The 109,454-nt window shown below is 74.7% G+C and carries 126 protein-coding genes and 1 tRNA gene (1 of these 127 running past the window's edge); 61 read left to right on the top strand and 66 right to left on the bottom strand.

Features of this window, described 5'->3' with window-relative positions; all coding sequences use genetic code 11:
- The 3 genes in view from uca to BLW63_RS20010 are tightly spaced (each overlapping or abutting the next) and all read right to left on the bottom strand, a layout consistent with a single transcriptional unit that may run on beyond the window.
- A protein-coding gene (gene uca, locus BLW63_RS20020; protein ID WP_091160241.1) for an urea carboxylase crosses the window boundary here: on the bottom strand, window positions 1-2,102 show its 5' portion. 1,561 nt of this gene lie to the left of the window's left edge; the window shows 2,102 of its 3,663 coding nt (coding positions 1-2,102); it begins with the start codon at window positions 2,100-2,102; its stop codon lies beyond the left edge, outside the window.
- Window positions 2,099-2,773, bottom strand: a complete 675-nt coding sequence (locus BLW63_RS20015) for an urea amidolyase associated protein UAAP2 (protein ID WP_211517202.1) — start codon at window positions 2,771-2,773, stop codon at window positions 2,099-2,101. Before BLW63_RS20015 ends, uca begins: the two co-directional genes overlap by 4 nt.
- Window positions 2,770-3,666, bottom strand: a complete 897-nt coding sequence (locus BLW63_RS20010) for an urea amidolyase associated protein UAAP1 (protein WP_244522689.1) — start codon at window positions 3,664-3,666, stop codon at window positions 2,770-2,772. Before BLW63_RS20010 ends, BLW63_RS20015 begins: the two co-directional genes overlap by 4 nt.
- A 252-nt stretch (window positions 3,667-3,918) precedes the next feature.
- Here BLW63_RS20010 and BLW63_RS20005 point away from each other — a divergent pair, with 252 nt between their 5' ends.
- Together BLW63_RS20005 and BLW63_RS20000 are read left to right on the top strand one after the other, a co-directional pair.
- Entirely contained in the window at window positions 3,919-4,746 is an 828-nt protein-coding gene (locus BLW63_RS20005) for an AraC family transcriptional regulator (RefSeq protein ID WP_211517201.1), read from the top strand.
- Window positions 4,743-5,159 carry a VOC family protein gene (locus tag BLW63_RS20000; RefSeq protein ID WP_091160239.1) on the top strand — a complete coding sequence of 139 codons (417 nt, stop codon included), beginning with the start codon at window positions 4,743-4,745 and terminating at the stop codon, window positions 5,157-5,159. Before BLW63_RS20005 ends, BLW63_RS20000 begins: the two co-directional genes overlap by 4 nt.
- On the opposite strand, the gene BLW63_RS19995 is transcribed toward BLW63_RS20000, so the two are convergent.
- From BLW63_RS19995 to BLW63_RS19975, 5 genes are all read right to left on the bottom strand, one after another.
- Complete coding sequence (locus BLW63_RS19995) at window positions 5,144-5,863, bottom strand: hypothetical protein (RefSeq protein ID WP_091160237.1); 720 nt, start codon at window positions 5,861-5,863, stop codon at window positions 5,144-5,146. The two genes, BLW63_RS20000 and BLW63_RS19995, sit on opposite strands and share 16 nt — an antisense overlap.
- Window positions 5,860-6,042 (bottom strand): hypothetical protein, encoded by a 183-nt coding sequence (locus BLW63_RS19990; protein ID WP_091160235.1) that lies wholly within the window; start codon window positions 6,040-6,042, stop codon window positions 5,860-5,862. Before BLW63_RS19990 ends, BLW63_RS19995 begins: the two co-directional genes overlap by 4 nt.
- Before the next feature lie 76 nt (window positions 6,043-6,118).
- A complete protein-coding gene (locus BLW63_RS19985) occupies window positions 6,119-7,960 on the bottom strand; it encodes a potassium channel family protein (protein ID WP_091160233.1) in 1,842 nt (613 codons plus the stop codon).
- A 13-nt stretch (window positions 7,961-7,973) separates the two neighbouring features.
- Window positions 7,974-8,360 carry a DUF6394 family protein gene (locus BLW63_RS19980; protein WP_091160230.1) on the bottom strand — a complete coding sequence of 129 codons (387 nt, stop codon included), beginning with the start codon at window positions 8,358-8,360 and terminating at the stop codon, window positions 7,974-7,976.
- Window positions 8,361-8,431: 71 nt separating this feature from the next.
- Window positions 8,432-9,055: a TetR/AcrR family transcriptional regulator gene (locus BLW63_RS19975; RefSeq protein WP_091160227.1), complete on the bottom strand. Its 624-nt coding sequence runs from the start codon at window positions 9,053-9,055 to the stop codon at window positions 8,432-8,434.
- 515 nt (window positions 9,056-9,570) lie between these two features.
- Here BLW63_RS19975 and BLW63_RS19970 point away from each other — a divergent pair.
- The 6 genes from BLW63_RS19970 (at window position 9,571) to BLW63_RS19950 (ending at window position 13,416) form a co-directional block, all read left to right on the top strand.
- The gene (locus tag BLW63_RS19970) at window positions 9,571-9,942 is read left to right on the top strand and encodes a hypothetical protein (RefSeq protein WP_091160225.1); all 372 of its coding nucleotides are present in this window, start codon (window positions 9,571-9,573) and stop codon (window positions 9,940-9,942) included.
- A gap of 7 nt (window positions 9,943-9,949) precedes the next feature.
- On the top strand, window positions 9,950-10,345 hold the full coding sequence (locus BLW63_RS28130) for an FAD-dependent oxidoreductase (protein ID WP_244522688.1): 396 nt from the start codon (window positions 9,950-9,952) through the stop codon (window positions 10,343-10,345).
- 12 nt (window positions 10,346-10,357) lie between these two features.
- A complete protein-coding gene (locus BLW63_RS28125) occupies window positions 10,358-11,014 on the top strand; it encodes a hypothetical protein (RefSeq protein ID WP_244522687.1) in 657 nt (218 codons plus the stop codon).
- Window positions 11,015-11,210: 196 nt separating this feature from the next.
- Window positions 11,211-12,116, top strand: coding sequence for an ABC transporter ATP-binding protein (locus BLW63_RS19960; RefSeq protein WP_091160222.1), 906 nt, complete (start codon window positions 11,211-11,213; stop codon window positions 12,114-12,116).
- Window positions 12,113-12,931, top strand: coding sequence for an ABC transporter permease subunit (locus BLW63_RS19955; protein ID WP_091160219.1), 819 nt, complete (start codon window positions 12,113-12,115; stop codon window positions 12,929-12,931). The genes BLW63_RS19960 and BLW63_RS19955 overlap by 4 nt, the downstream gene beginning before the upstream one ends.
- Window positions 12,932-13,074: 143 nt before the next feature.
- Window positions 13,075-13,416 (top strand): hypothetical protein, encoded by a 342-nt coding sequence (locus tag BLW63_RS19950; RefSeq protein ID WP_091160216.1) that lies wholly within the window; start codon window positions 13,075-13,077, stop codon window positions 13,414-13,416.
- Between the two features lie 3 nt (window positions 13,417-13,419).
- On the opposite strand, the gene BLW63_RS19945 is transcribed toward BLW63_RS19950, so the two are convergent.
- Window positions 13,420-13,857 carry a nuclear transport factor 2-like protein gene (locus tag BLW63_RS19945; RefSeq protein ID WP_211517200.1) on the bottom strand — a complete coding sequence of 146 codons (438 nt, stop codon included), beginning with the start codon at window positions 13,855-13,857 and terminating at the stop codon, window positions 13,420-13,422.
- Window positions 13,858-13,909: 52 nt separating this feature from the next.
- Window positions 13,910-15,067, bottom strand: a complete 1,158-nt coding sequence (locus tag BLW63_RS19940) for an MFS transporter (protein WP_091160213.1) — start codon at window positions 15,065-15,067, stop codon at window positions 13,910-13,912.
- 154 nt (window positions 15,068-15,221) lie between these two features.
- Between BLW63_RS19940 and BLW63_RS19935 the strand changes: the two genes are divergently transcribed.
- Window positions 15,222-15,839 (top strand): class I SAM-dependent methyltransferase, encoded by a 618-nt coding sequence (locus tag BLW63_RS19935; RefSeq protein WP_244522686.1) that lies wholly within the window; start codon window positions 15,222-15,224, stop codon window positions 15,837-15,839.
- A gap of 25 nt (window positions 15,840-15,864) precedes the next feature.
- Complete coding sequence (locus BLW63_RS19930; RefSeq protein ID WP_091160207.1) at window positions 15,865-16,419, top strand: DUF488 domain-containing protein; 555 nt, start codon at window positions 15,865-15,867, stop codon at window positions 16,417-16,419.
- 73 nt (window positions 16,420-16,492) lie between these two features.
- Here the strand turns inward: BLW63_RS19930 and pruA are convergent, their stop codons facing one another.
- Entirely contained in the window at window positions 16,493-18,118 is a 1,626-nt protein-coding gene (gene pruA / locus BLW63_RS19925; RefSeq protein WP_091160204.1) for an L-glutamate gamma-semialdehyde dehydrogenase, read from the bottom strand.
- Window positions 18,119-18,157: 39 nt separating this feature from the next.
- Window positions 18,158-19,093: a proline dehydrogenase family protein gene (locus BLW63_RS19920; RefSeq protein ID WP_091160201.1), complete on the bottom strand. Its 936-nt coding sequence runs from the start codon at window positions 19,091-19,093 to the stop codon at window positions 18,158-18,160.
- Between the two features lie 131 nt (window positions 19,094-19,224).
- On the opposite strand from BLW63_RS19920, the gene BLW63_RS19915 reads away from it, so the two are divergent.
- From BLW63_RS19915 to BLW63_RS19900, 4 genes are all read left to right on the top strand, one after another.
- Entirely contained in the window at window positions 19,225-20,352 is a 1,128-nt protein-coding gene (locus BLW63_RS19915) for a helix-turn-helix domain-containing protein (protein WP_091160198.1), read from the top strand.
- Between the two features lie 86 nt (window positions 20,353-20,438).
- Window positions 20,439-21,044, top strand: coding sequence for a biliverdin-producing heme oxygenase (locus BLW63_RS19910; RefSeq protein ID WP_244522685.1), 606 nt, complete (start codon window positions 20,439-20,441; stop codon window positions 21,042-21,044).
- Window positions 21,041-23,347, top strand: coding sequence for a SpoIIE family protein phosphatase (locus BLW63_RS19905; protein ID WP_091160305.1), 2,307 nt, complete (start codon window positions 21,041-21,043; stop codon window positions 23,345-23,347). Before BLW63_RS19910 ends, BLW63_RS19905 begins: the two co-directional genes overlap by 4 nt.
- Window positions 23,348-23,719: 372 nt before the next feature.
- The gene (locus BLW63_RS19900; RefSeq protein ID WP_091160193.1) at window positions 23,720-24,283 is read left to right on the top strand and encodes a dihydrofolate reductase family protein; all 564 of its coding nucleotides are present in this window, start codon (window positions 23,720-23,722) and stop codon (window positions 24,281-24,283) included.
- A gap of 403 nt (window positions 24,284-24,686) precedes the next feature.
- Here BLW63_RS19900 and BLW63_RS19890 read toward each other — a convergent pair whose 3' ends face one another.
- Window positions 24,687-26,165, bottom strand: coding sequence for an aromatic amino acid ammonia-lyase (locus BLW63_RS19890; protein ID WP_211517199.1), 1,479 nt, complete (start codon window positions 26,163-26,165; stop codon window positions 24,687-24,689).
- A 193-nt stretch (window positions 26,166-26,358) separates the two neighbouring features.
- A complete protein-coding gene (locus tag BLW63_RS19885; protein WP_170856879.1) occupies window positions 26,359-26,793 on the bottom strand; it encodes an ester cyclase in 435 nt (144 codons plus the stop codon).
- Window positions 26,794-27,118: 325 nt separating this feature from the next.
- Here BLW63_RS19885 and BLW63_RS19880 point away from each other — a divergent pair, with 325 nt between their 5' ends.
- Complete coding sequence (locus BLW63_RS19880; protein ID WP_211517198.1) at window positions 27,119-27,700, top strand: putative glycolipid-binding domain-containing protein; 582 nt, start codon at window positions 27,119-27,121, stop codon at window positions 27,698-27,700.
- 398 nt (window positions 27,701-28,098) lie between these two features.
- Entirely contained in the window at window positions 28,099-28,803 is a 705-nt protein-coding gene (locus tag BLW63_RS19870; protein ID WP_091160302.1) for an alpha/beta fold hydrolase, read from the top strand.
- Between the two features lie 667 nt (window positions 28,804-29,470).
- Here BLW63_RS19870 and BLW63_RS19865 read toward each other — a convergent pair.
- On the bottom strand, window positions 29,471-30,031 hold the full coding sequence (locus tag BLW63_RS19865; RefSeq protein ID WP_091160183.1) for an ATP-binding protein: 561 nt from the start codon (window positions 30,029-30,031) through the stop codon (window positions 29,471-29,473).
- Between the two features lie 303 nt (window positions 30,032-30,334).
- Here BLW63_RS19865 and BLW63_RS19860 point away from each other — a divergent pair, with 303 nt between their 5' ends.
- Complete coding sequence (locus BLW63_RS19860) at window positions 30,335-31,495, top strand: IS30 family transposase (protein ID WP_091160300.1); 1,161 nt, start codon at window positions 30,335-30,337, stop codon at window positions 31,493-31,495.
- Between the two features lie 495 nt (window positions 31,496-31,990).
- Here BLW63_RS19860 and BLW63_RS19855 read toward each other — a convergent pair whose 3' ends face one another.
- From BLW63_RS19855 to BLW63_RS19850, 3 genes are all read right to left on the bottom strand, one after another.
- Window positions 31,991-32,434 (bottom strand): hypothetical protein, encoded by a 444-nt coding sequence (locus BLW63_RS19855; protein ID WP_139263695.1) that lies wholly within the window; start codon window positions 32,432-32,434, stop codon window positions 31,991-31,993.
- 795 nt (window positions 32,435-33,229) lie between these two features.
- Window positions 33,230-33,442, bottom strand: coding sequence for an alpha/beta hydrolase (locus BLW63_RS27475; RefSeq protein ID WP_211517196.1), 213 nt, complete (start codon window positions 33,440-33,442; stop codon window positions 33,230-33,232).
- Window positions 33,443-33,472: 30 nt separating this feature from the next.
- Window positions 33,473-34,144, bottom strand: a complete 672-nt coding sequence (locus BLW63_RS19850) for an alpha/beta fold hydrolase (RefSeq protein ID WP_211517195.1) — start codon at window positions 34,142-34,144, stop codon at window positions 33,473-33,475.
- A 322-nt stretch (window positions 34,145-34,466) separates the two neighbouring features.
- Here BLW63_RS19850 and BLW63_RS27470 point away from each other — a divergent pair, with 322 nt between their 5' ends.
- Together BLW63_RS27470 and BLW63_RS27465 are read left to right on the top strand one after the other, a co-directional pair.
- Entirely contained in the window at window positions 34,467-34,718 is a 252-nt protein-coding gene (locus BLW63_RS27470) for a phenylalanine--tRNA ligase beta subunit-related protein (RefSeq protein WP_211517194.1), read from the top strand.
- Window positions 34,715-34,882 carry a hypothetical protein gene (locus tag BLW63_RS27465; protein ID WP_211517193.1) on the top strand — a complete coding sequence of 56 codons (168 nt, stop codon included), beginning with the start codon at window positions 34,715-34,717 and terminating at the stop codon, window positions 34,880-34,882. Before BLW63_RS27470 ends, BLW63_RS27465 begins: the two co-directional genes overlap by 4 nt.
- A 206-nt stretch (window positions 34,883-35,088) precedes the next feature.
- On the opposite strand, the gene BLW63_RS19835 is transcribed toward BLW63_RS27465, so the two are convergent.
- The 3 genes from BLW63_RS19835 to BLW63_RS19825 form a co-directional block, all read right to left on the bottom strand.
- Complete coding sequence (locus BLW63_RS19835) at window positions 35,089-35,373, bottom strand: hypothetical protein (protein ID WP_091160176.1); 285 nt, start codon at window positions 35,371-35,373, stop codon at window positions 35,089-35,091.
- 25 nt (window positions 35,374-35,398) lie between these two features.
- Entirely contained in the window at window positions 35,399-36,178 is a 780-nt protein-coding gene (locus BLW63_RS19830) for an SDR family NAD(P)-dependent oxidoreductase (RefSeq protein ID WP_091160174.1), read from the bottom strand.
- 146 nt (window positions 36,179-36,324) lie between these two features.
- Entirely contained in the window at window positions 36,325-37,152 is an 828-nt protein-coding gene (locus tag BLW63_RS19825) for a polysaccharide deacetylase family protein (protein WP_091160171.1), read from the bottom strand.
- A 154-nt stretch (window positions 37,153-37,306) separates the two neighbouring features.
- Here BLW63_RS19825 and BLW63_RS19820 point away from each other — a divergent pair, with 154 nt between their 5' ends.
- On the top strand, window positions 37,307-37,921 hold the full coding sequence (locus BLW63_RS19820; RefSeq protein WP_091160168.1) for a maleylpyruvate isomerase N-terminal domain-containing protein: 615 nt from the start codon (window positions 37,307-37,309) through the stop codon (window positions 37,919-37,921).
- 7 nt (window positions 37,922-37,928) lie between these two features.
- Here BLW63_RS19820 and idi read toward each other — a convergent pair whose 3' ends face one another.
- Window positions 37,929-38,480, bottom strand: a complete 552-nt coding sequence (gene idi / locus BLW63_RS19815) for an isopentenyl-diphosphate Delta-isomerase (RefSeq protein ID WP_091160166.1) — start codon at window positions 38,478-38,480, stop codon at window positions 37,929-37,931.
- Window positions 38,481-38,677: 197 nt separating this feature from the next.
- Between idi and BLW63_RS19810 the strand changes: the two genes are divergently transcribed.
- Window positions 38,678-39,511 (top strand): alpha/beta fold hydrolase, encoded by an 834-nt coding sequence (locus BLW63_RS19810; protein WP_091160162.1) that lies wholly within the window; start codon window positions 38,678-38,680, stop codon window positions 39,509-39,511.
- A 71-nt stretch (window positions 39,512-39,582) separates the two neighbouring features.
- Here BLW63_RS19810 and BLW63_RS19805 read toward each other — a convergent pair whose 3' ends face one another.
- Window positions 39,583-39,984 carry a nuclear transport factor 2 family protein gene (locus tag BLW63_RS19805; protein ID WP_170856878.1) on the bottom strand — a complete coding sequence of 134 codons (402 nt, stop codon included), beginning with the start codon at window positions 39,982-39,984 and terminating at the stop codon, window positions 39,583-39,585.
- Window positions 39,985-40,072: 88 nt separating this feature from the next.
- Between BLW63_RS19805 and BLW63_RS19800 the strand changes: the two genes are divergently transcribed.
- The 8 genes from BLW63_RS19800 to BLW63_RS19770 all read left to right on the top strand — a co-directional run bounded on the left by BLW63_RS19800 (window position 40,073) and on the right by BLW63_RS19770 (window position 46,068).
- The gene (locus tag BLW63_RS19800) at window positions 40,073-40,258 is read left to right on the top strand and encodes a hypothetical protein (protein ID WP_091160298.1); all 186 of its coding nucleotides are present in this window, start codon (window positions 40,073-40,075) and stop codon (window positions 40,256-40,258) included.
- Window positions 40,259-40,304: 46 nt separating this feature from the next.
- On the top strand, window positions 40,305-41,642 hold the full coding sequence (locus BLW63_RS19795; RefSeq protein WP_091160156.1) for an MFS transporter: 1,338 nt from the start codon (window positions 40,305-40,307) through the stop codon (window positions 41,640-41,642).
- Window positions 41,643-41,787: 145 nt separating this feature from the next.
- Complete coding sequence (locus BLW63_RS19790; RefSeq protein WP_170856877.1) at window positions 41,788-42,357, top strand: winged helix-turn-helix domain-containing protein; 570 nt, start codon at window positions 41,788-41,790, stop codon at window positions 42,355-42,357.
- Window positions 42,354-43,640, top strand: coding sequence for an MFS transporter (locus BLW63_RS19785; protein WP_170856876.1), 1,287 nt, complete (start codon window positions 42,354-42,356; stop codon window positions 43,638-43,640). Before BLW63_RS19790 ends, BLW63_RS19785 begins: the two co-directional genes overlap by 4 nt.
- Complete coding sequence (locus BLW63_RS19780; protein WP_091160152.1) at window positions 43,633-44,751, top strand: NAD-dependent epimerase/dehydratase family protein; 1,119 nt, start codon at window positions 43,633-43,635, stop codon at window positions 44,749-44,751. The genes BLW63_RS19785 and BLW63_RS19780 overlap by 8 nt, the downstream gene beginning before the upstream one ends.
- 318 nt (window positions 44,752-45,069) lie before the next feature.
- Window positions 45,070-45,255: a hypothetical protein gene (locus BLW63_RS19775; RefSeq protein ID WP_091160149.1), complete on the top strand. Its 186-nt coding sequence runs from the start codon at window positions 45,070-45,072 to the stop codon at window positions 45,253-45,255.
- A 20-nt stretch (window positions 45,256-45,275) separates the two neighbouring features.
- Entirely contained in the window at window positions 45,276-45,515 is a 240-nt protein-coding gene (locus BLW63_RS27020) for a hypothetical protein (protein ID WP_170856875.1), read from the top strand.
- Between the two features lie 73 nt (window positions 45,516-45,588).
- Window positions 45,589-46,068 (top strand): STAS domain-containing protein, encoded by a 480-nt coding sequence (locus BLW63_RS19770; RefSeq protein ID WP_170856874.1) that lies wholly within the window; start codon window positions 45,589-45,591, stop codon window positions 46,066-46,068.
- A gap of 87 nt (window positions 46,069-46,155) precedes the next feature.
- Here BLW63_RS19770 and BLW63_RS19765 read toward each other — a convergent pair whose 3' ends face one another.
- Complete coding sequence (locus BLW63_RS19765) at window positions 46,156-47,010, bottom strand: aldo/keto reductase (RefSeq protein ID WP_091160144.1); 855 nt, start codon at window positions 47,008-47,010, stop codon at window positions 46,156-46,158.
- A gap of 116 nt (window positions 47,011-47,126) precedes the next feature.
- Between BLW63_RS19765 and BLW63_RS19760 the strand changes: the two genes are divergently transcribed.
- Window positions 47,127-47,708, top strand: a complete 582-nt coding sequence (locus tag BLW63_RS19760) for a histidine phosphatase family protein (protein WP_091160141.1) — start codon at window positions 47,127-47,129, stop codon at window positions 47,706-47,708.
- Here the strand turns inward: BLW63_RS19760 and BLW63_RS19755 are convergent.
- A complete protein-coding gene (locus tag BLW63_RS19755) occupies window positions 47,686-48,771 on the bottom strand; it encodes an EAL domain-containing protein (RefSeq protein WP_091160138.1) in 1,086 nt (361 codons plus the stop codon). The two genes, BLW63_RS19760 and BLW63_RS19755, sit on opposite strands and share 23 nt — an antisense overlap.
- 212 nt (window positions 48,772-48,983) lie before the next feature.
- On the opposite strand from BLW63_RS19755, the gene BLW63_RS19750 reads away from it, so the two are divergent.
- Window positions 48,984-49,535, top strand: coding sequence for a TetR/AcrR family transcriptional regulator (locus BLW63_RS19750; protein WP_244522684.1), 552 nt, complete (start codon window positions 48,984-48,986; stop codon window positions 49,533-49,535).
- Window positions 49,536-49,538: 3 nt separating this feature from the next.
- Here the strand turns inward: BLW63_RS19750 and BLW63_RS19745 are convergent, their stop codons facing one another.
- Both BLW63_RS19745 and BLW63_RS19740 read right to left on the bottom strand, forming a co-directional pair.
- The gene (locus tag BLW63_RS19745) at window positions 49,539-50,036 is read right to left on the bottom strand and encodes a DUF427 domain-containing protein (RefSeq protein ID WP_091160133.1); all 498 of its coding nucleotides are present in this window, start codon (window positions 50,034-50,036) and stop codon (window positions 49,539-49,541) included.
- 1 nt (window position 50,037) lies between these two features.
- Window positions 50,038-50,268 (bottom strand): DUF3618 domain-containing protein, encoded by a 231-nt coding sequence (locus BLW63_RS19740; protein ID WP_091160130.1) that lies wholly within the window; start codon window positions 50,266-50,268, stop codon window positions 50,038-50,040.
- A 111-nt stretch (window positions 50,269-50,379) separates the two neighbouring features.
- On the opposite strand from BLW63_RS19740, the gene BLW63_RS19735 reads away from it, so the two are divergent.
- Window positions 50,380-50,460 (top strand) — tRNA-Leu (locus BLW63_RS19735).
- A 6-nt stretch (window positions 50,461-50,466) separates the two neighbouring features.
- Here BLW63_RS19735 and BLW63_RS19730 read toward each other — a convergent pair.
- Window positions 50,467-51,387, bottom strand: coding sequence for a DUF6910 family protein (locus BLW63_RS19730; protein WP_091160127.1), 921 nt, complete (start codon window positions 51,385-51,387; stop codon window positions 50,467-50,469).
- A 286-nt stretch (window positions 51,388-51,673) separates the two neighbouring features.
- On the opposite strand from BLW63_RS19730, the gene BLW63_RS19725 reads away from it, so the two are divergent.
- Window positions 51,674-52,531, top strand: a complete 858-nt coding sequence (locus BLW63_RS19725; protein WP_091160125.1) for a hypothetical protein — start codon at window positions 51,674-51,676, stop codon at window positions 52,529-52,531.
- Between the two features lie 132 nt (window positions 52,532-52,663).
- On the opposite strand, the gene rdgB is transcribed toward BLW63_RS19725, so the two are convergent.
- Window positions 52,664-53,275, bottom strand: coding sequence for an RdgB/HAM1 family non-canonical purine NTP pyrophosphatase (gene rdgB / locus BLW63_RS19720; protein ID WP_091160122.1), 612 nt, complete (start codon window positions 53,273-53,275; stop codon window positions 52,664-52,666).
- Complete coding sequence (gene rph, locus BLW63_RS19715) at window positions 53,272-54,024, bottom strand: ribonuclease PH (protein WP_091160120.1); 753 nt, start codon at window positions 54,022-54,024, stop codon at window positions 53,272-53,274. Before rph ends, rdgB begins: the two co-directional genes overlap by 4 nt.
- Before the next feature lie 136 nt (window positions 54,025-54,160).
- On the opposite strand from rph, the gene BLW63_RS19710 reads away from it, so the two are divergent.
- Entirely contained in the window at window positions 54,161-54,565 is a 405-nt protein-coding gene (locus tag BLW63_RS19710) for a YjbQ family protein (RefSeq protein WP_091160118.1), read from the top strand.
- Window positions 54,566-54,647: 82 nt separating this feature from the next.
- Window positions 54,648-55,136, top strand: a complete 489-nt coding sequence (gene bcp / locus BLW63_RS19705) for a thioredoxin-dependent thiol peroxidase (RefSeq protein ID WP_211517192.1) — start codon at window positions 54,648-54,650, stop codon at window positions 55,134-55,136.
- 18 nt (window positions 55,137-55,154) lie between these two features.
- Here the strand turns inward: bcp and BLW63_RS19700 are convergent, their stop codons facing one another.
- From BLW63_RS19700 to BLW63_RS19670, 7 genes are all read right to left on the bottom strand, one after another.
- On the bottom strand, window positions 55,155-56,393 hold the full coding sequence (locus BLW63_RS19700; RefSeq protein WP_091160292.1) for a low temperature requirement protein A: 1,239 nt from the start codon (window positions 56,391-56,393) through the stop codon (window positions 55,155-55,157).
- 110 nt (window positions 56,394-56,503) lie between these two features.
- The gene (locus BLW63_RS19695) at window positions 56,504-56,989 is read right to left on the bottom strand and encodes a DUF4262 domain-containing protein (protein WP_091160112.1); all 486 of its coding nucleotides are present in this window, start codon (window positions 56,987-56,989) and stop codon (window positions 56,504-56,506) included.
- A gap of 81 nt (window positions 56,990-57,070) precedes the next feature.
- Window positions 57,071-58,027 (bottom strand): DNA polymerase domain-containing protein, encoded by a 957-nt coding sequence (locus tag BLW63_RS19690; protein WP_091160109.1) that lies wholly within the window; start codon window positions 58,025-58,027, stop codon window positions 57,071-57,073.
- Window positions 58,028-58,188: 161 nt separating this feature from the next.
- Window positions 58,189-58,929, bottom strand: coding sequence for an MBL fold metallo-hydrolase (locus BLW63_RS19685; protein WP_091160106.1), 741 nt, complete (start codon window positions 58,927-58,929; stop codon window positions 58,189-58,191).
- 90 nt (window positions 58,930-59,019) lie between these two features.
- Window positions 59,020-59,970, bottom strand: a complete 951-nt coding sequence (locus BLW63_RS19680) for a PLP-dependent cysteine synthase family protein (RefSeq protein ID WP_091160103.1) — start codon at window positions 59,968-59,970, stop codon at window positions 59,020-59,022.
- Between the two features lie 50 nt (window positions 59,971-60,020).
- Complete coding sequence (locus BLW63_RS19675) at window positions 60,021-60,299, bottom strand: ubiquitin-like small modifier protein 1 (protein ID WP_091160100.1); 279 nt, start codon at window positions 60,297-60,299, stop codon at window positions 60,021-60,023.
- Between the two features lie 179 nt (window positions 60,300-60,478).
- A complete protein-coding gene (locus tag BLW63_RS19670; protein ID WP_091160097.1) occupies window positions 60,479-60,952 on the bottom strand; it encodes a M67 family metallopeptidase in 474 nt (157 codons plus the stop codon).
- 104 nt (window positions 60,953-61,056) lie between these two features.
- Between BLW63_RS19670 and BLW63_RS19665 the strand changes: the two genes are divergently transcribed.
- Entirely contained in the window at window positions 61,057-61,413 is a 357-nt protein-coding gene (locus BLW63_RS19665) for a hypothetical protein (protein ID WP_091160095.1), read from the top strand.
- Here BLW63_RS19665 and BLW63_RS19660 read toward each other — a convergent pair.
- On the bottom strand, window positions 61,352-61,849 hold the full coding sequence (locus tag BLW63_RS19660) for a DUF2017 family protein (protein ID WP_091160091.1): 498 nt from the start codon (window positions 61,847-61,849) through the stop codon (window positions 61,352-61,354). The genes BLW63_RS19665 and BLW63_RS19660 overlap by 62 nt on opposite strands.
- Window positions 61,846-62,142: an ATP-dependent Clp protease adapter ClpS gene (gene clpS / locus BLW63_RS19655; protein ID WP_091160089.1), complete on the bottom strand. Its 297-nt coding sequence runs from the start codon at window positions 62,140-62,142 to the stop codon at window positions 61,846-61,848. Before clpS ends, BLW63_RS19660 begins: the two co-directional genes overlap by 4 nt.
- Window positions 62,143-62,205: 63 nt before the next feature.
- Between clpS and BLW63_RS19650 the strand changes: the two genes are divergently transcribed.
- Window positions 62,206-63,489: a nicotinate phosphoribosyltransferase gene (locus BLW63_RS19650; RefSeq protein ID WP_091160086.1), complete on the top strand. Its 1,284-nt coding sequence runs from the start codon at window positions 62,206-62,208 to the stop codon at window positions 63,487-63,489.
- A 10-nt stretch (window positions 63,490-63,499) separates the two neighbouring features.
- On the top strand, window positions 63,500-64,084 hold the full coding sequence (locus BLW63_RS19645) for an isochorismatase family protein (protein WP_091160083.1): 585 nt from the start codon (window positions 63,500-63,502) through the stop codon (window positions 64,082-64,084).
- 73 nt (window positions 64,085-64,157) lie between these two features.
- On the opposite strand, the gene serB is transcribed toward BLW63_RS19645, so the two are convergent.
- From serB to BLW63_RS19605, 8 genes are all read right to left on the bottom strand, one after another.
- On the bottom strand, window positions 64,158-65,426 hold the full coding sequence (gene serB / locus BLW63_RS19640) for a phosphoserine phosphatase SerB (RefSeq protein ID WP_244522683.1): 1,269 nt from the start codon (window positions 65,424-65,426) through the stop codon (window positions 64,158-64,160).
- A gap of 175 nt (window positions 65,427-65,601) precedes the next feature.
- Entirely contained in the window at window positions 65,602-67,245 is a 1,644-nt protein-coding gene (gene ctaD / locus BLW63_RS19635; protein WP_244522682.1) for an aa3-type cytochrome oxidase subunit I, read from the bottom strand.
- Window positions 67,246-67,473: 228 nt separating this feature from the next.
- Window positions 67,474-68,337 (bottom strand): putative RNA methyltransferase, encoded by an 864-nt coding sequence (locus BLW63_RS19630; protein WP_244522681.1) that lies wholly within the window; start codon window positions 68,335-68,337, stop codon window positions 67,474-67,476.
- On the bottom strand, window positions 68,334-69,578 hold the full coding sequence (locus BLW63_RS19625) for an MFS transporter (RefSeq protein WP_091160075.1): 1,245 nt from the start codon (window positions 69,576-69,578) through the stop codon (window positions 68,334-68,336). The genes BLW63_RS19630 and BLW63_RS19625 overlap by 4 nt, the downstream gene beginning before the upstream one ends.
- A complete protein-coding gene (locus BLW63_RS19620) occupies window positions 69,575-70,078 on the bottom strand; it encodes a metallophosphoesterase family protein (RefSeq protein WP_091160072.1) in 504 nt (167 codons plus the stop codon). The genes BLW63_RS19625 and BLW63_RS19620 overlap by 4 nt, the downstream gene beginning before the upstream one ends.
- A 66-nt stretch (window positions 70,079-70,144) precedes the next feature.
- A complete protein-coding gene (locus BLW63_RS19615; protein WP_091160069.1) occupies window positions 70,145-71,101 on the bottom strand; it encodes a cytochrome c oxidase assembly protein in 957 nt (318 codons plus the stop codon).
- Between the two features lie 100 nt (window positions 71,102-71,201).
- Window positions 71,202-72,119 (bottom strand): cation diffusion facilitator family transporter, encoded by a 918-nt coding sequence (locus tag BLW63_RS19610; protein ID WP_091160066.1) that lies wholly within the window; start codon window positions 72,117-72,119, stop codon window positions 71,202-71,204.
- Between the two features lie 172 nt (window positions 72,120-72,291).
- Window positions 72,292-73,251, bottom strand: coding sequence for a M23 family metallopeptidase (locus BLW63_RS19605; protein ID WP_091160063.1), 960 nt, complete (start codon window positions 73,249-73,251; stop codon window positions 72,292-72,294).
- A gap of 292 nt (window positions 73,252-73,543) precedes the next feature.
- Between BLW63_RS19605 and BLW63_RS19600 the strand changes: the two genes are divergently transcribed.
- On the top strand, window positions 73,544-74,725 hold the full coding sequence (locus tag BLW63_RS19600; protein WP_091160061.1) for an alcohol dehydrogenase catalytic domain-containing protein: 1,182 nt from the start codon (window positions 73,544-73,546) through the stop codon (window positions 74,723-74,725).
- A 197-nt stretch (window positions 74,726-74,922) separates the two neighbouring features.
- Window positions 74,923-76,122, top strand: coding sequence for an MFS transporter (locus BLW63_RS19595; protein ID WP_091160058.1), 1,200 nt, complete (start codon window positions 74,923-74,925; stop codon window positions 76,120-76,122).
- 17 nt (window positions 76,123-76,139) lie between these two features.
- On the opposite strand, the gene BLW63_RS19590 is transcribed toward BLW63_RS19595, so the two are convergent.
- Window positions 76,140-76,511, bottom strand: coding sequence for a hypothetical protein (locus BLW63_RS19590; RefSeq protein ID WP_244522680.1), 372 nt, complete (start codon window positions 76,509-76,511; stop codon window positions 76,140-76,142).
- Window positions 76,512-76,599: 88 nt separating this feature from the next.
- Here BLW63_RS19590 and BLW63_RS19585 point away from each other — a divergent pair, with 88 nt between their 5' ends.
- Complete coding sequence (locus tag BLW63_RS19585) at window positions 76,600-76,983, top strand: hypothetical protein (protein WP_091160053.1); 384 nt, start codon at window positions 76,600-76,602, stop codon at window positions 76,981-76,983.
- Between the two features lie 156 nt (window positions 76,984-77,139).
- On the opposite strand, the gene BLW63_RS19580 is transcribed toward BLW63_RS19585, so the two are convergent.
- A complete protein-coding gene (locus tag BLW63_RS19580) occupies window positions 77,140-77,334 on the bottom strand; it encodes a three-helix bundle dimerization domain-containing protein (protein ID WP_091160050.1) in 195 nt (64 codons plus the stop codon).
- A gap of 179 nt (window positions 77,335-77,513) precedes the next feature.
- On the opposite strand from BLW63_RS19580, the gene BLW63_RS19575 reads away from it, so the two are divergent.
- The gene (locus tag BLW63_RS19575; RefSeq protein WP_091160048.1) at window positions 77,514-78,854 is read left to right on the top strand and encodes a phosphoribosyltransferase family protein; all 1,341 of its coding nucleotides are present in this window, start codon (window positions 77,514-77,516) and stop codon (window positions 78,852-78,854) included.
- Here BLW63_RS19575 and BLW63_RS19570 read toward each other — a convergent pair.
- The 3 genes from BLW63_RS19570 to BLW63_RS19565 are packed head-to-tail and all read right to left on the bottom strand — an operon-like array spanning window position 78,839 to window position 80,025.
- Window positions 78,839-79,264, bottom strand: coding sequence for a DUF1801 domain-containing protein (locus BLW63_RS19570; protein ID WP_091160045.1), 426 nt, complete (start codon window positions 79,262-79,264; stop codon window positions 78,839-78,841). The genes BLW63_RS19575 and BLW63_RS19570 overlap by 16 nt on opposite strands.
- 10 nt (window positions 79,265-79,274) lie before the next feature.
- Window positions 79,275-79,400: a hypothetical protein gene (locus BLW63_RS28650; RefSeq protein ID WP_280140548.1), complete on the bottom strand. Its 126-nt coding sequence runs from the start codon at window positions 79,398-79,400 to the stop codon at window positions 79,275-79,277.
- Window positions 79,401-79,443: 43 nt separating this feature from the next.
- Window positions 79,444-80,025, bottom strand: a complete 582-nt coding sequence (locus BLW63_RS19565; RefSeq protein WP_091160043.1) for a class I SAM-dependent methyltransferase — start codon at window positions 80,023-80,025, stop codon at window positions 79,444-79,446.
- Window positions 80,026-80,082: 57 nt separating this feature from the next.
- Here BLW63_RS19565 and BLW63_RS19560 point away from each other — a divergent pair, with 57 nt between their 5' ends.
- The gene (locus BLW63_RS19560; RefSeq protein ID WP_091160041.1) at window positions 80,083-81,144 is read left to right on the top strand and encodes a winged helix DNA-binding domain-containing protein; all 1,062 of its coding nucleotides are present in this window, start codon (window positions 80,083-80,085) and stop codon (window positions 81,142-81,144) included.
- On the opposite strand, the gene BLW63_RS19555 is transcribed toward BLW63_RS19560, so the two are convergent.
- The 6 genes from BLW63_RS19555 to BLW63_RS19540 all read right to left on the bottom strand — a co-directional run bounded on the left by BLW63_RS19555 (window position 81,083) and on the right by BLW63_RS19540 (window position 84,442).
- Window positions 81,083-81,595, bottom strand: coding sequence for a DUF2127 domain-containing protein (locus BLW63_RS19555; RefSeq protein ID WP_091160039.1), 513 nt, complete (start codon window positions 81,593-81,595; stop codon window positions 81,083-81,085). The two genes, BLW63_RS19560 and BLW63_RS19555, sit on opposite strands and share 62 nt — an antisense overlap.
- Before the next feature lie 63 nt (window positions 81,596-81,658).
- Window positions 81,659-82,144 carry a hypothetical protein gene (locus BLW63_RS19550; RefSeq protein ID WP_091160035.1) on the bottom strand — a complete coding sequence of 162 codons (486 nt, stop codon included), beginning with the start codon at window positions 82,142-82,144 and terminating at the stop codon, window positions 81,659-81,661.
- 136 nt (window positions 82,145-82,280) lie between these two features.
- Window positions 82,281-82,445: an ABC transporter substrate-binding protein gene (locus tag BLW63_RS26305; RefSeq protein WP_139263687.1), complete on the bottom strand. Its 165-nt coding sequence runs from the start codon at window positions 82,443-82,445 to the stop codon at window positions 82,281-82,283.
- Entirely contained in the window at window positions 82,446-82,544 is a 99-nt protein-coding gene (locus tag BLW63_RS26300; RefSeq protein ID WP_139263685.1) for a nitroreductase/quinone reductase family protein, read from the bottom strand.
- Window positions 82,545-82,681: 137 nt separating this feature from the next.
- The gene (locus tag BLW63_RS19545; RefSeq protein WP_244522679.1) at window positions 82,682-83,926 is read right to left on the bottom strand and encodes a glutathionylspermidine synthase family protein; all 1,245 of its coding nucleotides are present in this window, start codon (window positions 83,924-83,926) and stop codon (window positions 82,682-82,684) included.
- 102 nt (window positions 83,927-84,028) lie between these two features.
- On the bottom strand, window positions 84,029-84,442 hold the full coding sequence (locus BLW63_RS19540) for a hypothetical protein (protein ID WP_091160033.1): 414 nt from the start codon (window positions 84,440-84,442) through the stop codon (window positions 84,029-84,031).
- Between the two features lie 143 nt (window positions 84,443-84,585).
- Here BLW63_RS19540 and BLW63_RS19535 point away from each other — a divergent pair, with 143 nt between their 5' ends.
- Together BLW63_RS19535 and ypfJ are read left to right on the top strand one after the other, a co-directional pair.
- Window positions 84,586-85,443 (top strand): formate/nitrite transporter family protein, encoded by an 858-nt coding sequence (locus tag BLW63_RS19535; RefSeq protein ID WP_091160031.1) that lies wholly within the window; start codon window positions 84,586-84,588, stop codon window positions 85,441-85,443.
- A 76-nt stretch (window positions 85,444-85,519) separates the two neighbouring features.
- Window positions 85,520-86,434, top strand: coding sequence for a KPN_02809 family neutral zinc metallopeptidase (ypfJ, locus tag BLW63_RS19530; protein WP_091160030.1), 915 nt, complete (start codon window positions 85,520-85,522; stop codon window positions 86,432-86,434).
- Between the two features lie 66 nt (window positions 86,435-86,500).
- On the opposite strand, the gene BLW63_RS19525 is transcribed toward ypfJ, so the two are convergent.
- Window positions 86,501-87,340, bottom strand: coding sequence for a siderophore-interacting protein (locus BLW63_RS19525; RefSeq protein WP_091160027.1), 840 nt, complete (start codon window positions 87,338-87,340; stop codon window positions 86,501-86,503).
- 304 nt (window positions 87,341-87,644) lie between these two features.
- Between BLW63_RS19525 and BLW63_RS19520 the strand changes: the two genes are divergently transcribed.
- The 8 genes from BLW63_RS19520 (at window position 87,645) to BLW63_RS19490 (ending at window position 94,356) form a co-directional block, all read left to right on the top strand.
- Window positions 87,645-88,484 (top strand): hypothetical protein, encoded by an 840-nt coding sequence (locus BLW63_RS19520; protein ID WP_091160023.1) that lies wholly within the window; start codon window positions 87,645-87,647, stop codon window positions 88,482-88,484.
- 5 nt (window positions 88,485-88,489) lie between these two features.
- A complete protein-coding gene (locus tag BLW63_RS19515) occupies window positions 88,490-89,017 on the top strand; it encodes a phage holin family protein (RefSeq protein WP_091160021.1) in 528 nt (175 codons plus the stop codon).
- 40 nt (window positions 89,018-89,057) lie between these two features.
- The gene (locus BLW63_RS19510; protein WP_091160018.1) at window positions 89,058-89,726 is read left to right on the top strand and encodes a DUF3618 domain-containing protein; all 669 of its coding nucleotides are present in this window, start codon (window positions 89,058-89,060) and stop codon (window positions 89,724-89,726) included.
- A 368-nt stretch (window positions 89,727-90,094) separates the two neighbouring features.
- Window positions 90,095-91,321: a sensor histidine kinase gene (locus tag BLW63_RS19505; RefSeq protein WP_139263683.1), complete on the top strand. Its 1,227-nt coding sequence runs from the start codon at window positions 90,095-90,097 to the stop codon at window positions 91,319-91,321.
- A 137-nt stretch (window positions 91,322-91,458) separates the two neighbouring features.
- Window positions 91,459-92,058: a M73 family metallopeptidase gene (locus BLW63_RS19500; RefSeq protein ID WP_091160013.1), complete on the top strand. Its 600-nt coding sequence runs from the start codon at window positions 91,459-91,461 to the stop codon at window positions 92,056-92,058.
- Window positions 92,059-92,085: 27 nt separating this feature from the next.
- A complete protein-coding gene (locus BLW63_RS27015; RefSeq protein ID WP_170856873.1) occupies window positions 92,086-92,859 on the top strand; it encodes a S26 family signal peptidase in 774 nt (257 codons plus the stop codon).
- On the top strand, window positions 92,856-93,572 hold the full coding sequence (locus tag BLW63_RS19495) for a response regulator (protein WP_170856872.1): 717 nt from the start codon (window positions 92,856-92,858) through the stop codon (window positions 93,570-93,572). Before BLW63_RS27015 ends, BLW63_RS19495 begins: the two co-directional genes overlap by 4 nt.
- A gap of 148 nt (window positions 93,573-93,720) precedes the next feature.
- A complete protein-coding gene (locus tag BLW63_RS19490) occupies window positions 93,721-94,356 on the top strand; it encodes a hypothetical protein (RefSeq protein WP_091160007.1) in 636 nt (211 codons plus the stop codon).
- A gap of 31 nt (window positions 94,357-94,387) precedes the next feature.
- On the opposite strand, the gene BLW63_RS19485 is transcribed toward BLW63_RS19490, so the two are convergent.
- Complete coding sequence (locus BLW63_RS19485; RefSeq protein ID WP_091160003.1) at window positions 94,388-95,086, bottom strand: response regulator transcription factor; 699 nt, start codon at window positions 95,084-95,086, stop codon at window positions 94,388-94,390.
- A 108-nt stretch (window positions 95,087-95,194) separates the two neighbouring features.
- Window positions 95,195-95,758 carry a class I SAM-dependent methyltransferase gene (locus BLW63_RS19480; protein ID WP_091160001.1) on the bottom strand — a complete coding sequence of 188 codons (564 nt, stop codon included), beginning with the start codon at window positions 95,756-95,758 and terminating at the stop codon, window positions 95,195-95,197.
- 122 nt (window positions 95,759-95,880) lie between these two features.
- Between BLW63_RS19480 and BLW63_RS19475 the strand changes: the two genes are divergently transcribed.
- Together BLW63_RS19475 and BLW63_RS19470 are read left to right on the top strand one after the other, a co-directional pair.
- Window positions 95,881-96,171, top strand: coding sequence for a flagellar FlbD family protein (locus tag BLW63_RS19475; protein ID WP_091159998.1), 291 nt, complete (start codon window positions 95,881-95,883; stop codon window positions 96,169-96,171).
- Window positions 96,172-96,271: 100 nt separating this feature from the next.
- On the top strand, window positions 96,272-96,619 hold the full coding sequence (locus tag BLW63_RS19470) for a hypothetical protein (RefSeq protein WP_091159995.1): 348 nt from the start codon (window positions 96,272-96,274) through the stop codon (window positions 96,617-96,619).
- Window positions 96,620-97,046: 427 nt separating this feature from the next.
- On the opposite strand, the gene BLW63_RS19465 is transcribed toward BLW63_RS19470, so the two are convergent.
- Together BLW63_RS19465 and BLW63_RS19460 are read right to left on the bottom strand one after the other, a co-directional pair.
- Complete coding sequence (locus BLW63_RS19465; protein ID WP_211517191.1) at window positions 97,047-97,736, bottom strand: alpha/beta fold hydrolase; 690 nt, start codon at window positions 97,734-97,736, stop codon at window positions 97,047-97,049.
- 187 nt (window positions 97,737-97,923) lie between these two features.
- Window positions 97,924-98,937 (bottom strand): sigma-70 family RNA polymerase sigma factor, encoded by a 1,014-nt coding sequence (locus tag BLW63_RS19460; RefSeq protein ID WP_091159992.1) that lies wholly within the window; start codon window positions 98,935-98,937, stop codon window positions 97,924-97,926.
- On the opposite strand from BLW63_RS19460, the gene BLW63_RS19455 reads away from it, so the two are divergent.
- Window positions 98,936-99,304, top strand: a complete 369-nt coding sequence (locus BLW63_RS19455) for a tyrosine-type recombinase/integrase (RefSeq protein WP_091159990.1) — start codon at window positions 98,936-98,938, stop codon at window positions 99,302-99,304. The genes BLW63_RS19460 and BLW63_RS19455 overlap by 2 nt on opposite strands.
- A 209-nt stretch (window positions 99,305-99,513) precedes the next feature.
- Here the strand turns inward: BLW63_RS19455 and BLW63_RS19450 are convergent, their stop codons facing one another.
- Window positions 99,514-100,335 carry an alpha/beta fold hydrolase gene (locus BLW63_RS19450; RefSeq protein ID WP_091159987.1) on the bottom strand — a complete coding sequence of 274 codons (822 nt, stop codon included), beginning with the start codon at window positions 100,333-100,335 and terminating at the stop codon, window positions 99,514-99,516.
- A gap of 274 nt (window positions 100,336-100,609) precedes the next feature.
- On the opposite strand from BLW63_RS19450, the gene BLW63_RS28120 reads away from it, so the two are divergent.
- From BLW63_RS28120 to BLW63_RS29025, 3 genes are all read left to right on the top strand, one after another.
- Window positions 100,610-102,544, top strand: coding sequence for a tetratricopeptide repeat protein (locus BLW63_RS28120; protein WP_244522678.1), 1,935 nt, complete (start codon window positions 100,610-100,612; stop codon window positions 102,542-102,544).
- Window positions 102,545-104,113: 1,569 nt separating this feature from the next.
- On the top strand, window positions 104,114-104,434 hold the full coding sequence (locus tag BLW63_RS19440; RefSeq protein WP_091159982.1) for a GYD domain-containing protein: 321 nt from the start codon (window positions 104,114-104,116) through the stop codon (window positions 104,432-104,434).
- 693 nt (window positions 104,435-105,127) lie between these two features.
- A complete protein-coding gene (locus tag BLW63_RS29025) occupies window positions 105,128-105,343 on the top strand; it encodes a DUF4326 domain-containing protein (protein WP_091159980.1) in 216 nt (71 codons plus the stop codon).
- A gap of 101 nt (window positions 105,344-105,444) precedes the next feature.
- On the opposite strand, the gene BLW63_RS28110 is transcribed toward BLW63_RS29025, so the two are convergent.
- Window positions 105,445-105,699, bottom strand: a complete 255-nt coding sequence (locus BLW63_RS28110; RefSeq protein ID WP_244522676.1) for an Lsr2 family DNA-binding protein — start codon at window positions 105,697-105,699, stop codon at window positions 105,445-105,447.
- A 130-nt stretch (window positions 105,700-105,829) separates the two neighbouring features.
- Here BLW63_RS28110 and BLW63_RS19425 point away from each other — a divergent pair, with 130 nt between their 5' ends.
- The gene (locus BLW63_RS19425) at window positions 105,830-107,215 is read left to right on the top strand and encodes a cytochrome ubiquinol oxidase subunit I (RefSeq protein WP_211517189.1); all 1,386 of its coding nucleotides are present in this window, start codon (window positions 105,830-105,832) and stop codon (window positions 107,213-107,215) included.
- Complete coding sequence (locus tag BLW63_RS19420) at window positions 107,212-108,261, top strand: cytochrome d ubiquinol oxidase subunit II (RefSeq protein WP_091159977.1); 1,050 nt, start codon at window positions 107,212-107,214, stop codon at window positions 108,259-108,261. Before BLW63_RS19425 ends, BLW63_RS19420 begins: the two co-directional genes overlap by 4 nt.
- Window positions 108,262-108,994: 733 nt before the next feature.
- Here the strand turns inward: BLW63_RS19420 and BLW63_RS19415 are convergent.
- Window positions 108,995-109,454, bottom strand: a 460-nt coding sequence (locus tag BLW63_RS19415; RefSeq protein WP_170856870.1) for a transposase, incomplete at its 5' end; no start/stop codon positions are given.

The raw sequence follows: 109,454 nt of genomic DNA, 5'->3' as shown, positions 1-109,454 counted from the left end.
TCGTGGATGTTCGAGGGGTGCAGCCCCGCCTCGCCGCCGTCGGGCCGGGCCCAGGTCGGCTGCGGCCCCTCCAGCCGCACACCGGTGCGGGCCGAGTTGAAGTGCACGGTGTAGGCGCTGGCGTAGAGGGTGGCGACGTCCTCGCGGGTGAAGAACTCCGGCGCCGCGTGCGGCCCCTCGGTGACTGCGAGCTGCCAGTCGGCCGGGATCGCCGGGCGCAGCTCCGCGGGCACCGCAGCGGCGTCGGCCGGCTCGGCCGCGGGCACGGTTCGCAGCACGTCACCGGGTCGCAGTGCACGGCCGCCGTGCCCGCCGAACTGGCCGAGGGTGAAGGTGGCGGCGCTGCCCAGGTAGGCGGGCACGTCGAGGCCGCCGGCGAAGAGCAGGTAACTGCGCAGCCCGGTGCCCTCTGCGGCGCCCACGTCCAGCAGCCCACCGGCCGGCACCCGCACCGGCTCCCACATCGGCACCCGGACGCCGTCCACGGTCACGGCGACCTCGGCCCCGGTCACGCACACCGTCGTCGGGTGGGTGAAGCGCAGCGCCGGGCCCGTGGCGGTGCACTCCAGGCCGGGCACCCCCTCGGGGTTGCCGAGGGCCCGGTTGCCGAGCCGGAACGACAGGTCGTCCATCGGGCCGCTCGGGGGGACGCCGACCTGCCACAGCCCCACCCGGCCGGGTGCGTCCTGCACGGTGGTCATCAGGCCGGGCCGGTCCACGGTGATCCGCGGCCACGGGTCACCGACGTCGGCCAGCGTCGCGGTGCTGTGCGCGACCGCCCGGACGTCGAACCGGTCCGGGACCGCGGCCAGCAGGCCGAGGTTCACCTCGATGCCGTGCACCGTCGTGCCGGCGAGCGCGGCGGCGAGCCGGTCCAGGGCCTCGTCGCGGTCCGCGCCGGAGACGATGACCTTGGCCAGCAGCGGGTCGTAGGCCGTCGACACCTCGGTGCCGCTCTCCACCCACGCGTCGACGCGCACGCCGTCGCCCTCGGGCAGCTCGACGGAGGTGAGCACGCCGGCACTGGGCTGGAAGTCCCGCGCCGGGTCCTCGGCGTACACCCGTGCCTCCACCGCATGCCCGCGGACCGGCACCGCGCCGGTGAGCCGGCCCGGCTCCAGGTGGGCGTCGAGCACGCCGGTGTCCCCCTGCGCCAGCCGCAGCATCCAGGCGACGAGGTCGATCCCGGTGACCGCCTCGGTCACCGGGTGCTCGACCTGCAGCCGGGCGTTGACCTCGAGGAAGGACGCCTCCTGCCGCCGCGGGTCGTAGACGAACTCCACCGTCCCGGCCGAGCGGTAGCCGACCGAGGCGGCCAGGGCGCGTGAGGACTCCTGCAGCCGCTCGCGCAGCTCCGGGGGCAGGCCCGGCGCCGGCGCCTCCTCGAGGACCTTCTGGTTGCGGCGCTGCAGGGAGCAGTCGCGGTCGCCGAGGGAGAGCACGCGACCGGCGCCGTCCCCGAAGACCTGCACCTCGACATGCCGCGCCTGCTCCACGTAGCGCTCGGCGAAGACGCCGGTGGCGCCGAAGCTGCGCTGGGCCTGCCGGGTGACCCGCTCGTAGGCGGCCCGCAGCTCCCCGGCGTCCCGGCAGACCTGCATGCCGATCCCGCCACCGCCACCGGTGGCCTTGAGCATCAGCGGGTAGCCGATCTCCTCGGCGGCGGCCAGCGCCGCCGGGGCGTCGGCCAGCAGGGCGGTCCCCGGGAAGATCGGCACGCCGGCGCTCTGGGCCGCGGCCCGGGCGGTGTGCTTGGTGCCGAAGACCCGCAGCTGCTCGGGCGTCGGCCCCACGAACACCAGCCCGGCCGCCTCGACGTCGGCGGCGAAGCCGGCGTCCTCGGAGAGGAACCCGTAACCGGGGTGGACCGCCCCGGCGCCGGTGCGCTCGGCGGCGTCGAGGACCGCCTCGGCGCGCAGGTAGCTCTGCTGCGGAGCGGCCGGGCCGATGCGGACGGCGTCGTCGGCCAGGTGCACGTGCGGGGCGCCGCGGTCGGCGTCGGAGAAGACGGCGACGGTCCGCAACCCGAGGGCCCGCGCGGAACGGATGATCCGGACGGCGATCTCGCCGCGGTTGGCGACCAGCAGGGTGTCGAAGCTCATGCCCCACCCCCCGGCCGCGTCACGACCATCCGCACGGGCGTGGGGTCGAAGGCGTTGCACGGGTTGTTGACCTGGGGGCAGTTGGAGACCAGCACGAGGGTGTCGACCTCGGCACGCACCGCGACCCGCTTCCCCGGTGCGGAGAGCCCGTCGACGATGCCCAGTGCGCCATCGGGGTCGACCGGCACGTTCATGAACCAGTTGATGTTGGACGCGAGGTCCTGCGCCGACAGCCCGTGCCGGGAGCCTTGAAGGAGGAAGTTCTCCATGCACCCGTGCTGGGCGCGGGTGTGCTGGCCGTAGCGCAGCGTGTTCGACTCCTTGGAGCAGGCGCCGCCGAGGGTGTCGTGGACGCCGACCTCGTCGGCCACGACGGTCATCAGCGGCTGCCCGGTGTCGGCACGCAGCACCGAGCCGGTCGTGAGCGAGATCCGGCCCTGGCGGCGGATGGTCTCCGGGGCGGAGTACCGGACCGCGGTGTCGGTCGCGGAGTAGAGCAGGCAGTCGACGGCCTGGTTGCCCGCGAGGTCGACGATGGTGAGCACGTCGCCGACGGCCACCACCGCCGACCACGGGGCCCGGGCGGGGACGTGCTCGTCGAGGACGACCCGCCCGGGGACGAGGGCGGCCGCGGTGCCGGGCACCAGGTCGGTCTCAGCAGTGACGGTCACAGCACTCCCCTGGCCTTCAGGTCGGCGTCGGTGTTGGCGATGGCCTGCAGGTGCTCAGGTCCGAGCGGGCCGACGAGCTCCCCCGCGGCGAGCGGTCCGAGTTCGTGGGCGGCGGGCCAGGCGCGCACCTCGAGCGCCGAGCAGGTGAACTCCGGTCGCGGGTCCAGGGGGTGCGCGGTGTCGGCCAGCAGCACGATCGCGTCGACGTGCAGCAGCAGGTCGATCGATGCGCCGGGGCCGGCGGAGCCCAGCCACTCGAAGGCGCCGTCCGCGTCGACCCGCACGCCCTGGAAGAAGGAGATCGACGGCGGCAGGTCCCGGACGCCCAGACCGTGCTTGAGCGCGCCGAGGGTGAGCAGCTCCCGCCCGGCGGGGGCGGCCGACTCCGGCGCGGACTCGCCGTAGCGGGCCTGGTTGCCCTCCCGGGTCGTGGTGCCGGTCAGGGCGTCGTGGCGCCCGGAGGTGTCGGCCACGACGGTCGCCAGCACCCGACCGAACCCGCTCAGCAGCGGGTGCCCGGCGCGCAGGTACGCCTGCCACGGCACCTTGACCGTGTCGGCGACGTTCAGCCGCTCGTGCGGTGCGTCGGCCCGGTGCAGCAGCACGTGCGCGCAGGCGTCCCCGACGGGGTCGGTGAGTCGCACCCGCGTGCCCCGGGCGAGGACGGCGGTGGTGTAGCCGCCGGGCGCGACCGTCTCGGACCACACCAGCGACTCGCGGGCGACCCCCTCGGGGGCGTCCGGCGCCGTCGCAGGCGGGACGTGCCGCATGAACCCGGCGACCTGGCCGTGCTGGGCGCGGGCGTGCGCCTTGGCGCCGGCGGTGGTCGCCGTGCCCGAGGCGCCGGTCCCCGGTGGCGACCCCGGACGGGCGGGGTGGGTGGTCGTCGTCACGTCGGCTCCCGTGGTGCGCGGTCCCAGGTCCCGGAGGACTTCCTGTCGATCGACAGTTTTCGGGGCCGCGCGCCCGGGCGGGTTCTCGCCGCGTTACAGATCCGGCGCCTCCGGTTAACTCCGCGTGCACGGTGTTTCTGTCGGGTGACAGGAACCCCACGGCGCACGGGGTCCGGCGCGCAGAGGGGCCCCGGCTTCCCGGAGGAGCGGCAGGATGGCCCCGGCCTGCGAGCGGGAGGAGGGCCGCACTCCGTGTCCCTGGTCAGCCACGCCGTCCCGGGCCCGTTGCGCCCGTTCGTGGCGGCGGCGCACGGCTACCGCGCCCCGGCGCTGCCGACGGGTCTGCACCGCGGGCTGCCGTCGCGGCACCTCACGCTGGTCGTGGAGCTGGCCGCACCGCTGCGGGTCAGCGGCACCGGTCCCGCCGTGGCCGCCCACGCCGTCGTCGGGGGCCTGCACACCCGGCCGGCCCTCATCGACGCCACCCGCCCCCAGGACGGCCTGCAGTACGCCCTCACCCCGCTCGCGGCCGGCGCCCTCCTCGGACTGCCCGCGGCCGAGCTCGCCGAACGCACCGTCCAGCTGGCCGACGTCCTCGGCCGGGCGACGGACCGGCTCGTCGACGACCTGGCCGCGGCCCCCGGCTGGTTTGAGCGCTTCGCCCGGCTCGACGCGGCGCTGCTCGACCGGCTCTCCGGCCGCGTCGCCCCGGTGCCGCCCGAGGTGCGGGAGGCCTGGCGGCTGGTGCACCGCAGCGCCGGCCGCTGCCGGGTGGAGGACCTCGCCGCGCACGTCGGCTGGAGCCGCCGGCACCTGAGCGAGCAGTTCCGGCTGGCCACCGGCCTCCCGCCCAAGCAGGCGGCGCGGATCGCCCGCTTCGAGGCCACCCGTCGGCTGCTGGTCGACCCGCAACGCCTCCCGCTGGCCGAGGTCGCCGCCCGGTGCGGCTATGCCGACCAGCCGCACCTGGCGCGGGAGTGGCGGGCGCTGGCGGGGTGCAGCGTCGGCACGTGGCTGCGCGAGGAGCTCCCGTTCGTCCAAGACGGCGCCCCGGTCGGGGGTGCACCCTCTCCGGCATGACCGATGCGACGACGACCACCGCGCCCGCTCCCACCGTCTGGCCGAGCGTCGGCTTCACCGACGTCGACGCCGGGATCCGCTTCCTCACCGAGGGGCTCGGGTTCACCGTCACGGCCTGCTACCGCGACGACGACGGCACCGTCGCGCACGCCGAGGCACGCTGGCCCGACGGCGGGGGCGTCATGTTCGGCTCCCGCGGCAAGCCCGGCGACTGGGGCGCCCTCGGCCCGCAGGGCGTCTACGTCGTCGCGGCGGAGCCGGCCACCGTCGACGCCGCGTGGGCGCGGGTCCGCGGGCTGCCCGGGGTCCAGGTGCTGCAGGAGCTGCACGACACCGACTACGGCTCCCACGACTTCGGCGTCCGCGACGGCGACGGCAACCTCTGGACGATGGGCACCTACCGCGGCGCCTGACCGGGCAGCGGCGAGGCCAGGGACACCAGCCAGACGAGGGCCGCCTGCCACAGCACGAAGCCGGCGAGCGCGCCGAGCCACCCGGCCGGCGGGACGGCCAGCAGCACCGGGCGCGGGACCACGGCGACCGAGCACAGCGCCAGGACGCCGGCCAGCCACACCGCCAGCGCGGTCCAGCGGTAGCGGGGCGCCCGGCTGGGGCGGACGACGATGCCGAGGGCCCACAGGTCCTCGGGCGGGTGCCGGTGCAGCATCCGCCGCCGCGAGCGGTACACGGGCACCCCGGGGTACCGCTCGGCCAGCAGCCGCTCGCACCGGCGGCGACGGCGCGGGGAGAGTCGGACCCGCCGCGGCAGGCTGACGGCCTGCACGCGGGCCGCGGCGGCCCGGAAGCCGGTGTCGCCGAGCACGATGCGGCCGCGGGCGGCGACCACCGCCGTCACGTCGCCCCAGCCCGTCCCCAGCCCCGTGTGGCTCGGGTGGTACCAGCCGTAGAGACCGCAGCCGCACTCGCGCGCGGGCGGCACGTGCGCGTCGTCGACGACGCAGCGGGCGTGCTCGACCGGCCAGGCCCACGGCCCGGCGGCGACGTGCACCGGCGGGCGCAGCCCGTCCTCGGCCAGGCGGAAGCGCCGGTAGCCCCGCAGCTCCCCCGCGACCAGAGCCGGCGGGTCCGCGCCCGGGGGGTCGGCCGGGAGGGTCACGCCGGGGCGGGCGCGGTCGGTACCGGTGCCGGTGCCGGGGCCGGGACCGGGGCGGCCGGCACCGGGTCGGCCACCGGCTCGCACTCGATCTCGCGGCGCTCCGGACCGATGTCGCCGGCCACGCAGGGCCGGGGCGCCAGGACGGTCCGGGGTGGCGGCGTTGCGGTCAGCGTGTGCATCTGCGGCTCCTCGCCGGGCGACCCGTGCCCCCAGTGAAGCACCGGCCGAGGTTCCCCTACGGTCCTCGCGTCGCCGTCAGGGCGGCGTCGGTGCGGCGGGCCGCGTCTCTTCGTCGGGGGCCGGCGCCGGGGTGCCGTTGAGCTTGCGCCAGAGCCAGCCGGACGGCACCCGGCGACCGCTGACCACGTACTGGCGGACGGCGTCGACGATGAGGGTGCGCTCCAGCGCCCGCCGGGCGGCCGGCCAGCCGGCGAGCAGGAGCTCGTCACCGGACGCCAGGACGACGTCGGGGCCCGGCGCGAGGGTGACCTCGCCCCGGTGCAGGAGAAGCAGCGCGACCGCGTGGAGCGGCTCGTCCCGGTCCTCCGGGTTGCGCATCAGGTCGCCCAGCCGGGCCTCGCCGGAGGCCAGCCACGGCGTCAGCGCCGGGGCCTCCCGCTCGGTCAGCCGCACCTTCCACAGCGCCTGCAGGTGCTGCCCGCACAGCTCGGTGAGCCGGTCGACCAGGTCGGCGGCCCAGTCGTCCCCGAGCGCCGGCATCTCGCGCAGGAAGCGCCACAGCAGCGGCGTGGAGAGCTGCGCGTACACCTCGTGCGCGATCTCCTCGGTCGGGACGAGCAGCGCGTCGAGCTCCATCGCGGCGAACAGCGGCGCGCTCGACGGCACGTTCTGACGGGCGGCGAGGAACAGGGTCGGGTTGATCCGGCGGGCGGTCTCCACCAGGGAGAGGTTGGTGATGTCGTTGTCCGTCCCGGCGACGAAGCCCACGGCCTCCTCGAGCCCCACCGCCGCCAGCACGCCGGCCTCGTAGCCGCCGGCCACGACCACGTCGTCCACGTCGTCGTGCGGGCTCGGGTCGACGACGGTCACCTCGATGCCCTCCGCGCGCAGGTCCTCGGTGAGCTCCCGGCCGAGCCGGCCGTAGCCGCACACCACCCAGCGACCGCCGCGCGGCGGTGAGGCCCGGTGCGGCAGCGGGGCGCCGGGTCCGCTCTCCAGCCAGGTCAGCAGCTGGTAGGACGCCGGCGCCCGCAGCGCCAGCTGCACGTGGTCGCCGAACAGGTCGAACGGGTTGACCACGCTCGGCGAGCCGAAGACCCGCATCCGCTCGGCCATGACGGCCGTCGTCGCCCGGGCGATCACGGGGACGTCGGGACGCAGCAGCGCGGTGGTCATGACCACCGCGAGGTTGGCCTCGTCGTCGTCGGTGAGCGCCACGACGGCCTCGCAGCACGGGTGGTCCAGGCCCGCGACCCCGAGGTGCCCAGGGTCCCGGGCGTCGGCGGCGAGCCCGGGGACGTCGCCGTGGTGCGACTCGAGCTCCAGGCCGTCGATCCGCTCGGCATTGCGGTCGAGGACGACGACCCGGCGGCCCAGGGCGTCCATCGAGTGCCCGAGCAGCTCGCCGGCGCGACCGTAGCCCGCGATCAGGACGAACGGCTCGGACAGCCGGGCCACCTTGCGGGTGAAGCGCTGCAACGCCAGCGCCGAGCGGAACGCCCGGTCCTGCAGCAGGCCGAGCAGCGAGCCGATGGCGTAGGCCCAGCCGACCACCGTGAGGTAGATCGAGATGGTCAGCCACATCCGCTGGTTGTAGGTGAACGGGTACGGGATCTCCCCGAAGCCGATCGTCGTCGCGGTGTAGCTCATGACGTAGATGGCGTCGAAGAAGCCCATGTCCCAGGGCCGGCCCTCGGCGTCCTGGCCGGGAATGAGGGTCAGACCCAGCACGCTGATCGAGAAGATGCCGATCAGCACGATCAGCGGCGCCCGCATCCGCCGCAGGACCAGGAAGACCGTCTCCGAGGCCCGGTTGGCCGACGCGGCGGCCGCCAGCAGGCGGGCGCGACGGGCCCGCCGCTCCTCCTCCTCGCGCCGGCCGCGGCGCGCCCAGAACGTCAGCAGGGGATTGCCCACGGCGGCCTCCGGCTCACCCGCGGTGGAAGGAGACGGTCTCGATCAACAGCAGGACGACGGAGACGAGGTTGGCCAGCAGGGCGCCCCCGGACAGGGACACGACGCTCGCCGTCCAGCCCTCCGTCATGCCGGCCGACGAGACGTACTCGGCGTAGCCGTACATCAGCGCCGCCCCGACCAGCTGCAGGACCGCGACGATGCTGGTGGCCAGGTGGATGGCGCCGATCTGGGTGCGGTCGCCGAACTTCAGCACGAGGGCGATGAGGTTGACGACCACCGCGGCGAACAGCTCGTAGGGGTTGTGCAGGTCGGGGTCGCGCATGTCGCCGAGGAAGAAGCCGAAGTTCAGCGTCGCGGCGAGCAGGACGAAGAACCCGAAGACGACCTTCTCCAGGTTCACGCAGTCCTCCCGCCCGCCGCCCCGGCAGCCCGGGGGTCGGAGCACAGCATCGCTGCTGCGGCCCGACCGCGCTACGGACGCTGCAACAGCGGCAGGAGCACGCGATCGACCAGGTCGAGCACCACGGTGCCGTCCAGCGGCCGCCCGGTGACCAGCCAGCGCAGTGCGAGCACCGCCGGGCCGACCTCCGCCGCGATCGACCGGCCGACGCCGGCGGGGATCTCGCCGCGCGCCTCGGCACGGGCGACGACGGTCTCCCAGGCGGCGTCCCAGTTGGCCAGGGGCAGGCGGCGGCACCCCTCCTGCAGCACGGGGTCGTCGACGACCGCACCGAGCAGGCTGCGCAGCGCCCGGCCCGAGGCGCCGCCGAAGAGCGCCACGACCTCGGCCAGGACCGCGACCAGGTCCTCGCGCAGCTTCCCGGTGTCGGGCACCGCCGGCACCGGTGCGCCCACCACGTCCAGGACGCCGAGCAGCAGCTCGGCCTTGGTCGACCAGCGCCGGTAGATCGTCGCCTTGCCCACCCCGGCGACGGCCGCGACGGCGTCCATCGTGAGGCCGGCGTAGCCCACGCGGCCGAGCACCTCGACCACGGCCGAGGCGATCGCGGCGTCCCGCGACGCGTCGAGCCGGCGACTCCCGGCCCGGGTGCGGCTCGGGCGGACGGCAGGCTCCCTCTCGTCACACGGCGTCACGACGCGAACGTAACCCGTGATCCGGATCGGCGCAGGGCGGAGTACCCACCACCGCGCCGGACGCTGCGCCACCGGACCGGCACGCCGCGACCGGGGCACCGGAACGCGGCAGGGGCCGGCCGTGGTGTCCCCGCGGCCGGCCCCTGCTTCCCCTCGGCCGGCGCTCCCGTCCCCTCCGGTCGCGCCGGTGGTGCCGCCGGTCGCGCCGCTCCCCCGCGGCGTGCCCGACCCGGCCGGTGCACCGTTCCCCCCGGTGCACCGGCCGTCGTGCCCGGCGGCGTCGTCCCCCACGATCCCGCCGGCCGGTCCGCCGGCGGCTCCGTCCCCCCGTGCGATGGAGACGCCGGCTGTCCTCGGGCCCCGAGGGGGCCGGTCGTCCCGAGCGACGCCCTCGGTGCTCGTCGTCTCGGTGACGAGGAGGACTCTGCTGGCCCGTCCGCAGGGGATCCGCGGGGCCACCGCAAGGAACCCGCAAGATGCGGAAACCGGATTGCGGGCCTCCCTACCGTCGGGACGTGACCCGGATCGAGGACCTGACACCGGTCCACCGCGCCGAGGACGGCGAGCTGGTGGGCTGGCTGTCCACCGAGCGGCGCGGCGACGCCGACGTGGTGGTCGCCCGCACGCTGTTCGGCGCCGCCCTGCGCGTCCTGCCAGACCGGCCGGCCGCGGAGTCGTTCCTGCGCCGCTGCGGCCTGCCGCTCCTTGCCGAGCGGTGGGTGTACCGGCCGGCCGATGGGGCGGCGGAGCGGCCCGCCTGGCTGGTCGAGGCGCGGCCGGGCGCGGTGACGGTGCGGTTCGGGTACGACCCGCACGACACCGCGACGCTCACGGGTGGCGACCTCGACCGGCTGCGGCCGGAAGCCGGGGGCGCCTCCCGCGGTTGACCCTGGCGTGGGTAGGGACGTCGAGGTCGTCGTCATCGGGGCCGGCCAGGCCGGGCTCGGCGCGGCGCACCACCTCGCCCGGCTGGGGCTCGGCCTCGTCGTCCTCGACGCCGAGGCCCGCCCCGGCGGGGCCTGGCAGCACCGCTGGCCGTCGCTGACGCTGGCCCGCACCCACCACGTGCACGACCTGCCCGGCCTGCCGTTCCCGCCGGCGGGGGACGACGTCCCGGCGGCCGACGCGGTCCCCGCCTACTTCGCCGAGTACGAGCGGCACTTCGCGCTGCCGGTGCACCGGCCGGTCCGGGTGCGCGCGGTCCGGCGGACCCGCGACGGCCGGTCCCGCGTCGAGACCTCGGACGGCGACTGGACCGCCTCGGCCGTCGTCAACGCGACCGGCACCTAGACCCGGCCGTTCGTGCCGCGCTACCCGGGGCAGGAGGTGTTCCGCGGCCGCCAGCTGACGCCGGTCGAGTACCGGGGCGCGGCGGAGTTCGCCGGGCAGTCGGTGGTCGTGGTGGGCGGCGGCGCCTCGGCGGTGCAGCTGCTCGGGGAGATCGCCGAGGTCGCCGACACCACCTGGGTGACCCGGCGACCGCCGGTCTGGCGCGAGGAGCCGTTCGGCCCGGAGGAGGGTCGGGCGGCGGTCGCGCTGGTGGCCGACGCCGTCCGGGAGGGCCGCTCCCCCGGCAGCGTCGTCGGCGTCACCGGGCTGGTCGTCACGCCGTGGGTGCGGGAGGCGCGCGCTCGCGGCGTCCTCGACCGGCTGCCGGTGTTCGACCGGCTCACCCCGGACGGCGTGGCGTGGGACGACGGCCGGTCCGTCCGCGCCGACGCCGTCCTGTGGGCCACCGGCTTCCGCGCGGCGCTGGGCCACCTGGCGCCGCTGGGCCTGCGCGGGCCCGGCGGCGGGATCCGGCTGGAGGGCACCGCCGTGGCCGGGGAGCCGCGGGTGCACCTGGTCGGCTACGGCCCCTCGGCGAGCACCGTGGGCGCCAACCGGGCCGGCCGCGAGGCCGCGGTGGCGCTGCGCCGGCTGCTGCGCCCCGAGGCGACGCTGCCCCGCTCGGCGTAGCCCTCCCCTCCGCCGCTCCCCCGGCGAGATCGGCGATCTCGCACGCTCTCCGGCCCCCAGGCGTACGAGATCGCCGATCTCGCCGGATCGGGGGCCGGTCAGGGTCGGTCCAGGGGGTTCCCGGATACCCCCGGCGTCCGGCGGCCGAGAACCTCGACACCATGACCTCCCCGACCTCCCGCGGCCCGGTGACCCCGTGATCGCCGCGCACCGGCTCACCAAGACCTACGGCACCCGCACCGCCGTCGACGGCGTCGGCTTCACCGTCGAGCCCGGCCGGGTGACCGGCTTCCTCGGCCCCAACGGGGCGGGCAAGTCGACGACGATGCGGATGGTGCTCGGCCTGGACCGGCCCACCTCCGGCAGCGTCACCGTGAACGGCCGCCGCTACGCCGACCACCCCGCCCCACTTCGCGAGGTGGGTGCGCTGCTCGAGGCCAGCGCGCTGCACCCGGGCCGCTCGGCGCGCGACCACCTGCGCTGGCTGGCGGCGAGCAACGGCATCCCGCGGACCCGCGTCGACGAGGTGCTCGACCTGGTCGGGCTCACCGCGGTGGCCGACCAGCGGGTCGGCCGGTTCTCCCTCGGCATGGGCCAGCGGCTGGGCATCGCGGCCGCGCTGATCGGCGACCCGCCGGTCGTCGTCCTCGACGAGCCGGTGAACGGGCTGGACCCCGAGGGCATCCGCTGGGTGCGCACCCTCGCCCGGGACCTCGCCGCCGAGGGCCGCACGGTGTTCGTCTCCAGCCACCTGATGTCGGAGGTGGCCCTGACCGCCGACCACCTGATCGTCATCGGCCGCGGCCGGGTGCTGGCCGACTGCGCGACGGCCGAGTTCGTCGCCCAGCACGCCGCCTCCCACGTGCGGGTCCGCAGCCCCCAGCACGACGCGGTCGCCACCCTGCTGCGCGGCGAGGGCCTGGACGTCGCCGCGCACGGCAGGGAGCTGCGGGTGGTGGGCCTCGACGCGGCTGCCGTCGGCGAGCTCGTCGGCCGCTCCGGCCTGCTGCTGCACGAGCTGACCCTGGTGCGCTCCTCGCTCGAGGACGCCTTCATGACCCTGACCGCCGACAGCGTCGAGTACGCGGGAGCCACCCGATGAGCAGCACGATGGGCACGCACGCCTGGACCCGGATCGAGACGCCGGCGCCGCCCGGTGCCACCGCGACGCTCCGGGCCGAGTGGGTCAAGTTCTGGACCGTCCGCTCGACCCCCTGGTCGCTCGGCGCGATGTTCGTGCTGGGTGCCGGGCTGACCACGCTGGTGTGCGCGCTGAGCGCCGAGGCGCTGGCCCGCGGGGACGTCGGCGAGCCGGTGGGCGCCTTCGTCACCTGGGGGATCGTGTTCGCACAGGTCACCGCCGTCGTCCTCGGCGCGCTCGTGGTCACCAGCGAGTACGGGACCGGGATGATCCGCGCCACGCTGGCGGCCACCCCGCAGCGCAGCGCGGTGCTGGCGGCCAAGGCCGCGGTGCTCACCTCGACGCTGTTCGTGGCCGGCACGCTGACCGCGCTGGCCGGGTACCTCGGCGGCAACTGGTTCCTCGACCGCGAGGGCATCGGCCTGGCCCTGACCGACGACGGCGTGCTGCGCTCGATCCTCGGCAGCGGCCTCTACATGGCCGGGCTCGGGCTGTTCGCCGCCGCCGTCGGCCTTCTGGTGCGGCACACCGCCGCCGCGCTGGCGGTCGTGCTCGGCCTGGTCTTCGTCGTCGGCAACCTGGTGATGGTGCTGCCCGGGGCCTGGGGCGAGTGGGCGACCAAGCTCATGCCGGGCAACGCCGGGTCGAGCATCGCGACGCCGGAGTCGTTCAACCCGCTGCTGCTCGACCCGTGGGTCGGCTTCGCGGTGTTCGTCGCCGAGACCGCCGCCGTCCTGGCGGTCGCCGCGGTCGTCTTCACCCGCCGCGACGCGTAGGACCCGACCACTGTTGATCATGAGGTTGGTGCAGGCGACACGGTCGGACACGCCGCTGCCGTCGGCAACGACCCCATGATCAACTCACGGGGTGCCGGGATCCTCCCGTGCGACGGCGCGGGGCGGGCAGGGACAGTGGGGGCATGACCGACCCGCAGGAGACCGGCCGGCGCACGGCCGACGAACTGGTCCGCCGCCTCGCCGCCGACGACGGCTCCGGGGCCGACGAGCTGCTCGCCGGCCTCACCGAGGTCCGCGACCTGGTGTTCGTCGGCGCCGGCCTGACCGCGACCGCGCGCGCCGACGGCCGGCGGCTGCCCCCGGCCCAGCGCGCGCAGGCCAGCACCCGGCAGCTGGCCCTCGGCCAGCTGCGCGACCGGCACCGCGGCGACCCGGAGGGGCTGCGGACCTGGCTGCGCCGGTCGGCCGAGGAGGTGCTCTTCCTCCGCGGACTCCGCGAGGCCGCCACACGCGCCGCCGGCTGACGGTCAGCCGAGCGGCTCGACCCACGCCGCCCGCCAGGCGAGCGGCTCGAGGGGCTGCGCGTAGTAGCGGGTGTCGCGCACGATCCGCCCCTCGTCGTCGAACTCCAGGACCAGCGCGACGTGCCAGACCTCCCTGCCGTAGTCGTTGACCCCCTCGAGGACCCACACGTGGCCGGTCCCGACCACGCGCCGCACGGTGAGCGTCGGCGGGGTGGGGAACGCCTCCTGCATCGCCCGCATCGCCTCGCGGCCGCGGATGCGCTCGCCCGACTGGGGCATCTCCATCACGTAGTCCGGGGTCCGGACGCGGTACTCGTCCTCGGCCGACAGCCCCGTTCCCGCGGTCAGGCCGAGCAGCCGGTCCGGACCCGCGCGCATGGCACTCACGTCGTCGTCGGCCACCGCGCGGCGGAACAGGCCGAGGACCTCGGACTCGCTCATTCCCGACGTCTGTACCCGGCCGGCCGGCGGGGGCAGGGACCGGCGACCCCGGTCAGGCCGGACGGACCGCCACCCGGGCCAGCGGCAGGGTGAGCAGCAGCACCCCGGCCGCCAGGACGTAGGTCCACGGCAGGCCGATGCCGCCGGCGACGAGCCCGAGCACCAGCGCGCCGACGGCCGTGCCGGCGTCGAACGAGGCGTTCCACATCGCGCTGGCCGCGGTGGCCCCGCCCTCGCCGGCGCGGGCGAAGGCGGTCACCAGCGTCAGGTTCTGCACCGCTCCGTAGCCCGCGCCGAAGACCGCGGCACCGGCCAGCACCCAGCCGGCCCCGGCGCCCAGGCCGAGCGCGACGGCCGCCAGCCCGGCCGCCGAGCCGAGCAGCGCCAGCGGCAGCAGCAGCCGGGTACCGGTCCGGTCGGCGACCACGCCGGCGCGCCAGCGGCCGAGCGCCGCGGTGATCCCGAAGACGAGCAGCGCCGCCGTCGCCAGGACGCCGTCGGGCCGCTCGATCGGCAGGAAGGTCACCAGCCCGCCGCCGGCCAGGGTGACCACGAGCAGCACCGCGGACGGCGTGAGCGCGGCGCGCACCGCGGCGCGGGAGGACGACCGCCCCGCCGGCGGGTCCGCGCGCGCCCCGCGGACCACGGCGGGGACCAGCGGCAGCGCGAGCACCGGCGAGGCGGCCAGCCAGGCCATCCAGCCGGCGTGCCCGCCCAGCACCAGGGCCACGCCGGCGGGCACGCAGACCAGGTTGGGCACCGCGATGGCCAGCCCGTAGAGGCCGATCGACTCCCCGCGCCGCTCGCGTGGGGCCACCCGCGCGGCCAGCGTCGCGCCCAGCACGGTGAGCACCGCGAAGCCGAGCCCGCGCACCGCGGAGACCGCCGAGAGCCAGAGCAGCCCGTCGTCCACCGCGTACAGCGGCGAAGGGGCGCCGAGGGCGACGAGCCCGGCGGCCAGCACCGGGCCCGGGCCGTACCGTGCGGTCAGCGCCGGTACTGCCGACTGCCCGGCGACGGTGACCGCGAGGAACACCGCGGTGACCAGCCCGGCGGTGTCGGCGGCGGCGCCCCCGGCGACCGCGTACACGGGCAGCGAGGCCAGGGTCAGGGTGAAGCTGGTGAAGCCCAGCACCGTCGCCCCGGCCAGCGCCCGCACCGCCGGCAGCCGCCACAGCGACGTCCGCGATCCCGTCGTCCCCCGCGCCACACCGCTCCCCTCGACCGGGCACCCTCGTCCGATCGACCAGCATGACCGGCGGGGCGCGCCGGGGGCGGAGGCAGGTGTGCGTGGACACGCACCGGTGCACGATCCGGGGATGCCCCCACCGCACCCCGTCCCGCCGACGGACCGTCCCCGCCCGGTGTTCAGCCGCGTGTACGCGCGGATCAGCGAGGGGATGGACGCCGAGGGCCTCGCCGCGCTGCGCACCGAGCTGCTCGCGCCCCTCTCCGGCTCGGTTGTGGAGGTCGGCTGCGGCAACGGCCGCAACTTCGCGCGCTACCCGGCGGCGGTCAGCGGGGTGACGGCGGTCGAGCCCGAACCGCACCTGCGGGGCCTGGCGACCCGGGCGGCCGCCACCGCGCCCGTGCCGGTCACCGTGTTCGCGGGCACCGCCGAGGCGTTGCCGGTGCCCGACGGCGGCGCCGACGCCGTCGTGCTGTGCCTGGTGCTGTGCTCGCTGCCCGACCGGGAGCGGGCGCTCGCGGAGGTCACCCGCGTGCTGCGCCCCGGGGGGACGCTGGCCCTCCTCGAGCACGGCCTCGGCCCGACCCGGCGGGTGCGCGCGGTCCAGCGGCTCGCCGACGCGACGCTGTGGCCGCTGCTGGCCGGGGGCTGCCACACCGCGGTCGACCCGGTCGGCCTGGTCGAGGGGGCGGGGTTCGAGGTCACCACGCTGCGCCGGTTGCGCTTCCCCGACACGCGCCTGACGCTCCCGGCCACGCCGCACGTGCTCGGCCTCGCCCGCCGGCCCGGCTGACCGCGGCCGCCGGGTGGGAGGACGCGTGCCCCTGCTGACCGTCGGCCACGGCCCCGACGACCGCACCCGCCTCGGCGCCCGGCTGACCGGCGCCGGGGTCGGGCTGGTGGTCGACGTCCGCCGGTACCCGGGCAGCCGCAGCAACCCCGACGTGCGGCAGGAGGCGCTCGAGGAGTGGCTGCCCGCTGCCGGCGTCGGCTACCGGTGGGACGCGCGGCTGGGCGGGCGCCGCCGACTGCCCCCGGACGCGCCCGTGGCCGACGGCTGGTGGACCGTCGCCCAGTTCGCCGCCTACGCCGCCCACACCCGGACCGCGGAGTTCGCCGCGGCGCTCGACGAGGTGCTGGCCGAGGCGGCGACCGCGACCGTGGCGGTGATGTGCAGCGAGAGCGTGTGGTGGCGCTGCCACCGGCGGCTGGTCGCCGACGTCGCCGTGCTCGGCCGGAGCGTGCCGGTGCGCCACCTCATGCCCGACGGCCGGCTCGCCGGGCACCGCCCGTCGGAGGGAACGGTGCTCGGCGAGGACGGCCTCGTCCACTGGCCCGCGAGATCTGCACACTCGCGGCCTTCAGGCGCGTGAAGGCCGCGAGTGTGCAGATCTCGTGCGAGGCCCGAGGCGACTCAGCCTGCGGAGGGTGGGAGGACGCGAGTCCTCACCCCATGTGCGGGTAGCGGTGGTCGGTCGGCGGCACGAACGTCTCCTTGATCGACCGGGTCGAGGTCCAGCGCTGCAGGTTCTGCGCCGCGCCGGCCTTGTCGTTGGTGCCCGAGGCCCGCCCACCGCCGAAGGGCTGCTGGCCGACGACGGCACCGGTGGGCTTGTCGTTGACGTAGAAGTTGCCCGCCGCGAACCGCAGGAGGTGCTGGGCGTGCGCGATGGCGGCGCGGTCCTCGGCGATGACGGCGCCGGTGAGCGCGTAGGGCGCCGCGGACTCCATCTGGGTGAGCACGGTGTCGTAGTCGGCGTCGTCGTAGACGTGCACCGCGAGGATCGGCCCGAAGTACTCGGTGGTGAAGACCTCGTGCTCGGGGTCGGTGCCCTCGATGACGGTCGGTCGGACGAAGAAGCCCTCGCTGTCGTCGGCCTGCCCGCCGGCCACGATCGACAGCGCCGGGTCGTCGTCCACCCGGTCGAGGACGCCGGAGAGCTTCGAGAACGACTTCCGGTCGATCACCGCGCCCATGAAGTTGGAGAAGTCGGTGACGTCGCCCATCTCCAGCGACTCGGTGACCCCGACCAGGTCGTCGCGCAGCCGCCCCCACACCGAGCGCGGGACGTACGCCCGCGAGGCCGCCGAGCACTTCTGCCCCTGGAACTCGAAGGCGCCGCGCACCAGGGCCGTCCGCAGCACGTCGACGTCGGCCGAGGGGTGCGCGACGACGAAGTCCTTGCCGCCGGTCTCGCCGACGATGCGCGGGTAGCCGCGGTAGGAGGCGATGTTCTCCCCCACCCGCCGCCACAGCATCTGGAACACCGCTGTCGAGCCGGTGAAGTGGATGCCGGCGAGGTCGCGGTCGGCCAGCGCGACGTCGGAGACGGCGACCCCGTCGCCGGTGACCATCGAGATGACGCCCGGCGGCAGCCCGGCGGCCTCCAGCAGCCGCATGACGAAGTGCGCGGCGAACTGCTGGGTGGGCGCGGGCTTCCAGACGACGGCGTTGCCCATGAGCGCCGGCGCGGTGGGCAGGTTGCCGGCGATCGCGGTGAAGTTGAACGGCGTGACCGCGTAGACGAAGCCCTCGAGCGGCCGGTGGTCGCTGCGGTTCCACACGCCGGGCGAGGACACCGGCTGCGCGGACACGATCTCGCGGGCGAAGTGCACGTTCCAGCGCCAGAAGTCGATCAGCTCGCAGGCCGAGTCGATCTCCGCCTGGTGGGCGGTCTTGGACTGGCCGAGCATCGTCGCGGCGTTGAGCGTCTGCCGCCACGGCCCGGACAGCAGCTCGGCGGCACGCAGAAACACCGCGGCCCGGTCGTCGAAGGAGAGGTCGCGCCACGCGGGCGCAGCCGCCTTCGCGCAGCGCACGGCCTCCTCGGCGTCGGCGTGCGTGGCGTGCGCGGCGGTGCCGAGGACGGCGGCGTGCCGGTGCGGCTGGACGACGTCGAAGCGCTCACCCCCGCCCATCCGCTGCTCGTGGCCGATGGTCATGGTGAGCTCGAGCGGTTCGCCGGCCAGCTCGGTCAGGCGCTGCTGCAGCGCGGCCCGCTCCGGGGAGCCGGGGGCGTAGCTGAGCACCGGCTCGTTGCCCGGCGCGGGGACGTTGGTGACGGCGTCCATGGGACTTCCCTTGTTCGGGGTGGTGGGGCGGGTGGGGGCTCAGTGGGTGCTGACGAGGGAGCGCAGGAAGAAGCGCAGGTTCGCGGGACGCTCGGCCAGCCGGCGCATGAAGTAGCCGTACCAGTCGGCGCCGTAGGGCACGTAGGTCCGCACGCACAGGCCCTCGGCGGCCAGCCGGCGCTGCTCGTCGGTCCGGATGCCGTGGAGCATCTGGACCTCCCACGAGTCCGGCGTCCGGCCGTACTCGGCCGCCAGCCGCTGGGCGAGGTCGACCATGCGCGGGTCGTGCGAGCCGACCATCGGGTGGCCGGGGCCGCGCATGAGGACGCCGAGGCAGCGGGCGTAGGCGGCGTCGACGTCGGCGGGGGACTGCCAGGCGACCGATGGCGGCTCGTCGTAGGCGCCCTTGACCAGTCGCACCCGCGACCCGGGGACGGCGAGCGCGGCGGCGTCGTCCTCCGTGCGGTGCAGCGCGGCCTGCAGCACGGCGCCGGTGCCGGGGTGGTCGCGGCGCAGCTCCGCGAGGACGGCGAGGGTGGAGTCGACGGTGGTCGACTCCTCCATGTCGAGGGTGACCGTGGTGTCGATCGCCGAGGCCGCCTCGGCGACCGGCCGGACCAGCTCCAGCGCCAGGTCGGTGCCGCCACCGGGCAGCGCCTGGCCGAACGCCGACAGCTTCACCGACACCTCGGCGGCGCGGCCCAGCCGCAGCGGCGCGAGCCCGTCCAGCAGCGCCAGGTAGGCGTCGCGGGAGCGCACCGCCTCGGCCCGGTCGGTCACGCCCTCACCGAGGTGGTCGAGGGTCACCGCGAGCCCCTCGGCGGTGAGCCGGCGGACGACGGACAGCACCTCGTCGAGGGTCTCGCCGGCGACGAACCGGTCGACGACCCGCCGGGTGACCGGGGTGCCGGTGACGAGCCGGCGCAGTCCCGGGCGCCGCGAGGCGCCGAGCAGCAGGGTCTTCTGGGAGAGCACGAGCCACCTCCGCCACCGGGAACCGGACGTCTCCGACGCTAGGCAGCCCCGGCCCGCACGACCAGCGACAGACGTACGGTTCCCGCCGTCCGGTGTCATACATGTGTCCAGGGGAACAGAGGGACGACGGCGTGCGGGACGAGCTGCAGGAGCTGGTCGACCGGGTCGCGGGGCTGCTCGGCGCCCCGGCGACCCTCGAGGACGCCGACTTCACCCTGCTGACCTTCTGCGCCCACCCGGTCGACGCCGCCGAGACGCCGGTGATGGACGCCGTGCGCACCCGCTCGATCCTCGGCCGCGGGTCCACACCGGAGACCCGGCGCCGCTTCGAGGACTTCGGCATCGCGGTCGCCGAGGGCCCGCTGCGCACGCCGGGTGACCCCGCGGCCGGGATCCTCACCCGACTGGTGCTGCCGGTCCGGCACGCCGGGCGCACGCGCGGCTACCTGTGGCTGCTCGACGGCGGGCGCACCGACCCCACCGCCGACGACCCCGCGCTCGCGGCGGCGGTCGAGCTGGCCGCCGAGGCGGGGCGGCTGCTCGCCGAGCGAGAGGCCGACGCCGGGGACCTGGGCCGCCCGCTGGCCACCGCGCTCACCGGCACGCCGGCCGCCCGGGAGGAGGCGGCCCGGACGCTCGCCGGGGCGTGGGGCGAGCGGACCCCGGTGGTGCTCGTCGCGCTGCGGCCCGCCCGCGCGGGGCTGCCCTCGCCGTGGCGGGCCCCGGCCGCGGGTGCGGTCAGCGCCGTGCTGCCCGGCGAGGAGCTGGTCGCGGTGGCCGTCCCGCTGCCCGGCCCGGCGGACCTGCGCCCGGCCGCCGCGGTCACCGCCGCCGCGCTGGCCGGCCTGCCACCCGGGAGCACCGCCGGGCTCTCCGCCGTCGGCGCCGGTGCCGTGGCCCTGCCCGACCGGTGGGAGCAGGCGCGCACCGCCGCACGGGTCGCCGCCGCCGTCCCCCGCTTCTCCCCCGTGGCGCACTGGGGGGAGCTGGGCGGCTGGCGGCTGGCCGCCGCGCTGCCCGGCCCCGACCCCGCCGTCGGCCCGCTGCTGGCCGACCCGGTGCTCACCGCCACCGCCGAGGCCTGGCTGGACGCCGCGTGCAGCCCCGCCCGGGCGGCCGCGGCCCTGCACGTGCACCGCCAGACGCTGTACTCCCGGCTGGCACGGATCGAGGCGCTGACCGGCCTGGACCTCGCCGAGGGAGACGCGCGGCTGCTGCTGCACGCCTCGCTGCGCAGCGCTCGTCTCACCCGGCCGTGACCGGGCTCACCCGCCCGGCTCAGCCCGCGCCACGGCGACGGTGTTCGCCTACGCTCGGGTTCCGTATGGCTGCGGGAGGAGAGGCGTTGCCTCGACACGCGGGGGGCGCGGACGTCCTCACCGAACTGCGCACGGCGACCGCCGTCGAGCACGAGCAGGTGGAGTCCACCCTCGGCCTGATGGATCCGCACCTGGGCCGCGACCGGCTGGTCGCGGTGCTGACCCGGCTGCACGCGTTCTGGACCGCCGCCGAGGCGGGCCTCGACGCCTGGGCCCGCCGCTCCCCGGCCGACGCCGAGACCGTCGACTGGTCGCGGCGGCGCCGCGCCCACCTGTTCGCCGCGGATCTGTGGGCACTCGGGGCCGCGCCCCCCGACGGCGGGAGCCCCGAACTGCCCGCCGTCGAGGACACCGACCAGGCCCTGGGCCGGCTCTACGTCCTGGAGGGCGCCACGCTCGGCGGCACCTTCATCGCCCGCCACCTCGCCACGCTGCCCACGCTCGGGCCCGACGTCCGGCTGGGCGCCTTCTCCCCGTACGGCACCGAGACCGGCGCGATGTGGCACGCCTTCCGCCGGGTGACCCGCGACCGGGTCGCCGCCGGCGGCGACCCGGCCCGGCTGGTGGCCGCCGCGCACGCCACCTTCGCCGTCCTGGCCGACTGGTGCGCACCGATCGGGGCCTCCGCGTGAGCAGCTCCCCGGACACCGAGCTGCTGCCGGCCGGGACGCCCGTCGACCTCTCCAACTGCGAGCGCGAGCCGATCCACGTCCCCGGCAGCATCCAGCCGCGCGGGGTGCTGCTCGCGGTCACCGAGCCCGACCTCGTCGTCGAGCAGGTGTCGGAGAACCTGGCCGACCTGGTGGGCGTGCACCCCGCCGACGCGCTGGGCCGGCGACTGCCCGACGTCCTCGGGGTGGTGGCGGCCGAGGCGGTGGCCCGCTCGGCCAGCGCCTTCGGCGACCTGCGGGAGCGCAACCCGGTGGAGATCACGCTGGACGTCGAGGGCAGCCCGGTGCCGGTCGACGCGCTGCTGCACCGCGCGGTGGTCGGCGCCGGCACCCCGGCGACGGCGCTGCTGGTGGTCGAGCTGGAGCCCGCTCACGGCCCCCGACCCTTCTCCTTCCCGAACACCTACCAGGCGGTGCGCCGCACCGTCGGCGAGCTTAACCGCGCGACCTCGCTGCAGGAGCTCTACGACATCACCGCGCAGGCGGTGCGCGACCTGACCGGCTTCGACCGCGTGATGGTCTACCGGTACGACGCCGACTACAACGGCGAGGTCGTGGCCGAGGCCAGGACCCCCGGGCTGAACTCCTTCCTCGGCCTGCACTACCCGGCCAGCGACATCCCGGCGCAGGCGCGAGCGCTGTACGAGAAGAACTGGATCCGGCTGATCTCCGACGTCGACTACCGGCCGGTGCCGCTCCGGCCGGTGCTGGTGCCCTCGACGGGGACGCCGCTGGACATGACCTTCTCGACGCTGCGCAGCGTCTCGCCGATCCACGTCCAGTACCTGCAGAACATGGGCGTGCGGGCCTCGATGTCGATCTCGCTGCTGCGCGACGACCGGCTGTGGGGCCTCATCGCCTGCCACCACTACGCCGGCCCGCACGCCCCGCCCTACGCCACCCGGGCGGCCGCGGAGTTCCTCGGCTCCACGCTGTCGCTGCGCCTGGTCCACCGCGCCGAGGAGGACGAGGTGCACCGGGCGCTGCAGGCGCGCTCGACGCTGGCCTGGCTGACCGCGGCCACCCTCGACGAGGACCGCCCCCTGGCCGACACGCTGCTCGGCTCGCCCAGCCTGCTCGACCTGCTGCCGGCCGACGGCGTCGTGGTGCACCTGCAGGGCCACCACGGCAGCCGCGGCGCGCCGCTGCCCGACGACACCGCCGAGGCGATCGCGGCCTGGGCCGCCGCCGCGGACGAGGACGTCGTCGCCACCGACTCGCTGCCCCGGTCCGCACCGGGACCGGCGGTGCCGGTCGAGGTCGCGTGCGGGGTGCTCGTGCTGCCGCTGCCGGAGGGGCAGTACGTGCTCTGGCACCGCGCCGAGGCGACGCGCACGGTCGACTGGGGCGGCGACCCGCACAACAAGGCGATCGCCGAGCGGGAGGGCGACGCCGTCCGGCTCAGCCCGCGCAAGAGCTTCGAGCGGTGGCGGGAGACCGTCCGCGGCCGGTCCGAGCCGTGGACGGCGCAGCAGCTGGCCGAGGTCGGGGAGCTGCGCACCCACCTGCTCGAGGCGCTGTACGCGCGATCGCGACGGGTGGTGCTCGCCGCCGAGCGGCTGCAGCGCAGCCACCTCACCGAGCCCCCGGTGTCGGCTCGCCACGACGTCGCCGTCCGCTACGTGCCGGCTACGACCGAGGCGCAGGTCGGCGGCGACTGGTACGACGTCTTCGAGCAGCCGGACGGCTCGACGGTGGTCGTGATCGGCGACGTCGTCGGGCACGACACCGCGGCCGCGGCCGACATGGCGCAGCTGCGCGGGCTGCTGCGGGGCATCGCCTACGACAGCGCCGACGGCCCGGCTGCCGTGCTGCGCCGGCTCGACAACGCCGTCGCGGGCCTCGGGCTGCACGCGATGGCCACCGTCCTCGTCGGCCGGCTGACCCCCGATCCGGGGACCGGCGGCACCCGGCTGCGCTGGTCGAGCGCCGGCCACCTGCCGCCGCTGCTCGCCGAGCCCGGCGACGGCGTGCTGACGCTGACCACCCCGCGCGCCGAGCTGCTGCTGGGCGTGGACCCGACGGCACGGCGCACCGAGTCCGAGGCGCTGCTCGAACCCGGCTCGACGCTGCTGCTCTACACCGACGGCCTCGTCGAGCGGCGCGACCGGGGTTTCGACCCGGGCGTGCAGCAGCTGGCCGAGGAGCTGGTGACCGTTCGCGACCGGCCGCTCGAGGCGGCCTGCGACGAGCTGATCGGCCGGATGCTCCCCGAGGGCGCGGAGGACGACGTCGCGCTGGTCGCCGTCCGGCTGCACGGCTGACCGTCTCCGTCCGGGTCTCCGACGATGCGGAGCCGCTCAGCACCCGTCCCGGTTGACGCCCTCTGCGGGCATCGTGACCGGGCGGGTCTCGCGGGATGCGCCTCCCGCGCCACACAGGGACAGCCACTGGCGCGCCTCGACACCCGACCGCGCCGACCAGTGACAACCCCACGCTGCTCCACGAGCGGATCCCCTTGCGGTAATAGCCCAACGTGCTGGTGCAAAACGTCAGCGGTGTCCGGCATGGGTTCGGTTCCGAACGCACATCCGCTTGGCGTGGTGGTGAACCCGCCCTCGGTGTGGCCTGACCGATGATTCTTCCGCGCCGTGCTGGTCTGTACGCCGAGTACCGACTCACCGGAGGCTGACACCATGCGGAAACTGACCTTCGGCATGAACCTGAGCCTGGACGGCTACATCGCCGCGCCCGGCGACGACCTCGGCTGGAGTGTCCCGAGCGACGAGCTGTTCCAGTGGTGGTCCGACCGGGTGGGGGCGACGGGCCTGGCGCTGTACGGGCGCAAATTGTGGGAGACGATGAGCTCCCACTGGCCGACCGCCGACCAGCAGCCGGGCGCCACACCGGCGCAGATCGAGTTCGCCCGCCGCTGGCGGGACATGCCGAAGGTGGTGTTCTCCTCGACGACCAGCACGGTCGACTGGAACACCCGCCTCGTCACCGGCGACGCGGTCACCGAGATCACCCGGCTCAAGACCGAGGACGGCGGCCCCATGGATATCGGCGGCGCCACCCTCGCCGCAGCGGCCATGCGGGACGGGCTGATCGACGAGTACGCGATCGTCACCCATCCGGTCCTGGTGGGCGGCGGCACGCCGTTCTTTGCGGCCCTGGACAACTGGGTGAACCTGACCCTGGTGGAGACCCGGACGTTTCCCGACGGCGTGCTCCTCACCAGGTACGAGACCAGGCGGTGAACACCCGACCCCGGATCGGCCCGGGCTTCGGGCCGCCCAAGGATTTCGTGGTCCTGGACGCCGGGCTGGTCCAGCGTGCGCGGCGGCTGACCGCCGGGCTGACCTGGCGGCGGCGGGTGCTGCTGGCAGGTGCGGCCGCCGCGACCGGCAGCCACTGCCGATGGCTCCGCCGGCCGACGACCCGCGCGCCTGGATGGCGTGGGGCGCCCGGGAGGACGTCGCCGACCTGCAGCGGGCCGGGCTGGTCGTCCCGCCGGTCGCGCAGCCGCGTCCCGGCGGTGCCGCCCTGCCCCTGCTGCGGCCGGCCGACCTGCGGCTGACTCGTCGCGGCATGCTGGTTGCACCCGCTGCTCGCGCTCGGGTTCGTCCGGGACGGCGAGGTGGCCGCGAGCCCTGGGCACGCCTACTTCCCAGGGCTGACCCTTTCCGGGAACCGCTCCCGCAGGATCCGGTGGACGGCGTCCGGGTACGGCTCGGCCGCGGCGATCGCCGTCCGCACGAGGTCCAGCGCGCCGCGCGCGCCGGCCCCCAGGGCCCGCCCGTCCGGCGCCGCGGCGAGGACGTCGGCGGCCAGCAGCAGCTCGACGGCGAGGACGTCCTCCAGCAGGCCCAGCGCGGCGTCGGCCTTGCGGGCGCTCAGCGGGGCGCCGGTGGCGTGGTCCTCCACCCCGTTGTCCAGCGGCGGGACGTCGAGGGTCGCCGGTGCGGCGAGCTGCGTCAGCTCGGCCACCACCGCGGCCGCCGGCAGACGCAGCGCCAGGCCGTGGACGGGCGACTGCGGCGGCCCGGCCAGCTGCCGAAAGAACGCCTCCCACAGGTGGGCCATCCGGCGGTCGCTGAGCTGCCCGACCGCGGCGACGGCGATCCGCAGCGCGTCGCAGGCGATGGCCAGCACCATCGGGTGGAAGTTGCCGTTGCTGACCAGCGCGCGGTCCTCGACCGACACCAGGGGGTTGTCCCCCGCGCCGGCCAGCTCAGTCTGCACCGCCGCGCGGGTAGCCGCGACGTGCTCGCGCAGCGCGCCGTGAACCTGCGGCACCACCCGGAACGACAGCGGGTCCTGCACCGAGACGGCGCCGTCCGGCGCGAACAGCGCGCTGCCGGCCAGCAGCTCCCGCAGGTGGTCGGCCGCCGCGATCTGCCCGGGCACCGGCTTGGCCCGGCCGACGGCGGGGTGCACCACGGACGGGTTGGCCCGCGTCGCCTCCATCGACACCGCGGCGACGACGTCGGCGGCCTCGGCGGCCCGGGCCGCCCGGGCGACCACCAGCGCCGCCTGGCCGACCGACACCCCGTTGGCCGAGATGAGGGCCAGCCCGTCCTTGCCGCTGAGCTCCAACGGGGCGATGCCGGCCCGGCGCAGGGCCTCCCCGCCAGGGAGCACCTCGCCGCGGTACTCGGCCCGTCCCCGGCCGATGGCGACCTGCGCCATCCCGGCCATGTGTCCGATGTCGGCCGCCCCCACCGAGCCGGTCGCGGGCACCACGGGGTGGACCCCGGCGTTGAGCATCGCCACCAGCGTCTCGGCGGCCGCCACCGACGCGCCCGACCCCCCGCGCGCGATGCCGGCGAGCCGCACGGCCAGCGCCGCCCGTACCACGGGCACCGGCAGCGGCGGCCCCAGCCCACCAGCGTGCGACAGGACGAGAAACTGCTGCTCCCCGCGGATCTCCTCCTCGGTCAGCCGAGTGTCGCGCATGTGCCCCACCTGCGTCGTCAGGCCGTAGACGGCCGCGCGCGAGCTCAGCGCCTCGTCGACGACCGCGCGCGCCGCGGTCACGGCATCCCGCGCGCCGGCGTCGAGCCCCACCCGCGCGCCGCCCACGACGGCGAGCAAGTCGTCGACCGACAGGGGCGCGGTACTGATCGTCACGGTCGTCATCGGGGCCTCCGGATCGGGGCGGGAGGACGACGGTAGGCCGCCGGCGGCCGCTCCTGGACGGCCGCGCGCACGGGCGCCTGGCGCGCCGGCGGGGACCGTCGAGCTGCACCGACCACCGGGGAGGGTCATGGACGACGCGGCCCTCGACGCACGGGACGGGTGGACCCGGGACGAGGTCCTGGGCCTGCAGCGGCTAGAAGAGGACAGGCGGAACCGCGACGGTGTCGGGGATGACCCCGATCTGCTTCAGCAGCCCGAGTGTGTCCGAGACCGAGTGCTCCTCGACGAGCTGACGGTTGCGGATGAGGGCGATGCTCATGCCCTTCAGGCGCACTCGCACCCCGCTGGGCGGGAACTCGCCCAGGTCGCCTGTGTGAGTCCCCTCGGCGAGCCAACGCGCCGCGACGCGTTCGTCCACCCCCAGGATGCCCTCGATGGTGAGCCGCAGATCCGGGAAGGCGGTGGTGATCGTCGTGAAGTGCAGCTTGTAACCCTCGACGCCGGAGATGACCGCGGGCTCGCTCGGATCATGACCGCGGTAGTTGGGCGCGATGAAGCGCGGGATCCCGCTGGTGTCCTTGTTGTTCCAGATCTGCTCGTAGTGCGCGCGGAAGACTGCCTCGGACATGGCGCACCCCCTCCATGCGGCCTCTGGCACCGAGCGTCGACCGTAGGGCTCCGGGGGCGGGCGGCCGCCGGAGGCGGTCGGGAGTGGCGGAGGCCCACAGCGGGTCGCGACCAGTGGAACCCCGGCGGACACGGCGGGTCGGCGCGGACGAAAAGACGAGTCGCTGACCGGCATCACCACCGCTCACCGAGCCGCGAGTGCCTGCGGCCGAGGCGCTGGTCCACGAAGGCGACAGACGGATCCGTCTGAGGCACCGGCGGGCATGACCAGATCGAGGCCCGACTGCTGCTTGATGAGTCCCCGCTCCGGCGGCCAGGGTGAGGACGTGCCGTTCCTCCCGCTGCCCACCAGCGCGGCATGGGCCCATCAGGATGCCCGCTGCGGCTTCGAGGTCGTCTACTTCCGGGCCCTCGACGACGGTCATCTGCTCACCGGCGCCACGACCGCGGTCGAGGGCGGGCAGCCCTGGATCGTCGACTACGAGATCCGGGTCGACGTCGGCTGGCGCACCCGCAGCGCTCGCGCGACCGGACGCTCCAGTACCGGCCTTCGCACGCGGCTGCTCGAGGGTGATGGCGAAGGTCGCTGGCGCATTGACGGGGAGCCGGCCCTGCACCTGGACGGCTGCCTGGACGTGGACCTGGAGTCCTCGGCGATGACCAACGCCCTGCCGGTGCACCGTCTCGCCCTGACCGCTGGTGCGACGGCGCCATCGCCGGCCGTCTATATGCGAGCTCTCGACCTGGGCATCGAGCGCCTCGAGCAGCAGTACACACGGGCCGGCGATCAGGATGGGCATCAGCGCTATGAGTACACCGCGCCGGTGTTCGACTTCTCCTGCCAGCTGGTCTACGACGAGGCTGGCTTGGTGTTGGCGTATCCCGGCATCGCCGTCCGCGCCTTCTGACGCGCGCTCGCGCGTACTGATTCGGTTGTTGGCAAGGGATCCCTGCGGGACGGTGCTCAGCCGACCAACCAGACGGTCTTCGGTGCGCCGGTAGCCGTTCGCCTCGCGGGACAGGGCTGCGGGTCGTCGGTGGAGCAGCTGGGAAGCCAGTCGCCCATAGCGGCCCACTTTGGGACACGCTGCCGGTCGACGGTGAGCAGGCGACGGAGGAAGTCGCGGTCGACCGTGAGGCCGAATGCCGCGCACTGCCGCAGCCCCGTCCCGGCCGCCGAGGTGACGAGTGCCGGCATCTCTCTGGCATCGCCTCGGTGGGAGCCTGCCCCGGCCCGCCCTCACCGCCGCGGGCCTGATCGGTGCGCCTCTGGTGTCACCGGTACCTTCCCGGCACAGTGTCCGACGTGCGCCCGTCGGGGGATCGATGGCTGCTGTTGCACGGCACTCCGCTGACCCCGTCGGTGTGGACCGACATCGCCGCCCACCTGCAGCACACCGGCGCGGTGCAGTGCCCATGGGCCACGCCCCGCAACGCCTCCGAAGCGCAGCCGGACGTGGCGCGACGGTTGCGCGATGACCTCCACGACGTCACGGGCAACATGCACGTGGTCGGTCATTCCTTCGGCGGACAGGTCGCCTTGGAGCTCGCGCTGGCCATGCCGCGGCGGGTACGCAGCCTGACCAGCCTCTGCAGTCGGGACACACCCTTCCCGGCGTTCGCCGCCGCCGCGCGGGCCGTCCCCGGATACGGCCCGGCCGATCTCGACGCAGTGCTGTCCCGCTGGTTCCGGCCGGCCGACCTTGCCGCCGAGGGCTCCCTGGTTCGGTACGCCCGCCGATGCCTGCTCACTGCTGACCGAGCGCCGTGGGCCGCCGCCCTGCGCGCGATCGCCAGCTACGACCGGTCGGACCGGACGCCGACGATCGACGTTCCGGTCACCCTCATCGCCGCCGAACTCGACCAGGTGTCCACGCCGACAGCGATGACCGCCATGGCCGGTCGGCTACCGCACGCGCGGCTGCACGTCCTCCCCGACGCGGCCCACATGTCGCCGTTCCTGCATCCCGAGGCACTCGCGCAGATGATCGCCGAAGGCCGCGGCCACTGACCCGCTGCTCCCGCGCCACTCCGTCCGATCGGGTCGCCTCCGAGGCATCCCGTGCGCACCTGTCCTTGAGGCCGCCTTGCGTCCTCAAATGGCCCACTAAGGGACGGGCCTCCGCTCCTCAGAAACGGGCGGGAACCGGAACAAAACGTCCGTAAGCGCAGCGTTTTCGGCCGCTGCGCCGGGTTAAGCAGCGTGCCGATCCTTGGGGGTATGGCTTGAGCAGCGAGGCCAGTCCCCTGTCCGCGGCCAGGCAGGCCGGGAGCGGGAGCAGCAGCATGGAAACAAGTGAGCGGGTCACGTGGGAGGACTGCCCGAGCTGTCAGCGGCCAGCAGCTGTCGGGTGGGTGGACGGGCGGCCCATCGAGTTCGACTGTGCTGGTGGCTGCTCTCTGACCTCGACCGAGCTACAGGGCTTCGCTGCCCGTCGCAGTCGACCGCCGGTCGAGTGGTTGACGCGTCCGTAGTGGCTGGTGCCCTTGCGCCCCTGACCGTGCGCGTGTCCCTACGCGGTCCGCTGGAGGGACACGGCCCACTCAAGGACAGATGAAGGGTGCGGCCCCGCCGCCCACTTCTAGAGCGGCGGGGCCTAACCGTCCCGGCTCCCCGGGGGGTCGCGACGGCTGCCTGTGGACTCTCCCAACGGTCCAGATCCGGCCCTGCTCGGGTTTTAGGACGCCCGACGTTCCTCATGTAGAGGCTCGGCATCTAGAGGCTCGGTGCCGGTGCGGTGTTTCCGTAGGGTCACGGTGGTGCCGCGCGCATCGCTTGTGACGGTGGCGTCGGCCAGGGCACGCATCATCGCTAGGCCCGGGCCGCGGTCGGAACTGGACTTGGGCTGCCGCCACTGCCCGTGGTCTTGGACGACGATGGTCACCGATCCATCGTCGATCTTGGTGGATACGTCGAAGAACGGCTCTCTCGGTAGGTGCGGGTGCTCCACGGCGTTGTTTGCCGCCTCGCTGACGGCCCGCAGCAGGTCCTCGAGCTCATCGAAGGGCAGCCCGGTTCCACCGAGGAGCACGCGCAGCTCCCAGCGCATCGAGACGACCGAACGCAAGTCAGTGTGAAAGCGCCACTGGCAGCGCCGCCCATCCGCCGTGGACTCCCAGTACGGCCAGGCGTCGCTGGTCGTGCGGTTGGCCTGCGGCTGGCTCTGCTGGTTGCGCTGCTGGCTGATGGCGTCGGGGACTGCAGAGTCGCCGGACTCGGCGGAGGAGGTGTAGACCACGACCGGCTCCCTCAGTGATGAGGTCGCCGGGTCCGGGGCCACCAGGTGGAACGACTGAATCGCTCAAGGCGGGGATACCCCGACCCTGCGCGTGCGGAACATCGATTCGACCTCACGCGCGCCGTCTTGCACCGTGTCCCTGAAGCCGCCCTCAGGGACGGGTCAGATACCGCAGCCGCCGTCACGCACGGAGATCCCCTGCGGGACACCGGTGGCTGGCGTTGCCGAACGGCGCGGGCGTTTCCGTGTGGGGTTCCCCGGGTTCTTGCGGTGGTCGCAACACCACAGGATGTGAGGGTGTTGATGGCCGTTCGTTTCTCCAACCAGCTTGTCGCCGAGTTCTACCAGCCGTTCTGGGCGGCGCTGCAGGCTGGTGAGTTCCTGACCGACGCTGCCGCGATGGCCGGCACTCATCGCTGGCGGGGTCTGAAATGGCTGCGCGAAGCCGGTGGTGTGCGCCCCCGCCGAGGCCGGACCCTCAAGGGCCGCTGCCTGACTTTCGCCGAGCGTGAGGAAATCGCCCTCGGGCTGGTTGCCAACGAATCGTTGCGCTCGATCGCCACTCGACTGGGTCGAGCGGCTTCCACGATCTCTCGTGAAGTAGGCGGCAACAGGGACGCCCGGGGCCGGTACCGGGCCACGGTGGCGCACGCACGCGCCTACGAGCGCGCCAGCCGGCCCAAGTCCGCCAAGCTGGCCACCCACGTGGTGCTGCGGGCGCGAGTGGAGCAGGACCTGGAGAAGAAGTACTCCCCGGAGCAGATCGCCGGCCGGCTGCGTGCGGACTTCCCCGAGGATCCGGAGATGTGGGTGTCCACCGAGACGATCTACCAGTCCCTGTACGTGCAGTCCCGCGGCGCGCTGCGCCGTGACCTGGCCCGATGCCTGCGCACTGGCCGGGCGCTGCGGGTGCCCAACCGGCACGCCAACCAGCGCAGGAACCGCATCCCGAACATGGTCAACATCGCCGAGCGCCCACCGGAGGCTGCTGACCGGGCGGTGCCCGGGCATTGGGAAGGTGATCTGATCATCGGGCGGGCCAACGCCACCGCGATCGGCACCTTGGTCGAGCGCACCAGCGGCTACACGATGCTGGTTGCGCTGCCCGACGGATACAAGCCCGAGCAGGTCGCCCCCGCCCTGACCGAGAAGATCAAGACGCTGCCGGAAATTCTGCGCGGATCACTGACCTGGGACCAAGGCGCGGAAATGCGCGACTGGGAGCGCATCGGCGTCGATGCGGACATCGATATCTATTTCTGTGATCCGCACGCGCCCCGGCAGCGAGGAACGAATGAGAACACCAACGGCTTGCTGCGCCAGTACTTTCCGAAAGGCACCGACCTGTCGGTGCACAGCCAAGCCGATCTCGACTGGGTGGCTGCCGAGCTCAACGACCGGCCCCGCAAGCGGCTAGCCTTCCGCAAGCCGATCGAGGAGATCGGACCGCTCCTGTTGCGATGACCGCTTGGATCCGCCGTTCGCCTTGCGGGACAGGGCTGCGGGTTGTCGGTGGCTCAGCTGTGGAGCGAGTGGCCCATAGCGGCTCACTCTAGGACACCCTCGGTCGCCGAGGTTAGGTTCGGGTGACTGGTCACTCAGGGACGGGGAGGACCACCAGTGGATCGCCACCGACGGCGGCTCGCGCTGTTCCCCGGCCGGTGTCGTGCCGTTTCCTGCGACGGTGGTTACGGGATACACGTCCATAGCTGGCTGTGGAGCCCGCAAGATCCGCTCGGTCCGGCGGAACCGGGTGGGGCAACTGGGTGTGGACGTCAGTGAGGTGTCTCGGGACCAATGGCCGCCGGTGACTTGGTGACTACCCGGCACTCCCTGCGCGTTGGTGCCCCATAGGCTGCCTCGCGGCGAGCCCTGTCGTAGTCGCATGGCGGCGCAGTTGGGGACGATCAGGGTCCGAAGCTCACCGAACGTCTGCGCTGGGCTCCCACGGCCAGAGTTCTACGGCGGATGCAGTTGTCGCACGGAGCGGCCCCTCCGGGATCTGCGTCTCGGTGCTGCCGAGGCCGAAGTGCGGCCAGGAGAACCGGACTGTGAGCCCGACAGCGGATTGGGCGTGAGCCAGTACTCGCCGTCGCGGCGGTCGTGCGCTCCGCCGGCCCGCCAGCCGATGATCACCGTCCGGTCACGTAGCGCGTCGAGTCGACCGAAGGCTTCGCTGAGGTCGAGCGGGAACGCCTCTGTGCCGTCCGCCACCGTCACGTCGAACTGCGGGGACGGGACGACCGGCAGGCCGGCCCGCTCGGCCAGGCGGACGTGGGTCGGGCCGAGCGGGTGTCCGGGGCGGGAGCGGGCCATGAGGTGGAACTGCAGCCCGGTGCTGTAGGCGTGGATGGACATGAGCGCGACAGCGACGGTCTGCGAGCGGCCCAGCAAGCGACGCACGGGCAGGAGGCCGGGGATCTCGTTCGGGCGCGGCTCCATGTTCAACCGCTTGCGAGCGAACTCGGTCTAGAGGTTGAAGGCGTCACCATCGCCTGTACCTGGTCCCGAACCTCCCATGGGTGGGTAGCCCGCATAAGCATGCCGACCCTGCGGCAGGGCAGTCGCCCGGAGGCCGCCCTCGCGGCGAGCCCAGTCGGTGTCCCATAGCGCGGCCCATTAGCGAACACCGGCAGGTCGTTCGCTTACGCCTTCAGCCTGGAGCTTCGAGCATAGGTCGCGAAGCGTCCGGGTTGGCCAGCGATCAACCGCTGAGGGGAGCTGGACTGGGACACCTCCAGCTGGATGAGGCCGGTGGACTGGCTTGCGTTCGCGGCGGCGCTCGCCGTGGTTTTGAGCGTTTCCTCGTGTGGCACGGGTTCGATGCGTGGATGTGGCGGCGAGCGCCGCGTCTGCGTCTACCCGTGGCGGGCGGACTGTTCCTTGTCCTGGCAGTCCATACCGCGTGGGTCGTTGGTGACCAATCCGAGAGCGTCTTCTAGGGCACCCTGGCCGCTTGTGCGATCGGCGCGGTCGTCGGACAGCTGCGACTGGTCCGACGGAAGAACGGCGCTGCGAGACCGTAGCGCGCTTGTACCCATGCCTGCGGGTAGCTGAAGGGCCTTGCGGGAGACGGCGTTGGTCTGTCCGTAAGCCGCCCTGAGACAAGTCGTGGGACGCCTCGGCCGCCGTCACGAACAGGGATCCCTTGCGGGATCGCTGGTTGGGTCGTCGGCGGAGCGGTGTGTCGGGCCGGGCTCAGCGGCCAGAGGCGTCAACAGCGTCCACGGCATCGAGGTGGGCCTCCAGCGCACGGCCGAGGGGAGCCAGCACGGCGCTGGGCAGCGCATGGCCCATGCCCGGCACCTGTACCCGGTGCGCGGAGCCGATCGCCCGCTGTAGGTGCTGGGCGTTCGGCGGCGGGTAGGCAGGATCGGCGGGCGCCTCGATCACGAACACCGGCGTGGTCACCGCGGCGAGCTCGGCACCGCGCTCGAGCCCCTAGGTGCCGGCGCGGGCGTGGGCGGTGGCCGAGCTGGCATCCGGTGATCCGCCGTGGGCGATGACCTGCTGCTCCAGGGTCCGGAACTCGGCGGCGTCGAAGGGCACCTGGCCACCGTTGAGCACGCGCCAGTGCTCCACCCGCCAGTCGAGCTCAGCGGCCTCATCGCGCGGCTCTCCGAGGGACGCCCACAGCGCGAGCAGCTCCTCCGACGGTCCGGGCACCTCCTCCTCGCCGGGAGCCCCGGGCAAGGCGCCGGTACAGAACAGCGTCGCGGAGAGCAGACGGTCGGGGTGGTCGAGCAGCAGCAGCTGCACCAGGTAGCCGCCCATCGACATGCCCACGGCGTGCGCCCGGTCGATGCCGAGGGCGTCGAGCACGGCGACGGCGTCGCCGGCCAGGTCGCGCAGCGCGTAGGGGTGCTCGTCGAAGGCGCGGGTCGAGCGGCCGGTGTCGCGGTGGTCCCACACCACCACGCGGTGGCGGCGCCCCAGCCGCGCCACCAGCGCCTCCGGCCAGGCGACCCCGGCCGAGGCCGCGCCCATGACGAGCAGCACCGGGCTCCCCGCGAGGTCGCCGCTCTCCTGGACCCAGAGCTCGTACCCGCCCTCGACGCGGACGAGGTCTTCCCTTGGCGCGGCGGGACTCTCCGGGTGGTGCTCGGCACGCATCAACCCATCCTCGACGCCCGCTCGCGGGCACGCCACGGAGTTCCCGCAGGCGGTCAGCGGGGCCGGGGCGCGGGGCCGAATGATCCCGAGCTGCCCGTGGATGATCGTCGATTACCTTCACCGCGATGTCCGACAGTCCTTTGCCCCTGCGGGGGCTGCTGGCCGGCCGCCCACCTGCTCATGACAGGGCTGACCACGGTGGTCGCGGTGGCCGTCGTCATGGTGTCCGCGCTGAGGATCCCCTGCGGAACAGACAGCGCCGGCTCGCCGACGGTCCTCACCGACGCCTGACCTCCCCTGCCCAGCGACTCCCGGAGCGCCCGTGCCACGCATCCACCCGGTGGTCGACCTCTGCGACGCCGTCTCGCTGGCCACCGCCGTGCCGATCGCGGTCTTCGACCTCGACCGGATCGACGGCGACCTGCAGGTCCGCCCCGCCACCGGCGACGAGCGCTACCAGACCTTCGGCGGCGACACGGAGCACCCCGAACCCGGAGAGATCGTCTTCGCCGGCGCTGAGGGCAACGCGCACGCCCGGCGGTGGACCAACCGGCAGACGGGCTGTCCGCCGTGAGCCCGGCGACCACCCGGGTGATCATCATCGCCGAGGCTCTGCACGACACCGCCTCCGAGGACGTGGCACGCCTCGTCGCCACCCTCGCCGACGCGCTCGCCGCCACGTGGCCGGCCGAGCCGGTGACCGCTCACCTCAGCGCCGAGCGACCCGCCTTCACCTAGCGAGAGCGGGCTGCCCGAGGTCCGAGCGTGGCGTCGCGCCTTCACCACGATGGGCCTCAAGCCCACGCAGTACCGCTGCGCCTCCGAGTCGCTCCTGCAAGGACGACGACCTGCCAATGGTGACCACCCCTCCCCCGCGACCGGCAGCCACGAGCACGTTCCCTACCGCACACGGGCTCCCCGGCGGCGGGCCGGGGAGCCCGTGCTCAGGTCCGGTCCTGCTCCGGCGGGGAACTGAACCGGGCGCTGAGCCCGTCGCCCTGGTCCCCTCCCTCGCCCGGAAGCGGCGCCTCGTCCTCCGCCGCGCGCACGACGGCGTCGTCGGCGAGGTCGTCGTCCTGCCGGCCGACCGGGGCGTCGCGCTCGAGCGCCTCGAGCACCCGCCGCTCGTCGTCGGTCAGGTCGCCGGCACCCAAGTGCTCCCCGGGCCCACCGGCGTCCGACCCGCTGGCCATGGCCGTGTCGGGGTCGAGGTCGTCCGGGCTGGTCATCGTCGCCTCCTCGGGCGGGTACCCGTCAGCGCGGGAAGTTCGGTTCGAGACGCGGCACGATCTGCATCTCCGGCACGAAGGCCGCCGGGTGCAGCGTCACCAGGTAGCGCACCATCTCCGCGACCGCCGACGGCGGCATCATCAGGTGGGCCGGGATGCCCCACTGCTCCATCATCGGCGTGTCCATCGCCGCCGGGATGACCGCCTGCACGCGGCACGGGAAGGGCCGCTCGACGCCGTCCTCCCCCCGGACCGCTTTCTCGCGCAGCTCCCGCTGGATGCACCGGGTCGCGTTGAGGAAGCCGGCCTTGGAGCCGTTGTAGGCGATCGCGCCGCTGCCGGAGGTGATCGCCGAGAGGCTCACGATGTGGACCACGTCGGCGGTGCGGCCCTCGGGCAGGTGCTGCACCCGCTTCACGAACTCGCTGGTGAGGAAGACCGGACCCTCGCAGTTGACCGCCTGCACCCGCTGGTAGTCGGCGAGGTCGATGTCGGTGACGTAGCCGGGCCGGTCGATGCCGGCGACGTTGGCCAGGATGTCGAAGGCGTCGCCGTGGGCGTCGGAGAGCGCCGCGACCACCGCGCGGCGGCTGGCGTCGTCGGTCACGTCGAGCGCGACGACCTCCGCGGACCCCCCGGCGTCGGCCACCAGCTCGGCCGTGGCCTTGGCCCCGGCCTCGTCGATGTCGGCGATCGCGACGTGCGCGCCGGCCTCGGCCAGGGCCACGCAGGTCGCCCGGCCCAGTCCGCTCGCCCCGCCCGTGACCAGGGCCACCCGTCCCTGCAACGCCCTGCTGTCGGCCATCCGCTCCTCCGTCGGTCGATCGAGATGTCGCCGACCAGCCTGGTGGATGCCGCCGCCCGTCGCAGGTCGGACGATCACACGACCGTGCGCACTCGTCGCCCTCGGCCCCGGTCCGCTCCGCGCTCGCTGCTGGGCTCCCGACGGCGTCAGACGACGCCGGCGCTCCCGGACGCCGTCCGCACGCCGCCCAGGCCGGTGCCCCACACGTCCGCCAGCGTCACCGTCTGCAGCCCGCGCTCGGCGATCAGCTCCAGCAGCTCGTCGTAGACCTTCGTGATCGTCACCTGGTTGGCGTGCCCGACGACGATGGCCTGCGCGGCGAACCACCGGTCGGCGGCGTCGACCAGCTCGGCGGCGGTGAGCAGCCGGTTGTCCTCCAGCGTGCTGTTCCACATGACGACCGTCGGGTGCCCGAGCTCGGCGCTGATCCGCCGGACCCGCGCGTCGTGCGCCCCGAACGGCGGGCGCATGAAGGGCGTTCGGACGCCGAAGGTGCTCTCGATCCAGTCCCGGTTGCGGCCGATCTCCTCGGCGATCTGGTCCTCGGAGAGCGTGGTCAGGTCCAGGTGCGACCAGGTGTGGTTGCCCATGGCGACCTGCCCCGAGTCGATGAGCGGCTGCAGCTCGTCGCCGTTGTCCTCCCAGGAGGAGTAGCGGCCGTTGGGGAAGAAGGTCAGCCGGACGCCGCTGTCCCGGGCGAACCGGCACAGCGACCCGACGACCTTCGAGCTGGTGCCGTCGTCCAGGGTGAGCGCCAGCGACGTGCCGTCCCCCGGGAGCCGGTCGACGACGCCGGCGGGCGCGGGGAGCACGCGGGCGGGCAGCCGTGCCGCCGCGACCGGCTCTACCGGCTCGGCGGCCGCGGCGGTGCTCACCGGCGCCCGCGTCGGGTCGACGAGGCCGACCGTGCCACGGCCGACGGCCGTGCCGGCCAGCCCCGCGGCGAGGAAGAGGAGGAACCGACGGCGCTCCATGCGGCGGACGCTAGGGAGGCGCGTGCGCGCGTCCGCGCAGCGACACGGGGCGCCCGGGTGGCCGGCACCCCCCGTGCCCTGGTGCTCACCGGCCGTGCTCGGCGGCCCGCCGCCCACCGCCCGCAGCTGCCCTCGTCGGTCTAGCGTCGTCCGCGTGGGAGTGCCCTGGGACGACTCGCGTCGCGCGTTCACCGACGCCGCGCGGTGGTTCGTCGGCACCGCCGCCCTCGTCGGGGACCGGTGGTCCCGGCCCGGCCTGGGCGAGTGGGACGTCCGCGCCCTGGTGGGCCACACGAGCCGCTCGCTCCTGACGGTCGAGACCTACCTCGCCCGCCCAGCCTCGACCGTCGAGGTCGCCTCCGCCGGCGACTACTTCCGCACGACGAGGGCGGCCGCCGCCGACCCCGCCGTCGCGGCACGCGGGCGGGACGCCGGGGCGGCCCTGGGCAGCGACCCGGCCGCCGCCGTCGCGGAGATCGCCGCGCGCGTGCTCCCGCTCGTCGAGGCCCGGGACGGCACGGAACTGCTGACGACGATCGCCGGCGGCATGCGGCTCGCGGACTACCTGCCCACGCGGACGTTCGAGCTCGCCGTCCACACCGGGGACCTCGCCACGGCCCTGGGCGCGCCGCTGGACGTCCCGGCGACGGCCGCGGCGCAGGCACTGGGGCTGGTCACCGACCTCGCCGTCGCCGAGGGCCACGCCGGCCCGCTCCTGCTCGCCCTCACCGGCCGGACAGGCCTCCCGTCGGGCTTCGCGGTGCTCTGAGTGACGGTCAGCCGACGGGGACCAGGCCGGCCGCCTCGATGAGGCGGGCCTGCTCGCGACACCAGGGCGACCAGGCGTCGCCGTCCTGCGACTCCTGGCGCTCCCGGAAGGCCGCCCAGTCCAGCAGCTCCCACTCGCCGACCTCGTCCGGGTCCGGCGCGGGGGTGCCGGAGAAGCGGCCGAGGTAGACCGGGCAGACCTCGTTCTCCACGACCCCGCGGAACTCCGCGCGGTAGCGGTAGCCGGGCAGCGCCGGGCGCAGCCCGTCGACCTGCAGCCCCAGCTCGAAGGCGGCCCGCCGGGCGATCGCGTCGGCGTCGTCCTCCCCGGGGCCGGGGTGGCCGCAGACGGTGTTGGTCCACATGCCGGGGAAGGTCTGCTTCCCGTCGGCGCGGCGGGTCACCAGCAGCCGGCCCGCGTAGTCGAAGAGGTACGCCGAGAAGGCCCGGTGCAGCGGCGTCTCCCCGTGGTGCACCAGCGGCTTGGGCATCGTGCCGATCGCCGTCCCGTCGTCGTCGAGCAGGACGATGAGTTCCTCGGTTGCCGTCACGCCGCCCATCCTCCTCGATCGGCGGGGCGGACGCCCGGGCTCCCCGCGACGATCAGCTGGGCTGGTCGTCCCGGGTCCGGGCTCACCACACCTCGCGAGCCCGGACCCCGCACGGTGATCCCAGCTGATCATCGCGGTCGCTGCCCCGACCCCCGCCGGGCCACCACCGACTGGCGGCGGCCCGGCCCGGCAGGCACCGTGCCGGGGTGGACAGCTACACGCGCGACGGTCTGGTCTTCGACGTCCGGGACGGCGGTCCCGCGGACGGCGACCCCGTCGTCCTGCTGCACGGCTTCCCGCAGGACGCCACCGCCTGGACCGCCGTCGCCGGCGACCTGCACGCCGCGGGACTGCGCACCCTCGCCCCCGACCAGCGCGGCTACTCCCCCGGCGCTCGCCCGTCCGGGCGCTCGTCCTACCGGGTGCGGGAGCTGACCGCCGACGTCCTGGTGCTGCTCGACGCCGCCGGGCTCGGCAGCGCGCACGTCGTCGGGCACGACTGGGGCGCCGTCGTCGGGTGGGCGCTGGCGGCCTGGCACCCCGAGCGGGTGCGCACGCTGACCGCGGTATCGGTGCCGCACCCGGCGGCGATGGCGCAGGCATTCGTCACCAGCGACCAGGCGCTGCGCTCCTCGTACATGGCGCTGTTCCAGCTGCCGGTGCTGCCCGAGCGGCTCCTGCTCGCCAGGGACGGCGCGGCGCTGCGCTGGATGCTGCTGACCAGCGGCCTGTCGCCCGAGTTGTCCGAGCACTACGTGCGGCGGATGCAGGAACCGGGCGCACTCGCCACGGCGCTGGCCTGGTACCGCGCGCTACCCTTCGACGCCCGCGACCCGGTCGGCACGGTGCGGGTGCCGACGCTCCACCTGTGGAGCACCCGCGACGCCGCCCTCGGCCGCACCGCCACCGAGCGGAGCCGGCGGTTCGTCGACGCCCCCTACCGGCTCGAGGTGCTCGAGGGCGTTCCCCACTTCATCCCGGAGGTGGCGCCCGGACGGGTCGCCGAGCTGGTCACCGAGCACGTCCGCGCGCACGGCTGACCACGGCCGGGCGGCCGGGTGCGCAGACCCGGGGCCGCGGTGGCAGCCGCCGGGTGACGGCTCCCCGCCGGTCATCCCGCGCGGGCGGTCACCTCGTCGGTGCGCCGCAGCCCGGCAGCGGCGAGCGCGGCGGGCAGGCCCACGTCGTGGCGCTGGAGGTGGGTGATGACCCCGTCGGCCACGAGGAACCGGGACGCGACGACGGCCCGGCCCAGCTCGGCGCCCGTCGCCGGGTCGGCCCAGGTCGCCTCCTGCTCGACGACGACGGCGCCCCCAGCGCCGCAGAACCAGCGCAGCGGGCGCGCCGTGAACCCCGCCCGGGCCATCCAGGGACCCAGCACGTCGCGGCTCCGAACCGTGCCCCGGGGCCCGACCACCTCGAGGTCGGGCGCGCACAGCGCGACGGCGGCCGCGGAGTCGGCGCGGTCCACCGCGTCCAGCCAGGCCTCGACCACCCCGAGCTGTCCGGTCACGACGGCGACGGTAGCCGCCGACCGCATGGAGCAGGCCTCACGCGGGCACATCGGGACCCCGTTCCGCAGCCGACCCCAGGAGGACTCCGTGACCACCACCCGCACCCGCCGCTGGCGCCTCGCCGCCGCCGGCGTCGCCATCGCCGCGTCCTCGTTCGCCACCGCGGCGTGCGGCTCCGACGTCGTGGACGACGGCGTCGAGCAGGAGGTCGAGGACACCGGCAACGAGGTCGAGGAGGAGGTCGAGGACACCGACGAGGACGGTGACGGCTGACCCGCCCGCCGCGTGACCGCGGCCGGCCCGGGGTAGGCGCCCGCCCGTGAGCACCGACGCGCCCACCACCTCGGCGACCCGCGCTCAGCGGCTCGACCGGCTGCCGTTCACCCGCGAGCACGGCCGGCTCTTGGTCGGCTCCGGCCTGGGCTGGGCGCTGGACGCGATGGACGTCGGACTCATCTCCTTCGTGATGGCCGCGCTCGCCGTCCAGTGGTCGCTGACGCCGACCGAGCTGTCCTGGATCGGCTCGATCGGCTTCGTCGGGATGGCGCTGGGCGCCACGCTCGGCGGGCTGCTGGCCGACCGGATCGGCCGGCGGCAGGTCTTCGCGCTGACCCTGCTGGTGTTCGGTCTGGCCACCGGCGCCGCCGCGCTGGCGTGGTCGGTGGCCTCGCTGCTGGTGTTCCGGTTCCTCATCGGGCTGGGGCTGGGCGCCGAGCTGCCGGTCGCCTCGACGCTGGTCAGCGAGTTCGCCCCGGCGCGGGTGCGCGGCCGGGTGGTCGTGCTGCTCGAGGCGTTCTGGGCGGTCGGCTGGCTGCTGGCGGCGCTGATCGGCTACCTCGTCGTCCCGGGCAGCGACGACGGCTGGCGGTGGGCACTGGCGCTGGGCGCCGTACCCGCGCTGTACGCGGTCGTCGTGCGCCGCGGGCTGCCCGAGTCGGTCCGCTTCCTGGAGCTGCGCGGCCGAACCGAGGAGGCCGAGGCCGCGGTGCGCCGCTTCGAGTCGGCGGCCGGGGTGCCGGCGGTGCCCTCGGCTCCGGCGCGCCCCGCGCCGACCCCGGGGCCCGGCGCGCTGTGGGCGGTGGGCTCCCGCCGGCGGACGGCGGCACTCTGGACCGTCTGGTTCGGCATCAACTTCGCCTACTACGGCGCCTTCATCTGGCTCCCGACGCTGCTGGTCGCCTCCGGCCTCTCGCTGGTCCGCTCCTTCGGCTTCACGCTGCTCATCACGCTGGCCCAGCTGCCCGGCTACGCCGTCGCGGCGCTGCTCATCGAGCGCTGGGGCCGGCGGCCGACGCTCGTGGTCTTCCTGCTGGGCTCCGCGGTCGGCGCCGGGCTCTTCGCGCTCGCCGCCGGCGACACCGCCGTCCTGGTGACCGGCATGGTGCTGTCCTTCTTCAACCTGGGCGCCTGGGGCGCGGTCTACGCCGTGACGCCGGAGGTCTACCCCACCGCACTGCGCGCCAGTGGGGCCGGCGCCGCTGCCGGCTTCGGCCGGATCGCCTCGATCACCGCACCGCTGTGCGTGCCGCCGCTGCTCACCGCCGGCGGCAACGGCCTGGTCTTCGGCATCTTCGCCGCCTTCTTCGTGCTCGCCGCGTCGGCCGGCTCGGCACTCCCCGAGCGCCGCGGCGAGTCGCTGGAGGCGGCCGTCGACTGAACCCCCGCACTCCCCCCGCCGTGATCATCGGTGGGTGGCGGCCGTCGTCGGCGTGTCGGCCAGCCACGTGCCGATGATCACGGCGAGGCCGGAGAGTGCAAAGGATCCTTTGCAAAGGGCTCTCTGCACTCCTACGGTGAGCGCCGTGCCCGACGAGCCGTCGATCGCCGTCCACGACCCCCGGGTCCTCCGTGCGCTGGCCCACCCGCTGCGCAACGCGCTGCTCGGCCTGCTCCGCAGCGAGGGCCCGTCGACGGCCTCGCGACTGGGTCAGCGGCTCGCCGAGAGCAGCGGGAGCACCAGCTACCACCTGCGGCAGCTCGCGGCGCTGGGCTTCGTCGAGGAGGTGCCCGGCGGCACCGCGCGGGAGCGCTGGTGGCGGGCCCGGCACCGCAGCACCCGCTGGCAGACCGAGGACGTCCTCGACCAGCCCGGCGGGCGCGAGGTGGTCGAGGAGTTCACGCACCTGTCGCTGTCCGTCCAGCGCCGCATGCTGGCCGCGCACGCCGAGCAGCGGGAGGACCTCGAGCCGGAGTGGCGGAACGCGACGTCGCTGAACGACTGGGGGCTGCACCTCTCCCCCGCCGCGGCGCGCGAGCTGGCCGAGGAGCTCAACGGGGTGCTGCAGCGCTGGCGGGCCGAGCGCGAGGACCCGGCGCAGCCGCTGGTGAGCGTGCTGGTCGACGTCTTCCGGCTGGCGGAGCACCCCTCGTGAGCCGCGCCCTCACCCCCGCGCAGGCGCAGCGCCGCTACGTCTCCCTCACCGCGCTGCGGTGGCTGCCCATCGGCCTCGCGGCCCCGGTGACCGTCCTGCTGGCCACTGCCCGCGGCCTGTCCCCGGCCGACATCGGGCTCACCGTCGCGGTCCACGGCACGGTGACCCTGCTGCTGGAGCTGCCCACGGGCGGGCTGGCCGACGCCGTCGGGCACCGCCCCGTCCTGGTGCTGTCCGGCCTGCTCGGCGCCGCCGCGCTGCTGCTCATGGCCGTGGCCGACGGCGTCGGCCTGTTCGCGCTCGCGTCGGCCGTGCTCGGCGTCGGCCGGGCGCTGGACTCCGGGCCGCTGCAGGCCTGGTACGTCGACACGGTGCACGCGGCCGACCCCGCCGCCGACGTCACCCCGGGCCTGTCCCGGGCCGGCGGGGCCGACGGGCTCGGTCTCGCCCTCGGAGCCGCCCTGGGTGGGCTCGTGCCGCTGCTCGCCGCGGACGTCGGCAGCACCGCGCTGGCTCTGCCGCTGCTCCTCGCCGCGGCACTCACCCTCGTCTCGGTGGCCGGCGTCCGCTGGCTCGTGGTGCCGCTGCGGACGTCCGAGGCGTCCGCCGGCCGGGCCCTGCTCGCGGGCCTCCGGCAGGTGCCCCCGGTCGTCCGCGGCACCGTCGGGCTGGTCGGGCGGGACCGCGTGCTGCGGTCGCTGCTCGCCATCTCCTTCCTCACCGGCACGGTACTGACGGCCCTCGAGCTGCTCGGACCCCTGCACTTCGCCGACCTGGCCGGGAGCCTCGCCGAGGGCTCGGCGGTCTCCGGTGTGGTCATGGCCGTGTCCTTCGGGGCGGCCGGCGTGGGGTCGCTGCTCGCGCCCGCGGCCCGGCGCGCGGCCCGCGGCTCGGTGGCCTGGGTCAGCGCGGCGTCCGCCGGGTGCGGCGCCGCCGCGGTGGTGGGCGTCGCGCTGGCACCCGGCGTCGCGGTCGCCGCCGTCGGCTACGCGCTGTTCCACCTGTGCAATGGCTGCGGCTGGCCGCTTCGGGCCCAGCTGCTGCACGAGCAGACGACATCGGCGCAGCGCGCCACCACCGTCTCGGCCACGTCGCTCGCGCTCATGCTGGGCGGGCTGCTCGGCAGCCTGGTGCTGACCCGGCTGGCGGAGGCCGCCGGCAACCCCGCCGGCCTGCTGACCTCGGCAGTCGCGGCCCTGCTCATCGTCCTGGTCTCGCTGCGACTGCGTCCCCGCCGGCCGGGTACACCGGGCGCGGCGCGGGTAGCGGCCCTCCATGGCTGAACCCACCCGGAACCGTCTGCAGGGCCTGCGGGTCGCCGTCACCGGCGCCAGCGGCAACGTGGGGACGGCGCTGCTGCGCCGGCTCGCCGCACCCGCCAGCGGCGTGGCCGAGGTGCGCGGGCTGGCTCGGCGGCAGCCGCCCTCGACGCCGCCCTACGACGGCGTCCGCTGGTACCTCGCCGACCTCGGCGAGACCCGCAGCGAGCACGAGCTCACCCGCTTCCTCGACGGCGTCGACGCCGTCGTCCACCTGGCCTGGGCACTGCAGCCGGGCCGGCAGCCCGAGCGGCTGCACCGGGTCAACGTCGAGGGCACCCGCCGGGTGGCGCGCGCCGCTGCGGGGGCGGGCGTCGGGCACTTCGTCCACCTGTCGTCGCTGGGTGCCTACGCCGCGGGCGGTGGGGACCGGGCGGTGGGCGAGGACTGGCCGGCCACCGGCATCCCGAGCGCCCAGTACAGCCGCGACAAGTCCCAGGCGGAACTCGTCGTCCGTGAGCAGATCGGCTCCCGCGAGGGGACGACGCTGACCGTGGTGCGCCCGACGCTGGTACTGCAGCCCGAGGCCAGCAGCGAGATCGGCCGCTACTTCCTCGGGCCGCTCCTGTTCGGCGCCGCCCGGCTGCTGCCCGCGCCCGTGGCCCGGCTGCTGCTGCTGCCCCTCCCGTCGCTGCGGGTGCAGGTCGTCCACGCCGATGACGTCGCCGACGCCCTGGTCGCGATCCTCGACCGCCGCGCCGGCGGGCCGTTCAACCTCGCCGCCGAGCCGACCTTCGACGCCGACTCCCTCGCCCGCGCGCTCGGCACGGTGCGGGTGCCGGTGCCGGCCGCCGTCCTGCGGGCGGCGCTGTCGGCCGCCTTCCACGCCCGCGTCGTGCCGACCGAACCCGGCTGGCTCGACATCGGCCTGCAGGCGCCGGCGCTGGACAGCTCCCGCGCCCGCCGCCTGCTGGACTGGACGCCGACCCATCCCGGGGACGAGGTGCTGCGGCAGTTCGTCGCCGCCCTCGGCCGCGGGGAGGGCGCGCCGGGCGCGCTGCTGCAGCCGGCCGGCGGCCCCGAGCGCGACCCCGCCGACGACCCGGCCAACGTGCCCGGCTCGCGCGCGACCTGAGCCCGTGCCGATCGACTCCTCCGCTCCCGCCGACCGCGCGACACCTACGCCGGCCGGGAGGCCGACACCTCGTGTCGGGAGGCGGTCGCCGAGGCGCGGCGACTGCTGCATCCCGGCGGCCGGTGCCTCGTCCAGGACCGCACGGCCGAGGACGTGCGGCAGCCGGCCGGTCCGCGTCACGTGCGCGGGTACCTGTTCGAGGTCTCCCAGAAACTGCTGGACGTCGAGCTGGCGCCGCCCCGACGCCGGGGAGCTGACCGGGCTGCTGGGGGAAGCCGGGTCCCGGGTGACCACACAGCGGCTGTGGGAGCTGCGGCCGTGCACCCGGATCGCGACGCGTACCTCGCGGAGATCGCGCAGCGGAGGGGACGGTCGACCCTGCACGAGCTCGACGACGCGGAGATCGGCCGGCTCGTCGACGCCCTCGCCGACCGGCTGCCCGCCGGCGAGCCGGTCGTCGAGACCGACGCTTACACGCTCCGGACCGGCGCCGTGCCCGGGTGACCGCCCGGCACCCCCTGGCCGTGCTGCTCGCCGAGGCTGCGCTCCCCGGCCCGGACGGCTGGATCGACGACCTCGTCCTCGATCCGCTCCTCGAGCGGGACGGCAACCTCCCGGACGAGCTGCCGGACGGCGTCCCTGACCTGGCGGAAGTCCGCGGCGTCCACGCCGCCGTGGTGCCGCGCGTCCCGCCCGGTCGCCGCGACGGGGTTCCGGCGACACGCCAGCGCACAGCGCAGTCGGCCGAGCACCGTTTGTCGTGACGGCCGTTGCGGCGTTAGCGTCGGTCCACCGCCCGAGACCGCCGGCGGAGCAGCTCCACCTGCCGGAGTTCCTGTGCCGCACCTGCACATCGCCGTCGTCCGCGGGCCGGACCAGGTCGTCGTCCGGCTCACCGGCGACGTCGACGTCCCGGCCGCCGGGCGCCTCGACCGGGCCCTGCAGGAGGCCGCCGTGTCCGGTCGCGGCGCGGTCGTCGTGGACGTCGCTGGCGCCCGGTTCCGCGACTGCTCCGGACTGCGCGTGCTCGCGCTGTTCTCCGACGCGCTGGTACCGGCCGGCCGCCGCTGCCGCCTCGTGGGCGCGCCCGCGGCCACGCGCCGCCTGGTCCGCTCGGCCGGGTTCGGCGACCGGATCGAGCTCGACGGGCCCGTGGACGAGGTCGCCCCGCCTTCCGCCGCCCCCCTGCCCACGCCACGCTCACCGTCCCCGGCGCGCCGCGCGGGTCTGCCGTACCAGGCACGACCCGCGCGGCGCGCCGAGGACCGGCCGCTGCGGCGGCAGGTCCGCCCGGGGACGCTGCGCCGCTGGCGCTGAAAGAGGACCGCCTCCTCCCCACCCCTCGCAGGCTCGGGGCCGGGCCCGGGAGACGGCCGGGGAGGGCCTGCTCCAAGGGGTCCTTCCTCAGGCCAGCGCGTCCAGGCGAGCGATGTCCTCGTCGGAGAGGCGCAGCTGGGCCGCGCCCAGGTTCTCCGCCAGGTGCTCGAGGGACTTGGTGCCCGGGATCGGCAGGACCACCGGCGACGCGTGCAGCAGCCAGGCCAGCGCCACCTGGGACGGCGTGGCGTCGAGCTCCCGGGCGATGTCGGCGACCGGGCTGTCCGGCGCGGCCAGGTCCCCGGTCGCGATCGGGAACCACGGGATGAAGCCGATGCCGTGCTCGGTGGCGTACTCCAGGACGTCCTGGGACTGCCGGTTGGTCAGGTTGTAGAGGTTCTGGACGCTGACGACCTCGACGATCTCGCGGGCCTGCTCCAGCTCGGCCACCGAGACCTCCGAGACGCCGATGTGGCGGACCTTGCCCTCGTCCTGCAGCTCCTTGAAGGCGCCGAGCTGGTCGGCCAGCGGCACCTCGGCGTCGATGCGGTGCAGCTGGATCAGGTCGATGCGCTCGAGCCGGAGGGTCCGCAGCGACAGCTCCACCTGCTGCTTGAGGTAGGCCGGGCGGCCGACCGGCGTCCAGATGCCCGGTCCCTGCCGGGTGAGGCCGGCCTTGGTCGCGACGACCAGGCCCTCCGGGAAGGGGTGCAGCGCCTCGGCGATCAGCCGCTCGCTCACCACCGGGCCGTAGGAGTCGGCGGTGTCGATGAAGTCCACGCCCTGCTCGACGGCGGCGCGGAGCACCCGGCGGGCGTTCTCCGGGTCGGCCGGCTCGCCCCACACGCCGGGGCCGGGCAGCTGCATGGCGCCGTAGCCGAGGCGGTGGACGGGCAGGTCCCCGCCGATCGAGAAGGTGTCGCTGGGCGCGACGGCGGTCATGCTGCCTCCAGGGGGTCGGCCCGCGGCCGGGTGCCACGGGGTCTGCAGTCCGCGGCAGCACCCGCAGCGGCCGTTGCTCTTCCGGGATGTGACCGCCGACACAGCGAGGAGGACCCATGGGCGAGATCGTCGTGCTGCGGCACGGGCAGACCGAGTGGAGCCTCAGCGGCCAGCACACCAGCGTCACCGACCTGCCGCTGCTGCCCGAGGGCGAGGAGCAGGCCCGTCGGCTGCGCGGCGAGTTCGGGGACCGCCGGTTCACGGCCGTCTGGGTGAGCCCGCGGCTGCGGGCCCGGCGGACCGCCGAGCTGGCGGGGCTCACGCCGACCGGCACCGACGAGGACCTCGTGGAGATCGACTACGGCGGCTACGAGGGCCGGACGACGGCGGAGATCAGCGAGGAGATGGGCCGCACCTGGTCGGTGTGGGTCGACGGCACCGTCCCCGGGGAGACGCCCGGGGAGACACCGCAGGACGTCGGCGTGCGGGTGGACCGGGTGCTCGACCGCGCCCGGCCGCTGCTCGGGGACGGCGACGTGATGCTGGTCGCGCACGGGCACGTGCTGCGCATCCTGACCGCCCGCTGGCTGCGGCTCGAGCCCGCGGCCGGCGCCCTGTTCGCGCTGCCGGCCGGCTCCTACGGCGTCCTCGGGCACGAGCACGCCCGGCCCGCGCTCACCGGCTGGGGCCTGCACTGACTCGAGCCGCCGGCGGCGGGACGGGACGGCCGAACAGCCAGCCCTGACCCAGGTCAGCGCCGAGCCGGGTGACCTCGTCGGCGACCCGCTCGGTCTCCACGCCCTCGGCCACGACCTGGGCGCCGAGGGTGTGCGCGAGCTCGACGACCGAGCGGACCATCGTGCGCGCGCCGTCGTCGGGCAGCGCCTGCACCAGCGCCCGGCCCAGCTTGACGACGTCGGGCCGCACCGTGGCCATCAGCGAGCGGCTCGACCAACCCGCCGCGACGTCGTCCAGCGCGACCCGCCAGCCCCGCGAGCGATGGTGCTCGAGCACCGAGAGCAGGTGCCCGCGGTCCCGGACGGCGGACACCTCGCCCACCTCGACGACCAGCCGGGACGGGTCGATGCCGGCGTCCTCCAGCGCCTGGACGGCGCCGGCCAGCTCCACCTGCGGCCGGTGCACCGACGCCGGGTCAGAGTTGACGAACAGGTCGGCGTCCCCGAGCCAGGGTGCCGCGCCGGTGATCGCCGACTCACGACCGATGCGGTCGAGCCGGGGCAGCCAGCCGGCGGACTCCGCGACGAAGAAGAGGTCCTCCCCGCCGACCTCCTGGCCGTCGACCGTCCCGCGCAGCAGCGCCTCCTGGGCGACCACCTCGCGGTCGGCCAGCCGGACGATCGGCTGGTACACCGACCACAGCTCCGCCTCGGCCAGCAGGCCGATCTCCGCGGTGACCCCGCGGCGGGCCAGCTCCACGGCGAGCGTGGGGGCGGTGAGCAGCCGGGCGGCCAGCGCGGCCCCGCCGTCCGGCGGGTCGGTGGCCACCCGCAGGTCCTCGGCCTCCGCCGTCGTGAGCTCACGGGCCAGCCGGTGGAACAACCGGTCGACGCCGCGGCCGCCGTCCTCGTCGTCGAGGTCGAGCAGGTCCGGGGACGCCGTCACCGCCAGCCCCAGCGCCCGTGCCATCCGCGCCACCTCGGACAGCAGGTGCGCGTCGGGGGTCGCCAGCAGGACCCGGGTGGCTCGCGCGGGGAGGTGCCAGTACTCCCGGCGCCGGAGTCGTCCGTCGGTGCTCGCCACCGCTCGAGGATGACCGAGGCGCGCAACCCGACCGGACAGGCGCGCGGTCGGCCATTCTAGTGCAAGCGCACTAAATGCGCCGACATGCGGCTGACAACCCGTCGTCCACGTTCACTTGAATGTCTAAGGTCATCCCCATGGTGCTTGTGCAGGAAGCGGGGTCGGTGCGTTCCTCCCGTGGCGGACGACCCCGGGATCCCAGCCGGGACGGCGTGATCCGGGCGGCGATCCTGCGTCTCCTGGCCGAGGTCGGGTACGGCGCGCTGACGATGGACGCCGTGGCCGCCGAGGCCGGCGTCGGCAAGGCGACCATCTACCGCCGCTGGCGCACCAAGCAGGACCTCGTCGCCGACACGATCACCGAACTGAACGCCACCACCGTCACCCCGCCGGACACCGGGTCGCTCGAGGGCGACCTCCGGGAGGTGCTGTACGCCATCGTCGACGTGATCAACGGACCCATGGGTGCGGCGACCCAGTCGCTGCTGTCCACCGTCCCGCACCACCCCGCGCTGGGAGCGGCCTTCGGGGACGGCCCGGTCGGGGTGTGGCGTCGCGCGTTCGCGCAGGTCTTCGCCCGCGCCGAGGCACGCGGCGAGCTGCGCCCGGGCCTGGCCGGCACCGTGACCGCCGAAGCCCTCATGGCCCCGCTGGTCCAGCGGTGGCTGATCACCGGCCACCCCGTCACCCGGGACTACGCCGACCAGGTGCTGGCCGACGTCGCGCTGCCCCTGCTCCGGGCCACCTGGAAACCGAGGGGCTGAGGGTCACCAGCCCCAGGTGCCGGGCTCGCCCTTGAACGGGCCGACCACCTCGTCGGTGATCCAGCCGCCGTAGAAGTCCCCGGCCTGCGCGCGCACGACCTCGCCGTCGACGAGCGCGCGGTCCACCCGGCTCGGGTAGAAGGCGACCGCCCCGCGCAGGACGGCGTAGCGCTCCACCGGGTCCTCGTAGGACCAGGCCACGTCCGGGTGCCGCCGTCCGTCAACGACGACGCCCCAGTAGGTCGCCGCACCCTTCCACTCGCACCACGAGCCGTCGGCCGCGCGCTGCAGGACGGCGTCGGCGACGTCCTCGCGGGGCACGTAGTAGACCGGCGGGTGGCTGGTCTCGCAGACGCGCACCGCACGGGTGGTGCTCGCGACCACCCGGCCGCCGAGCTCGACGACGACCCGCCGCCCGGTCACCTCGGCCGAGGGCGGGCGCGGGTAGTCCCAGACCGACTCCTGGCCCGGACCGACCGGGTCGGGACGCGGGTGCGCCACGTCAGTCGTTGCGGTGCCGGACCTTCTGGACCAGGACGAGGGTCATGAGCAGACCGACCGCGCCGACCGCCGCCATGCCCACCGGCGTCTGCAGGAACTGCTGGACGGCGGCCTGCCCCTGCGACTTCAGTCGCTGCGGACTGCTCCGGTAAACCAGCTGGTCCAGGGTGGCCGCGAGCGACTCACGGGCGGCGTCGATCTCCAGCTGGATCTGTCGAGGGTCGCGAGGCACGGGCGACAGCCTGCCAGACGGCGCCGCTCGGGGCGCGTTCGTCGGCCGAGGGGCCACCCGCACGGGCGGCTCCGGCAGTCCGCCGGCCCAGCTCCCTATGCTCGGGCCCACGCGGGAGTGGTGTAACGGCAGCCACGCCAGACTTAGGATCTGGTGCCTTCGGGCGTGGGGGTTCGACTCCCCCCTCCCGCACGCGACTCAGCCGACCGTGACGCGGAGCTCCAGAGCCGTGGACGGTCGGGACGGGTCGTCGTCGTCCACCACGGCCAGCAGCTGTGCCTCGCCGTCGGCGACCGCGCGCAGGGCCAGTCCCTCGACCTTGGCCACGCGCCCGTCCACCTCCGGGATCCGGCTGACGTCCACCACCGTGTCCCCGTCGACGAGCACCAGCGCCGAGGCGACCACGGGCCCGTCGTCGATGGCGTTGGGCGCGTCCTCGGCGGCGGCGCTGAGCAGCAGCCGCCCGTCGGGCAGGGCGATCGCGTCGGTGACCGCGAGCCCCACCCCGGTCACCTCGCCCAGCTCGTGGACCCGCGGCCGGTCCACGGGGAGCGAGCCGGCACCCACCCGCCCGAGGACGGCGTCGACCAGCCCGGCCACCGGCACCTCGACGCTGGCCGAGGGCACTCCCGCCGCCAGGTTGCCCCGGTTGAACCACCGCACGGTGTCGCCGCACCGTGCCGCGCCCTCGAGGTTGAGCTGGTCCGCCGCGAGCCCGAGGCGCTGCACGACGGCGGCGTAGAGCGGCGCGAGCTCACGTGCCTGCACGACCGGCCGCCCGTCGTCGAGGCGCACCAGCACGCCGCGCGTGCGCCGGTTGGTCGAGCCGGAGCCCAGCAACAGGACCGCCGGCTCGCCGTCCACCTCCGCGGGGCAGGCCACCTCGAGGTCGGGCTTGAGGCGCTTGGTCCCGGCCGCCTCGCCGAACCGGTCGTGCCCCTCCACGGGCGGCACGAGGCGCACCGGGGTGACCGAGCCGGCCCGCCACCACGCCGCGGACGTGGAGTCGTCCTGGGCGACCAGCCAGCCGTCGCCGAGCGGTGCCACGGCAGAAGCCGCGGTGACCGGTGTCCCGTCGTCGAAGTACAGGGCACGGCCGTCGTCCACGGAGATGAGCACGGCACCACCCTGCCCGGAGACGTGGCGACCCGCTCGGGACGACCGGCGGGTCGGGACGTGTCCGGACGACGACACGGCACCGTTCCAGCGCCTGCACGGGGGGTGAGGACGCGTCATTCGAGAGCAGGATCACACAGTTGGATCACCGCAGCTCAGCGGGTTGCCGAGCATGAGCGGCCCCGGACGCGCAGCGACCCGGACCCGTAGCCTGGTGACTCAGGCCCGTCGCGCAGCGCTGCCCGGCCAGGCCGACCTCCCCTGCACCTCATCGACCCCGTCGGAGCTCATGACCTCCCCTCGCCCCGAGACGACCGACCGAACCGAACCGATCGAGGACAAGGACAAGGACAAGGCACAGGGCGCCCAGCTGAGCGCCACGCAGGTGGCCGCCGGCGCCCTGGCCGCGGTGTCCTCGGCCGTGGTGGCCTCGTTCTTCGGCCTCGCCGGCACGCTGATCGGCGCCGCGCTGGCCAGCGTGATCAGCACCGTCAGCGCCGCCCTCTACAGCAACTCCCTGGAGAAGACCAACGAGAGGCTGCGCCGCGCCCGAGGCCAGCTCACCGGCCGTCAGGCACCGGTCGAGCAGGCCACGCGGACCACGGCCGCGCCCGCCGCGACGGCGACCGCGGCGACCCCGGTGCTGCCCGCCCACCTCGACCCGCGTCGCGCCCCGGCCCGGCGCAGCCGGCCGCGGTGGACCCGGGTGGCCGTCTACGCCGCCGCCGTGTTCGTCATGGCCATGGGCGTCATCACCGGCATCGAGCTCATCGGGCAGAAGCCGGTGGCCGCCCTCGTCGGCGGCACGGAGACGTCCCAGGAGACGACGATCGGCGCGATCACCAACGCCTCGTCGTCGTCCCCCGTCGAGGAGCAGGAGGACGACCCGTCGTCGCCGTCGTCCCCCACCACGACCGCGCCGGCGACCGAGACGAGCGCGCCGGCCACCGGTACCGACGAGGAGTCGGCCTCGGAGGAGGACGAGGGGTCCGACAGCGACGGGTCCGGGTCGGCGACGCCGACGCGGACCTCGGAGGCGGAGCCCACCTCCGGCAGCGAGCCGTCGGACTCGTCCGGGGACTCCTCCGAGCAGACCTCCTCGGAGGACGACAGCTCGCCCGCGGCCGGGGCCGAGCCGACCTCCTGACGCGACGCGTCGACGCCCGCGGCCCCGGTGCTCACCGGGGCCGCGGGCGTCCGCGCGTTCAGGCCCGGACGGCGACCGTCGCGTCGAACCGGGCCTCCAGCTGCTCGGCCGCACTCCCCGCGGACCGGCTGGTCAGGACCGGCGCAGCAGCTCCGCGACCAGCGGGACCAGCGCGGCGAAGGCCTGGCCGCGGTGGCTGCGCGCGTCCTTCTCCGCCGCCGTGAGCTCGGCCGCGGTGTGCTCCAGCCCGTCGGGCAGGAACACCGGGTCGTAGCCGAAGCCGTTGGCGCCCCGCGGCTCCCGGACGACCTGGCCGCGCCACGACCGCTCGAGCACCCGCTCGGCGCCGGTCGGCGTCACGACCGCGGCCGCGCACACGAACGCACCCCCGCGACGCTCGTCGGGCACGTCGGCCAGCTGCCCGAGCAGCAGCGCGGTGTTGCCCGCGTCGTCCCCGTGCCGGCCCGACCAGCGCGCCGACAGGACGCCGGGCATCCCGTTGAGCGCGTCGACGGTCAGGCCGGAGTCGTCGGCGACCGCCGGCAGCCCGGTGTACCGGACCGCCTCCCGGGCCTTGAGCAGCGCGTTCTCCGCGAACGTCGCACCGCTCTCCGGCGCCTCCGGGTACTCCGGGACGTCGCGCAGGCCGACCACCGCGACCCCGGGGACGGCGCTCTCCAGCAGCCGCTGCAGCTCGGCGAGCTTGCCGGGGTTGCGGGTGGCCAGGAGCAGCCGGTCGCTCATCGGACGCCGGCCCGCTGCAGCGCCGCGGTCTGGATGCGGGTCAGCTCGGCGCACCCACCGACGGCCAGGTCGAGCAGCGCGTCGAGCGTGCCGCGGTCGAAGACGCCGTTCTCCGCGGTGCCCTGGACCTCGACGAAGCTGCCCTCGCCGGTGCAGACGACGTTCATGTCGGTGCCGGCGCGGACGTCCTCCTCGTAGGCCAGGTCCAGCCGCGGCTGCCCGTCGACGACGCCGACGCTCACCGCCGCGACCGACTGCACGACCGCCTTCGGCCTGGCCAGCTTCTTCCGCTCGCCGAGCCAGGAGACCGCGTCGGCGAGGGCGACGTAGGCGCCGGTGATGGCGGCGGTCCGAGTGCCGCCGTCGGCCTGCAGGACGTCGCAGTCGATGGCGACGCTGTTCTCGCCGAGCGCGCCGAGGTCGATCGCGGCCCGCAGCGAGCGGCCGATGAGCCGGCTGATCTCATGGGTGCGCCCGCCGATGCGGCCCTTGACCGACTCGCGGTCGCCGCGGGTGTGCGTCGCCCGCGGCAGCATCGCGTACTCGGCGGTGACCCAGCCCAGGCCCGAGCCCTTGCGCCAGCGCGGCACGCCCTCGGTGACGCTGGCCGCGCAGAGCACGCGGGTGCGGCCGAACTCGACGAGCACCGAGCCCTCGGCGTGGTCGAGCCAGTCGCGGGTGATCGTCACGGGACGGAGCTGGTCGGCCGCCCGGCCGTCGGGGCGTGGTCTCGCGGCTGCTGCGGTCACGTGCGCCGACAGTAGTGCGCCCCCGCGGCGCCGGTCGTGCCGCGGTGTCGACCGCGCCCGAGGGCCCGGGACCCCGGGACGGCACGCGGTCCCGGGTGCACCGGCGGGGGCCCGGCGGGGGCGGTCTAATCGCGCCATGCGATCTGAGCTGCGGACGGTCCGGACCGGAGGCGTGCCCACGGTGGTCGACCTCACCGACGAGTGCGCGGACTTCGTGCGCGCCGAGGGCGACGGCCTCCTGCACGTCTTCGTGCCGCACGCGACCGCGGGCATCGCGATCATCGAGACCGGCTCCGGCAGCGACGACGACCTGCTCAGCCAGCTCGACGTCCTCCTCCCCCGCGACGGGCGCTGGCGCCACCGGCACGGCAGCGAGGGCCACGGCCGCGACCACGTGCTGCCGGCCTTCGTGCCGCCGCACGTGAGCGTCCCGGTGCTGGAGGGGCGGGTGCAGCTGGGCACCTGGCAGCGGATCTGCCTGGTGGACACGAACACCGACAACCCGCAGCGGCACGTCCGGCTGTCGTTCCTGGCCGGCTGAGGTGGAACCCCTCCCCCACGGCGGGGGGACGGCGCGTCCACCCCCTGCACCGTGGTCGGCCGGGCGCGGCAGGATGACGGGTGTGACCGATACCGACGTCGCCCCCGTCCGCCTGGCCCCCGGTGACCCGGCGCCGGAGTTCACGCTGCCCGACGCCGATGGCAACCCGGTGTCCCTGGCCTCTCACCGCGGCCGCCGGGTGATCGTGTACTGCTACCCCGCGGCCCTGACGCCGGGCTGTACCACGCAGGCCGTCGACTTCACCGCCGCCGCCGGCGACCTGGCCGAGGCGGGCCTGGACATCATCGGCATCTCGCCCGACCCGCCCGAGAAGCTGCTGCGCTTCCGCGAGAAGGAGGAGCTGCGGATCACGCTGCTCTCCGACCCGGAGAAGCAGGTGCTGGCCGCCTACGGCGCGTTCGGCACCAAGAAGCTGTACGGCAAGGAGGTCGTCGGGGTGATCCGCTCGACCTTCGTCGTCGACGCCGAGGGCCGCATCGAGAAGGCCGCCTACAACGTCAAGGCGACCGGGCACGTGGCCAAGCTGCGCCGCGACCTCGGCCTCGGCTGATCCCGGCGCGAGCGCGCCTCACTCGTGCGCCAGCTCCGCCCGCACCCGGGCGCGGGCCTCGGCGAAGTGCACGACCTCGTAGGCCAGCATCGTCACAAGAATGCCGGCGAGCACGGCCAGGGCAGCCAGCGCCGGCAGGTGCTGCACGCCGAGCGGAGCGACCAGCAGGAGCACCGTGACCACCATCCGCGGCCGGTTGACCGAGCCGGCGTTGCGCAACCGGAACCCGAGGTGGCCGATCAGGTAGACGGCCACCCCCGCGTAGAGAGCCCAGAGGCCGGTCCCGGTCAACGGGTCGCTGAGCGCGTGGTGCTCGGTGTCGGCGACGTACTCGGCGACCTTCTTCAGGCCGAGAGCCAGGTAGATCACGCCCGCGATCATCGGGAAGTGCATGTAGGAGTAGGAGTCCCGGGCCAGCCGGACCCGGTCGTCGCCGCTGCGGCCCGCCAGCACGCGTTCGGCGAACGGTGCCACCACGTCGAAGTAGGCCCACCACAGCGCCACGCTGACGGTGAGGCCGAGCAGCGCCGCCGCGGCGATGGGCACGGTCAGCGGCAGGTCCGCGACGCCGACGCCCACGGCGATGATCGACTCGCCGAGCGCGATGATCACGATCAGGCCATGGCGCTCGGCGAAGTGGCGGGCCGAGGGCAGGCGCCACTCGGTGCCGGAGAAGTAGATGCCGGTGTAGTCGACGACGAGGGCCAGCGCCCACAGGGCCGTCTGTGGGGCTCCCCCGAGCACGGCTCCGACGATGAGGAGCACCGCCGCCGCTGCGACCGGGACCACCGCCCGTCGCAGCTGGCGCCGCAGGCCGGCGTCGCCGGCTGCGGTTACCGCGTACACCGACAGGTGCCCCAGCCGCACCACCGCCAGGCACACGGCCAGTACGACCGGAGCGCTGAGCCCTCCGCCCTCGTCACCCCAGGCCTCCGGGATGGCCAGGGCGACGAGGAAGAGCGCCGCCATCGCGACGAGGAGGGCCGCCCGGACCACGCCCTCGTCGGCGTGGGCCTGGTTGCCGAGCCAGGCGTAGCTCGACCACGCGAACCACAGCAGGGCCAGCAGGACCAGGCCGCGGAGGGCGCTGCGCCACCCGATGTCGTCGGCCATGAAGGCAGTGACCTGCGTGATGGCGAAGACGAACACCAGGTCGAAGAAGAGCTCGAGCGTGGTGACGCCGTGGGTCTCACCGGTGGGCACGACCCGGGTCCACCGGTGGGACCCACGAGGCGCGGTGCCGGGGTGTCCGGTCATGGGCAGCACCTCCCGTGCCGGGTCCGCCCCCGGCCGGTCCAGCCCCCGCGCGCGGCCATCATGTCCGGTACCGGGCGGGAGGACGACCGTGGGCGACGCCGGTGCAGCGCTCAGGCCCGCCAGGTGCCGGGACGCGGCTGGCACGCCGGCCCGCACGGGTAACCCTCCTCCCAGGGGAAGGACCCGTCCGCGTGCCGCCAGGCGAGCTGGAACGCCGGCACCGAGAACTCCGGCGGCCGCTGGTAGAAGCGGTTGGCCCCCAGCACCACCTCGCCCGGGTTGGGTGAGACCTCGACGCAGAGCCGGCCCTCCCAGTCGTCCCACCCCAGCAGCTCGCCGGGCACCAGGTCGCGGCCGGCGGCGACGTCCTCGGCCACGCGCTGCAGCACGCCGTGGGTGGTGTCGGCGCCCAGCCCGACCAGCACGAGCTCGGGATGGCCGAGCCCGAACAGGCCGATCGTGTAGCCGAAGCAGGGCTCGTCGTCCTCCTCGCCGGCGCCGACGTACTGCACCGCCCAGCGGTGCTGCCGGATCACCCGGGCGAGGTGCGCGTCCTCCTGGTCGAGCCAGGCCGTCGTCTGGGGGTCGAGGGGCATGCGCGGAGCCTGCCCGGGAGGGCAGCCCCCCTGCCGGCGCGCTGTGGACGGCGCGGCCGCTGTGGAGGGAGCCGCGGACCGTCAGTCCCCCGACTCCGCGCGCCGGGCCCGGGCGCGGCGGCGTCCCTCGTGCATGGCCTGCACGCGGGCGACCGGGATGGTGTGCCCCTCGGCGACCAGGTCGGCGGGCACCTCCTGCGGGTCGGGCAGCAGGGCGGCCCACGGGTCGCCGTCCCCCAGCCGTCCCGGCGCGGTCCGGACGGTCACGTCCCCGGGGCGCACCGAGGGCAGGTCCGCCCAGGCCACCGGCGCCGACACCGGCAGGCCGGGACGGATGCGCGGGCTGTAGGCGGCCACGATCGTCGAGGAGCCCGAGCGGGTGGAGTCGAGGAACACCCGACCGTGCCGGTCCTCGCGGATGTAGGCGGTGGTGGCCAGCTCGGGGTCGAGCGCGGCGGCACGGGCGGCCAGCGCGCGGGTCGCGGCGGCGGCGTCCTCGGGGGGCACCCCCCGCACCGGGACGACGACGTGCACGCCCTTGGACCCGCTGGTCTTCACCGCCCCGGCCAGCCCGGCGTCGCCCAGCGCGCGCCGGACGAGCTCCGCGGCCTGCACCACCACACCGAAGTCGGCCCCCTCCGGCGGGTCGAGGTCGAGCACGATGCCGGTCGGCTCGGCCTCCGCGCCCGCGACGAAGAAGGGGACGTGGAACTCGACGGCCCGCTGGTTGGCCAGCCACAGCAGCGTGCGGCGGTCGTCGCAGAGCACCTGGTGCACCTCGCGGTGCGCGCCGTATGACCAGACGGGGACGGTGCGCACCCAGTCCGGGGCACCCTTGGGGACGTTGCGCTGCATGAACGGCTCCTGGCCCGGCCGCACCCGCTTGACCGACAGCGGCCGCCCGGCCAGTTGCGGCACCAGCCGGAAGGCGTTGGCGTCCAGGTGGTCGACCAGCTCGCCCTTGGTGACCTCCAGCCCGTCGCCCAGCGGCGCGTCGAGGCTGGTCAGCCGGACGCCGTCCCGTTCGTCGTCGACCACCGGCCCACCGTGCCCGCCGGCCGCCGGCGGGGCAAGCGGAGGTGACCCGGGAGCGGCTCCGTCCCGGGCCGGCCCGGTCCCGAGCCTGGTGGGGCGCTGGAACGGCCCGGCCCAGGGCACCGCCCCGAGCTTGCGAGGGGTCGGGAGGACGGGGTCCTCTCTCAGACGTCGTAGGTCGCGCCCGGGACGACCAGCTCGGCCGCCGGGAACACCGCCCGGGCACCCGCGAGCTGCCCGGCGGGGTCGACCCACGCCGGCACGTGGGTGAGCAGTAGCCGGACGACGCCGGCCGCGGCGGCGTGCTCGCCGGCCTCTCGGCCGGTGAGGTGCAGGTCCTGCGGCAGCCCGGGGACGTCGGGGTGCGCGGCCTCGGACAGCAGGACGTCGGCGCCGCGGGCCAGCTCCACGACGGCGGCGCTGGCCCCCGTGTCGCCGGTGTAGACCAGCGACCGGCCGTCGGCGGTGAGCCGGATGGCGTAGCACTCGACCGGGTGCGCGGTGCGCACCAGCATCGCGGTGAACGGCCCCAGCTCGAGCCGCCCGGCGCCCACCGGGACGAAGTCGAAGACGTCGGTGAGCCCGTCGCCGTCCGCGTCGTACGCCAGCGCCAGCCGGCGCTCCGCCCCGACGGGGGCGAACAGCGGCACCCGCGGCTTGGTGGCCAGGCCGGAGTAGCGGTGCCAGACGACGAACGGCGCGACGTCCAGGCAGTGGTCGGCGTGCAGGTGGGAGAGGTAGACCGCGTCGACGGTGTCCGGGTCGGCCAGGGCCTGCAGCGCGCCGAAGGAGCCGTTGCCCAGGTCGAGCACCACGCGGAAGCCGTCGTGCTCCACCAGGTAGCACGACGCCGGGGACGCCGGCCCCGGTCCGCTGCCCGAGCAGCCGACCACCGTGAGCCTCACCCGACCGCTCCCTGCTGCGACGACGACGACGCAGGTGAGGCTAACCGCAGCGGCCGGGAGACCGGGCTCACGCCCGGGGCGGGACCCGGCTCAGGCCCACAGCTGGCCCTCGAGCGCGGAGGTCGCCTCCTCGAGCGTGCCCGCGTAGGCGCCGGTGGACAGGTACTTCCAGCCGCCGTCGCAGACGATGAAGACGATGTCGGCCCTGCGGCCGGCGGCGACCTCCTTGTCGGCGATGCCCAGCGCGGCGTGCAGGATCGCGCCGGTCGAGATGCCGGCGAAGATGCCCTCCTGCTCGACCAGCTGCCGGGTGCGGCGGACGGCGTCCTGCGGTCCCACGCTGAACCGGGAGTCCAGCAGCGTCGGGTCGTAGAGCTCGGGGACGAACCCCTCGTCGATGTTGCGCAGCCCGTAGACCAGCTCGCCGTAGCGCGGCTCGGCCGCGATGACCCGCACCTCGGGCTTCTTCTCGCGCAGGTAGCGGGAGACGCCCATGAGGGTGCCGGTGGTGCCCAGCCCCGCGACGAAATGGGTGATCGAGGGCAGGTCGGCCAGGATCTCCGGGCCGGTGCCGGTGTAGTGCGCCTCGGCGTTGGCCGGGTTGCCGTACTGGTAGAGCATGACCCAGTCGTCGTGCTCGGCAGCCAGTCCCTTGGCGACGGCGACGGCCTGGTTGGAGCCGCCGGCCGCAGGGGAGCTGATGATCTGCGCGCCGTACATCTCCAGCAGCTGGCGGCGCTCGATCGAGGTGTTCTCCGGCATGACACAGATCAGCCGGTAGCCGCGCTGCCGGGCCACCATCGCCAGCGAGATCCCGGTGTTCCCGCTGGTCGGCTCGAGGATGATGTCGCCCGGCTTGAGCTTCCCCTCCTTCTCCGCCGCCTCGATCATCGAGATGGCGGCCCGGTCCTTGATCGACCCGGTGGGGTTGTGGTCCTCGAGCTTGGCCCACAGCCGGACGTCGGGGGACGGCGACAGGTTCGGCAGACCCACGAGCGGGGTGCCGCCGAGCGAGTCGACGAGGGAGGCGAAGCGGGCCATGGGGAGGGCTCTTCCGGGAGACGGGCGGGGGCGCTGCGAGCGACGGGCGCTCAGCAGCCGCCGGCGACCGCCGGGAGGATGGTGACCGAGTCGCCGTCCTTGACCTGCGTGTCCAGCGCACCGGTGAAGCGGACGTCCTCGTCGTTGACGTAGACGTTCACGAAGCGGTGCAGCTTGCCATCCTCGGTGACGAGCCGGTTCTTCAGGCCGGGGTGCTTGGCGTCGAGGTCGTCGACGAGCGCGGCCAGGGTGTCCCCGTTGCCCTCGACGGTCTTGCTGCCGCCGGTGTGGGTGCGCAGGATGGTCGGGATCCGGACCTCGATGGCCATGGCGTGTGCGTTCTCCTCAGGACTCGGGTGTGCTGGTGCGCGACCACGCGCAGCGGGACGTGCGTCTGGACGGGGGAACGCCCGCCCGGCAGGGGGCATTCCGGGGGTGCCGGTCCGCGTGGCCCTCCTGCAGGGTCCCGCCGCGAGCTCGCGAGTGGCGGGGGCAGGAGGATCCTTCCTCAGTCGTAGACGACGGTCGTCGGCGAGTGACCGAACAGGTAGGACTCGACGACCTCGACGTCCTCCTCGGTGACGACGCCGTCGACGATGCGGAAGCTGCGGAACTCGACCTCCTCGCCGGCCAGGCCGGTCTGGGCCCCGTGGTGACGGGTGGAGACCAGGACGTAGTGCGCGTTCGGCTCGGAGGCGTAGCTGATGTCGGTCCGCGAGGGGTGGGCCTCGGTGGCGGTGTGCGAGTGGTAGATGACCACCGGCTCCTCGTCCCGGTCGTCCATCTCCCGGTACAGCCGCAGCAGGTCCCCGGAGTCGAACTCGTAGAACGTGGGCGACCGCGCGGCGTTGAGCATCGGGATGAAGCGCTCGGGGCGGTCGCTGCCCTCGGGGCCGGCGACGACACCACAGGCCTCGTCCGGGTGGTCCTCCCGGGCGTGGGCCACGATGGCGTCGTAGGTCGCGCGGTCGATGCGCAGCACGCCCGCCAGTCTAGGCGCCGCGCCGGCGGCCCCCCGCAGGGTCCCGCCGCGAGCCTGCGAGTGGTGGGGGGCAGGGGGTCCTTGCTCCGATACGGTGCCCGTTCGTGGTCCTCGAGCTGATCATGATCGCCGGTGTGCTGGCCGTCGCGGTGCCGGCACTGGTGCGGGGGGCGCTGGGGTTGCGCCGCCGCAGCGGGCACTACAGCAGCGACGTCACCGCCGACCGGATCTCCCTGGTGCTGCTGGTCACCGGCCGGACCCTCGTCCTGCTCCTGGTCGCGGTGCTCTCGCTCGTCGTCCTGGTCAGCGCCGTCGGGGCGATCGTGCGGGACCTGGAGATGCCCGGCCTGGTGTCGGTGTTCTTCGTGCTCGACCTGCTGCTCGCGGCGCTGGTCGCGCTCACCTTCGGCCGGCGCGACCAGCGGCGAGTGCGTCGACGAGCGAGCCCTGCAGCCCGGTGAGCCAGTAGTAGACGGCCAGCTGCTGCCCCTCCTCGCTGGCGAGGTCCTCCGGCGGCTCGGTGTCCTCCTGGATGTCGAGCCGGGTGCCCAGCGCCAGGCGCAGGTCGTTGCTGGTGCGCAGCCACGCGGTCGCCTGCTCGGGGTCGAGCCGGACGGCCCCACCGTCCGGCGGCAGGCTGGCGCGGACCGTGGCGAGGTCGTCGGCCTTGCCCGCCCGCAGCGCGGACTCGGTCAGCTCGCGGTAGTCGGCGGCGAGCTCCGGGTCGCCGCGGTGGCCCGGGGGCAGCAGCCGGGTGATCACGGGGTCGCCGGCGACGTCCTCGGACTCCGCGGTGAGCAGCTGCTCGAGCTGGTCGAGCAGCAGCGCGACGATGCGGGCCTCGGCCGGCTCGAGCCGCGCCACGATCTCGTCCCCCCGGCGGCGGAAGGGCCTCATGCGTCCCGCTGGTAGCTGGCCCACAGGCCGTAGGCGTGCAGCCGGCTGGTGTCGTGCTCCATCCGCTCACGCGGGCCCGAGCTCACGATCGCCCTGCCCTCCTCGTGCACCTGCAGCATCAGCGTGGTCGCCGTCGGCTCGTCGTAGCCGAACAGCTCCTGCAGCACGTAGGTCACGTACGTCATGAGGTTGACCGGGTCGTTCCAGACGATGGTCACCCAGGGGCGGTCGAGGTCGCCGTGCTCCTCGACGGTCTCCTCGGGCGTCCGTGTCGGCGCGACTGGTCCGGCCACGGCTCCACTCTAGAGACCTGCTCGGGCGGTGGCCCCGCCGCCGCCCGCCTAGGCTCCTCTGCCATGCCGACGGGTCCCGCCCTGCTCACCGACCGGTACGAGCTGACCATGGTCGCCGCGGCCCTGGCCGACGGCACCGCCGAGCGCGACTGCGTCTTCGAGGTCTTCGCCCGGCGGCTGCCGCACGGCCGCCGCTACGGCGTGCTCGCCGGCACCGGCCGGTTGCTCGAGGTGCTGCCCTCGTTCCGGTTCACCGACGAGGACCTCGCCGCGCTGCGCGAGCAGGGGCTCACCGACTCGCGGCTGCTGGACTGGCTGGCGGGCTTCCGCTTCAGCGGGGACGTCGACGGATACGCCGAGGGCGAGCTGTTCTTCCCTGGCTCGCCCGTGCTCACCGTCCGGGCGTCGTTCGCCGAGGGAGTGCTGCTCGAGACGCTGGTGCTCTCGGTGCTCAACCACGACAGCGCGATCGCCTCGGCAGCGGCCCGGATGGTGTCCGCGGCCTGCGAGCGCCCGTGCATCGAGATGGGTTCCCGTCGGACGCACGAGGAAGCCGCCGTCGCGGCCGCCCGCGCCGCCCACCTGGTCGGCTTCGCCGCGACCTCCAACCTCGAGGCCGGCCGCCGGTACGGCGTGCCCACGACGGGCACCAGCGCGCACGCCTTCACCCTGCTGCACGACGACGAGGCCGCCGCGTTCCGCGCGCAGGTCGCCGCCCTGGGGGTCGGCACCACGCTGCTCGTGGACACCTACGACGTCGACCAGGGCATCCGGACGGCGATCGAGGTGGCCGGCCCGGAGCTCGGCGCGATCCGGCTGGACTCGGGCGACCTGCCCACACTCGCGACGCACGCCCGCGAGCTGCTGGACTCCCTGGGCGCGACCGGCACGCGGATCATCGTCACCAGCGACCTCGACGAGTACGCGATCGCCGGACTGATGGCCGCGCCGGTCGACGGCTACGGCGTCGGGACGGCCCTGGTCACCGGCTCCGGCGCACCGACGGTGGGCATGGTCTACAAGCTGGTGGAGCGCGACGGCGTCCCGGTGGCCAAGCGGTCCCTGGGCAAGCCGTCGGTGGGCGGCCGGAAGTCCGCCGTCCGCCGGCACGACGCCTCCGGGACGGCGACCGCCGAGGTGGTGAGCAACGAGCCGGTCCTGCCCCGGGACGGCGACCGGCCGCTGGTCGTCGAGCTGGTCCGCGGCGGCGAGCTGTGCGCGCGGGCCACGCCACGGGAGGCGCTGGCCGCCGCCCGGGTACACCACGAGCGGGCCCGCGGGGCGATGCCCGCCGAGGCGTTCGCGTTGTCCCGCGGCGACTGCGCGATCGAGACCCTGACGGCCTGAGGAGGACGTGATGACCCGCGCTCTGCTGGTGGTCGACGTGCAGAACGACTTCACCGAGGGAGGGAGCCTGGCGGTCGACGGCGGCGCCGAGGTCGCCGTGAAGATCAGCGAGTACCTGCGGACGACGGCCGGCGAGTACGCGCACGTGGTCGCCACCCGCGACCACCACGTCGACCCCGGGAACCACTTCGCCGAGGACCCCGACTACGTGGACACGTGGCCGGCGCACTGCGTGGTGGGCACCGGCGGCGAGGAGCTGCACTCCCGGCTGGACCGCGGGCCCATCGAGGCGGTGTTCGACAAGGGCGAGTACGCCGCCGCCTACTCCGGCTTCGAGGGACGGATCGACGGCACCTCACTGGCCGACTGGCTGCGGGACCACGGGGTGGACACCGTCGACATCGCGGGACTGACCACGGACCACTGCGTGCAGGCAAGTGCGCTCGACGCCCTCCAGGAGGGGTTCGGGGTGCGGGTGCTGCTGAACCTGACCGCGGGGGTCACCGAGGCCACCACCGAGGCCGCCATCGACCGGTTGCGGGCCGCGGGCGTGGAGACGGTCGGGCAGGTGCACCGCCCGGTGCGCCACGGGTGACACCGTCGGCCTCCGGGCCGACGGACCGTGCCCGCGGCGTCGCCCCGCCCGCAGAGGGGACGGACAGCCCCGATCACACCGCGTCCAGCACCTCGTCGCGGGTGAAGCCGAGGACCTGCAGCACAGCGTCGAGGTAGGGCTGGTTGAGCGCGGTGTGCGCCTGCTCGCGCACGTAGGGCTTGGCGTTGAAGGCGATGCCCAGCCCGGCGGCGTTCAGCATGTCGAGGTCGTTAGCGCCGTCGCCGACGGCCACGGTCTGGTCGAGCGGGATGCCGTACTCGTCGGCGAAGCGGACGAGCGCGCGGGCCTTGCCGGCGCGGTCGACGATCTCCCCCACCAGGCCCCCGGTGAGCCTCCCGTCTGCGACCTCGAGGGTGTTGGCGGCGGCGAAGTCCAGCCCGAGCTCCTCGGCCAGCGGGTCGGTGATCTGGGTGAAGCCGCCGCTGACGATGCCGCAGCGGAAGCCGAGGCGCTTGAGGGTGCGGATCAGCGTGCGCGCGCCCGGCGTGAGGACCAGCGCCGCGCGGACCTCGTCGAGCACCTCGACCGGCAGCCCCGCGAGCGCGGCCACGCGGGCCCGCAGCGACTGGGCGAAGTCGAGCTCCCCGTTCATCGCGGCGGCGGTGATCCGGGCGACCTCGGCGGCCCGCCCGGCCCGCGCGGCCAGCTCGTCGATCACCTCGCCGCGGACCAGCGTGGAGTCGACGTCCAGCACGATCAGCCGCTTGCTGCGGCGCGCCAGGCCGACCTGCTCGACGGCGATGTCTGCGCCGGTCGTGGTGGCGACCGAGGCCAGCGCGGTGCGCAGGGCGGTGGCCTCCGCGCCGGAGACGGTGAGCTCGAAGCTGGTCACCGGGTAGTCCGACAGCCGGCGGATCGCCTCGATGTTGCCGCCGATGCCGGCGATGGCCGACGCGGCGCCGGCGACGGCCTCCGGAGGCACCGGGCGGCCGAGCAGGATGACGTGGTGCGGGCGGCCCTCCGGGGCGGCGTCCAGCCCGGTGTCGTCGGCCGACTCCACCTGGACCCGCACGCCGGTCGCCTCCGAGACCTCGACGGCCAGCCGCTCGAGCGCGGCGAGGAACCGGCCCTCCCCCACGGGCCCGCCCTCCGCCGGCAGCGCCCCGACCACCACGCCGAGCACGAGCTGCCCGTGGACGACGACCTGCTCGACGTCGACCACCTCGACCGGCGGGCGCTCCCCGCCGGCCGCGGCCAGGGCGGCGAACAGCTTCGCGGTGACCCCCGGCCGGTCGCCTCCGGAGACGGTCAGCAGCGCCCGCGGGGTGGGGACGGCGGTCGGCGACGTGCGGGGGGCGGGGTCGAGCGGCACGGCCGTCATCCTCCCGCACCGGCGGCCGGCGCCCGGCCACTGGTCCGGGGGCGACCGGGAGGCCGCGGACACGGCGACGCCCCGCCGGCCGGAACCGACGGGGCGTCAGGTGACGTGCTGGAACGGCCCCTCGCAGGGTCCCGCGCCGAGCGGAGCGAGGCGTGGGGGGCGAGGGGGCCCTTCCTCAGGTGGGGTCGGGGTCGTTCGGCCCCTGGCGGGGACCGGCGGTGCCACCGAGCTCGCTGACACCGGCGTAGGGCTCGTGCCGCTTGCCGGCGTGCGCCTCGCGCTGCAGGCGTTCGAGGAGGTGCGGGTAGTGCGCCTCGAACGCCGGCCGCTCGGAGCGGATCTTCGGGATCTCGGTGAAGTTGTGCCGCGGCGGCGGGGACGACGTCGCCCACTCCAGCGAGTTGCCGTGGCCCCAGGGGTCGTCCCGCAGCGCGAGCCGGCCGTACCGCCACGACTTCGCCACGTTGTAGAAGAACGGGATCGTCGAGGCGCCGAGGATGAAGGAGAAGATCGTCGAGACGGTGTTCAGCGTGGTGAAGCCGTCGCTGACCAGGTAGTTGGCGTAGCGGCGCGGGAATCCCTCACCGCCGAGCCAGTGCTGGACCAGGAACGTGCCGTGGAACCCGATGAAGGTCAGCCAGAAGTGCAGCTTGCCGAGGCGCTCGTCCATCATCCGGCCGCACATCTTGGGGAACCAGAAGTAGACGCCGGCGTAGGCGGCGAACACCACGGTGCCGAAGACGACGTAGTGGAAGTGGGCGACGACGAAGTAGCTGTCGTTCAGCTGCCAGTCCAGCGGCGGGCTGGCCAGCAGCACACCGGTCAGGCCACCGAGGAGGAAGGTGACCATGAAGCCGATCGCGAAGAGCATCGGCGTCTCGAAGGTCAGCTGGCCCCGCCACATGCTGCCGATCCAGTTGAAGAACTTGATGCCGGTCGGCACGGCGATCAGGTAGGTCAGAAAGGCGAAGAACGGCAGCAGGATGGCGCCGGTCGCGTACATGTGGTGCGCCCAGACGGTCAGCGAGAGCGCGCCGATGGCGATGGTCGCGAAGACCATGCCCTTGTAGCCGAACAGCGGCTTGCGGCTGAACACCGGGATGACCTCGGTGATGATGCCGAAGAACGGGAGCGCGATGATGTAGACCTCGGGGTGCCCGAAGAACCAGAACAGGTGCTGCCACAGCATCGGCCCGCCGTTCTCCTCCGAGTACACGAGTGCACCCAGCTGCCGGTCCGCCAGGAGGGCGAACAGCGCGGCGGTGAGGATCGGGAAGGCGAACAGCACCAGCAGGCTGGTGATCAGCGTGTTCCAGGTGAAGATCGGCATCCGGAACAGCGTCATGCCCGGCGCCCGGAGGCAGGCGATGGTGGTGATGAAGTTGACCGCGCCGAGGATGGTGCCCAGACCGGACACCGCCAGGCCGGCGATCCACAGGTCGGCGCCGGCGCCGGGGCTGTTGGTCACGTCGGACAGCGGCGTGTAGGCGTACCAGCCGAAGTCGGCGGCCCCGCCCGGGGTGAAGAAGCCCGACACCGCGAGGGTGGACCCGAAGAGGAACAGCCAGTAGGAGAAGGCGTTCAGCCGCGGGAAGGCGACGTCGGGCGCACCGATCTGCAGCGGCATGATCAGGTTGCCGAACGCGAAGAACAGCGGCGTCGCGAAGAACAGCAGCATCACCGTGCCGTGCATGGTGACCAGCTGGTTGTACTGCTCCGGCGACAAGAACTGCAGCCCCGGCCGGGCCAGCTCCCCGCGCATCAGCATCGCCATCAGCCCGCCGATGACGAACCAGACGAAGGAGGTGGCCGTGTACATCAGGCCGATGGTCTTGTGGTCGGTGGTCCGCAGCAGGTTCGAGAGCCGCGAGCCCTTCTCCGCCTCGGAACCGGGCTCGGCCGGCTCACGATCGGCGCCGGTGCGATCGTCACGGCCGCAGCTTAGACGGTTCCCGCGACGGGTCTCCTGCCGAGCCGGGGGCGCGCCGGTCCAGACGGCGCCGGCGCCCCGGGACAGTTGCCGAATCGTGACCTGGCGGACCTCCGGTCAGCCGGCCGGCATCCAGGTCGTGACGTCGACCGACACGGTGACCGGAGTCCGCTCGGGCAGCCCGGCCACCGCCGCCGCCAGCTCCCCGGGGCCCAGGTGGCGGGCGTGGGGACCCATGCCCACCAGGGTCGTGACCGCCGTCCGGTCCAGCTCGAGCCGCTCGCGGTGCCCGGTCGCGGCGACCCGGCGCAGGTGCGGCTCGAGGGTGGCCGACAGCCGGCGGGCCTTGTCGGGGTCGACCCGCAGCAGCCCCAGCGGGCCGACGAGCTCGGTGAGGTGGTCGGCGGCCGGGGTGACGACGACCAGCCGTCCGCCCGGCCGCAGCACCCGCGCGGTCTCCGGGCCGTTGCGCGGAGCGAAGACGACCAGCACCCGGTCGACGGCGGCGTCGCGCACCGGCAGCCGGGCCCAGGCGTCCCCCACCACCGCCAGCGCCCGCGGGTGGGCACCGGCCGCGCGGCGGGCGGCGTACCGCGAGGAGTCCAGGACCACCCCGACCGTGCCGGGCAGCCGGTCGAGGACGCCGGCCAGGTGCTGCCCGGTGCCGCCGCCGAGGTCGAGCAGGCTGCCGGGCGGGCCGTCGTCCCCCGCGACGACGGCGTCGGCCAGCGCCCGCGTCACGCCGGCGTAGTGGCCGGCGGCGAGGAAGGCGACCCGGTCGGCGACCATCGCCGCGGAGTCGCCGGACGGCGCTACGTGCCCGGGCGGCAGCAGCGTGACGTGTCCCTGCCGGGCCCGGTCGAAGGAGTGCCCGGCAGGACAGACCAGCCCGGCGTCGTCCGGTGCGACCAGCGGCGCCGCGCAGACCGGGCAGGCGAGCAGCTCGACCGCCCCCGCCGGCCACGGACGACGCGGGCTCACCGGCTCGGGGCGGGGTCGGCGGCCCGGGGCGCGCCGCGGGAGGATGCCTCGACCGCGCGGCCCGGCACGACACCGACCGCCAGGGCCGCCGCCACGGCGCCCGCCGCGAACGCCGCCGGGTAGCCGGGCCCGCGCTCGACGAGCAGCGCGGCCAGCGGCACGGTCAGGGTGGCGGAGAGGTTCTGCACGGTGTTGTGCGCGCCCAGCGCCCGCCCGGCCCAGGCGCTGCCGGCCTGCTCGGCGACCGAGGTGAAGGCGATCCCGTTCGGGCTGACCGTGACGATCGCGGACAGCACGACGGCCGCGGCGACGGCGGCCGGGGCGAGCACGTCCGGGGTGAGGACGGCGACGACGGCCAGTGCCCCGACGACCGCGGCGACCGCTCCGGCGACCAGCCGCAGGGGACCCACCCGGCTGCCCGCGCGGTCCGACCAGGCGCCCGCACCGAGCCGCGCGGCCGCCCCGCCGAGCTGGGTGACCGCGAGCAGCGCGCCCGCCCCGGTGGTCGACCAGCCGGCCTGGCGCACGAGGAAGTCGAAGCTGAAGGCCGCGACCACGAACTGCGGGACGACGAGCAGCGTGCTGGCCGCGTGCACCCGCCACAGCACCGGCGAGCGGTAGGGCGAGCCGGGCCGCGGCGCACCCGGGAGCCGCCCGGGCCGCGCGGGGTCGCGCACCAGCGCCCCGACGAGGACGGCCGTGACCGCACAGCCGGCGGCGAGCGCGGCGAACGCGGTCCCCGGGCCGTCCTCGGCCAGCCATGGCAGCGCGAAGGCGGCCACCCCGACGCCGATCGGCTGGCCCGCCTGGCGGACGCCCATGGCCAGGCCCCGCTGCGAGGCAGGGAACCAGCCGAGCACCAGCCGTCCGCTGGCCGCGTGCACCGAGGCGCTGCCGGCACCGGCCACCAGCAGCCACAGCCCCGTGGCTCCCGTGCTGTCGGCGAGGGCGGCGCCGGTCATGGCGGCCGCGGCGACGCCGAGCCCCGCGCCGAGCACCACCCGCTCGCCGTACCGGTCGGCCGCCGCGCCCCAGGCGAGCAGGCTGAGCACGAGGCCGGCCGTGGGCGCGCTGACCAACAGGCCGATCGCGGCGAGGGAGAGCCCCTCCTCGCGCAGGGCCGCGGTGAGGAAGGGCAGCCCGTTCTGGACGGCGCACGCCGCGACCAGCCCGACGAGGCTGACGCCGAGGTGGCGCCAGCGCGCCGTGCCTCCCGTGCTGCCGCCGGTGGCCGCCGTCACCTCACGACCGGGTGGAAGGTCACGTCGTGCAGCCCGCCGTCGTCGGCCACCGCGGTGACGAAGGTGCCGTGCGGCTGCCGGCGCCGGTCGGTGGGCGAGCCGGGATTGACCAGCCGCAGGCCGGTGCCGGCGGTGGTGTCCCAGGGGATGTGGCTGTGCCCGAACACGAGCAGGTCGGTGTCCGGGAAGCGGGCGGCGCAGCGGGCCTCGCGGCCCTTCCTGTCGCCGGTCTCGTGGACGACGGCCAGGCGGATGCCGCCGACCTCGACGCGGGCCACCTCGGGCAGCCGCTCGCGCAGCGGGCCGTGGTCGTTGTTGCCGTGGACGGCGACCAACCGGCGGGCGCGCTCCTCGAAGCGGTCCAGCAGCGCGACGTCCACCCAGTCGCCGGCGTGCACGACGACGTCCGCGGCGTCGATGGCCGCCCACAGCGCGGGAGGGAGGTCACGCGCCCGCTTCGGGACGTGCGTGTCCGCGGTGAACACGAGGGATACCGGCACGACGACATCGTCGTCCTCCGGCCGACACGGCGGCCACCGGCTGCCCGTCGTTGGGAACCGGGTGGCTCAACCCCGCTCGGCGAGGGCCCGGAGGCGTTCGTTGTAGGCGGCGAGCTCGGCGTCCCCGGTGCGCTCGGCGACCCGCTCGGCCCGGCGGTCCCTGCGCTGCTCCGAGCCCATCCAGGCGAACAGCACCAGCGCGATGACGAAGACCGTCGGGATCTCGCCGAAGGACCAGGCGATGCTCCCGGCGGTCTTCTGGTCCGCCAGCGGGTCGATCCCCCAGCCGGCCGGCGGGTTTTCGAACGTCTCCACGACCAGCGAGCCGGCCATGAGGATCGCGACCCCGAAGAAGGCGTGGAACGGCATCGGGATGAGCAGCTCGAGCATCCGGGCGCCGTGGCCCGCCGTCCTGGGCCAGGGGTCCTGGGCCAGGATCGGCCCGAGGAACAGCAGCCCGGTCACGGTGAAGTGGGCCAGCATGAACTGGTGGCCGACCGGGTTGGCCATCAGCGCGTCGAACAGCGGCGTGAAGTAGACGGCGTAGAGGCTGGCCAGGAACAGCGGCAGCGTGAACGCCGGGTGCGACAGCACGCGGGCCACCCGGCTGTGCAGCGCGTCGAGCAGCAGCGCCCGGGGGACGCCGGCCAGCCGCTTGCCGCGCGGCAGGGTCCGCAGCGCGAGGGTCACCGGGGCGCCGAGCAGCAGCAGGATCGGCGCCACCATCGACAGCACCATGTGCTGGGCCATGTGCAGGCTGAACAGCACCATGCTGTAGCCGTTGAACCAGGTGCCGGTCACCGCGAACAGCGCACCGCAGCCGGCCACCCAGGACGCCGTCCGCCACCACGGCCAGGGCACACCCGTGCGGCGCAGCACCACGACGGCGACCAGGTAGCCGACGATCCCGACCAGGCTCAGCACCGCCAACCACGACCAGCCGTCCAGGTGCGGCAGGAACATCCGCCCCCAGGTCGGCGGCTCCGCGGGCACCCACATGCCCGGGTGATGACCGTGGTCCACCGCTGCCTCCTGCCCCGCCGTGCCGCCTGGTGACGGACTGGAACGGCCCCTCTACAGGGTCCCACCGCGAGCTCGCGAGTGGTGGGGGGCAGAGGGGTCCTTACTCGTGGACCGGCGCCTCGTGGCCGGCGTGCGTCTCGGCCTCCAGCTGGAAGGTGCAGTGCGGGACGTCGAAGTGGTCGCCCAAGCAGGCGCACAGCGCGTCGAGCACCCGCCCGCCGTGGCCGTCGGCCAGCGCCGCGTCGCTGACGACGACGTGCGCCGAGAGCACCGGCAGGCCGGAGGTGATCGTCCAGGCGTGCAGGTCGTGGACGCCGACGACGCCCTCCACCCCGAGGACGTGCGCCCGCACCTCGTCGAGGTCCACGCCGCGCGGCGCCGCCTCGAGCAGCACGTCGACCGCCTCGCGCAGCAGCGACCACGCCCGCGGCAGCACCAGCGCGGCGATCAGCAGGGAGGCCACGGTGTCGGCCGGCGTCCAGCCGGTGGTGGCCACGACGACGGCTGCGGCGAGGACGGCGATCGAGCCCAGCGCGTCGCCGAGCACCTCGAGGTGGGCGCCGCGGACGGCGAGCGACGTCGAGCGGCCGGAGTGCAGCAGCGCCAGCCCGGCGACGTTGACGGCCAGGCCCACGGCGGCGACGGCGAGCACCACGCCGGAGTCGATCTCGGGCGGGTCCCCGATCCGGCGGACCGCCTCCACGACGACGTACCCGGCGACGGCGACCAGCAGCAGGCCGTTGGCGACGGCGGCGAGAATCTCCGCGCGCTGCCAGCCGAAGGTCCGTCGTCCGCGGGCGGGGCGCTGGGCCAGGGAGACCGCGCCGAGCGCCAGGCCGATGCCCAGCGCGTCGGTGGCCATGTGCCCGGCGTCGGCGAGCAGCGCCAGCGATCCCGAGACCACCGCGCCGGCGACCTCCGCGGCCGCCACCGCGACGGTGAGCCCGAGGACGACGGCCAGCCGGCGGCGGTGCGCGGCCGACGCGGTCGTCGCGGGGGCACCGTGGTCGTGGCCCATCAACCCTCCCCCGCCGTGGTGTCCCGCACGGCCCGAGTCTCCCGCACGGCCCTGGGAACGGACTGGAACGGCTCCCGGCAGGCGGAAGGACCCCGTCCCCCTCACCGCTCGCACGCTCGCGGCGAGCCTCTGGACGGGGCCGTGCACGTGGCGGGGGGCACGGTGTCCTCCTTCAGAGCTGGACGCCGCGCTCCCGCAGGTAGGGCACCGGGTCGACCTTCTGGCCGCCGAGCCCACCGAGGCGCACCTCGAAGTGCAGGTGCGGGCCGGTGGACTGACCCCGGTTGCCGAGCAGCGCGATGGTGTCGCCGGCCCGGACCACCTGGCCGGCCGACACGAGGACCTCGTCCATGTGGCCGTAGACGGTGACGTCGCCGTTCTCGTGCTGGACGTACACGACGAGGCCGTAGCCGCTGGCCGGGCCGGCCTCCAGGACGACGCCGTCCATCGCGGCCTTCTCGGGCGTGCGCATCGGAGCGGCGAGGTCGATGCCGGCGTGCACGGTGCCCCACCGGGAGCCGAAACCGCTCGTCAGCCGGGCGCCGTCGACCGGCAGCACCGCGTCGGGGCGGGCGGCCTCCGCGATCGCCTCGGCGGCGAGCCGGTCGGCGTCGGCCTGCACCTGGGCGGCGGCGGCCTGCTCGGCCTCCCGCGCGGCGCGGCTCGCGGTCAGCTCACCGAGCCGGGCGGCGGCGTCGTCCTCGGGGGGCGCGGCCTGCGCCCGCCCGTCGAGCCCGAGCTCCGTGGCGATTGAGACCGTGGAGCTCTCGACGACGTCGGTCTGCTGGGCCAGGGCGCGGTCGCCGACGGCGAACAGCCCCAGCCCGCCGGCCCCGACGAGCGCCGCGGCGAGGTAGACGGCCGGCCGGCGCGCCGGTGCCGGGATTCCCCGGGTGCGGAAGCGGCGCCGCCGTCCCCCCGTGGTGACCGGGACCGGGTGGACCTCCTCGAGGCCGGCGCGGGCGGCGGCCTCGGCCTGTCCGGTGAGGTCGGCGAGGTCGGTGACCGCGGTGAGCCGCTGCTCTTCGGTGGCGGTGTCCGGCGTGAGCGCGTCCCCCGTGCGCTGCGTCCGGACGGTGTGCGGGGCCGTCTCGTTGTCGTCGACGGGACGGTCGTGGTGGAGCTGGCTCATACACCTGACTTTCGGAGGGGGACGTGGTCGTCGTGCTGCGTCCGGGGAAGCGGACGGGAGCCATGTAAACACATCGTGACCAAACTGTGATCTGAGAGAGTGGGAATACGAGCACGGTGAGTGGTCGGGCTCACCGAATGCCACGGCGGTCGTTCGACACAGGGTTCAGCCCAACTGGCACACGGTGAGGAACACGCCATGCGAGGTTCGAGACAGGGGCGATGGACATCACGTCGGGGCAGAAGGCCCTTGCCCGAGCCACGTCGACGACCCCCTGAGGAGCCTGACCCCCATGCGCGCAGTGACCTGGCACGGCCGAGCCGACGTCCGGGTGGACACCGTCCCGGACCCGACGATCCAGGACCCCACCGACGTCGTCGTCGAGATCACCTCGAGCGGCATCTGCGGGTCCGACCTGCACCTCATCGAGGTCATGGCGCCGTTCATGACGGTCGGCGACGTGATGGGGCACGAGCCGATGGGCGTCGTCCGCGAGGTCGGCCGGGACGTCACCGCGGTCAAACCCGGCGACCGGGTCGTCGTCCCCTTCAACATCTCCTGCGGCACCTGCTGGATGTGCTCCCAGGGCCTGCAGTCCCAGTGCGAGACGACGCAGAACCGCGAGCAGGGCTTCGGCGCCTCGCTGTTCGGCTACACGAAGCTCTACGGCCAGGTCCCCGGCGGCCAGGCGGAGTACCTGCGGGTGCCCTTCGGCAACACGCTGCCGATCACGGTCCCCGAGGGGCTGCCCGACGACCGGTTCGTGTACCTCTCCGACGTGCTGCCGACCGCCTGGCAGGCGGTCCAGTACGCGGCCACCCCGCCCGGGGGCACCCTGCTGGTGCTGGGCCTGGGGCCGATCGGCGACATGTGCACCCGCATCGCCCACCACCTGGGCATCGAGCGCGTGTACGCCTCCGACGTCGTCCCGGAGCGGATCGCCCGGGCCACCGCCCGCGGCACCGACGTCATCCGCTCGACCGACCAGGACGAGGTGGTGGGTGCCATCCGCGACGCCACCGACGGCCGCGGCCCCGACGCGGTCATCGACGCCGTCGGCATGGAGGCGCACGGCTCCCCGCTGGCGAGCATCGCCCAGAAGGCCTCGGCCCTCATCCCCGACGCGATCATGGCGCCGGTCATGAAGGTCGCCGGCGTCGACCGGATGGCCGCGCTGAACACGGCCATCGAGGCAGTCCGGCGCGGCGGGACGATCTCGCTGTCCGGGGTCTACGGCGGGGCGACCGACCCGATGCCGCTCTCGCGGATGTTCGACAAGCAGATCCAGCTGCGCATGGGCCAGGCCAACGTGTGGCGCTGGGTGCCCGACATCCTGCCGATCCTCACAGAGGGCGACCCGCTGGGCGTCGACGACTTCGCCACCCACCACGTGCCGCTCGAGCAGGCGCCGCAGGCGTACGCGGACTTCCGCGAGAAGAAGGACGGCGCGGTCAAGGTCCTGCTCAAGCCCTGACCGCGGGCGCGTCGGCCGACCGGCCCCTGGCGCGTGCCCCGGTCACACGCCGGTCCCGGCGGCCGGCGTGTGACCGGTCGCACCCCGCTTCGTCGGAGCGCGGGACCTAGGACCCTGGCAGGGTCGGGGGGGAGCCCTTCCGGCAGGACGACGCAGTCCGAGCCCCACCCGGAACCGCATCGTCCTGGAGCCGCCCCGTGCCCCGCGCCCTGCTCGCCCTCGCCATCGGCGCCTTCGGCATCGGCACCACCGAGTTCGTCGTGATGGGCATGCTGCCCGAGGTCGCGGCGGGCCTCGGCGTCTCCGTGCCGTCGGTGGGCCTGCTGATCTCCGCCTACGCCGTCGGCGTCGTCGTGGGGGCACCCACGCTGACCGCCCTGGGGGTGCGTTTCCCGCCCCGCCGGACCCTGGTGGGCCTCATGGTGCTGTTCGTCGTCGGCAACGCGCTGTCGGCGCTGGCGCCCACCTACGAGACGCTGGCCGCCGCGCGGGTGCTCACCGCCCTGGCGCACGGCTCCTTCTTCGGCGTCGGCGCGGTCGCCGCCCGGCGGCTGGTCGCGCCCGAACGGGCCACCAGCGCGATCTCGCTGATGATGGTGGGACTGACCCTGGCCAACGTCGTCGGCGTCCCGCTGGGAACCTTCGTCGCCCAGCAGACCAGCTGGCGGCTCGCCCTCGGCGCCATCGCCGTCATCGGCCTGGTCACCATCGCCGGGCTGCTGGCCTGGATGCCGGCGCGGCTGACCGAGCCCGGCGACCTGCGCACCGAGCTCGCCGCGTTCCGCCGCGGCCAGGTGTGGCTGGTGCTGGGCCTGACGATGGTCGGCTTCTCCGCGCTGTTCGCCGTCTACAGCTACGTCAGCCCGATCCTCACCGAGCTCGGCGGCCTCCCCACGGGGTGGGTGACGCCGGTGCTGGCGCTGTTCGGCGTCGGCACCACCGTGGGCACGCTGGTCGGCGGCCGGCTCGGCGACCGGTACGGCTTCTCCTTCGTCACCGTCGGCCTGGTCGCCACCGCCGTCGTACTGGCCGCCTTCGCCCTCGTGGCCCGCACCCCGGTCGCCGCGGTCGTGCTGCTCGTGCTGTTCGGCACGCTGGCCTTCGCGCTGGGCCCGGTGGTGCAGAACGGCGTCATCGAGGCCGCACGGGTACCCGGCGGCAGCCTGGTCTCGGCGGCCAACCAGGGAGCGTTCAACGTGGCCAACGCGCTCGGCGCCGCGCTGGGCGCGGCGGTGCTGTCGGCGGGACTGGGCTACACCGCGCCGATCTGGGTGGGCGCGGTCCTGGCGCTGGTGGGGTCGGGCATCGCGGTCGTGGCGCGCGCGGCCGACCGACGCGGGCGGGTGCCCGCGGCCGGTCCGGACGCCGTCCCCGTGGAGTGCCGCGTCGCCGCCTGACTGCCCACGGCGGCAGCTCAGTCGACGCCGTCGCCGGCCAGGGCCCGAGCGGCCGCGGCGTCGTCCGCGTCGAACCCGATGGACCCGACGGTGCCCCGCCGGGCCACCTGGTCGTCGATCCAGCGGCGGTGCGCCTCCCACGCCGACTGGCGGGTGGTGCCCAGGGACCGGCCGATCTCCGCCCACGAGGCCCCGGCTCCCCGCGCCGTCCGGACGGTCAACTGACGCCCCTGACCGGCCTTGCGGGCGATCACCTCGCCCAGGGCCAGCAGCTCCAGCGCCTCGGACCGGTCGAGCGGGCGGGGACCGTCCGCGTCGTCGGGGTCGGCCAGCGAGTCCCGGCCCCGCAGCTCGTCGAAGCGCCGGACGGCGGTGGCGAGCGTGTGCACGCGATCGAGGGTGTCGAGGTCCATGACCCAGCGTCCGTCAGGCTGACCTGACTGTCAAGACAACCTGACGCTCGAGGTCCCGGCGCAGGTGGGCGATTACCAGGTCAGCGTCGACGCGGTCCAGCTCGACGGCAACGCCGCCGTGGCCGCCGCCAACGAGTTCAACGAGGCCCCGACCGGGCAGCACGTGATCGCCCAGCTGACCGTCACCTACACCGGGGCCGAGGAGGGCACGCCGGGCTGGGACCTGTCCGCCGTCTTCCACGGCACGGACGCCCGCCAGTACAGCGACGCGGACTGCATGACCGCGCTCGCCGACGACGCGATGGAGGCGCCGACCCTCAACCCGGGTGGCTCGGACACCTTCCAGTTCTGCATGGACGTCCCGCCGTCGGCGATCCCCGGCGGCCAGCTCTCCGTCGAGCCGACGATGAGCTTCGAGGACGAGCGGGTCTACTACGCCGTGCAGTGACCCCCGCACGCCGACGCCGGCCGGATACCCGTCGACGGAAGTCCGGCCGGCGTCGTCTCGTCGGCTCCCGCGGCTGCCAGCCGACGGGGTCCCAAGTCGGCCCCCTGAAGGGGCACGACGCGAGCTCGCGAGCGGCGGGGGGCAGAGGGTCCTCTGTCAGGCGACGGACAGCAGCCGCTCCCGGGCCAGCCGCTCCACCAGCTCGGGCAGCGCCGTGGCGGGCACCCCGCTGAGGTCCTGACGGCAGGTGCGGACCACGGTGCCGATGACCTGGGGGCGCAGCCGCGCCTGGAACTCGTCGGCGAGTCGGGCCACGGCCTGCTCGACGGCGGGGTCTTCGGTCAGCGTCATGCGGGGGCGCCTCCGTGCGCGTGGGGTCGGGTCCGGCCGGGCGCCTCGGCGCCGGCGTCCTACGGTGACCGCTGCCGGCCACGCACACCAGGGACCAAGGTCACGCATGCAACCGGGGGTTGCGTATCCCGATCGGGCGGGACGAGGGTGAGCATGGGGGCCGACGCGAGGAGGCTCGGGTGCCGTTCCAGGACCGCGAGGACGCAGGCCGGCAGCTCGGGCGCCGGCTGGCCCCGCTCGCCGGCCGGGACGTCGTGGTGCTCGGGCTGCCGCGCGGCGGGGTGCCGGTGGCCGCCGAGGTGGCCCGCGCGCTGGGCGCCCCCCTCGACGTCGTCCTGGTGCGCAAGCTCGGCCTGCCGCGGCGTCCGGAGCTGGCGATGGGCGCGGTCGGCGAGGACGGCGTGGTGGTCCTCAACGAGGACGTGCTGCAGGCCGGCCGGGTCGACGAGGCGACCCTCGCCGACGCCGAGCGACGCGAGCGCGCCGAGCTCGAGCGGCGGGCCCGGCAACTCCGCGGGGACCGCCCCCGGCGCCCGCTGGAGGGCCGGACGGCGGTGGTGGTGGACGACGGCATCGCGACCGGCGCCACCGCCCGGGCCGCCTGCGCGGTCGTCCGTGCCCACGGCGCGGCCCGCGTGGTGCTGGCCGTCCCGGTCGCCTCGCCGCGGGCCCTGGGGGACCTCGCCCCGACGGTCGACGAGGTGGTGTGCCTGGAGAGCCCGCAGCGCTTCACCGCGGTCGGGCAGGCGTACGCCGACTTCCGGCCGACCGAGGACGAGGAGGTCCTCGGCCTGCTGCGCCGCCCGGCCCCGGGGACCCCTGCTGGCGCCCGCACCCCGCGGGACGACGACGTGGTGGCCGACGCCGGGCCCGACGGACTGCCCGGGCGGCTGACCGTCCCCGAGCACGCCGCCGGGCTGGTCGTGTTCGCCCACGGGACGGGCAGCGGCCGGCACAGTCCCCGCAACCGCGCCGTCGCGGAGGTGCTGCGCGCCGCGGGCACGGCCACGCTGCTGGTCGACCTGCTCACCCCGGCCGAGGAGGCCGCGCGCGACCCGGTCTTCGACGTCGAGCTGCTGGCGGGTCGGCTCGCCGCGGTGGCCCGCTGGGCGGCCGCCGAGCCCTCGTGCGCCGGTCTGCCGCTGGGGTACCTCGGCGCCAGCACCGGCGCCGCGGCGGCCCTGGTCGCGGCGGCGGGGGACGACACGGTGCGGGCGGTGGTCAGCCGTGGCGGCCGGCCCGACCTGGCCGGCCCGGCGCTGGCCGACGTGCGGGCGCCGACGCTGCTCGTGGTGGGCGGCCACGACCAGCAGGTGCTCGCGCTCAACCGGGAGGCGCAGGCCCGGTTGCGGTGCACCAACCGGCTGGCCGTCGTCCCCGGTGCCTCGCACCTGTTCGAGGAGCCGGGCACGCTGCAGGCGGCCGCCGAGCTCGCCCGCGACTGGTTCGCCACGCACCTGACCGGCGCCGCGCCCGCCGGGCCGCCGGCCCGGCGGCGGGCCGATCAGCCCGCGGAGTAGCCGTTGGCGCCGGCCCGCGTCGCGGCGACGGCGTCCTGCAGCAGCGCAGTCAGCTCGGCGCGGTCGAGCCGGTCGAGGGAGGAGAAGCGGATGCAGCTCTTGCCGCAGGAGACCCGGCCCAGCCGCTCGGCACGGGCCTCGGCCAGGTAGGTCCCGTCGACGACGGCGCAGACGTAGAGCGACAGGTGCCGCTTCTGCGCCGCGAGGGCGATCAACGGCCAGGTCGTCGTCTCCCGCGCCGAGCGCGGCCGGTACGGCATCAGCCCGTAGCCGAGCATCTGCCCCGACCCGACCGCGACCAGCTGCCGGTCGATGCCCGGCGCGGCGGCCACGACGAGCGCGTCGGCGGCCCGCAGTTCGCCCTCGCGCGGCCCCGCCGCGGCGAACCACTCCTCGATGTCGGCGTCCACGCCTGTCTCCTCAGCTCAGCGCGATCGACAGCACCGTGGCCGCCGCGGTCACGAGCAGTGCGAGCACCACGACGGCGGCGACCAGCCGCCGGCGCCGCTCGGCGTCCGGGCCGCCGGCCCCGCCCATCCCCATCACGGGCCGCACGCTACCGCCGGGCCGGTCCGCCGCAGGGGGTCGCTCACCGGCCGCGCCGGCGGCCCCACAGCAGGGTGTCCAGCGCGGTGCCCGCCGGCGTCTCCCGGCGCACCTGCTCGAGCCGGTCGACGTCGAGCAGCTCGGCCACCGGCGCCAACCGCGCGACGCCGTACAGGATCGCCGGGTCCTGCGGGCCCCCGACGCCGTGCGCGAGGTTGTCCGCGTCGTGACCCAGGACGAGCAGCCGGCCGCCCGGTCGCAGCCAGCGGACGGCGCGGCGCAGCAGGGCGGTGGTCTGCGCTTCCGGCAGGTGCAGGTAGGCGACGAGCACGAGGTCCAGCGAGGCGGCCGGCGCGTCCCACCCGAGGACGTCCGCGGTCACCCAGGTGACGCGGTCGGCGCCGGGCCGGCCGCGGCCGCGGGCCAGCCCGGTGGCGGAGAAGTCGACCGCCGTGACCTGCCAGCCGCGCCCGGCCAGCCACAGCGCGTGCCGCCCCTCCCCCGCCGCCAGGTCGACGGCCGCGCCCGGCGGCAGGTCGGCCAGCAGCTCGGCCACCAGCGCGTTGGGCTCGGCCGTCCACTGCTGCTGCGCGGCGTAGCGCGCGTCCCAGTCCGCCGCCTGCACGGGCGGAGTGTGTCAGCCGCCCCGTCCCGTCGTCCCCGGCTGGCAGGCTCCCCCGTCATGACGACCGCCCGCGACCTGGCGTTGCTCCGGCTGGTGGCCCTGCGGGTCGCCGGGCCGCCCCCGGCCACGGCGGCCGAGGCCGTCGGGCTGCTCACCTGCGTGCAGGGGCAGGACCTGCCCGGCGCGCTGACCTCGGTGGCCCTGCGGACGGCGGCGCGCACGCGGGCCGGGGTGGATGCGGCGCTGGACGCCGGGGAGGTGGTCCGGTCCTGGCCGATGCGGGGCACGCTGCACCTGCTGCTCGCCGAGGACCTGCCGTGGCTGCTCGACCTGCTCGGCCCGCGGGTGCTCGCTGGCGCCGCGCAGCGGCGGGCCGCGCTGGGGCTGACCGAGGCCGACACCGAGCGGGCGCGTGAGCTGGTCACCGCGGCGCTGACCGGCGGACGGCGGTGCGGGCGGAAAGAGCTGCTCGCCGCGGTGGCCGACGGCGGCGTCGCCGTCACGGGGCAGCGCGGCTACCACCTGCTCTGGTACCTGGCGCAGACCGGCACCCTCTGCCTGGGGCCGGTGGCGGGGAACGAGCAGGCCTTCGTGCTGCTCGACGAGTGGGTGCCCGCGCCGCGGCGGCTGGACCGGGACGCCGGCCTGGCCGAGCTCGCGCTGCGCTACTTCCGCGGCCACGGCCCGGCCACGGTAGCCGACCTCGCCCGCTGGGCCGGGCTGCCGCTCACCGACGTCCGCGCCGGGCTGGCCGCCGTCCGCGACCGGCTGGCCGCGGTCGAGGTCGACGGCCGCGAGCTCCTGCTGGCGCCCGAGACCGAGGACCTGCTGGCCGCGCACCGGGCCGAGGCCACCGGGCTGTTCCTGCTGCCCGGCTTCGACGAGTTCGTCCTCGGCTACGCCGACCGCAGCTGCGCCGTCCCGCCCGAGTTCGCCGACCGCATCGTGCCCGGCGGCAACGGCGTCTTCCGGCCGACCGTCGTCCACCGGGGCCGGGTGCTGGGCACCTGGGGCTGGACGGGCCGCGGCGCGAAGCGGACGGTCACCGCCACCCCGTTCACGACGTTCCCCGACGAGGTCGCCGCGGCGATCCCGCAGGCCGCGGCGGCCCTGCCCTGAGGCGCCGGTACTCCCGCACCACGAGCACGGTGACCACGAGATCGAGCGCCGCGGCGGCCCAGAGCACCGACGACCCGGTCCGGGCCGCCCGGTACGCCTCGTAGCCGACGAACACCGCGAGGACACCGATCGCCACCGGGTACGCGGGCCGCAGCTCGCACAGCAGGGCCACGACCAGGCCCAGCTTCAGCACCCCGTGGAGGGTCAGGTAGGCGACGGCGAAGGTCCGGTCGCCGCTGCTCAGCGCGGCCTCCCCCGCCGTGAACCGCTCGGCCAGGGCGCCGCGCGGGCTGCCCAGCAGGTGGTGCGCGACCACCCTCTGAGCCAGCTCCCCCAGCTCCCGTGGGCCCACCAGCGCCAGAGCGGCGCCCGCGAGCAGCTCGGCCCCGCCGTCGAGCCCCTTGAGGAGCAGGGCGGCGCGCAACAGCCGGTCGGTGGTCGTGCCGGGCATGCTCCTCGGGAGGACCGGCAGCGTCCAGGCCCGCGGGACCGCGCCGGCCCTGTCAGCGCTCGGTCAGCGGGAGAACAGCCGCGCCAGGAACCCCTGCTTCCGCGGCTGCCACCCGGCGTCCTGCAGCAGGTCGAACAAGGGTTGCTTGATCCGCGAGGTCTCGAACTCGTAGCTCCAGGTGTGCCCCACCTGCCCGTGCGAGGTGGCCCGCAGGGCCGCGCCGCCGCCCCACGACCTGCCGATCGACCTGCCCTTGAACACCTGCTTCGACCCGCCGAACTGCAGCGTGCCGCCGGAGAGCCGGACGTCGCTCTCCGACTCGCGCTTGCGCTCGGAGACGTCGTAGGTGCCCGACTGCTCGTCGAGGATCACGGTGATGGCGTAGTCCTCGTCGATGGTCCCGGCCGAGAGCAGGCCCTGGTAGGTCACGTCGGCGACGTCCCAGGTGCCGACCACGCGGTCGCCCTCGCAGGAGTAGGAGAAGGGTTGGCCGGGCGCGTTGAGCTCGGCGGTGATGCGGGCGCAGGTCGCGGCGGTGCTGAGCGGCACGGCGGTCCTCCTCCGGTCGGTCGGCGGGTCGCCGCCGCAGTCTGGACGACGCGGTGCTCCCGACACCAGGAGTCCTGCGGCCCTCCCACCGCGCAGGAGCGCTCAGCCCTCCAGCTGCTGCGCGAACCGCTCCAGGTCATCGAGCACCAACCCGGCGCCCAGCGGGCCGATCGGCGCGCTCCTCGTACGCGGCGAGCAGCTCCTCGGCCTCGGCCGAGCGGTTCAGCGCCTCCCCCGCCAGCCGCAGGTTGTCCTCCCAGGTCTCGCCGATCGCCTCGGCGAACACGGAGGGCAGCCTCACCTATGCCGGGTTGACCGGGTCGGCCCGCTCGACGACGGACACCGGGATCTCCCGATCGGTCCGCTGCTGGTACTCGGCGTACGGCGGGTGGACGGCCACGATCCGGCCCCCTGCGGGGTCCCGCGGCGAGCTCGCGAGTCGTGGAGGGCAGGGGGTCCTCCTACCGCTCGCGCACCCAGGCCTCGGGGCTCGGCTCGTCCTGACCCTCCAACGGCACGACCCCGACCGTGGGTCGGCTACCGGCGGCCGGTCTGCGGAGCGGTGAAGTCGATGGTGTGCGGCACGAAGAAGCTCAGGTTGTCGGTGACCAGCCCGTCGCTCTCCCGGATGCCCAGCCCGGCGGGCTCGCCGTCGACCACCCAGGCGCCGAGCACCGGGTGGTGCGGGCCGTCGACGCCGGCGAAGTCCGGCAGCGGCGCGAACTCCTGCACGACCCAGCCCTCGGTGCCGTACCGCCCGGGCAGCTCCACGGCCACCTGCCCGTCGCGGACGATCTGCACGTTCGCGCCCTCCCGGCCCCACAGCGGCTTGCGCACGAAGGTGCGCCACGAGGAGGGCATCTCGTCGGCGAAGTAGGCCGGCAGCAGCAGCGGGGACAGCGCCGGGTCGCTGCCGAACAGCTGCCACAGCACCGGCAGCAGTGCCTTGGTGCTCCACAGCATCTTGTAGGCCGGCTCCACCCAGGTGGTGCCGCCCGGGCGGGCGGCGTCGGCGAGCACGGCCGGGCCGAACTCGTCCTCGATCAGCCACTCCCAGGGGTAGAGCTTGAAGACGACGTCGAGGTGGCGGCCCTGCTGGTCGTAGAACCGGCCGTCCCCGTCGTCCAGCGCGATGTCCTCGACCACCAGCTCGATCGCCTCGTAGCCGGCCTGGACGACGGTGTCCATCAGGTACGCCACGGTCATCCGGTCCTCGCCGGAGCGCTCCTCCGACGTCCAGGCCAGGTGCACCCGCGGGCGGACGCCGGTGCGCCGCTCCCAGCGCAGCAGGTTGCGCTGCCAGGCGGCGACGAGCTTGTCGTGCAGGGCGTTCCACTGGTCGGCGCCCTGGCCGGTGAACAGGTGCCAGTTCCACTGGGTGACGGCGGACTCGACCAGGCCGGTCGGGGTGTCGGCGTTGAACTCCAGCAGCTTGGGCGGGCCCTGCCCGTCGTAGCGCAGGTCGAAGCGGCCGTAGACGCTCGGCGGTTCGGCGTCCCAGGTGCGGCGGATCTCCGGACGGGCGATCGGCGGGACGCCCATCCGGTCGAACAGGTCGTGCTCGACGACGTGGTCGCCGGCGGCCACGCACATCTCGAACAGCTGCGCGACCCAGCCCTCGAGCCGCTCGACCTCGGCCATCGTGAAGTCGTAGAACGGCCCCTCGCGCCAGTAGCTGCGCACCTCGCCGCCGGGCAGCTCGGTGCGGTTGTAGACCAGGCCCTGGGCCTCGACCTCGGCCTCCCAGCCGGGGCGCACCACCCCCGCCTCGACGCGCCTCACGCCGTCACCTCCCCCCGGCCCCTCGCGAGATCTGCACACTCGTCCCCATCAGGCCGCCGATGACCGCCACTGTGCAGATCTCGCCGAAGGCGGACCGAGCGCTCAGCTGCCCGCGCCGGTGCCGGTCCGGCTGCCGGAGTCGCTGCCACCCACCCCGGAGCCAATGCCCCCGGTCACCCGCGTGCCCGCGGCGACCCGGCCGGTCGAGGGCAGGCCGGCGCGCTGCCGGGCGGCGGTGTCCGTCGGGTTGATCCGGGTGCCGCCGCTGGGGAGGACGGTGCCGACCGGCAGCCCGGGACGGAAACCCCCGAGGTATAGGAAGAAGAACCCCGCCCCGGGGCCGCGGTAGTCGTCGTCGCAGTAGTCGTCGTCGACGATCTCGCCGTCCTCGTTCGTGCAGTAGGCGACCTGCTCCTGCTCCTCCTCGTCCGTGCCGCAGGCGGCGAGGAAGCCGGTGGCCGCGGTCGCCAGCACCGTCGTCGTCAGTGCGCCGCGGACGCGGTTCGAGACCGCCATGTGCTCTCCCGGTGTCGCAGGTGTGTCCGCCGACCCTAGATCGTCCCGGTCGGCCGGTGCCCCGATCCGGCACCGGGTGCCGGATCCGGGCCGGAGCCGTACGGTCCAGTCCCGAGAACCCACGCGTCCCCACGGAGGCGACGGTGTCCGACCGCCAACCCCCCGAGATGGCCCAGGTCGCCAGTGAGACCGGGGCCAAGAAGATCCACCGAACCTGGGACCGCGTGCTCGTCAGCGCCTTCCTCGGCGGCGCCTACATCGCCTTCGGTGCGCTCGTGGCGATCACGGTCTCCTCCGGGCTGGACCCGGCGAACTGGGGCACGCTGCCCACGCTGTTCATGGGCGCCGCCTTCACCCTCGGGCTGGTCCTCGTGCTGGTCGCGGGCTCCGACCTCGCCACCGGCAACATGATGCTGGTGCCGCTCGGCGCCATGCAGGGGCGGCTCAGCACGGGCGACGTCGCCAAGAACCTCACGCTGGTGCTGCTCGGCAACCTGCTCGGCGCGCTCTTCGTGGCCTACTTCCTCGCCGTCCAGACCGGGGTGATCGGCGGGCCCGGGGCCTCCGGCAGCGCCGCCCTCACCCACGACCGGCTGGCCTCGATCGCCGAGGCCAAGGCCCTGCACGAGACCCCCTGGCAGGTCTTCCTGCGCGGCGTCGGCTGCAACTGGCTGGTCTGCCTGGCGGTGTGGATGTCGTTGGCGGCGACCACGATCTCCGGCAAGGTCCTCGCCATCTTCTTCCCGATCATGGCGTTCGTGGCGATGGGCTTCGACCACGTCGTCGCCAACATGTTCTTCCTGCCCGCCGCGATCTTCGCCGGCGTCCCCGAGCTCGGCTGGGGCGACGTGCTGCTCAACTGGCTCATGGCCGGGGCGGGCAACCTCGTCGGCGCGGTGGTCTTCGTCTCGACGTCCTACTGGTACCTGTTCCTCCGCGACCAGCCGGCCGAGCGCCCCAGCCGGACGCCGACCGGTGGGGAGGCCGCCGAGCGCGCATGAGCCGCCCCTCCCAGGGGCACCGCCGCTGCGCATGGCACCGTCTCGGCGTGCCACACGACCGGGAGGGTGCCCAGCCATGAGGTACAGCGAGGGAGCAGACCTCGATCCGTCGGGCGTGCAGGATCGCCGGGATGGCGGGATGGGCGGCGGGCGGGGTCTCGCAGTCGGCGGTGGTGGGCTGGGCCTGGTCGGCGTCCTCGTGCTGGTGCTGTTCCAGGTCCTCGGCGGTGGCGGGGACGGCGGGACCGGCGCGGCGCTGGTCCAGTTGAGCGCGCTCGGGGAGGGGCAGACCGCCGACAACAGGCAGCTCGAGCAGCAGTGCCGGACCGGCGCCGACGCGAACGAGTCGCTCGACTGCGCCGTCGTGGCCGACATCGAGTCGGTCCAGGACTACTGGTCCGGGGTGCTGGGCCCGGAGTACCGCCCGACCGACACCGTCTTCTTCAACGGCGGGGTCGGCACCGACTGCGGCGGTGCGACCAGCGGCTCGGGGCCCTTCTACTGCCCGGCCGACGAGCTGGTCTACATCGACCTGTCCTTCTTCGACACGCTGCAGCAGCAGTTCGGCGCGGAGGGCGGGCTGTTCGTCAACGCCTACGTCATCGCCCACGAGTACGGCCACCACGTGCAGAACGTGCTCGGCATCAACCAGCAGGTCACCCCGGGCGAGACGGGCCCGGCCAGCGGCACCGTGCGCCTGGAGCTGCAGGCCGACTGCTTCGCCGGGGCGTGGGCCAACCACGCCGAGACCGTCCCCGACGAGTCCGGCGAGCCGTTGATCGCCGAGATCACCCAGGACGACGTCGACCGGGCACTGGACGCCGCGGCGCGCATCGGTGACGACTTCATCCAGCAGAACCTGGGCGGCGGCACCGTCGACCAGGACGCCTTCACGCACGGCTCCTCCGAGCAGCGGCAGCGCTGGTTCACCACCGGCTACGAGACCGGCGACCCGGCGCAGTGCGACACCTTCGCCACCGACGACCTGTAGGAGGGCCGCCTGCCCCCCACCGCTCGCCGGCTCGCGCCGGGCCCCTTCGGGCGGCCCTCCCGGGACTCAGACAGCGACGGTCTGCTCGTCGGCCTCCACCGCGGCGTTCCACGCCGCCTTCTCGGCCCGCCAGCCCTCGTCGGTGCGCCCCAGCCGCCAGTAGCCCGAGGCCGAGAGCTGCTCCCGGGGCACCGCGCGCTCGACCCGCAGGAAGCGGCGCAGCTCCCGCACGAACCCGGCCTCGCCGTGCACGAAGGCGTGCACCGACCCGGCCGGGAGGGCGGCGCCGCGGACGGCGGCCACGAGCGCCTCGCCCGGCAGCCCGGCACGGTGCACCCAGGTCAGCTCCACGCCCGCCGGGAGCGGCAGCGGCTGCTCCTCCGCGGCGTCGGCGACCTCGACGAACACCCGCACCGCGGCGCCCGCCGGCAGCCGCTCGAGCGAGGCAGCGATCGCCGGCAGCGCGGTCTCGTCGCCGGCCAGCAGGTGCCAGTCGACGTCCCCGCTGGGCGCGTAGGCGCCGCCGGGGCCGAGCAACTGCACCTCGTCACCGGGCTGCGCAGCCGCGGCCCAGGGCCCGGCCAGCCCCTCGTCACCGTGGACGACGACGTCGAGGACGAGCTCGCCGGAGGCCGGGTCCCAGCGGCGCACGGTGTAGGTGCGCAGGCAGGGCCACAGCTCGCGGGGGTGCTCGCGCTGCACGGCGTCCAGGTCGAACGGTGCGGCGTACGGCGCGCCGGCCGGCGGGAGCACGAGCTTGACGTAGGCGTCGGCGTGCTCGGGCGCGAACCCGGCGAGCCCCTCCCCGCCGAGCACCACTCGGACGAGGTGGGGAGTCGGACGCGAGGTCCGCAGCACGGTGGCCAGCCTGGGCGTGCGCGGACGGCGCGGGGCCTTGTCGGCCATGGCGGGGCTCCTCGGTTCGAGCGCGGATAGGCAAGGCTCACCTTAGTCAGCACCGCCGGGAGCGGGGTCGCGCGGCCCCTGGCCGGGCCGGAAGGGGTGCGCCGGGGGGTTGCACCGTCGCTGTCGGGGGTACCGCCGGGACTCGAGCAACGTGAGCCGCAGGTCCCGCACCCGGGCCGCACCGCGACCCGGGTGCGCCGTCGTGTCCGCACACGGCAGCGCGACGGCCGTCGACACCGCATGTGTGGGTGATCGTTTGACGGGTATCGCCTCGGCCGACCAAGACATTTGCCGAGGAGGAACGATGACTCACTCGATCGACAGCCCGTTCCCGCCGCCGCCCTCCACCGGCTCGGGCGCGACCAGCGGGGCCAGCACGGTCAGCACGACGACCACCAGCCAGACGACGAGCGGCTCCCCGTCCACGACCGACGTGGCCAAGGACGAGGCCCGCAACGTGGGCCAGACCGCTGCGCAGGCCGGCAGCCAGGTCGCCTCGACCGCCGCCGACCAGGCCAAGGAGGTCGTCGGCGAGGCGAAGAACCAGGCGCAGGACCTGGTCCAGCAGGGCCGCCAGCAGCTGCGCCAGCAGACGGTGGCCCAGCAGCAGAAGGCCGCCGGCGGCCTGACCTCGCTGGCCCAGGAGCTGCGCGGCCTGGCCGACGGCAGCAGCCAGGGTGCGCCCGGCCCGGCCCGCGACCTGCTCCAGCAGGCCTCCAGCTACGTCGAGCAGTTCGCCGACCGGCTGCAGAACCGCGAGCCGGCCGACCTGCTCGACGACGTGCGCGCCTTCGCCCGCCGCAGGCCCGGCACCTTCCTGCTCGGCGCCGCGCTCGCCGGCGTCCTCGCCGGACGCCTGACCAGCGGGGTGAAGGCCGCGCACAGCGACGGCCCCTCGAGCACCGGCGGGCAGCACCGCTCCACCTACACGCAGACGAACTACGTCGACCCGGCGCCGGCCTACTCGGGCTATACCGAGACGACGTCCTACGAGACGACCACCGGCTACACCGGCGCTCCGGCCACCGGCACCCCCGTCCCGCCGCCGCCGTACGGCACGGTCCCGCCCGCGGGCGCCGCTGTCCCGCCGACCACCCCGGCCGGCTGGGACGACCCGGCCCGCCGTCCCGGTCAGGGGGTCTGACCCACATGAGCTCTCCCTACTCCGGCGCGACGCCGGTCGGCTCGACACCGGGCGAGGACCCGTACGCCCAGGCCAACTACACCGTCTCGCCGGACGAGGCGTACGGCGCGCACAGCGGCACCGTAGGCACACCGACGACCGCCGAGGGCCGGCCCGACGTCGAGGGCACTTCGGTGGGGCAGCTGTTCGGTGAGCTGGCCAAGGACCTCTCCACGCTGATGCGCCAAGAGGTCGCCCTCGCCAAGGCCGAGGTCCAGGCCGAGGCCAAGAAGGCGGGCAAGGGCGCCGGCATGATGGCCGCCGCCGCACTCGCCGGGTTCCTGACGGTGCTCTTCCTCTCCAACGCCCTCTGGTGGGCGCTGGAGAACGTGATGGACGCCGGCCTGGCCGCCCTCATCGTCGCCGCCCTCTGGGGCATCGTCGGCGCGATCGCCTTCTCCATGGGCAAGAAGAAGCTGCAGCAGGTGAACCCCAAGCCCGAGCGCACCGTGGACACGCTCTCAGAGGTCCCCAGCGCTCTGAAGCCCAACTGACCACGGCCCTGCGGCCCTCCCAGACATCGGAGTACGGAAAATGACCACGAGCAACGACCCTGAAGCCATCCGGCGCCAGATCGAGCAGACCCAGCGCGAGCTGAGCTACGACGTCGACGCCCTCAACGAGAAGGTGAACCCCTCCCGCGTCATGGACCGTCGCGTCAGCGCGGCCAAGGGCCGTGTCTCCCGCGTCCGGGACCGGGTCATGGGCAGCGCCCAGGACACCCGGGCCTCGGCCCAGTACCGGGCACAGGACGCCGCGGGCACGGTGCAGGACAGGGCGCAGGGTGCCGCCGAGACCGTGCAGGGTGCCGCACAGCAGGCCGCGCACGCGGTGCAGCAGGCCCCGGACACCATCGTCCGGCAGGCCCAGGGCAACCCGCTGGCCGCGGGCCTCATCGCCTTCGGTGTCGGCTGGCTGGTCTCCAGCCTGCTGCCGGCCTCGGAGCGGGAGCGCCAGCTGGCCCAGCAGGCCGAGTCCGCGGTGCGCGAGCACAAGGACGAGCTCCTCGCCCCGGCCAAGCAGGCCGCGCAGGAGGTCGGCGAGCAGCTGCGGCCGGCCGCCGAGCAGGCGGTCCAGGAGGTCAAGTCCACCGCGCAGGACGCCGCCCAGACCGTCAAGCAGGAGGGCCAGTCCGCCGCGCAGGACGTCCAGGGTCAGGCCCAGCAGTCCCGCCAGACGGTGCAGAGCCAGTCGGGCAGCTGAAAGAGGGCCACCCTCCTCCCCACGCCTCGTAGAAGGACCCCGTCCTCCCCACCCTTCGCAGGCTCAGGATGGGACCCGGGACGGGGCCGGTGGGCCCCGGGAGGGTGGCCGTTCCAGCACGTCGCCGCGCCCCGCCGGGTCCTCCCCGGCGGGGCGCGCTGCGCGTCTGTGGCCGGTCGCCTGTTCGGGTGAGGCGGCCGCGCCCGGGCTGCAGTCGGCCTCCCGGGCTGCCGACGTCGACCGGGACGACACCGCCCGATCGAGGGAGCCCCGACCGTGCCCACCGCAGCCCCGCACGTCCTGGTCGCCGACGACGAGCACGACGTCCGGGCACTCGTGGGCCTCGCCATCCGCCCCGGTGCGACGGCGTGACCGTCCTGGGCGCCGCGCGGGTCGAGGAGCTGGCCCGGCTGCGCGCCGAGAACGCCGCACTCCGAGCGCGGATGCAGCACCGTGACGACGAGCTCGAGATCGCGACGAGGATGCTGGAGGCCCGGGCCCGGACGATGACGAGCGTCATCGACGCGGTCACCGAGCAGTCGATCATCGGCACCGACGTCGACGGCGTGATCCGGGTGTGGAACCCCGGCGCCGAGCGGATGCTGGGGCTGCCCCGCGCCGACGTCGTCCGCCGCCGGTCGATCACCGACTTCCACCTGACCGAGGAGCTGGCGGAGGCCGGTGGTGGGCTGGCCGCGCTGGTCGGCGCCGCGCAGGAGCAGGGCAGCGACGTCCGGGACTGGACCTACGTCGCCGTGGACGGCGCGGAGCTGACCGTCTCCGTGGCGGTCACCCCGCGCACCGACGACCGCGGCGTGCACGCCGGCTGGAACTTCGTCGGCACCGACATGACCGAGGCCCGGGCGACCGAGCGCATGAAGGACCAGTTCGTGAGCCTCGTCAGCCACGAGCTGCGCACGCCGCTGACCTCGATCCTGGGCTACCTGGAGCTCGTCCTGGACGACCCGTCGCTGGGCGAGGAGCCGCGGCGGTACCTGGGCACGGTCGAGCGCAACGCCCAGCGGCTGCTGCGGCTGGTCGGTGACCTGCTGTTCACCGCCCAGGTGGACGCCGGCCGGTTCAGCCTGCAGCCGGAGTCGGTCGATCTGGCGGCCGTCGTCCGGGCCGCCGAGGAGACCGTCCGGGTCACCGCCGCGGCCACCGGCGTCGAGGTCGTCGTCGACGTCCCCGACGGCGGGCTGGTGGTGCACGGCGACGCGGTCCGCCTGGGGCAGGCCTGCGACAACCTGGTCTCCAACGCGGTCAAGTTCACCCCGGCCGGCGGCCGGGTCAGCCTGGCGCTGCGGCCGGCCTGGCGGACGGCCGGCGGCGCGGTCGTCGACTCCCCCGGGGACGACGCGGTGCCCGTGGCCCGGCTGGCGGTCAGCGACACCGGCATCGGGATCCCCGCCGGCGAGCAGGGGCAGCTCTTCGCCCGCTTCTTCCGCGCCTCGACCGCCCGGCGGCACGCGGTGCCGGGGGTCGGGCTGGGGCTGGCCATCACGCGGGCGATCGCCGCCGCGCACGACGGCACCCTGGAGGTCGCCAGCGTGGAGGGCCGGGGCACCACGTTCACCCTCACACTGGCCCGCTGAGCGCGGACCCCCGGCACGGGGGTCCTTCCCCTTGCGGGGTTCTTGCGGTGGGCGGGCGGGGAGCCTGCGGTCGGCCGGTCAGGGTCGGACCTGTCGCCGGATCACCCCGATCCCGGCCCCGAACGCAGGAGCCCCCGATGAGCAGCGCGCGTGCCACCACCCGCAAGGTCCTCGGCTCCCTGGCCGTCATCGGCACCGCCGCCGCGGTCGCCGGCCTGGGCACCTTCGGCACCTTCACCGACTCCACCACCCCGGTCACCGCCCAGCTGACCTCCGGCAGGGTCTCCATCGACCTCGCCCAGCCCGCCGCCCCCATCCCGGCCACCATCACCGGCCTGCTGCCCGGCGACTCCCTCGCCCGCACCCTCAGCCTGGTCAACGACGGCGACAGCCCGCTGTCCTCGGTCGCCCTGGGCGTCACCACCAGCAACCCCAGCGTGCTGACCACCGACCCGGTCAACGGCCTGCAGCTGACCCTCAGGTCCTGCTCGATCGCCTGGGCCCAGGCCACCGCCACCACCTACGCCTGCGGCGGCGCCGAGCGCCTCATCACCACCCCCGGCGCCGCGGTCGGCGACCGCACCCTCGACACCCCGACCAGCCTGACCCCCGGCGGCACCGACCACCTGCTGCTCACCTTGAGCCTGCCGGCCAGCGCCGACAACACCTTCCAGGGCAGAACCAGCACCCTGGCCCTCACCTTCTCCGGCGTCCAGCGCGCCGCCACCGCCCGCTGATCACCCCACCGGCCACCGGAGACCGCCATGACCGCCGTCCTCCCGCTCCGCGCCCCGGCCGCAGCCCGCCTGCTGCCGCCGGTGGCCCCGGCCGCCCTGCACGCGCTGCGCGCCACCGCGGCGTTCGCCGGCCGTTGGTCGGTGCGGCTGCTGGTGGCCGCGGCGGTCGCCGCCTTCGCCGTCCTGGCCGCCGGCCCGCACCTGATGGGCTACCGCACGATGACCATGCTCACGGCGAGCATGTCCCCCGGCATCGACCCCGGTGACGTCGTCGTCTCGACCCCGCTGGCCGTCACCGACGTCACCGAGGGGATGGTCATCAGCTACCACATCCCCATCGACGACCACCGCGTCGTCACCCACCGCGTGACCGCGGTCGAGCACGGCCCCGACGGCACGGTCACCGTGCAGACCAGGGGCGACGCCAACGACCACCTCGACCCCTGGACCGCCGTCCTGCAGGGCGACACCGCCTACCGGGTCCGCGCCGTCATCCCCGAGGTCGGCCACCTCATCACCGCTCTGCGCACGCCCGCGGTCAACCACGCCCTCGTCTACGGCGTCCCCGCCCTCCTGGCCGGCTGGCTGCTGCTGGGCATCTGGCGTCCGGAGGAGGACGCCGTCGCCGAGGAGGACGCCACGGACGACGACGCCACGGACCCCGCGGTCGGCCACCCCGCGAGTGGGTCGCTGACCACGCGGACCGGGCAGGCTGTCGGTGGCCGGGGCCCACGCACTGCTCACCGCCTGGCAGCTGCTGCGCTGCTGGGGCACGGACACCCCGAGCAGGTGCGGCAGTGACTCCGCACCCCACCGCCCAGCGCTCGGCACCCGGCCCCGGCGACCGCCGCGAGGAGCCGGCGCCCTGCCGGACCGCCCTCGTCGTCGGTGCCGACCCCACGGGCCGCGCGCCGGTCGCCGGGCTGCTGCAGCTGACCGGGTGGGACGTGCGGGAGGCCGCCGGTACCCGCGAGGCGCTCGGCCTGGCCCGCCGCGTCGAGCTGGACCTGGTGGTCGTCGACCTGGACGGCCCGGCCGGTGAGGCACCGGTCCTGCTGCACCGGCTGCGGCTGATCGGCTGCCGGGCCCACCTGCTCGCCGTGACCGCCGACGCCGGCGCCCGCGATCGGGCCGCCGCCCTCGAGGCCGGGGCCCTGGCCTGCCTGACCGGGCCGGTGGACGCCCGCCTGCTGGTGGGCCTGCTCGCCCGCCGGGCCCCGGGCCCCCGGGGGCCCGCCGCGGCGGACGTGCCCGACGCCGACGCCGAGCTCCTCGACCGGCTGCAGCAGGTCTACGCCGCCGCGCTGCCCGGCCGGCTGACCGCCATCGCCGACGGCGCCCGGACCGGGGACGCCGCGGCGCTCGCCCGCGCCTCGGCCACGCTCGCCGGCACCAGCGCCCAGCTGGGCCACCCGGAGGTCGCCGCGGTCTGCCGGGCGATCGCGCAGGACGCCCGCCGGGGTGTCCTCGCCCACGAGCTCGTCGTCGAGCTGCGCACCGTCGCGGGCGCCTGAGAGCGGGCCCCCTGCGGGTCCCGCGACGAGCCGCGGGGTGGGGTCGTCGTTCCTTGCGGGGTTCTTGCGGTAGGCCGACGGCCGGCCTGCGGTCGGCCGGTCAGGGTCGGACCTGTCGCCCCTCCCCCACCAGCCACCGGAGACCGCCATGACCGCCGCCCTCCCGCTCCCGGACCCGGCCGCAGCCCGCGGCCGCTGGGGCACCCGGGCCCTGGTCGTGGGTGCCGCACTCGCCGTCGCCCTCCTCGCCGCCGAGACCCCGGCCGCGAACGCCACCTTCTCCGACTCCGCGGCCGCGCGATCGGTGAGCGTCGGCACCGGCACCGTCGCGCCGGCCACCCAGGTCCGGGTCGACGCCTCGTGCCTCGCCACGACGACGGTGATCACGCGGACCTTCCAGACGTACCCCTGGGGTATCCAGCAGACCAGTTACTCGGCGACGAGCACGACGGCCTCCAGCAGGAGCAACGTCGAGCTCGACGAGACGGTGCGGACCGACGGCGCGAACGGGCAGTACACGACCACCCGGACCATCAAGGACACCGAGCTGTACGCCACGGCGCGCTGGGACCTCAGCACGTCGGCCCGGGTGACCGGGTACCGAGTGACCGCGCACACGATCTACGGCCCCGTGATGATCGGCGAGCCCGGTCCGGTCACGACGTCGATGACCCGCCAGTACGACGCGAGCGTCACCGGCTGGAGCCCGCGGCTGTCGATCGACACGCTCACCGACTACGGCTGGGTCGGCACCTCGAGGTCGAGCAACGTCGTCACGTGCTGACGGCGCGGCGGCGGGGCCAGGGCGTCCGCCCTCAGGCCACCAACCGGTAGCCCACCCCGCGCACGGTGCGGATCGACGGCGAGGACAGCCCGGCGGCCTGCAGCTTGCGACGCAGGTTGGACATGTGCGCCTCGACCAGGCGGACGCTGCCCTCCCAGTCGGTCTGCCAGACCTCGCGCAGCAGCGTCTCGCGCTGCAGCACCCGGCCGGGGCGCGAGGCGAGCGCGGCGAGCAGGTCGAACTCGGTGCGGGTCAGGTCCACGACGGCGCCGTCCACCCGGACCTCGCGGCTGTCCTCGTCCACCTCGAGCTCGGCGAGCCGGAGCACCGACTCCTCGACCGGCGCGGGCCGCGGCGCGGGGACGCGCGGCCGGCGCAGCATCGCCTGGACGCGGGCGACCAGCTCGCGCGGCGAGAAGGGCTTGGCCATGTACCCGTCGGCGCCGACGGCCAGCCCGATGAGCAGGTCGACCTCCTCGGCGCGGGCGGTGAGCATCAGGACGTAGCACTCGCTCCCGGCGCGGATCTGCCGGCACACCTCGGTGCCGTCGGCGTCCGGGAGACCCAGGTCGAGGACGACGACGTCGGGCGTCGCGCGCCGCACCTCGGCCAGCGCCTCGGCGCCGGACGCGACCGCTCGGACGTCCATCCCCGCCCGGCGCAGGACCGTGCAGACCAGCTCCCTGATCTCCTCGGTGTCCTCGACGACGAGCACGGACTGCTCGGACACGACGTCTCCTCCTGGTACCTGGGCGACCGACGCCGGCCCCGGAGGCGGGCGTCACCTGACCGGGTGATCGGCGGTGGCCCGGGCTGCCTTGAGCAGGGGTCGCCGGCCTCACCCGGAGGGAGGAGTCGCGGCCGCGGCGGGACGGCGCAGCTCGACGGCGGCCGACCCGATGCCCTCCCCCACCGCCCGGCGGTGCACACCGGCGGCGACCAGACCGCGAGCACCGGCCAGCCGGGAGACCGCCGCGACCACGTCGTCCTCCGTGCCCGGCGTCATCACCGAGAAGGCCACGATCACCCGGCCGTCGGGCGCCAGCACCCGGTCGACGACGTCCCACGTCATCTCCTGCGCGGGGTCCCAGAGCGCCCGGACGTCGAAGCCGACGACGACGTCGAAGGGGCCGGACCCGAGGTCGGCGTCGGCCAGCGCGGCCGCCTGCAGCCGCACCCGGCCGGCCTCGACCGCCGCGCGGTTCCGTCGGCCGGCCGCGGCGACCATGGTCGGCGAGCGGTCGACGGCGAGCACCTCGCCGGCCCGCTCGGCCAGCAGCGCCGCCAGGACGCCGTGCCCGCAGCCGACCTCGAGCACCCGCTCCCCCGGCTGCGGCGCGACGACGTCGGCGGCCCAGCTCTGTCGCGCCGACGCGGCCACGGCGCCCACCGTAGGGCTCACCCCGACGGGGGCGGGCCGGGCGCAGTGGGCTCAACCCCGCCCGCCGCGCGGTCGAAGCAACCGGCACCTCACTCCCGAGGGAGCCGCCGGGGCCCGATGCCCCGCCCAGCCGGAGGACCGCGATGATCGGCCTCACCCGCCGCACCGGCGAGCACTGCCGCCTGGACCCCGACCACATCGAGCGGGTCGAGGCGGGCGCGGACACCGTCGTCATCACGACCGACGGCAGCTCCTACTGCGTCCGCGAGAGCCTCGACCAGGTCATCGGCCGGATCGTCGAGGACCGCGCCGGGGTGATCGCCGCCTGCTACGTGCTCGACCGCGGTGAGGACGCCGACCCGCTGGGCCACGGCTCTGCCGTCCCGCCGCAGGCGCACGCGCCCGCACCCGTGGTGCCCATCCGGCTGCGCTGACCACGTCCCCCCTCGGAGAAGGGGGACGGCGGGTCTCGGGTGGACATCGGTCGCGGCGCGCCGATGTTCCCGGGGACACCGCACCACCGAGGAGACGCTGTTGAAGATCACCGCCCGCGGACTGCCGGCGTCGGACGCGCAGGTCTACAGCGAGGTCGCCCAGCTGCTCGACCGGCGCGCCGCGATGAGGCACCCGCCGTTCAGCCTCACCGTGTCCGACTCGGTGGCGCTGGGCATCGCGCGGCTGTTCCGCAGCACGTCGCTGTCCGGCGAGGTGCTCGACCGCTTCGCCGCCGGCGGCAGCGTCGACAGCGACGAGCTCGTCGAGGCCGCGCGCTTCGAGCAGGGCTACGCCTCCGCCGAGGGCTACGCCGCGCTGCGCTGCCTGGTGCTGTGGGTGCACCACCGGACGCACCGAGCCGAGCAGCGCTCCGCCCAGGCGGGCTGACCCGCTCCCGTCACCGTCCCCGGGCGGCGCCTCGTCGCGGCCGTGCCGGGCGGCGGGTCCCGCCGCGCCCACCAGCTGGCCAGCAGCGGGCCGGACGCGTCGTGCCAGACCGAGGACAGGCCGCCGGCAGGGCGGCGGCGGGGCTGTGGTGCACGGTGGCCGGGCCGGCCGGGGGACGACGAGCCGCAGCACCTGGCCCGGCACGACCGGCACCAGGACGATCTGCACGATCGAGGTGAGCAGGCCCCGGCGTCGACCGGCAGGTACTCCCCCGCGAGCCACAGGACGAGCAGCGGCGTCAGCACCGGGGCGAGCAGAGCCATCCTCTCGAGCCGGGTGCGGTGAGGTCGGCGCGGAGGTCGGTTCCTCCGACGTCCCTGTCCGGGACGGACCCGTCGAGGAGGAACGGCGGTGGATCACCGGACCGTCATCTGAAGAACTCCTGGAGCACCGGCGCGAGCGCTTCGGGGGCGACATCGTGCCCCTGGCCGGGCAGGGTCCGGTGACGGCCGTGGAGCAGGGCCTCAGCAGTCGCTGTCGACGCGTGACGGAGCGGGGCCGGGCTGGCCTCACCGTCGAGCACGAGCACGGGGACAGCGACCTGGGCCGCCCTCTCCCGGGGGACCGTCCCGTCGCCGAGCACCGCGGCGTCGTAGGCCAGGGTCGGCGCGATCGTTTCGGACAGCGCCCACCCGGGCTGCCGGCGCATCGCGGCGACGGCCTGCGGTGGAAGTCCGACCGTCGTCAGGAACAGCTCGACGGCATCACCTCGGCGGCCGGCGGCCAGCAGTTCGCCCAGCCGGTGGGAGTACGCCTCCTGCTCCTGCGGGTCCCCGGCCTCGGCTGTGAACGCGGGGTCGTACAGGGCGAGCTTGATGATCGGTAGTCCACTGGCGGCGGCCTCGAGGGCGAGCGCGGCGCCGGAGGAGATGCCGTAGACGTACGCCGATCCGCCCGCCTCCTCGATGACCGCCGCGAGATCCTCGACCTCGCGCGCGACCGCGTACGGAGCGGTGTCCCGCTGTCCTCCCGCCCTCGACGGTCGTACGTGTACACCGCGTAGCTCGGTTCGAGTTCCCGTGCCAGGGCCGGCATCGGGCCGGAGACCCGGGAGCACATGGCCCCGTCGACCAGGACGACCGCCGGGCCGGAACCCGAGCGCTCGACAGTCAGCGTCGTTCCATCGCGCGAGAGCACTGCCACCATCGAGATCTCCTCCTCTGAGCGATACCCGTAGTACGGATCGGCGGCGGAGAACTCATCGCTGCTCGAGTGCACTACTCGTCATCGACGACGCGGTACCGCTACGGCTGCCACTCCAGCGGCAGGCCGAAGGAGGGGAACAGTCGCAACACCTGCAGGTAGGTGGTCGTCTCCGTGACGACGCCCTCCGCCATCTCCAACACGACGAGGGCGAACGGCCCGTACGCACCGTCGGGGCCACCGCGCCGGTACTGGCCGAGCGCCACCGTCCCGTTGGCCCGGGTCGGGATGAACCGGTCGCCGCGGCAGGCGTCACTGGCCGCCATCACCCGCCCGATCGCCGCACGGCTGCGCAGCCACCACACGAACGGCGGCATGGAGGTGATCGCGTCCTCGTGCAGGAGGGAGACCAGCGTCTCGACGTCGTGGCGCTCGAAGGCGTCCACGTACCGGCGCACCAGCCGCTGTTGCTCCGCGTCCGCCATGGGTGGGACGGGGTCGCCGAGGCGGGGACTCCGGGCAGCCAGCGTGGCGCGAGCCCGCTGTAGCGCGCTGTTGACCGCGGGCACCGTGACGCCGAGCAGCTGTGCGACCTCATCGGCCTTCCAGCGCAGGACGTCACGGAGGATGAGCACGGCGCGCTGGCGTGCGGGCAGGTGCTGCAGCGCCGCGATGAACGCCAGCCGGATCGTGTCACGCTGCGCGGCCAGCTCTGCGGGGTCGCCGTCCTCCCGCAGGACGCTCCGATCGGCCATCGGGTACACCCACCGGGACTCCGGCAGCACGGACCTCGGGTCCGGGCCTCCCTGCGATGCCGGACCGAGGTCCATCGCGCGCGCCCGGCGCTGCGCGGCCCGCAGCATGTCGAGGCACACGTTCGTGGCGATGGTGAACAGCCACGACCGCCAGGCCGAGCGGCGTTCGTCGAAGCGGTCCAGGCTCTCCCAGGCGCGTAGCAGCGTCTCCTGCACCGCGTCCTCGGCCTCGAGACCCGAGCCCAGCATGCGGTAGCAGTACCCGACCAGCTCCCGCCGGTGTGGCTCGAACCAGGCCGCCACCGCCGCCGGTGCGTCCCCCAGCGCACCCTGCCGCCCCACCGGCACCAGCTCGGCCATGTCCGCTCCGACCTCCGCTCCCGACGGCACGGGAACCTACGTGCTCCCCGCCGAGGGCCGCCACAACCGCGTCCACGCGGTCATCGAGGCCGTGGTCCTGGCCCTGCCGAAGGGTCGGCCGATCGGACGGACGTCCGTCCGGCGAGCCCGGACGGTCCTCCCGCAGGAGGCCGGCGTGCGCGAGGTCCGACCCTACGACGACCGGCACACCGCGGGGACCCTGCTGCTGTCGGAGGGCGTGCGACCGAGGGTCGTCATGGAGCTGCTCGGCCACAGCCAGATGCGCACGACGATGGACATCTACAGCCACGTCATGCCGGCCCTGGCCCGCGAGGCCGCCGACCGGGTGAGCGCCCTTCCTCCATGAGGAAGGGGACGTAGACGCTGATGTGGACGGGCGCCGAGGCCGACCAGTAGGCGCGCGCCCACTGCCGCTGCTCGTCGAACCCGGCCGCGGCCGGGGTGTTGCCGTTGATGTTGACCGTGAAGCCGCGAGCCCACCCGAGCCGTCCTGAGGGACCACCCAACCGCCCCACAGCCGGCCCACTTCGGTGATGCTCTCGCTCTCCTCCCGGCTCAGCCGCCGGCCATGGAGTGTCCCCCCAGGAACTCGGCCATCGCGCGGGCGACAGGCTCGGGCCGTTGGACGTGCAGGAGGTGGCCGACGCCGTCCACCACGCGCTCCTCGACGTGCGGGACCGACGAGCGGAGGAACGCGGCGACCTGCACCCACAGCGGCTGGGTCTCCGCGCCGAGCACCGACAGCACGGGGCACTGGATCCCGGCTGCATCGGCGGGGCCGAATGCCCACTCGGCGAGGGCTGGAAGCTCGATACCGAAGAAGGTGTCGGCGTCCTTGACCGCCTGCGCCACTGCCCCCGGCAGACGCTCGTCGACCACAGCCCGGCACGTCGCCCAGTCGACGCCGCCCACGACACTCATGAACGCGGCGATCGCACCCTCGTGGTCGCCGCTCTCGTACGCCTCGAAGGCAGGTCCGGCCTGCTGGAAGAAGGCTTCGCCGCTCGGCACCGAGAGCAGGGACAGCTCCAGCAGCGCCAGCGTCTGCACGGTGTCGGGACGGTCGAGCGCCAGCTGGGCTCCGACCGCCGCCCCACTGGAGTGACCGGCGATGTGGGCCCGCGGCACGCCCAGGCGCTCGAGGAGCGCGGCGGCGTCGGTCGCATGCGTCGCGATGCTCACCGGCGGCGGCGTGTGGGTGCTGCCGACCCAGCCCCGCTTGTGGTACCGGATCAGCTGGTAGCGATCAGCCAGCGCCGGTTCGGACAGCAGCGGCAGGAACCCGTCGGCGATCACGGGGCTGATGAGCAGCACGGGCTCGCCTGAACCGACCACCTCGTACTCGAGCTCGACACCGTTGACCTGGGCTCGCTTCATGACTCCTCCTTGGTCTGCCTGGACGGGGACTCGGAGCCCCCACCTGGGATGCGGAAGAAGGACTGTTACGGCGGTAACCGGCACGGTTACGGTCGGCCCTGAGAGCCCCGGCTTGCACCGGCAACGGCTGGGAAGGCATGCAATGAACGAGGACGCTGGTCCAGGTCTCGGCCTGGTCGGGCGCGCCCGTTCCGCAGTGGCGCAGGGCGACTGGCCGCAGGCATTCGACCTCCTCGTAGCCGCGGACGCGGATGGGCTCCTACCCCCTTCCGATTTGCCGCTGCTGGGCGAGGTCGCCTACACCGCCGGCCACCTGGACGTGACCATCGAGGCGTGGGAGCGGGCGCACGCGGCGTCGATGCAGGCCGACGACCACGTCGCGGCCGCGGGAGCGGCCGTCCGCGTCGCCATGCACCTGCTCTTCGACACCGCCCTCATGGCACCGGTGCGGGGCTGGCTGGCACGGGCCGATCGGCTCCTCGACGGGCCAGGCCGGACGCCGGTGCACGCGTGGCTGGGGGTCGTCCGCGCCTACGAGCGGATGCTGACCGGCGATCTGTCCGCAGCCCGGCACTGGGCCAGGCAAGCCGTCGAGGTGGGCGCGGCGTGCGATCCCGCGGCCGCCGCCATCGGTCGGGTCGCGGAGGCCCGACTGCTCATCCTGGACGGCGACGTCCAGCAGGGCCTGGCGCTGCTCGACCAGGCCGGGGTGGCGGCTGTCTCCGGCGACCTGGATCCGCTGTCGACGGGGGTCGTCTACTGCGAACTCGTCTGCGCCCTCCAGGGCCTCGCCCAGTACGACGTCGCCGAGCAGTGGACCGAGGCGATGGAGCGGTGGTGCCGGGCGAGCGCGGTCGGCAGCCTGCACGGGCGCTGCCGGGTCCACCGCGCCGAGGTGCTCCGACTGCGCGGGTCGTGCGACGAGGCGGAGCGCCAGGCGCTCATGGCCTGCGAGGAGCTGCGGCCCTACCTGAGGCGCGAGCTCGGCTGGCCACTGAACGAGCTCGGACGCATCCGCCTGCACAGGGGGGACGTCGCCGGCGCCGAGGAGGCCCTGCTGGCCAGTCATCGCGCCGGATGGGATCCCCAACCGGGTCTCGCACTGGTGCGCCTGGCGCGAGGAGATGCGGCCGCCGCCGTGGCCTCCATCCGTGACGCGCTCGAGCGCCCTCTCCGCGTCCCGTCGAAGGAGCGACCACCGAACACCGACCTGCAGCGCGCGCCGCTGCTCGAGGCACAGGTCCAGATCGAGATCGCCGCCGGCGACATCGGCCGCGCTCGGGCGGCCGCCGACGAGCTGGAACTCGTGGCCGCCCGGTTCGAGAACAAGCCGTTGGCGGCAGCTGCCGCCCTAGCTCGCGGACGGGTGCGGCTCGCCGACGGTGACGTGGCGGGCGCGGAGGAGTCCTCGTCCGACGCGGCGCAACTCTGGAACGAGGTCGGCGCACCGTACGAGGCGGCGCACGCGCGCCTGACCCTGGCGGCGGCGCATGCCGCCCGCGGCAGCGAACACCGGGCTGCGCTGGAGCGCCGGGCCGCGCGCGCGATCCTCGACGGGATCGAGGCCGCCCCGTCACCGGCCCCCGCGCGGCTCGACCCCCACGACGACGAGCGGCCGATGGCGAGCGCCAACGCGTTCCGTCGCGAGGGCGACTACTGGTCGGTCACCTTCGACGGGGACACGGTCCGCGTGCGCGATCTCAAGGGCATGCGCCACCTCGCCCGGCTGCTCGCGGATCCCGGGCGGGAGTTCCATGTGCTGGACCTCGTCGCAGCGGAGGCCGGGCACGGTGCCGACGACGACGGCCACCGCGCGGCCGAGCTGGCGCAGTCGACGCACGGGGACGCCGGCGAGATGCTGGACGCACGGGCGAAGGAGGCCTACCGGCGGCGCCTCGCCGAGATCGATGACGACCTCGCCGAAGCGCACGAGACCGGGGACGCCGAGCGGGCCGCACAATCTGCGGCCGAACGCGACTTCCTCGTCCAGGAGCTCGCCCGCGCGTTCGGCCTGAGCGGTCGCGAGCGACGGGCCGCCTCCGCGTCCGAGCGCGCCCGGGCCGCGGTGACCCGCGCGGTCCGCCAGGCGATCGCCCGGATCGCTGAACACCAGCCCCGGCTCGGCGGGCATCTCGGCCGCACCATCCGCACCGGGACCTACTGCGCCTACCTCCCCGACCCGCGCGCACAGACCCGTTGGGAACTCTGACAGCGATCGGCGCTGACTCAGGCGTGAGGGGGTGACGTTCCGCCGAGTGGTGGAAGTAGTTCTCACCGTGCTCGCCAGCGGTGTGGTGACGATGACGGGACCAGGGCCGGCTGCGCCACCTCCTTGTCTGATTGCATCGGGCGGTCGAGGAGGGCCATGGAACCTTCGGAGAGGTAGCGGCGGTCGGAGACCTGTGGGACTGACCTGGCACCGCATCCGCGCCAGTGGCCACCACGCTGGCACCGGAGACGACTCAGGCCGTCCTCCCCGAAGGAGAACGGCCTGGTCGTCGGGGTGGAGCTGAGGGGACTCAAACCCCTGACCCCCACACTGCCAGGCCGTCATGATCGCGTTCGTGGTCGTCCGCCAGCGTCCATGACGGCCCTCTGACCAGCAAGTTCGAGACCTTTCGACACAGCAGCGGACGGAGGCGAACTGCCACGGATTCGGTGCAACTGCAACCAGAACTGCAACCACCGCTGGCCGCGGAAGTGCCTGGCGGGTGGACGACGCGCGCCCGCGTGCGGTCGTCGGTGAGCGACCCGGCCGGGTGATCAGGCCGAATGGGCCCGCAGCCGAGTGATCCCGGCGCGGGAGTGGACCATCTCGGGGCCGTTCCTCCCCGCCGGCCTTGACGAGGTCGCGCGCGGCACGCAGCACGTGCTTCTCCCGATGCCGGGGACGTGGCTCGGAGCCGCTGCCGCCATCAGGTCGTAGACGTCTTCGCCTGCCGCCAAACCGGACAGCACCGCACCTGAGCGCGGCGATGCAGGACGTCCTGCATCGCCGCGCTCCCGCTTCGTCACCGTGACATCGTCACCCGAGGGCCCCGTTCTGCACTTCCCCTGAGGACGCCGCCCAGCCACTGAACCGAGAGCCCGGTCAGGGCGGCGCAATCTATTACGACAGGCGGCGCCTTCGACAGGTCAAGGTCGCGATAAGGACACGTCTAGATCTGGGTGCCCGCCACCGCCCGAGGAACGCTCGTTCCCGCGCGGATCTTGTTCTGCCAGCGCAGGTCGCAGCCCCACAGGCACGGAGTCAGGTCGACTGGGGGCAGTCCCCCCGCAGCCTCACCAGCCCCGCCGACCTCCCACGCGACTGATTATGTCCGGCCCGCGGGGCCCTCATGCCGACATGACCCCTCAGCCGTCGGCCGCGGGGGTACACGGCCGTTGCCCTCGATTTGTCCGTGCAGCTCAACCGCATACGGAAACAACGGCGGACGACGGCGAACGGACCGGACGACTTCCAAAGTGGTCGAGATGGTGGTCAGAAGAGGCCGCCGAGGCCTTCGCGGATGCGTCGCCCCGCAGATCCGTACGTGGCTGGGTGTGACGGCCGCATCGGCGGGGCGCGCGCAGTCCGCCCGACAGCCGTCGACCTGGCCGCCGGCACTCTGACGATCATCGCGACCGTGTTCCGCGGGGCGCGGCGCCGCGTGGCGAACGCGATCTGACCCTCCGTTGGCGCCACGCCGGAGACTGACCCGCTGCTGCGAAGGTCGTTGTTGCCGGGTCTCACCGGCGGGACCATCCCGCCCGCACGGGGGCCGAGAGAGGAGGCACCATGCCTCGCTACCTTTTCGTCGGCAACTACTCCCCGCAGGGCTCAAAGGGGGTCCTGGCAGCCGGCGGCACCTCTCGCCGGGCTGTCATCGAGAAGATGGTCGCGGACCTGGGCGGTCGCGTGGAGACCTTCGACTTCGCGTTCGGATCCGACGACGTCTACACCATCGTCGAGCTGCCCGACGCCCGAACGGCGACCGCCATCGCACTCACCGTCAACGGCAGCGGCGCCATCAACCTGCGCACCATCGTCCTCATGACCCCCGAAGAGGTCGACGCGGCCGGCCAGGTGCAGCCGAACTACCAGCCACCGACCGCGTGAGCACCATCCCGACGTGAGACTCCCGTTCCCCGCGACGGCCACCGGCGCGAGGAACGGGAAAACGGCCCTGGACTCCTCCGACAGGACGACGGCTCGTCACCGCCCATGTCCGCGGTCGTTCCAGGCACGAGCCTCGGCCGGTGGGCACCCATGTGACTGCCGCATACCCGTGCATGCCCCCGGAGCGCGCCATCCTCCGGCAGGCAGCGCCGTCTCTGCCGGGTGCTCGGTGTCAGCAGGACCGCCTTCCACGACCGGCACACCCTCAGCGGCGGGCCCGACTGCGGCTGAGCTCGAGGAGGCCCATGCCACCCACGCCGCCCGGGAGGCATGCTGCGACCAACGCCGGGTCCATGGCACCCGGCGGCTGACCGCCGAGATCCTGCACCGCCGCCATGCGTCCCGGTGACTCTCGCCGACGGCGGGGAGCGCCGCGTCCCAGTCGCGAGCATCCGGCCGAGCGCGGGCTCAGGCCCGCCGCTTGACCTCGCGGGCCGGGGCGGGGAGCCTGACCCCGCTCTCCCCCGCCGTCGAGCGCGTCGCGGCTCCCGCATCGCATCCGGCCGAGCCGTGCCCGAGGCTGACGCAAGCCGTCGGGCGCCGTGCTCGTGTCCCGGACCACCCGCTGGGCAATCCGTGCCGGGTCGACGCCCCCTGCCTGTGGCTGGCCAGTGAGGAGCACCTCACTGGCCGGTGCCCGCCTCCCGCGAGCCGCGGCGCCTACGACGACGGCGTGCGCGTCATCCGCGGCCCGCACACCGCCACCGCGGTGGCGTGGGCCCGTCGCTGGCCGCCGGCGACCACGCCGCCGAGGCCCGCCGAATCCTGCGCGGCCACGGACTTGCCTGCTGGTGTCCCCTCGATCGGCCGTGCCACGCCGACGTCCCGCTCGGGCTGGCCAACCGATGACCGCCGGCGGCTCCAGGCCCACGGGGAGCGGTTGAGCACGGCGGAGGCCCGTCGCCGGCCCCTGCCTGCCGTCGGGCACACGCCGGCCAGCCGCCGCCGGCTCAGTTGCCGGCGGCCCGGAACTTCTCCACGACCTCTGCCTTGATGCGCCCGCGGGCGTTGACCTCGATGCCCTGCCCGGCAGCCCACGCGCGCACCGCGGCCGGGTCGTATCCGGCGTAGGTCGGCTTCGCCGCTGGCGCGCTCCGGCGTCCCCCGCCGGTCAGCGGGTGGGGTTGGCCCTGCTGGTGGTCGTCGCCGGCGCAGGCTACGGCTCCACCGCCGTCCTCCGCGCCGGGGCCGTGCCGCAGCCTCACCGCTCTTGGCGGTCCTCATCCTGGCGCTCCACGGTCGCTCGCGGCAGGGTGAGCGTCGCGTACCCGACGGCGGGACAACCCGTGAGCGGCGGCATCGTCCCGCACCCCCAGCTCCTGAGCGGAGATCCGCGTGAACCCGTTGGATCTGCTGGCCGACGCTGCCGAGAACCTCTATCCGGCGCGGATGCAGATGGCGCTGTCGCTGGGCTGGCACATCATCTTCGCCTGTTTCGGCATCGCCTTCCCGCTGATCACGGTCTTCACCGAGTGGCGGGGGTACAAGCGGGGTGACGCGGCGCTCACCGAGCTCGCGCACACCTGGGCCAAGGCGATGGGCGTGCTGTTCGCCGCCGGGGCCGTGTCCGGCACCCTGCTGTCCTTCGAGATGGGGATCCTCTGGCCCGGGCTGATGGACCGTTTCGGGGAGGTCTTCGGCTTCCCCTTCGTGCTGGAGGGGTTCGCCTTCTTCATCGAGGCGATTTTCGTCGGCGTGTACCTGTTCGGCTGGAACCGGCTGTCGTCCAGGGCGCACATGCTCAGCGCGCTGCCAATGATCCTCTCCGGCCCGGCTGGTGCCTTCTTCGTCGTCGCGGCCAACGCGTGGATGAACAACCCCACCGGCTTCCGGCTCGACGCGCAGGGGCGGGTGACCGACGCGCAGCCGTGGGCGGCGATGTTCGGCCCGTCCACCTGGCCACAGGTCACCCACATGCTGCTGGCGGCCTACATGGTCACCGGCTTCACCATCGCCTCGGTCTACGCCGTGGGGATGCTGCGCGGGCGCCGCGACCGACGCCACCGGCTCGGGCTGCTGATCCCGCTCACCTTCGCGGCCGCTCTCACGCCGGTGCAGATCGGCGTCGGCGACTGGATCGCCAACGCCGTCGCGGACAACCAGCCGGCCAAGCTCGCCGCGATGGAGGGCCAGTACGAGACCACGGCCGGTGCCCCGCTCTCCGTCGGCGGCCTCTACTACGACGACGAGATGCACTACGCGCTGGAGATCCCCAACGGGCTGTCGCTGCTGGTCCACCACGACCCGGACGGCGTGGTGCTCGGCCTGGAGGAGTTCCCGGCCGACCAGCGCCCGCCGGTCAACGTGGTGCACCTGGCCTTCGACACCATGGTCGGCCTCGGCTCCGCACTGTTGCTACTGGCCGGCTGGTTCGGCTGGACGTGGTGGCGGAAGCGCCGGATCCCGCAGACGGCGTGGTTCCTGCGGGCCGTCGCGGTCTCCGGGGTCGCGGCGATCGTCGCGATGGAGGCCGGCTGGGTCACCACCGAGGTGGGACGCCAGCCGTGGATCGTCTACGGCATCCTGCGCACCGCCGACGCGGTGAGCCCCGCGCCGGGGCTGTACCTCGGCTTCTACGCCGTGGTGGTCATCTACGTGCTGCTGACCGGGCTCACCGTCTTCGTGCTGCGGCGGCTGGCCGGCAGCGCCGACACCCCGGCGCCCCAGGAGGTGGACGCCGAGCCACCCGACCGGCACACCGGCGAGGCGGCGGTCCGGTGACGCTGGCGGAGGTGGTGCTCGGCGTCATGTTCGTCGGCCTGATCGCCTACGGGCTCTTCGGCGGCGCCGACTTCGGAGCCGGCATCTGGGACCTGCTTGCCGGCGGCACCCGCCGCGGTGCCCGCCAGCGTGACCTCATCGAGCACTCGATCGCCCCGGTGTGGGAGGCCAACCACGTCTGGCTGATCTTCGTCCTCGTCGTGCTGTGGACGGCGTTTCCCGGCGCCTTCGCCGCCGTGGTGACCACCCTCTACATTCCGCTCACGCTGGCCGCGTTCGGGATGATCGCCCGGGGGGCGGCGTTCGCGTTCCGCAAGAGCATCACCACCCTGGGCATGCGCCGCTTCCTGGGCGCCTCCTTCGCCCTGTCCTCGCTCGTCACGCCGTACTTCCTCGGGGCCGTCGTCGGCGGCGTCGCCTCCGGGCGGGTGCCGGCCGGCATCGCGGCCGGCGACGTGATCACCAGCTGGACGAATCCCGCGTCCGTGCTCGGGGGCGTGCTCGCCGTGCTCGTCTGCGCCTACCTCGCCGCCGTGTTCCTGTGCGCCGACGCACACCGCGAGGCCGCCGAGGACCTCGCCGACCAGTTCCGCCTCCGCGCCCTCGGCACCGCCGCGCTGACCGGGTTGGTCGGCATCGCGGGCCTGTTCGTGCTCCGGGCCGACGCCCCGCTGCTGTTCGAGGGCCTCACCGGCCGCGCCCTGCCTGTGGTGGTGCTCTCCGTCGTCGCGGGCGTCGCTGCGTTCGTGCTCCTAGCCACCCGGCGCTACGTGCCCGCACGGCTGGCGTCAGCACTCGCCGTCGCCGCAATCCTCCTCGGCTGGGCCGTCGCCCAGTACCCGTACCTCTTGCTGCCCGAGGTGACCATCGAGGAGGCCGCCGGGGGCCGGGCCACCCTGATCGCCATGCTGGTGGCACTGGTCGGCGGCTCGCTGATCCTGGTCCCCGCACTCGTGTACCTCTACGTGCTCTTCCAGCGGTCCCAGCCGAACATGTCCTCCACGTCTTCGGGGGCGCCGCCATCCGGGAGCGCTCCCACCTCGTGACCCGCCCCAGCAGGGCGCGCTGGTGGTGTGGGCACACGGATGCTCGCGCCTGGTCGGCAGAAGTGCTGGTGCGACCGCTACGCCGAGATGACCGGTCCGGGCGCGACCAAGTGATCGCCTCCAAAGCCCGGCTCCGCACCGCCGACAAGGTCGCCCGCTGGCTCCGAGTCAGTCCGAGGAGCACTGCTGCCAGCCAGAGCGCCGAAGCCGAGACGGCCGAGCAGCGTCATCTCCCCGGCCTGGGTGCCGCTTGGGCGAGACCTTGAGGCCCGACGCCACCGCCGCCTTGAGGAAGCGGGCGGCCGGCGCGGTAGGTGCCGAGCGCGACCAGTTCGCCGACGAGCACCAGGCGATCCACCGCCGCCTGCTGCAGCGCTCCCGACGCGGCCAGGACCGCGGGCCGCCAGTGCCAGGTCAAAGTGACGGTTAGGACACGTCTAGAACGAGCCGGATACCGGGGCCCGAACGCGGGCTATCCCAGAGCCTCTACCAACGCCAGGACGGTTCACGGGCGACGGTAGGGCAGCCGGTGAAGGCAATCGAGGGGTACTCCAGCCGCGCGTTCGGACAGCCGTTGGGCGTAGGCGGGATGCGGGACGTGAGGGATCGAGGCATTCCGCCACTGCTCACAGCCGCGTCTGCGGTGCAGACTGCTCGGAGCGCTGCTTCAGGCCGGGGTGATGTCCCCGGTCGTGGTGTAGCTCATGGCCGCGGAGAGCTTCTGCGGTTGGGACTATGACGCGATCAGCGCCGGCTGCGCCACCTCCTTGGCCGGGTCATCGATGCGGTCGAGCTGGGCCATGGAGCCTTCGGAGAGGTAGCGGCGGTCGGAGACCTGCCATTCGTCGTGCGCCTCGACCAGCACCGCGCCGGCGAGGCGGAGCAGCGCGGCGGGGTTGGGAAAGACGCCGATGACGTCGGTGCGCCGCTTGATCTCCTTGTTCAGCCGCTCCAGCGGATTGGTCGACCAGATCTTCTTCCAGTGCGCGACCGGGAAGCCGGTGAAGGCCAACAAGTCCTCGGCCGCGTCGCGCAGCATCGCTTCCACCTGCGGGAACTGGCGGCCGAGCATCCCGGCGATGACGTCGAGCTGGGAGCGCACGTGCTCGGCGTCGGGCTGGGCGAAGATCGTCCGGATCGCGGCGGCGACCATCTCGGCGTTGCCCTTCGGGACGCGGGCGAGCACGTTGCGC

It is taken from the genome of Geodermatophilus africanus (genome assembly GCF_900107105.1).
GTDB classification, from domain to species: domain Bacteria; phylum Actinomycetota; class Actinomycetes; order Mycobacteriales; family Geodermatophilaceae; genus Geodermatophilus; species Geodermatophilus africanus.
Note: the sequence above shows the minus strand (reverse complement) of the source record. Positions and strands in the feature narration are given on the sequence as shown.

Coding starts and splice junctions, on each gene's coding strand:
- BLW63_RS20000 (WP_091160239.1), top strand. CDS start 4,743: ATGACCGATGCGACGACGACCACCGCGCCCGCTCCCACCGTCTGGCCG.
- BLW63_RS19990 (WP_091160235.1), bottom strand. CDS start 6,042: ATGCACACGCTGACCGCAACGCCGCCACCCCGGACCGTCCTGGCGCCC.
- BLW63_RS19955 (WP_091160219.1), top strand. CDS start 12,113: ATGAGCAGCACGATGGGCACGCACGCCTGGACCCGGATCGAGACGCCG.
- BLW63_RS19950 (WP_091160216.1), top strand. CDS start 13,075: ATGACCGACCCGCAGGAGACCGGCCGGCGCACGGCCGACGAACTGGTC.
- BLW63_RS19945 (WP_211517200.1), bottom strand. CDS start 13,857: ATGAGCGAGTCCGAGGTCCTCGGCCTGTTCCGCCGCGCGGTGGCCGAC.
- pruA (WP_091160204.1), bottom strand. CDS start 18,118: ATGGACGCCGTCACCAACGTCCCCGCGCCGGGCAACGAGCCGGTGCTC.
- BLW63_RS19900 (WP_091160193.1), top strand. CDS start 23,720: ATGCGGAAACTGACCTTCGGCATGAACCTGAGCCTGGACGGCTACATC.
- BLW63_RS19890 (WP_211517199.1), bottom strand. CDS start 26,165: ATGACGACCGTGACGATCAGTACCGCGCCCCTGTCGGTCGACGACTTG.
- BLW63_RS19885 (WP_170856879.1), bottom strand. CDS start 26,793: ATGTCCGAGGCAGTCTTCCGCGCGCACTACGAGCAGATCTGGAACAAC.
- BLW63_RS19860 (WP_091160300.1), top strand. CDS start 30,335: ATGGCCGTTCGTTTCTCCAACCAGCTTGTCGCCGAGTTCTACCAGCCG.
- BLW63_RS19850 (WP_211517195.1), bottom strand. CDS start 34,144: ATGCGTGCCGAGCACCACCCGGAGAGTCCCGCCGCGCCAAGGGAAGAC.
- BLW63_RS19835 (WP_091160176.1), bottom strand. CDS start 35,373: ATGACCAGCCCGGACGACCTCGACCCCGACACGGCCATGGCCAGCGGG.
- BLW63_RS19830 (WP_091160174.1), bottom strand. CDS start 36,178: ATGGCCGACAGCAGGGCGTTGCAGGGACGGGTGGCCCTGGTCACGGGC.
- BLW63_RS19825 (WP_091160171.1), bottom strand. CDS start 37,152: ATGGAGCGCCGTCGGTTCCTCCTCTTCCTCGCCGCGGGGCTGGCCGGC.
- idi (WP_091160166.1), bottom strand. CDS start 38,480: ATGGGCGGCGTGACGGCAACCGAGGAACTCATCGTCCTGCTCGACGAC.
- BLW63_RS19780 (WP_091160152.1), top strand. CDS start 43,633: ATGGCTGAACCCACCCGGAACCGTCTGCAGGGCCTGCGGGTCGCCGTC.
- BLW63_RS19765 (WP_091160144.1), bottom strand. CDS start 47,010: ATGACCGCCGTCGCGCCCAGCGACACCTTCTCGATCGGCGGGGACCTG.
- BLW63_RS19760 (WP_091160141.1), top strand. CDS start 47,127: ATGGGCGAGATCGTCGTGCTGCGGCACGGGCAGACCGAGTGGAGCCTC.
- BLW63_RS19725 (WP_091160125.1), top strand. CDS start 51,674: ATGACCTCCCCTCGCCCCGAGACGACCGACCGAACCGAACCGATCGAG.
- rdgB (WP_091160122.1), bottom strand. CDS start 53,275: ATGAGCGACCGGCTGCTCCTGGCCACCCGCAACCCCGGCAAGCTCGCC.
- BLW63_RS19710 (WP_091160118.1), top strand. CDS start 54,161: ATGCGATCTGAGCTGCGGACGGTCCGGACCGGAGGCGTGCCCACGGTG.
- BLW63_RS19700 (WP_091160292.1), bottom strand. CDS start 56,393: ATGACCGGACACCCCGGCACCGCGCCTCGTGGGTCCCACCGGTGGACC.
- BLW63_RS19695 (WP_091160112.1), bottom strand. CDS start 56,989: ATGCCCCTCGACCCCCAGACGACGGCCTGGCTCGACCAGGAGGACGCG.
- BLW63_RS19680 (WP_091160103.1), bottom strand. CDS start 59,970: ATGGCCCGCTTCGCCTCCCTCGTCGACTCGCTCGGCGGCACCCCGCTC.
- BLW63_RS19675 (WP_091160100.1), bottom strand. CDS start 60,299: ATGGCCATCGAGGTCCGGATCCCGACCATCCTGCGCACCCACACCGGC.
- BLW63_RS19660 (WP_091160091.1), bottom strand. CDS start 61,849: ATGAGGCCCTTCCGCCGCCGGGGGGACGAGATCGTGGCGCGGCTCGAG.
- BLW63_RS19650 (WP_091160086.1), top strand. CDS start 62,206: ATGCCGACGGGTCCCGCCCTGCTCACCGACCGGTACGAGCTGACCATG.
- BLW63_RS19645 (WP_091160083.1), top strand. CDS start 63,500: ATGACCCGCGCTCTGCTGGTGGTCGACGTGCAGAACGACTTCACCGAG.
- serB (WP_244522683.1), bottom strand. CDS start 65,426: ATGACGGCCGTGCCGCTCGACCCCGCCCCCCGCACGTCGCCGACCGCC.
- ctaD (WP_244522682.1), bottom strand. CDS start 67,245: ATGTACACGGCCACCTCCTTCGTCTGGTTCGTCATCGGCGGGCTGATG.
- BLW63_RS19610 (WP_091160066.1), bottom strand. CDS start 72,119: ATGGGCCACGACCACGGTGCCCCCGCGACGACCGCGTCGGCCGCGCAC.
- BLW63_RS19605 (WP_091160063.1), bottom strand. CDS start 73,251: ATGAGCCAGCTCCACCACGACCGTCCCGTCGACGACAACGAGACGGCC.
- BLW63_RS19600 (WP_091160061.1), top strand. CDS start 73,544: ATGCGCGCAGTGACCTGGCACGGCCGAGCCGACGTCCGGGTGGACACC.
- BLW63_RS19580 (WP_091160050.1), bottom strand. CDS start 77,334: ATGACGCTGACCGAAGACCCCGCCGTCGAGCAGGCCGTGGCCCGACTC.
- BLW63_RS19560 (WP_091160041.1), top strand. CDS start 80,083: ATGACGACCGCCCGCGACCTGGCGTTGCTCCGGCTGGTGGCCCTGCGG.
- BLW63_RS19555 (WP_091160039.1), bottom strand. CDS start 81,595: ATGCCCGGCACGACCACCGACCGGCTGTTGCGCGCCGCCCTGCTCCTC.
- BLW63_RS19540 (WP_091160033.1), bottom strand. CDS start 84,442: ATGGCGGTCTCGAACCGCGTCCGCGGCGCACTGACGACGACGGTGCTG.
- ypfJ (WP_091160030.1), top strand. CDS start 85,520: ATGAGGTACAGCGAGGGAGCAGACCTCGATCCGTCGGGCGTGCAGGAT.
- BLW63_RS19525 (WP_091160027.1), bottom strand. CDS start 87,340: ATGGCCGACAAGGCCCCGCGCCGTCCGCGCACGCCCAGGCTGGCCACC.
- BLW63_RS19520 (WP_091160023.1), top strand. CDS start 87,645: ATGACTCACTCGATCGACAGCCCGTTCCCGCCGCCGCCCTCCACCGGC.
- BLW63_RS19515 (WP_091160021.1), top strand. CDS start 88,490: ATGAGCTCTCCCTACTCCGGCGCGACGCCGGTCGGCTCGACACCGGGC.
- BLW63_RS19510 (WP_091160018.1), top strand. CDS start 89,058: ATGACCACGAGCAACGACCCTGAAGCCATCCGGCGCCAGATCGAGCAG.
- BLW63_RS19500 (WP_091160013.1), top strand. CDS start 91,459: ATGAGCAGCGCGCGTGCCACCACCCGCAAGGTCCTCGGCTCCCTGGCC.
- BLW63_RS27015 (WP_170856873.1), top strand. CDS start 92,086: ATGACCGCCGTCCTCCCGCTCCGCGCCCCGGCCGCAGCCCGCCTGCTG.
- BLW63_RS19490 (WP_091160007.1), top strand. CDS start 93,721: ATGACCGCCGCCCTCCCGCTCCCGGACCCGGCCGCAGCCCGCGGCCGC.
- BLW63_RS19475 (WP_091159998.1), top strand. CDS start 95,881: ATGATCGGCCTCACCCGCCGCACCGGCGAGCACTGCCGCCTGGACCCC.
- BLW63_RS19455 (WP_091159990.1), top strand. CDS start 98,936: ATGTCCGCTCCGACCTCCGCTCCCGACGGCACGGGAACCTACGTGCTC.
- BLW63_RS19460 (WP_091159992.1), bottom strand. CDS start 98,937: ATGGCCGAGCTGGTGCCGGTGGGGCGGCAGGGTGCGCTGGGGGACGCA.
- BLW63_RS19450 (WP_091159987.1), bottom strand. CDS start 100,335: ATGAAGCGAGCCCAGGTCAACGGTGTCGAGCTCGAGTACGAGGTGGTC.
- BLW63_RS19440 (WP_091159982.1), top strand. CDS start 104,114: ATGCCTCGCTACCTTTTCGTCGGCAACTACTCCCCGCAGGGCTCAAAG.